We start from the raw sequence: 111,013 nt of genomic DNA on the forward strand, positions 1-111,013 counted from the left end.
CAACTGAGCTATGGCCCCACCGGAGGTCTGCGTGCCACCCGGTTGGGCAACTCGCGTGGGGGGTCGTATAGGCAGTTCCCAAGATGGGCGCAAGAGGAATTTCCACATTCCGCCGCAAAAAACGATGCGCCCGCCGAACTTGCTGTCAGGCCCTGTTCGTAAACGAAAAAACGCGGGGAAAGGCCCCCGCGTCTTTCGATTGGAAGATCCGGAAAGGATCAGCTTTCCTCGTCATTGGCGCTGACGTCCGCGATCTCGTCCAGCGAGACGTTGTCGTCCTCGTCGTCCTCCAGCAGATCATCGTCCAGATCGACGTCGCCGGTATCGGCGTCGAGATCTTCGTCATCGGCCAGATCGTCGACGTCAAGGCTGCGCTCACGCGTGGCCTTTTCGGCCACGACCGTGCGACCGCGGCCTACGGTCAGGCTTTCCACCGTGAAGCTGTTGGTGCAGACCGGGCAGGTCATCGGGTCGTTGTTCAGGTCGTAGAACCGGCTCGCGCAATGCGGGCAGAGGCGCTTGACGCCCCATTCCTCTTTCGGCATGGAAATCTCCTGGCATCGCTCTTATTCAGAGAGTCGCAGCCAACTGCCACAATGACCGCGGGGTGTCAAAGTCTTTTCGTCCCTGTGCCGCCCTGCCACACCCATCCGTTACAGGAGGCCCGCCCTGACCCGCGTCCTGATCCCCGGAACGCCCGAGGTTGCGCTGACCCTGCGCCGGTCGGCCCGGGCGCGGCGTTTTGCGCTGCGGGTGTCCCGGCTGGATGGCAAGGTGACGCTGACGCTGCCGGTCTGGGCGCGCGAATCCGAAGCACTGGCCTTTGCCCATGACAAGGCCGACTGGCTGCGCGCGACGGTGGCGCAGGCCGCCCCCGTGCGCCGGGCCGAGATCGGCGCCCTGCTGCCGTTTCTGGGCCAGGACCGGCAGGTGGTCGCTGCCGCGGTGTCCGCCCCGCGGCTGGAGGGGACGCGGATCCTGGTGCCGCCCGAGGCTGCGCGCGTGGCAACCCGGCTGGAGGCGTTCTTCAAGCTGGCCGCGCGCCAGCGTTTGCAGGCGGCTTCGGACCGCTATGCCGCCGCATTGGGGCGGCCTTACCGGCGGCTGACGCTGCGCGATACCCGGTCGCGCTGGGGGTCGTGCACGGCGGATGGCTGCCTGATGTACAATTGGCGTCTGGTAATGGCGCCCGAAGGCGTACTGAACTATGTCGTGGCGCATGAGGTGGCGCATCTGGCGCAGATGAACCATTCGCCCGCCTTCTGGGCCGTGGTCGAGGGGCTGCGCCCCGAATTCGCGCCCGAACGGGCCTGGCTGAAGCGGCACGGCAGCGCGCTGCATGCGGTCCGCTTTCGGGATTGAGGCTGCCTGCCGGGGTGATTGACGCCGGGTGGGATTTGTGATCACGGTTTGCCATGTCGACATCCGCCCGTCCCATTGATGCTGCCGCGCATGACCGGCTTTACCGCGGCCTGCGCCAGCAGATCATGCATGGCGAGCTGTTGCCGGGGCAGGCGCTGACGCTGCGGGGCCTGGGCAAGGCGCATGGTGTGTCGATGACCCCCGCGCGTGAGGCGCTGCGCCGGCTGGTGGCCGAGGGCGCGCTGACGCTGTCGTCATCAGGCCGGGTGGCGACGCCCGAGCTGTCGAACGACCGGATCGAGGAACTGGCCGCGCTGCGCGCGCTGATCGAGCCGGAGCTGGCGGCGCGCGCGTTGCCCCGCGCCCATCTGGCGCTGATCGACCGGCTGGCCGCGATCAACACCTCGAATGCCGAGGCGGTGGCGAAACAGGATGCAGTGGCCTATATCCGCACGAATCTGGAATTTCACCGCACGCTTTACCTGCGCGCGCAGGCACCCGCCATGCTGGCCGTGATCGAGACGATCTGGTTGCAGCTGGGCCCCACCATGCGCGCGCTGTATGGCCGGGTGCAGCGCAATGAGCCGCCGCGCCATCACAGAATGATCCTGGCGGCGCTGCGGGCGGGGGATGAGCCGGCGTTGCGGTTGGCGGTGCGCACCGATGTGACGCATGGCCTGCGGCATCTGGCGGGCTAGGGGGCGCTGCCCCCTGGGCCTGCGGCCCTTACCCCCGGGATATTTTTGCAAAGCCGAAGGGGATCGGCAGATGTGAAAAAGGCGGCGCATGGCGCCGCCTTTCGGGGGATGCCGGGCCGCCGGGTCAGGCGTGGATCGCGCCGTCGCCGCAGGCCAGCGCCGCTTCGCGCACCGCTTCCGAATAGGTCGGGTGGGCGTGGCAGGTCAGCGCCAGATCCTGGGCCGAGGCGCCGAATTCCATCGCAACGCAGACCTCATGGATCAGGTCACCCGCGGCGGGGCCGATGATGTGGCAGCCCAGGATGCGGTCGGTTTCCTTGTCGGCGATCAGCTTGACGAAGCCTTCGCCCTGGAACACGGCCTTGGCGCGGCCATTGCCCATGAACGAGAACTTGCCGACCTTGTAGGCGCGGCCTTCCTGTTTCAGAACCTCTTCGGTCTTGCCGACCGAGGCGACCTCGGGGGTGGTGTAGATCACGCCGGGGATCACGTCATAGTTCACATGGCCATGCTTGCCCGCGATCACCTCGGCCACGGCCATGCCTTCATCCTCGGCCTTGTGGGCGAGCATCGGGCCGGTGATCGCATCGCCGATCGCGTAGATGCCGGGGACAGAGGTCTGCCAGTGGGCGTCGGTTTTCACCTGGCCGCGGGGCAGGATTTCCACGCCAGCGGCTTCCAGGCCCAGACCGTCCGTGTAGGGCTTGCGGCCGGTGGCAACCAGTACGACCTCGGCCTCAAGGCTGGCTTCGCTGTCGTCCTTGCGCAGCTTGTAGCGCACCGTGTTCTTGCCCCTGGCCTTGTCCACGCCCTGAACGGCGGCGCCGAGAATGAATTTCAGCCCCTGTTTGGTCAGGATTTTCTGGAAGGACTTGGCGACCTCGCCGTCCATGCCGGGGGTGATCGCGTCGAGATATTCGACCACGGTCACCTGCGTGCCCAGGCGGGCATAGACCGAGCCCATTTCCAGGCCGATGACGCCGGCGCCGATCACCACCATCGATTTCGGAATTTTCGGCAGGGCGAGCGCGCCGGTCGAGGTGACGACGGTTTCTTCATCGATCTCGATGCCGGGCAGGGAAGCGGGTTCCGAGCCGGTGGCGATGACGATCGCCCGGGCGGTATGGACCTCATCACCGACCTTGACCTGGCCGGCGGCCGGGATCGAGCCCCAGCCCTTGAGCCAGGTCACCTTGTTCTTTTTGAACAGGAATTCGATGCCCTTGGTGTTGCCGGAAATGACATCGGCCTTGTAGGCCTGCATCTTTGCCCAGTCGACTTTGACCTTGGCGCCCATCAGCCCCATTTTTTCAAAGTTTTCATGGGTTTCGTGCAGGTGGTGCGTGGCGTTCAAAAGCGCCTTCGACGGGATGCAGCCGACGTTGAGGCAGGTGCCGCCAAGGCTGTCGCGCCCTTCGACGCAAGCGGTTTTCAGGCCCAGCTGGGCGCAGCGGATCGCGCAGACATAGCCGCCGGGGCCGCCGCCGATCACGATGACATCGAATTCTGCCATTGGTCCGTTCCTTTGAGATCTGGCGGGGGGCGCTGCCCCCCGTGCCCCCCGGAGTATTTCCGCCAAGAAGAAGGGGCGGGACAGGGAAGGGGCGGCACGGGGCCGCCCCGGTCGATCACAGATCCATCAGCAGGCGACGCGGATCTTCGAGGGCTTCCTTGACGCGGACGAGGAAGGTCACGGCGCCCTTGCCGTCGACGATGCGGTGGTCGTAGCTGAGCGCCAGATACATCATCGGGCGGATCACGATCTGGCCGTTCACCACGACGGGGCGGTCCTGGATCTTGTGCATGCCGAGGATGCCCGACTGCGGCGGGTTCAGGATCGGCGAGGACATCAGCGAGCCATAGACGCCGCCGTTCGAGATGGTGAAGCTGCCGCCCTGCATTTCGGCCATCGACAGCTTGCCGTCACGGGCGCGCAGGCCCAGTTCGGCGATTTTCTTTTCGATCGCGGCAAAGCCCATCTGGTCAGCGTCGCGCACCACCGGCACGACAAGGCCAGAGGGGGTGCCGACGGCCACGCCCATGTGGACGTACTTCTTGTAGACGATGTCGCCGCCGTCGATTTCGGCATTGACTTCGGGCACCTCTTTCAGGGCGTGGCAGCAGGCCTTCACGAAGAAGGACATGAAGCCCATCTTCACGCCGTGCTTCTTTTCGAACTGGTCCTTGAAGCTGTTGCGCAGGTCCATGATGCCGGACATGTCGACCTCATTATAGGTCGTCAGCATTGCGGCGGTGTTTTGCGCATCCTTCAGGCGGCGTGCGATGGTGGCGCGCAGGCGGGTCATCTTGACGCGTTCCTCGCGGGCGGCGTCATCGGCAGGGACGGGCGCGCGCGGGGCGCTGGCAGGCGCCGGCGCGATCGACACGGCGGCCGGGGCGGGGGCTGCGGCGGCACGGGCCACGTCTTCCTTCATGATGCGGCCGTCGCGGCCGGTGCCGGTGACCTGATCGGCGCCAAGACCGGCCTCGGCCATCGCCTTTTTCGCGGCGGGGGCATGTTCGACATCCTTGCGCGGGGTAGCCTGTTCGGGGCCGGCACCGGGCGAACCGACGGCGGCGGCGGCCTCGGCCTTCGGGGCGGCGGCGGCGCTTGCGCCTTCGGCGACCACGGCCAGGCGTGCCCTGGCATCGACGGTGGTGCCTTCGGGCGCCAGGATTTCGGTCAGCACGCCTGCGACGGGCGAGGGCACCTCGACCGACACCTTGTCGGTTTCGAGTTCGCAGAGCATTTCATCCTGCGCGACGGTATCGCCCACTTTCTTGAACCAGGTGGAAACGGTCGCTTCGGAGACGCTTTCGCCAAGCGCGGGCACCATTACGTCAGTCATCTTGACCTCTTGGGTTTGCGGCGCGCTTCCGGCTTGGGAACGCGGGCCAGTCGTGTCGGTTTTCGCGCCGGTGGCCCCGGCGGCGGTGATCTGAGCAAGCAGGGCGTTCACGCCGACGGTCGTGCCTTCGGCGGCAACGATCTCGGCCAGGACGCCGGCGGCGGGGGAGGGGACCTCGACCGTCACCTTGTCGGTTTCCAGTTCGCAAAGCATTTCATCCGCGGCGACCGTGTCACCCGGTTTCTTGAACCAGGTGGCCACGGTGGCCTCGGATACGCTTTCGCCCAGCGTTGGAACGCGGACCTCGATTGCCATCTCAGCCCTCCAGCGCGTCGTGAACCAGCGCGTCCTGTTCGGCCTTGTGGCGGCTGGCAAGACCCGTTGCGGGCGAGGCCGATGCGACGCGGCCGGCATAGCGGGCGCGGCTGTGGCGGGCCTCGATCTTGGCCAGCACCCATTCCAGGTTCGGCTCGACGAAGGTCCAGGCGCCCTGGTTCTTGGGTTCTTCCTGGCACCAGACGATCTCGGCATCCTTGAAGCGGGACAGTTCCTTGACCATGGAATGGGCCGGGAAGGGGTAGAACTGTTCCAGCCGCAGCAGATACACATCCGACAGGCCGCGCTTGTCGCGTTCGGCCAGGAGGTCGTAATAGACCTTGCCCGAACAGATCACGACCCGCTTGATCTGGTCATCCGCGGCCAGCCTGAAATCGGAATTTCCGGTGTGCTGGGTGTCGGCATCGTCCCACATCACCCGGCGGAAGAAGGAACCCGTGGTGAATTCATCGGTTTTCGACACGCACAGCGGATGGCGCAGCAGCGATTTAGGCGTCATCAGGATCAGCGGCTTGCGGAAGTTGCGGTGCAGCTGGCGGCGCAGGATGTGGAAATAGTTGGCCGGGGTCGAGCAGTTGGCCACGATCCAGTTATCTTCCGCCGACAGCTGCAGGAAGCGTTCCAGACGCGCCGAGGAATGTTCCGGCCCCTGGCCTTCAAACCCATGCGGCAGCAGGCAGACCAGGCCCGACATGCGCAGCCATTTCCGTTCGCCCGAATTGATGAACTGGTCGAACATGATCTGCGCACCGTTGGCGAAATCGCCGAACTGTGCCTCCCACATCACCAGGGCCTTGGGTTCGGACAGCGAATAGCCGTATTCGAAGCCCAGAACCGCATATTCCGACAGCATCGAGTCGATGACTTCATAGCGCGCCTGACCGGCCCGGACATGGTTCAGCGGGTAGTAGCGTTCTTCGGTCGTCTGGTCGATCAGGCCGGAATGGCGCTGGCTGAACGTGCCGCGTGTGCAGTCCTGACCCGACAGGCGGACCGGGAAGCCCTCGGTCAGAAGCGAACCGAAGGCCAGTGCCTCGGCGGTGGCCCAGTCAAATCCCTTGCCGGTTTCGAACATCCTGGCCTTGGCATCCAACTGGCGCGCCACGGTCTTGTGCAGGTCGAAATTCTGCGGTGCGGTGGTCAGGCCACGGCCGATCTCGGCCATCGTCTCGGGCGTGATCGCGGTGGCGCCGGCGTCATATTCCTCGCGCTCGCGGTCCAGGCCGGACCAGCGGCCATCCAGCCAGTCGGCCTTGTTCGGCTTGAAGTTCTTGCCGGCCTCGAATTCTTCGTTCAGATGGGCCTGGAAGGCGGCCTTCATATCCTCGATCTCGCCTTCGGGGATCAGCCCGTCGGCCACCAGACGTTCGGTGTAAAGCTGCAGCGTGGTCTTGTGGCTCTTGATGCGCTTGTACATCACCGGGTTGGTGAACATCGGCTCGTCGCCTTCGTTGTGACCGAAGCGGCGGTAGCAGAAGATGTCGATCACCACGTCCTTGTGGAACTTCTGGCGGAATTCGGTGGCGACCCTGGCGGCGTGGACCACGGCCTCGGGGTCGTCGCCATTGACGTGGAAGATCGGCGCCTCGACCATCAGGGCGATGTCGGTCGGATAGGGGGACGACCGGCTGAAATGCGGCGCGGTGGTAAAGCCGATCTGGTTGTTCACCACGATATGCATGGTGCCGCCGGTGCGATGCCCGCGCAGGCCCGACAGGCCAAAGCATTCCGCCACGACGCCCTGGCCGGCAAAGGCCGCGTCCCCATGCAGCAGGATCGGCAGGACCTGAAAGCGGTCGGTGTCGTGCAGCTGGTCCTGCTTGGCGCGGACCTTGCCCAGCACCACGGGGTTCACCGCCTCAAGGTGGCTGGGGTTGGCGGTCAGCGACAGGTGGACCTTGTTGCCGTCGAATTCACGGTCGGATGAGGCGCCGAGGTGATATTTCACGTCGCCCGAACCGTCCACATCCTCGGGCTTGTAGGACCCGCCCTGGAATTCGTGGAAGATCGCGCGGAAGGGCTTGGCCATCACATTGGCCAGCACGTTCAGGCGGCCGCGGTGCGGCATGCCGATGACGATTTCCTTCAGACCCAGCGCGCCGCCGCGCTTGATGATCTGTTCCATCGCCGGGATCAGCGCCTCGCCGCCGTCAAGGCCGAAACGCTTGGTGCCCATGTATTTGACATGCAGGAACTTTTCAAAGCCCTCGGCCTCGACCAGCTTGTTCAGGATGGCGCGGCGGCCTTCGCGGGTGAAGCTGATTTCCTTGCCATAACCCTCGATCCGTTCCTTCAGCCAGGCGGCTTCCTCGGGGTCGGAAATGTGCATGTACTGCAACGCGAAGGTGCCGCAATAGGTGCGCTTCACGATGTCCAGGATCTGGCGCATCGAGCCATGGGTCAGCCCCAGAACATTGTCGATGAAGATCGGGCGGTCCATGTCGGCCTCGGTGAAGCCGTAGGACTTGGGGTCCAGTTCCGGGTGCAGCGAGGCATCGCGCATCCCCAGCGGATCGACATCGGCGATCAGGTGGCCACGGATGCGGTAGGCGCGGATGATCATCAGCGCGCGGATCGAATCCAGCACGGCGCGCTTGATCTGTTCATCCGATACGGTCACGCCCGCCTCGGCGGCCTTGGCGCGGATCTTGTCGCCCGCGGCCTTGCCCTCTTTGGCGACCGGCCATTCGCCGGTCAGCGCGGCGGTCAGGTCATCGGCCGGAACCGGCGGCCAGTCCGGCCGTTCCCAGGACGCGCCCGAGGCCGATTTCGACACATCCAGCTCGGCATCGCCCAGCGAATGGAAAAAGGCCGCCCAGGCCGCATCGACCGAGGACGGGTCGGCGGCAAAGCGCGCGTAAAGCTGTTCGACATAGTCCGCATTGTGCCCCTGCAGGAAGGATGAGGCGTGGAACTGGTCGTTCGGGGATTGGTCGGTCATGGCTGCACCTGACGGAATGGGGAAACCGCGCCCCGTGGGGCGCGGCATTGACATGTTACTTGCCGAGCGCCTTCATCACGGCTTCGCCCAGATGGGCCGGGCTGTCGGCGACGACGATACCCGCGGATTTCATCGCCTCGATCTTGCTTTCGGCATCGCCCTTGCCACCCGAAACGATGGCGCCGGCATGGCCCATGCGGCGGCCGGGGGGGGCGGTGCGGCCCGCGATGAAGCCTGCGACCGGCTTCCAGCGGCCCTTCTTCTTCTGTTCCTTCAGGAATTCCGCCGCCTCTTCCTCGGCCGAGCCGCCGATTTCGCCGATCATGATGATCGACTGGGTTTCCGGATCGTCCAGGAACATGTCGAGCACGTCGATATGTTCGGTGCCCTTGATCGGGTCGCCACCGATGCCCACGGCCGAGGACTGGCCAAGGCCCAGGTCGGTGGTCTGCTTGACCGCCTCATAGGTCAGCGTGCCCGAACGCGACACCACGCCGACGCTGCCGCGCTGGTGGATGTGGCCCGGCATGATGCCGATCTTGCAGGCGCCGGGGGTGATGACGCCGGGGCAGTTCGGCCCGATCAGGCGCGACTTGCTGTCAACCAGCGCGCGCTTGACCTTCATCATGTCCAGCACCGGGATGCCTTCGGTGATGCACACGATCAGTTCCATTTCCGCATCGATCGCTTCCAGGATCGAATCGGCCGCGAAGGGCGGGGGAACGTAGATCACGGTGGCATTGGCCTCGGTCGCGGCCTTGGCTTCATGGACCGAATCGAACACCGGCAGGTTCAGGTGGCTGCTGCCGCCCTTGCCGGGGGTCACGCCGCCGACCATCCTGGTGCCGTAGGCGATCGCCTGTTCCGAATGGAACGTGCCCTGGCTGCCGGTAAAGCCCTGGCAGATGACTTTGGTGTTTTCGTTGACGAGAACGGCCATTGGATTACCCCTTCACCGCTTTGACGATTTTCTGCGCGGCGTCGGACAGGTTGTCCCCCGCAATGACGTTCAGGCCGGAATTCGCGATGATGTCCTTGCCCTTTTCGACGTTGGTGCCTTCCAGGCGCACGACGAGCGGAACCTGCAGGCCGACCTCTTTCACCGCGGCGATGATGCCCTCGGCGATGATGTCGCAGCGCATGATGCCGCCAAAGATGTTGACCAGGATGCCTTTGACATTCGGGTCAGAGGTGATGATCTTGAACGCCTCGGTGACCTTTTCCTTGGTCGCGCCGCCGCCCACATCCAGGAAGTTGGCCGGTTCCGCGCCATACAGCTTGATGATGTCCATCGTGGCCATCGCCAGGCCAGCGCCGTTCACCATGCAGCCGATTTCGCCATCCAGCGCGATGTAGTTCAGGTCGAACTTGGACGCGGCCAGTTCCTTGGGGTCTTCTTCTGTCTCATCGCGCAGCGCCAGGATGTCGGGCTGGCGGTACAGCGCGTTGTTGTCAAAGCCCAGCTTGGCGTCCAGCACCTTCAGGTTGCCGTCGGTCATGACGATCAGCGGGTTGATTTCCAGCATCTCCATGTCCTTCTCGACGAAGGCACGGTAGAGGTTCTTGACCAGCTGCACGCACTGCTTGACCTGCGCGCCTTCAAGGCCCAGCGCAAAGGCCACGCGGCGGCCGTGGAAATCCGACAGGCCGGTCGCCGGGTCGACGCTGAACGAGACGATCTTTTCGGGGGTCCTGGCCGCGACTTCCTCGATGTCCATCCCGCCTTCGGTCGAGACGACGAACGAAATGCGCGAGGTCTGGCGGTCCACCAGCAGCGCCAGATAGAGTTCGCGCGAAATGTCGCTGCCGTCTTCGATGTAGATGCGGTTGACCTGCTTGCCCGCGGGGCCGGTCTGATGCGTCACCAGCGTGCGGCCCAGCATCTGCTTGGCCAGGGTTTCCGCCTCTTCGACCGACTTGGCCAGGCGCACACCGCCCTTTTCGCCGGCTTCGGCTTCCTTGAACTTGCCCTTGCCGCGGCCGCCGGCATGGATCTGGGCCTTCACGACCCAAAGCGGGCCGTCCAGCTCGCTGGCGGCCGACTTGGCTTCGTCGGCCTTGAGAACGATACGGCCGTTCGAGACCGGGCAGCCGTAGCTCTTGAGGAGCTGCTTCGCCTGATATTCATGGATATTCATGGCACCTGTCCCATGCTGGTGAGATTTGGGGGTTCTTGACACATCTGGCCCCGGTCACAAACCGATAAATGCGTTGCAGGCAGCTTCCCGCGCATAAAATCGACGTTTGTGATCACAGGTCGGAAAAGTGTGATCACAAGAGCAAGTCCGCATGCCGCAATGCTGCGATGCCGCGATGCGGCGCCCCCCTCAGACCCGAGTCGCGATGCACAGCACCTGCCCGCGCGGCAGCCGGTCGGGACGGATATGAACGCGCAGGCCGGCTTGCGCGGCAAAGTGGGCCACGTCCTCGGCCACAAGGTGATAGGGCGGACGGATGTCATGGGTCACGACCCCGTCGGGCTGGCGCACCGGGCCAATGGAAGCCGCGGCATCAGGGGCCAGAAAAACGGTGAACAGGAATTTCTCAAACCGCGGGAAGCGCGCCGAAACGCGCAAAAGTGCGCGGCGCAGGTGGTTCATCGGCAGATGGGTGAAGACCGCGAAACACAGGATATAGTCAAAGTCGTCGGGCAGGCCCGGAAAGCCGAAATTCCCATCCTCGACCAGCTGCGACAGGGGCAGGCGGGTGCGGTCGGCCTCGGTCAGTTCCTCGGCATGACCCTTGCGCATCAGCGCCCCCGACAGATCGGTGCCCCAGTAATTCCCCGGGTCCAGATAGGGCACCAGCCGGCAGCCGGTGCGCAACGGGCCGCAGCCGATGTCCAGCAGCCGGTGCCGGGGGTGCAGCCCCTCGGCCAGCAGCATCTGCATCTGGATCGTGCCGGTTTCTTCCCACCGGCCGCCGATGATGTCACGGTGCCGGCCCGCAGCCAGGGCGCGGTCATAGAAGCCGGGCACCAGATAGGGCGAGACGGGCGCGCCGCCGCGCCCTCCGCTGCCTTGGCCCGAAGGCATCGTGATCTTGCCGGATGTCGGATGGCCCATCATCACCCTCAGTTCAGAAAGACCGCCATCAGCGCGGCATTGCCCCGCATCAGCTCTTCAAACCGCCGCAGGCTGTCGGCGCTGACGCGCGGCCCTGGTTCGATATAGGGCGCCGCCGCCCAGCCCTGGACCCAGCCCGTCACGCTGATCGGCCGGGGGGTGTCGAACAGGCGGCCAAGGTTCACGCCCTGACCTGCGGGCCCCCGCCAGTAGGGCAGCAGCACACGGCCGGTCAGCAGCGCCTCGCCATCGGCCAGAACGGCCTGCCAGACGTCGCCGGTGCCCGGCGGCAGATCGAAGCCAAGGGCCGAGGTCTGACCCTCGCCCGGCACCCATTCGCGGTCATTGTCGGTTTCCTGCGCGACAAGGGTCCAGAACCGGCGGTTCTGGGCGATGGTGGCCAGGAAATGCGCCTTGGCGGCCTGCGCGCGGGCCACGTCGGGTTCGGCATTCACCGCCCCTTCCAGCATGGCAAAGGCATCGGCGAATTGCCCGAACGAGGAATCGAAATCCCACGGATCGCCGGAATTGGGCGGGGCGACCCCAATCGCCTTGCGCGCGGACAGAACGCGGTCGATCGCCGCGGCCGGGTCATAGGCGAGGATCGTGTTCGACAGGCCCGACAGCAGATGCGTATAGGCCGTCAGCCAGGCCGCATCGGCGGTATCGAAGCGGATCACCGGCAGCGGCTGGGCGGGGTCGCGGTTCTGCCATTGCCAGCCCATCAGCTGCGGCCCCAGCAACGCGCCGGCAGCTTCCTCGGGGTCACGATTTCCGTTGGCGTTCACATCGAACCACAGGTCGTCAAAGGCGATCTCCAGCCCGAAGTCACTGCCTTCGGGCAGAGTGGCAAGATCCTGGCGCGCGCGATCCATCCCGGCGTCCAGATCGGCGAACAGCCGCGTCACCAGCGCACCCGAAAACGGTTCGGGCGCGGGGTTCGGGGGCAGCGGCAGGCGCAGCATCGGCAGGCCCAGAACATCGCCCGCATTGCCCGCAGCCTGATCCATGCCGGTGCGCCATTGCAGTTGCAGGGCGGATTCGATGCCGATCAGAAAGCGCAGGCCGGCCTTGGCAAAGTGCTCCTCGGGACCGGGCGTAGGGTCAAGCGCATCCAGCCGCGCCAGCGTTGCGGCGATGCCGTCCTGACCGATCGCCTGCGACAGCGAAAGATCGGCGGCGGCAGGCGTGGCGGCAGCCAGGGCCAGCAGGGCAACGGCAAAGGCGGGCTTCATGAATCATTCCTTGAATGAACTGGCCAACATAACCGACTCGTCAAAAAGAATGCGCGGCCGGGGGCCGCGCATTCAAGGCTGAAAAACAGCCAAAGGATCAGGCGAGCGAGGGGTCGATACCCTTGCAGGCAGCAACCAGACCCTTGACCGCGTCGACCGACTTGTCGAACATCACCTGCTCGTCCTTGTTCAGCTTGATGTCCACGACCTTCTCGATGCCGCCGGCACCGATGATGGTCGGCACGCCGACATACATCCCGTCCAGACCGAAGGCGCCCTTGACATAGGCCGCGCAGGGCAGAAGCCGCTTCTGGTCCTTCAGGTAGGCCTCGGCCATCTCGATGGCGCTGGTGGCAGGCGCGTAGAAGGCCGAGCCGGTCTTCAGCAGGCCGACGATCTCGGCACCGCCGTCGCGGGTGCGCTGGATGATCGCGTCCAGCTTCTCCTGCGTGGTCCAGCCCATCTGCACCAGGTCCGGCAGCGGGATGCCGGCAACGGTCGAATAGCGCGCCAGCGGCACCATCGTGTCGCCGTGACCGCCCAGCACAAAGGCGGTGACGTCGCGCATCGAGACGTTGAATTCCACCGACAGGAAGTGGCGGAAGCGCGCCGAATCCAGCACGCCGGCCATGCCGACGACTTTTTCATGCGGCAGGCCCGAAAATTCGCGCAGCGCCCAGACCATCGCGTCCAGCGGGTTGGTGATGCAGATCACAAAGGCGTTCGGGGCGTATTTGGCAATGCCTTCGCCGACCGATTTCATCACCTTCAGGTTGATGCCCAGCAGGTCATCGCGGCTCATGCCCGGCTTGCGCGGCACGCCGGCGGTGACGATGCAGACATCGGCGCCCGCGATGTCGGCGTAATCATTGGTGCCCTTCATCACGGCATCGAAGCCCTCGGAGGGACCGGATTCGGCGATATCAAGCGCCTTGCCCTGGGGCGTGCCTTCGGCGATGTCGAACAGGACGACGTCACCGAGTTCCTTGATGGCGGCGAGATGGGCGAGCGTGCCGCCGATCTGGCCGGCGCCGATGAGGGCGATCTTGGGTCGAGCCATGGAATCCTCCGAAAAACGGGGTGGTGGGTTGTTGACGCGGATGGGTTAGCCCTTTGCGCCCAGTCTGGCAAGGGTGCCGCGGCGCGGCGGCGCCCTGGCGCGCATTTTCGTATGCCATTGTACACCGCGTTTGCGCTAAAATTTCCCGATCCCCCCGTGCCTTTCCGCAGGGGCGGGGCTAGGACTTCGGGGGCAGGGCCGATTCTCGGCCCGGGGGGGACTGCGTGGAACTGGATCTTCTGGGCTGGGTGCTGGCGGTGATCGCCGCTGTCTCGGTCGGGCTGTCGAAGGGCGGGCTGCCGGTGATCGCGGGTATCGCGGTGCCGCTTCTTGCCCTGGTCATGAGCCCGGTGCAGGCGGCGGGCCTGCTGCTGCCGGTCTACATGGTGTCGGATGTCTTCGGGCTCTGGGCCTGGCGCAAGGAATTCGACCGCCGCGTCCTGATGATCGTGGCGCCGGCGGCGGTGGCGGGCATCGCCTTCGGCTGGGCCACGGCCAGCCTGGTCAGCGAACGCTGGGTCGGCGTCATGGTCGGGGTGATCGGCGCGGTCTTCGCCCTCAACGCGATATTGCGCCGCCCCGCCGTGGCCGAGCCGCGCCCCGCGCGCGTGATCCCCGGCCTGTTCTGGGGCGCGCTGGCCGGCTTCACCAGCTTCGTGAGCCATTCGGGCGGCCCGCCCTGGCAGGTCTATTCCCTGCCGCTGGGCATGTCGAAGACCGTGTTCGCAGGAACCTCGACGATCCTGTTTGCCTTCATCAACGCGATGAAGCTGCCGCCCTATTGGGCGCTGGGCCAGATCAATACCGCCAGCCTGGGGGTGGCGGTGATGCTGATGGCCCCGGCGGCGGCGGCGGTCTTTCTGGGGGTCTGGGCGGTGCGCGTGATCCCGCAGGTACTGTTCTTTCGCATCGTGATCTGGGCGCTCTTGCTGATCTCGCTTCGGCTGATCTGGCAGGCGTTCTGATCTTCTTCTTGGTCAAAATACTCAACTGTCCCGCGGGCGGGGCGGGCGCGGCATGAGTATTTGGACCAAGAAGAAGCCGCAAATGTTCCGGGCCCGTTATCGGGGGCATTCTGCATTGCGGCAAATCGGGCTTGCGTAAAGTGGCGCGGATGTGGTCCTTGGCGAAAGAATATTGCGAGGAGAGAATCATGTACGCCCCCGCCCGCGCCTATCGTTCGGTGCTCTACATTCCTGGCTCGAAAGAGCGTGCGCTGGAAAAGGCGCGGGACCTGGCCTGCGATGCGATCATCTTCGATCTGGAAGATGCGGTCGCGGTCGAGGAAAAGGCCAATGCCCGCGCGCTTCTGGCGCAGACCCTGACCACGGCCGATTATGGCGCGCGCGCGCGTATCGTGCGGGTGAACGGGCTGGATACCGAATGGGGGCGCGACGATCTGGTTGCCTTTGCCGCCGCGGTCAAGGCCGGGGCAAGGGTCGACGCGGTGCTGATCCCCAAGGTCTCAAAAGTCGCCGATCTGGATGCGGTGGCCGAGCTGATCCCCGCCGTGCCGCTTTGGGCGATGATGGAAACCGCGCTTGGCATGCTGAACGCGGCCGGGATCGCTGCCCATCCGCGGCTGCAGGGCATGGTGATGGGCACCAATGACCTGGCCAAGGAACTGGGCAGCCGCTTCCGCCCGGACCGTCTGGCGATGCAGGCGGGGCTGGGGCTGTGCCTGCTGGCCGCGCGCGCGCATGGGCGGATCATCATCGACGGGGTCTACAATGCCTTCAAGGATGACGACGGCTTGCGCGCCGAATGCGACCAGGGCCGCGACATGGGCTTTGATGGCAAGACCCTGATCCACCCGGCGCAGCTGGACATCGCCAACGCCGCCTTTGCCCCGTCCGAGGCCGAGATCGACCTGGCCCGCCGCCAGATCGCAGCCTTCGACGCGGCGCAGCGCCAGGGGCAGGGCGTTGCGGTCGTGGATGGCAAGATCGTGGAAAACCTGCATATCGTGACCGCGCGGCAGATGCTTGCGAAGGCAGAGGCCATCGCCGCGATGGGCATGTGAGAGGTTTGCGATGACTTTACTGATCCTTGGCGTCCTGTTGTGGTCGCTGCCGCATCTGTTCAAGCGGCTGGCACCGCAGGCGCGTACCGCGATGGGGCCGCAGGGGCGCGCGATGGTGGGCGGCCTTGTGGCGATATCGGTCGTGCTGATGGTGATCGGCTACCGTGCCGCCGATGGGGCGGTTTATTGGGACCGCAGCCCCGCGTTGGTGGGGATCAACAACCTGCTGATGCTGGGCTCGGTCTATCTGTTCGCCGCGGCGGGGATGAAGACGGCCCTGGCGCGCAGGATCCGCCATCCGATGCAGATCGGTTTCCTGCTGTGGTCGGTCGCGCATCTGCTGGTCAACGGTGATGTGCCTTCCTTCGTGCTGTTCGGCGGGCTGGCGGTCTGGGCACTGGCCGGGATCGCGCTGATCAACCGGGCCGAGCCGCGCTGGACCCCGCCGGTGGGCAAGGGCGGCAAGATGGAACTTTTCGCAGTTCTGGGCACCGTGATCGTCTTTGGTGCGATTGCCGGGCTGCATTACGCGCTGGGCTATCCTGCATTCGGGTGAGGGCATGAAACTGTATCGTCTGCTGACCGGGGATGACACTTCGGCCTTCTGCCACAAGGTTAGTCTGGCCCTGTCGAAAGGGTGGGAGCTGCATGGCAGCCCCGCCTATGCCTTTGACGCGGCCAAGGGGGTGATGCGCTGTGCGCAGGCCGTGGTGAAAGAGGTTCCGGGCGACTACCACCCCGATCTGAAACTGGGAGAGCAGTAAGATGAAGACCAATCCGGGCCGTTTCTTCGAGGATTACCGCGTGGGGCAGGTGATTTCCCATGCCGTGCCGCGCACCGTGGCCGAGGGGGAGCGGGCGCTTTATCACGCGCTTTATCCGGCGCGGGGGGCGATCTGTTCCTCGGACGAATTCGCGGCGCGCTGCGGGCTGGATGGCTCGCCGGTGGATGATCTGATCGCGTTCCATGTGGTCTTTGGCAAGACGGTGCCGGATGTGTCGCTGAACGCGGTCGCCAACCTGGGCTATGCCGAGGGGCGCTGGCTGGTGCCGGTCTATCCGGGCGACACGCTGCGGTCGGTCTCTGAAGTGATTGGCCTCAGGCAGAATTCCAACGGAAAATCGGGCGTGGTCTATGTCCGCACCCGGGGGCTGAACCAGAATGACGAGCCGGTGCTGGAATATGTCCGCTGGGTCATGGTGCGCAAGCGCGATGCGGACGCGCCCGCGCCCGAGGAAGTGATCCCCACGCTGAAGAAAGTGGTGGCACCCGCCGATCTGGTGATCCCCGAGGGGCTGGATTTCAGCGATTACGATTTCACCCTTGCCGGCGAGCCGCACCGCTGGGGCGATTACGAGATCGGCGAAAAGATCGACCATGTCGATGGCGTGACCATCGAAGAGGCCGAACACATGATTGCCACGCGCCTGTGGCAGAACACCGCCAAGGTGCATTTCGACGCGACCTTCCGCGAGGATGGCAAGCGGCTGATCTATGGCGGCCATGTGATCAGCATGGCCCGCGCGCTGTCGTTCAATGGCCTGGCAAATGCGCAGATGATCGTGGCGCTGAACGCCGGCGCGCATGCCAACCCCTGTTTCGCGGGCGATACCGTCAAGGCCTGGTCCGAGGTGCTGGACAAGGCGGAAACCGATGCCCCGGGCGTCGGGGCGATCCGGCTGCGGCTGGTGGCGGTCAAGCAGGGGGCGGCGCCCTTCGCGTTGAAGGGGGAAGATGGCAAATATGTCCCCGAGGTGCTGCTGGATCTGGATTACTGGGCGCTGATGCCGCGCTAGGGGTGCGGGGCCGATCAGGCGGGTTCTGGACGGGCCGGCACCTGGGTGCCGGCCCGTTTCATGCCTGAGTCGAGCCTGGCCGGGTCGCCCCCCCCTGTCAGCGTTAACATGTGATCACGCGCCGGAAATTTGTGATCACAAATCATTTTTTCTGGCCATTGCCCCCGGCAAATGCGGATTTTGCCCCTGATGCGCGCGTGACTTGGGCGAAATATGCGTTATTGAGTTAGTCGAAAATCCAGCCAGCCCCCGCCCAGTCAGCCCTGCGCTTCCGACGGCCGGGGCCAAGCGACAGAGGGACCCAAAATGGCTGACGTGAAACGGGTTGAACGGCCCCTTTCCCCCCATCTGCAGATCTACCGCCCGCAGTTGACCTCGATCACCTCGATCCTGACGCGGATCACCGGCAACGCGCTGATCGTGGGCGTGCTGCTGGCGGTGTGGTGGCTGCTTGCGGCCGCGACCAGCGCGGAATATTTCGCCACCGCCAACGCGGTTGCGACCTCGTGGTTCGGGGATCTGGTCTTCACCGGCTCGCTCTGGGCGGTGTGGTATCACTTCCTGGCCGGGCTGCGGCACCTGTATTTCGATGCCGGCAAGGGCCTTGAAATCGGGACCGCCGAAAAGCTGGGCTGGGCCTGCATCATCGGTTCGGTCGTTCTGACGATCATCACCATCATTCTGGTCTGAGGGGGCAACATGCGTTACCTGACCGATCGCAAACGGGCCGAGGGCAAGGGCGCCTCGGGGACCGGGACCGAACATCACTGGTTCATGACCGTGACCGCCGTGGCGCTGGCCTTTCTGGTGCCGGTCTTCCTGATCATCTTTGGCCGCGCGCTGGGGCAGGGGCAGGAACAGGTGGTCGCCACCTTCGCGCGCCCCTTCCCGGCCATCGTCACCGCGCTGACGCTGTTCGTGGCGATGCGTCATTTCGCCAAGGGCGCGCAGATCATGATCGAGGATTACGCCCGCGGCACCGCGCGCAAGATCGGTATCATCGCGGTGACTTCGCTTTCTTATGCGGTGATTGCCACCGGGCTTTTCGCGCTGGCCAAGATCGCGCTCTGAAGGAACTGAAAGATGGCAGCTTACACATACGAGACGCATGATTATGACGTCGTGGTGGTCGGTGCCGGCGGCGCGGGCCTGCGCGCCACGCTGGGCATGGCGGAACAGGGCCTGCGCACGGCCTGCGTGACCAAGGTTTTCCCGACCCGTTCGCACACCGTTGCGGCCCAGGGCGGCATCGCGGCGTCGCTTTCCAACATGGGGCCGGACCACTGGCAGTGGCACATGTTCGACACGGTCAAGGGCTCGGACTGGCTGGGCGATACCGACGCGATGGAATATCTTGCGCGTGAGGCGCCCAAGGCGGTTTACGAACTGGAACATTACGGCGTGCCGTTTTCGCGTACCGAAGAGGGCAAGATCTATCAGCGCCCCTTCGGCGGTCACACCACCGAATTCGGCGACGGGCCGCCGGTGCAGCGCACCTGTGCCGCCGCCGACCGCACCGGCCACGCGATCCTGCACACGCTTTACGGTCAAAGCCTGAAGCAGAAGGCCGAATTCTTCATCGAATATTTCGCCATCGACCTGATCATGTCGGAAGATGGCGTCTGCCAGGGTGTCGTCTGCTGGAAGCTGGATGACGGCACGATGCATGTGTTCAACGCCAAGATGGTGGTGCTGGCCACGGGCGGCTATGGCCGCGCCTATTTCAGCGCGACCTCGGCCCATACCTGCACCGGCGACGGCGGCGGCATGGTGGCGCGCGCGGGCCTTGCGCTGCAGGATATGGAATTCGTGCAGTTCCATCCGACCGGCATCTATGGCTCGGGCTGTCTGATCACCGAGGGCGCGCGCGGCGAGGGTGGTTACCTGACCAACTCGGAAGGTGAGCGGTTCATGGAACGCTATGCGCCGCATTACAAGGACCTGGCGCCGCGCGATTACGTCTCGCGTTGCATGACGATGGAAATCCGCGAAGGCCGCGGCGTGGGCGAGGGCAAGGACCACATCCACCTGAACCTGTCGCACCTGCCGGCCGAGGCGCTGGCCGAACGTCTGCCGGGCATTTCGGAATCGGCCAAGATCTTTGCCGGCGTCGATGTGACCAAGGAACCGATCCCGGTCCTGCCGACGGTGCACTACAACATGGGCGGCATTCCCACCAACTACTGGGGCGAGGTGCTGAACCCCACCGCCGAAAACCCCACCGCGATCGTGCCGGGCCTGATGGCCGTGGGCGAGGCGGGCTGTGCCAGCGTGCACGGGGCGAACCGCCTGGGGTCGAACTCGCTGATCGACCTGGTGGTGTTCGGCCGCGCCGCGGCGATCCGTGCGGGTCAGGTTGTGGATCGCGCCAAGGGCAATCCCACGCTGAACCAGGCCGGGATCGACAATGCCTTTGACCGTTTCGACGGGTTGCGCCATGCCAGGGGCACCATGCCCACCGCCGAACTGCGCCTTGAGATGCAAAAGACGATGCAGGCCGATGCCGCCGTATTCCGCACTGACAAGACGCTGAAGGAAGGCGCTGAAAAGATGACCGCGATCGCCGCCAAGATGGACGATCTGCACGTCACCGACCGCAGCCTGATCTGGAACAGCGACCTGATGGAAACGCTGGAACTGACCAACCTGATGCCCAATGCGCTGGCCACCATCGTCGGTGCCGAGGCGCGCAAGGAATCCCGTGGCGCCCATGCGTCCGAGGATCACACCACGCGCGACGATGAAAACTGGCGGGTCCACACCGTCAGCCGCGTCGATGGCAACAAGGTGGCGCTGTCCTACCGTCCGGTCATCACCGACCCGCTGACGACCGAGGCCGAGGGCGGTATCAGCCTGGCCAGGATCGCGCCGAAGGCGCGCACCTTCTGATCATGGGCGGCGCGCGGGCATATCTCGGCCTTGCGGCGGTTCTGCTGGGGGCGGGCTGCGCGCCCGTCCCGGTGGAACGCGCCGAAGAGATTTGCCTGCGCGAAGCCGAACTTGCGCAGCGCCCGCGCGGCACGCTGGCGCTTGGTGTCACCTCGGAAAGGGGCACCAGCGGTAGCCTGGGGCTGGAAATCTCATCCGACTATCTGATGGGCCGCGACCCTGCCGAGGTGTATAACCGCTGCGTTTTCAACAAATCCGGCCAGTTTCCGACGCGGCCGCTTTATTCCCGTACTGACTGGAAGGGATAACCCATGGTTCAGCTCACGCTTCCCAAGAACTCGAAAATCCGCGTCGGCAAGACCTGGCCGAAGCCGGACGCCAGAAACGTCCGCAAGTTCCAGATCTATCGCTGGGACCCGGAAACCGGCGAAAACCCCCGGGTCGACACCTATTTCATCGACATGGACAAGTGCGGCCCGATGGTTCTGGACGCGCTGATCAAGATCAAGAATGAAATCGACCCGACCCTGACCTTCCGCCGGTCCTGCCGCGAAGGGATCTGCGGGTCCTGCGCGATGAACATCGACGGCATCAACACGCTGGCCTGCATCTATGGCCTGGATGAGATCAAGGGCGATGTGAAGATCTATCCGCTGCCGCACATGCCGGTGGTCAAGGACCTGATCCCGGACCTGACGCATTTCTATGCCCAGCATGCCAGCATCATGCCCTGGCTGGAAACCAAGACCAACCGCCCCGCCAAGGAATGGCGTCAGTCGATCGAGGATCGCAAGAAGCTGGACGGCCTGTATGAATGCGTGATGTGCGCCAGCTGCTCGACCTCGTGCCCGAGCTATTGGTGGAACGGCGACAAATACCTTGGCCCGGCGGCGCTGCTGCATGCCTACCGCTGGATCATCGACAGCCGCGATGAGGCGACCGGCGAACGTCTGGATGCGCTGGAAGATCCCTTCAAGCTGTATCGTTGCCACACGATCATGAACTGCACCAAGACCTGTCCGAAGGGGCTGAACCCGGCCAAGGCCATCGCCCATATCAAGAAGATGATGGTGGAACGGGTGGTCTGATCCCCCGTTCCTGCCGCGATACTGCAAAGCCCCGGTTCTGCCGGGGCTTTTTGCTGCATTGCAGAAAGCGCATGGCCCCGTTGCGTTGAACATCGTCGCAATCCGAACCGTTTGGTTTATATTGGCGGCAGGGAGGAACTCTGAAACCCGGAGAGTTCCATGAGCAAGATCGTCAATCTGACCCGCGAATCCACGGCCGAAGCCGCCCCCGCGACCAAGGTGCCAGAGGAAACGCTGGCCTATTACCGGCCCGAGGCACGGCCCGCCCCCGCGCCCGAAAGCCTGACTGCGCTTGACCAGATGTATGGCTATTACACCGCCGCCTGATGGCGGGACCTGAATGTGGTGACCTGTTGGCCCGGCCCCGGCGGCCGGGTTTTTCATGCGCCCCGCAGTATCAACCGGCGTGCGGCTGGTTCAGTTCGCTTTCCAGGAACCGTTCGAAGGCGTCCAGGTCGATCGGGTCCACCTGACCGAAGCCGCGCATCCAGACCGCCGCGGCGCGCATCGCTTCGGGTTCCAGCTTGCACCATTTCACCCGACCGCGCTTTTCCTGCGCGATCAGCCCGGCCTCGGCCAGGATCGCCAGGTGCTTGGAAATCGCCGCCAGCGACATGGCGAAGGGCGCGGCCACATCGGTCACGGCCATGTCGTCCTCCAGCAGCATCGTCAGGATCGCGCGTCGCGTCGGGTCCGCAAGCGCGGCGAAGATCGCATCAAGGGGGGTGGGCGGGGCGCTGGTCATGGGCCAGTCATGGGGCAGGCGCCGGGGATCGTCAACCATCCGGTTGAATATGCCCCGCCCCGGATGTGAGCGCGAACAGCGCCACCCGGGCCACGGGCATACCACGACGATTTGTAGAAAGTGACTTGAAAACATAGGCTTGGATCGGATGCCCCGGCGCCGGGATCTGCTTGACTCACGCCGCCGTGACGCTTACCAAGCGCGGGACTGAATGCGGGGTCCCTTGATGTCCGGTGCGCCCACCGATGGTCCAGATCCGAACCGGCTGAAAACGCTGGAAGAGCGACTGGCAAAGGTGCGCAAGACGCAGGAACCGGGGGGCCGCGGGATGACCGGGTTTTCGCAGGCCGACATGGCGTGGCGGATGGTCATCGAAATGGTTTCGGGGCTGGGCATCGGCTTCGGCGTCGGTTACGGGCTTGATGTGCTGTTCGGCACGATGCCCCTGCTGATGGTCGTGTTCACGATGCTGGGTCTTGTCGCCGGGGTGCGCGTGATGCTGCGCACCGCGGCGGAGATGAACGAAAAACGCGCGGCGGCCGAGGCTGCCGAGGAAGAGGGAAGATAGTCGTGGCGGAAGAAGCTGGCAGCGGTCTTGTGTTCCATCCGATGGATCAGTTCATCGTGAAGCCCCTCTTTGGCGAGGGGCCGATCCACTGGTACACCCCCACGAACGTGACCCTGTGGATGGTGCTGACGGTTCTGGCCATCGTTCTGGTGCTGGTTGTCGGCACCCGCGGCCGCGCCGTCGTGCCGACCCGGATGCAGTCGATCGCCGAGCTGACCTTTGGCCTTGTGCACAAGATGGTCGAGGATATCTGCGGCAAAGAGGGGCTGAAGTATTTCCCCTATGTGATGACGCTGTTCAGCTTCATCGTCTTTGCCAACTTCCTTGGCCTGCTGCCGAAATCCTTCTCGACCACCTCGCATATCGCGGTGACCGCGGTTCTGGCGCTGTTCGTCTTCCTGGGCGTGACGCTGCTTGGTCTGGTCAAGCATGGCACGCATTTCCTGGGCCTGTTCTGGGTGTCTTCGGCGCCGCTGGCGCTGCGCCCCGTGCTGGCGGTGATCGAAGTGATTTCCTACTTCGTGCGCCCCGTTTCGCATTCCATCCGTCTTGCCGGCAACATCATGGCGGGCCACGCGGTGATCAAGGTGTTCGCGGGCTTTGCCGCGATTGCCGCCATCGCCCCGGTTTCGGTTGTCGCCATCACCGCGATGTACGGTCTTGAAGTGCTTGTGGCGCTGATCCAGGCCTATGTGTTTACCATCCTCACCTGCGTCTATCTCAAGGACGCGCTGCACCCGGGCCACTAAGGCGCGGATCTGCAACCCTTTTCAACCTTTCCAATCCTCAAGGAGCACCACAATGGAAGGCAGCATCTCGGAACTCGGTCAATACCTCGGCGCGGGCCTGGCCTGCATCGGCATGGCGGGCGCCGCCGTCGGGGTGGGCAATGTCGCGGGTAACTTCCTGAACGGCGCGCTGCGCAACCCTTCGGCCGCCGCTGGCCAAACCGCCACGCTGTTCATCGGCATGGCCTTTGCTGAAGCACTGGGCATCTTCTCGTTCCTGGTCGCGCTTCTGCTGCTGTTCGCGGTCTGATCCTGATTTGCATCCTTGCGGTCGGATGGGCCTGTAACGCAGGCCCATCCGGTTATCTTAAGGGTCCAGGGGGACGACATGGCAACTGAAACGCACGAAGCGGCTGCCGACGCGGCGCATGGCGCGGCCACTGCCGCTGGCCACGCGGCCGAATCTGCGGGCATGCCGCAACTGGATTTCGCGACTTTCCCGAACCAGATCTTCTGGCTTCTGGTCACCTTGGTCGTGATCTACTGGGTGCTGTCGCGCATTGCGCTGCCGCGCATTGGCGCGGTTCTGGCTGATCGCCAGGGCACCATCGCCGGCGATCTGAGCGCCGCCGAAGACTTCAAGCTGAAGGCGAAGGACGCCGAGGCCGCCTATGAAAAGGCATTGGCCGACGCCCGCGCCCAGGCGCAGAAAATCGTGGCCGAGGCGCGGGCCGAAATCCAGAAGGATCTGGATGCCGCCACCGCCCATGCCGATGCCGAAATCGCGGCCCGCGCCGCGGAATCGGAAGCCCGGATCGGGACGATCCGCGCCGGTGCACTGGAGGCGGTTGAAGCCGTCGCCCGCGATACCGCCGCCGAAATCGTCGCGGCACTGGGTGGCAAGGCCGATGAAAAGGCGCTTGCGGCTGCCGTCGATGCGCGGCTGAAAGGGTAAGGTCATGAAGAAACTTTCCGTTCTTTTCATCCTTGCCGCCCATCCCGCGCTGGCCGCTTCCGGCCCGTTCTTCAGCCTGCGCAACACCGATTTCATCGTGACGCTGGCCTTCCTGCTGTTCGTCGGCATCCTGGTCTACTTCAAGGTGCCGGGCATGATCGGTGGCCTGCTGGACAAGCGCGCCGCAGGTATCAAGGCCGATCTGGAAGAGGCGCGCGCGCTGCGCGAAGAGGCTCAGGCGATCCTGGCGTCTTATGAACGCAAGGCGCGCGAGGTTCAGGACCAGGCCGATCAGATCGTCGTTGCCGCCAAGCGCGATGCGCAGGCCGCGGCCGAGACGGCCAAGGACGAACTGAAGGCCTCGATCGCGCGTCGCCTGAAGGCGGCCGAGGACCAGATCGCTTCGGCTGAGGCTTCGGCCCTGCGTGAGGTCAAGGACCGTGCTGTCAGCGTGGCGATTGCCGCCGCGGGCGAGGTTTTGGCCAGGCAGATGTCGGCCAAGGATCAGGCTGGCCTGATCGACGCCTCGATCGCCGAGGTCGAACAGCGGCTTCACTAAGCCTGCGGAAATCACGAACAAAGAACCCGGCCCTTGGGCCGGGTTTTTCCGTTCAGCGCCCGGTTTCCTGTTGCAGGCGCAGTTGGGCCAGCGCCTCGTTCCGGTCGGCCTTGCGCTGTTCGGCCTGCACCATTTCCACGAAATCCATGTGCTTGGCCACGGCGGCGCGGGCCGCGACCGGATCGCGCGCCTGCAGCGCATCGTTGATGGCCTTGTGCTGCGCCAGAAGCGTGTCGCGGGTGGATCTGTTACGGAACATGACCGACCGATTGTAGAATACCCCTTCCTTCAGCAGGCCGAACATCGCGCGCATCATATGCAGCATGATGACATTGTGGCTGGCCTCGATGATGGCGATGTGGAACTGGGCGTCCAGCGCGGCCTCTTCGTTCGGGTTGCGCTTGTCATGCGCGGCCATCATGCGCTGAAAGATCGTATCGATTACTTTCAGATCGGTATCCGTGCCCAGTTGGGCGGCGCGTTCGGCGGCCAGCCCCTCCATGTCGCGGCGGAATGAGATATAGTCGAACACCGCCTGATCATGCTGTGCGAAAAGCCGGATCAGCGCGGGCGAGAAGGCGGCCCCCAGAACCTCGGCCACATAGATTCCGGCGCCTGCGCGCGTGGTCAGCAGGCCGACATCCTGAAGCGCGGCAACCGCTTCGCGCAGGCTGGGGCGCGAAACCCCCAGCCGTTCGGACAGTTCGCGTTCCGAGGGCAGACGTTCCCCCGGCCGCAGGATGCCCTGCAGAATCAGGGTTTCGATCTGGCGCTCGACAGCGCGTGAAAGCTTTTCGGATTCAATTTTCTGAAACGGCATGGCCCCCTCCCGATCGGTAAAGATGTATGACCACTTGGGCGGGGGCACAATGGAAAAGGCCGGGCAGGGGCCCGGCCTTTGACAGGATCCGCGGCGTGATCAGTTGGGGCGGATGACGAATTCCACGCGCCGGTTCTGGGCGCGCCCCTCGACCGTCAGGTTTGACGCGATGGGCTGGTCCTCACCCCGGCCAATCGCCACAATGCGCTGGCGCGGCACACCGGCGCTGATCAGGACATTGGCCACCGAATGGGCGCGATCTTGCGACAGACGCTGGTTATAGCTGGCCGCGCCGGTGTTGTCGGTATGGCCGATCACGTTCACCGTTGTGTTCGGATAGCGGTTCAGGCTGCCCGCCAGTGTGTAAAGATCGCGCTGCAGGTCGGGGCGCACGGAGGCGCTGTCGACCGCGAACAGAACGTCCTGCGGCATGGTCACGATCAGCTCGGACCCGGTATTGACGATCCGCACGCCATCGGTATCCAGGTCGCGGCGCAGTTCCTGGGCCTGGCGGTCCAGCTGCGCGCCGATCGCGCCCCCGATCAGACCGCCGACCACCGCCCCCGCGGCCGTCTTGGTCAGCTTTTCGTCGCCGCCGCGGTCGTGGGCCAGCGCGCCGCCGATCAGCGCGCCGGTGATCATGCCGGTCGTCTGGCGGCTGTTGTCGGTCGCGCCGGTGGCATAGGGGTCGGTGCAGGCCGACAGGGCAAACAGCCCGGCCACGCCCGCCATAAGGGGAAATCTTGCATTCATGCTGGTCAGCCTCTCATTCCAAGCCCGCTTCGCGGGCCTCTGGCACACATTACGCGCTTCGGGGCGAAATGTTCCATGGCTTCTGCGCGACCGGCAGGTTTTGGCCCATCACGTCCTGGCGAGCGGCGGTTGATCGGCCTCGAACCGGGCGGCTTCCCAGGCCAGCATCGCGCGTTTGACCGGCAGGCCCCAGTGATAGCCGCCCAGCGCGCCGGACCGGCGCAGCACCCGGTGGCAGGGGATCAGCCAGGCCAGCGGGTTGCGGCCCACGGCGGTGCCCACGGCGCGCACCGCGCGGGGGTGGCCGATCGCGGTGGCGATGTCGGAATAGGTCGTGACCTGCCCCGTCGGAATCTGCAGCAGGGCTTCCCAGACCTTGATCTGGAAGGGCGCGCCCAGCAGAACCATCCGCGCCTCGCCCCGCTGGCCAAGGGCCGCCTCGACCCAGGCGGCAAGCGCGCCGGGATCTTCGTGCAAATCGGCCCCCGGCCAGCGCGCCGCCAGATCGGCGAAGGTGGCTTCGCGACCGGTGTCTTCGGCAAAGCCCAACCCGCAGATGCCGCGCGCGGTGCCCATCGCCAGCACCTCGCCGAAGGCCGATGGGAACCAGCCCCAGCGGATCGACAGGCCATCGCCACCCCGGGCAAAGTCGCCTGGGCTCATCGCTTCCCAGCGCAGGAACAGATCGTGCAGCCGGCTGGTCCCGGACAGGCCCGCCCGGTCGGCCACCGCCTGCAGCGGCCAGCGCCGCGCCAGCAGGTCGCGCGCAAGGGTCAGCGACAGATATTGCTGATAGCGTTTGGGCGACACCCCGACCCAGCTGGAAAAGACCCGCTGAAAATGGGCCGGGCTAAGGCCAAGGTCAGCGGCCAGTGTGGCAAGGCTGATCGGGCCATCGGCAGCGTCGATCCGTGCCAGGGCACGGGCGATCAGGCGGTAATGATAGCGCGAGTCGAGCTGCGATTGCCGGGCTGTTTCGGTTGCGCCGGGGGGCGGGATTAGGGTGTTTGGCATTCTGGCCTCCGTCCCGGACAGATTAGGCGCTTGCGCGGGCGGACGCGACCCGGAACCTGCGCAAAGCGCGTCAAGCGGCCAATCGCGGCAATTGCCCGCCGTGGCCGGGCGCACCAATGCCAGTTCCCAGCCTTCCAGCACGGCGCGCGCGGCGGTGGCATGTGCGGTCAGCAACCCTGCGCCGCAGGCCGCGCGCAGCGTCGTTGCCGGATAGCAAAGATGTATGGCGAACCTTTCTGTCCGCAGGGCTTTGCGTGCCAACATGCACGCGGCTTGCAAAGGCGCGGTTAACGCTGCTGCGGCGCTTGCGTTTTTCCGCGCCAGCGGGCCGAAGGCCTTGCCGCGCGCCTGCGGGCCGGGCATAGGGGGCGGACACAGGGTGGGCCATGGCAAAGCAACTTGATTATCACGCGATGAAAGAGGTCTTCCGCCGGTTCGAGGCGGCGGAACCGCATCCCAGGGGCGAACTGGACCATGTGAACGCCTACACGCTTCTGGTCGCGGTGGCGCTGTCGGCGCAGGCGACCGATGCGGGCGTCAACAAGGCGACGCGCGCGCTGTTTGCCATTGCCGACACGCCTGAAAAGATGCTGGCACTGGGCGAGGCGGGCCTGACCGATCATATCAAGACGATCGGCCTGTTCCGCCAGAAGGCCAGGAACGTCATCCGCATGAGCCAGATCCTTGTGGATCGTTTCGACGGTCAGGTGCCATCCTCGCGCGCGGCGTTGCAGACGCTGCCGGGGGTGGGACGCAAGACCGCCAATGTGGTGCTGAACATGTGGTTCGCCCATCCGGCACAGGCGGTCGACACGCATATCTTCCGCATCGGCAACCGCACCGGTATCTGTCCGGGCCGCGATGTCGATGCCGTCGAACGCGCGATCGAGGATAACGTGCCCGTCGAATACCAACGCCATGCGCATCACTGGCTGATCCTGCATGGCCGCTATATCTGTGTCGCGCGCAAGCCCAGATGCGGGGCCTGCCTGATCCGCGACATCTGCCAGTATGAGGAGAAGACCCCGTGAAGCCCTATCAGGTGGTGGGCATCGGCAATGCCGTTGTCGATGTTCTGGCGCAGACCGACGACAGCTTTCTGGATCACATGGGGATCGAGAAGGGGATCATGCAGCTGATCGAACGTGACCGGGCCGAAACCCTTTATGCCGCGATGTCCGATCGCACCCAGGCGCCCGGCGGATCGGTGGCCAACACGCTGGCGGGGCTTGGCAATCTGGGCCTGTCGACGGCCTTCATCGGGCGCGTGCGCGATGATGCGCTGGGCCGGTTCTATGCCGCCTCGATGGCAGCCGAGGGGACCGATTTCATCAACCCGCCGGTCGCGGGCGGCGATCTGCCCACTTCACGATCCATGATCTTCGTCACACCCGATGGCGAGCGGTCGATGAACACCTATCTGGGCATCTCGGCCGATCTGGGAACCGGGGATGTGTCGCTGGATGTGGTGGAACATGCCGCGATCCTGTTCCTGGAAGGCTATCTGTTCGACAAGGATCACGGCAAGGCGGCCTTCCTCAAGGCGGCGCAGGCCTGCCGGCGCGGGGGCGGCAAGGCGGGGATCGCGCTGTCTGACCCGTTCTGCGTGAACCGCCACCGCGACAGTTTCCGCAGGCTGGTCAGCGAGGCGATGGATTATGTGATCGGCAATCAGCACGAATGGGAGGCACTTTACCAGACCGATCTGGACAGTGCCCTGGAACAGGCGTCGCGCGATTGCGGGCTGGTGGTCTGCACCCGGTCGGGGGCGGATGTCGTGCTGATCGCGGGCGAGGAACGGGTCAGCGTGCCGGTGCAGCGCGTGGTGCCGGTGGATGCGACCGGGGCGGGCGATCAGTTCGCGGCGGGCTTCCTGTATGGCGTGGCGACGGGGCAAAGCCTGGACGTCGCGGGCCGCATGGGCTGTATCGCCGCGACCGAGGTGATCAGCCATTTCGGCGCGCGCCCCGAGGCGGATGTCAAGGCGCTGTTTCGGGCGCAGCGCCTGATCTGAGCCTTCCCGGTTTCGGGCGCGCCCCCCAAGGCGCCCGCCCGCCGGGGCGTTCAGGCCTTTTGCAGCATCCGGCCCAGCGGGCGCCCGGCCAGAATATGCATGTGGTAATGCGGCACTTCCTGCACGCCGGCCTCGCCCGCGTTGGAAATCGTGCGATAGCCGCCGCCATTCGCGCCCGGCGTGATGCCCAGCATCCGGCAGATCTCGGCTGCGGCGCGGTGGAAATCGACGATCTCATCGGCGCTGGCCTCGGCCGCGAAATGGTCGAAACAGACGTAGCGGCCCTTGGGGATGACCAGCACATGATCGGGGGCCTGCGGCGCGATATCGCGAAACGCCAGGGTATGGTCGGTTTCCAGCACCGTGTTGGCGGGGATTTCACCGCGCAGGATGCGGGCAAAGACGTTCATTTCGTCATAGGCATAGGCCACGGGGTCACTCCTCAATCGACGAACAGATAATCGGTCGCGGCGATCTGATGCGCAAGATCGGGCGCAATGTCCAGAAACCGCGCCAGCGCCTGGGCATTGGCCCGGGTTTCGGCCCCCTGACGCATCCGCAGGAAGCTGGGGAACTGCGCATCGCGCATCCGGTCGCTTTCAAAGCGCAGGTCATAGCGGATCGTCGGCAACAGCCGGTCGATCACCTCTTGTGGGGACCGCTCGCCCGCAAGGCCCACGCGGCGGGCATGGCCCAGCAGATAATCATCGCTGAAGTCGCATTCGATTTCCAGGATCCGGGTGGTCGCCTTGTCCGAGGTGAAATCCTGCATCAGATCGAAGGACGACGGGTCCAGGCAGATCACCAGCCGGTCGGTGCCGTGAAAGTCGAACAGCATCCGCATCAGCGCGCGGCGGTGGCGGGTGCGCTTGTCCATCGTCGACTGGATGCCGCCCAGATCGGGCAGGGGGGTGTTTTCCTCATTGAACAGATATTCCACCACCGGAATCCCGCTCCGGTGCCGGATCTGATGCACCAGGCGCTTGGCGACATGCCATTTCTTGCACACCACCATCAGCAAGGTCCGTTCCCGGCCCAGGCTGGATTCGGTTTCCCAGAAGCGCGGCGCAAAGCGCCGCCCGATCCGGCCGCGTCCGGTCAGAAAGCTGTAGAGGCTGCGCCCCTCGTTCGAGATCGGGAATTGCACGCCGGTCTGGGTCCACAGGCTGCCCAGCCGGTCCTTCAGCGGGCCTGCCTCGGGGCTGATCTTGCGCGCGAACAGGAAATCCTGGCTCAGCAGCATGTCGTAATGGTCGTTGTAGAAGGTCACCGGCATGCCGTAATCGGTGAACATCAGGAAGGTCTGCGTGCGGGTGCGGATTTCGCGGTCGGGCACCAGATGGCGGACGATGGTCTGAAAGAAGGTTTCATCCGGGATCCAGGAGGTGCGGAAAAAGCGCATCACATCGGGCCGGTCGCGGCAGAAATCCAGCACCCATTCCACCGTGCGCCGGCGCAGGCACCACCATTGCGATCCGATCATCATCTGCAGATCCCCGGGGATCGCGCGGGTCAGGCCCAGTTTCTTCTGCCATTCGTAGCTTTTGTAGAACAGCCATTTGCGGGTGCGTTCGTTGAACCAGTGGCGATAGATCAGCCGGTCTTCCTTCAGCCCCGTCTTGATCCAGTCCGAGGCGAAGAAATCGAAGCTTTCGATATAATCCACATCCTCGGCATCCAGACAGGCATGGGCGAATTCGGCGGTCTTGATCGGCATGCAGTCGCCCGACAGCATGTAGAAATGCGTGGCCTGCGGAAAGGCCGCGATGGCGGCTTTCACCGCCTCCAGCGTGGCGCCGACCAGGCTCCATTCGCCCCAGCCGCATTTCAGCCGCCGCCGCGCGAAGGTGACCGCGGGATTGTGGCCCAACGCCGCGCGGATGCGGGCGAAATCGTCACCGCTGGCGCGCGCATCGAAATGGATCGAGACGAAATCGCCTGCGGCAGTCAGCCGCTCGGCCTGACGGATGATCCCGTCGGGGTCCTTGTGGGTCAGCAGGATGAAAGCGATTTTGGCCATCGTTAACCGGATCAACAGCAATAGGTATCAGATTTCGCCTAGATACCGCCAATGCCCGTTGAAAAGACAGGGGCAGTTTGCTTCAAAGGGCAGGAATTGTCGGTCCGGGCCCCGCCCGCGTGTTTACAGGAGTGATTTGATGGGTTTCCCCGGTACCTGGATGACGGAAAGCGAAAGCGTCGTGTACCGCGTGGTGCCCAAATGCGCCTGTTCGACCATCGGGCAGATCATGTTCTATTCCGATCACGGGCGTTTTTTTGATGGCGACATCCACGATTCGACCGCGGGGCTGCACAAATGGTCCCAGCCCGAAAGCCAGCCGCTGATCGAGGGGAACGTGCGCACGCACAAATCCTTTGCCTTCACCTGCGTGCGCAACCCCTATGCGCGTATCCTGTCGTCATTCTTCGACAAGATCGCCGGCATCCAGCGCAATGGAAAACGCTATCGCGGCAATCTGCTGCCGCAACTGGCGCAGCGCTACGGGGTGCAGGTCGGCAGCCCGGAAAACGGCTTCGATTTCGACCAGATCGCCAGCTTCCGGCGGTTTTTGCTGTTCGCGCGCGACACGATTCGCTGGCGCCGCCCGATGGAGCCGGACATCCACTGGTCGGCCATGTCGGGCCATATCTCGACCTTCATCGTCAATGGCGGGCGCTATGACCACATCTTTTTCACCGAAAAGTTCAATGACGGCATGCAGACCGTTCTGGACGCCATCCAGACGCCGCATCCGGTGGATCTGGGCGCGATCCCGCGGTTCAACGAAAGCGAAGGCCACGGGCCCAGGCGCGCGCATCCCGTTTCGGCCTATTTCGACGATCTGTCACGCCATCTGGTCTGGGAAATCTACAAGAAGGATTTCCAGCTGTTCCGCTATGATTTCGACGACCCGGACAACAAATACCCGGTGGGCGACATCGATCTGGATGAGGTGCACGCCAAGCTGGCCGCCTGACGCGGCGGCCTAGCCCTTGGTGGTCAGCGCCACGAACACCTCTTCCAGGCCGGGCTGTTCGGATGCCACGTCGCGGATGCGGATGCCGCCTTGCCGGATCGCGTCCAGCACCGCCTCGGCGCTGGTCTGTGACCGGCGATAGTGAAAGGCGATCTGCCCGTCCGCGCGGCGTTCCATGGTGATGCCATCAGGCAGGGCGATTGTTTCGGGGGCCTCGCCTTCGGGTTCGACCACCAGCGCCTTGCCATCCAGCCTGCGCAACAGCGCGGGCGTGGTGTCGCGCACGATCAGCTGGCCGCGGTCGATGATGGCGATTTCATCGCACATCTCTTCGGCCTCTTCCAGGTAATGCGTGGTCAGGATGATCGTCATGCCCTGCGCATTCAGCCTGCGCACATTGGTCCACAGCATGTTGCGCAGTTCGATGTCGACGCCGGCGGTGGGTTCGTCCAGCACCAGAACCTGTGGCCGGTGCACCAGCGCCTTGGCCAGCAACAGCCGCCGTTTCATCCCGCCCGACAGGTTGCGCGCATAGGCATCGGCCTGTTCTGTCAGGCCGACCAGATCCAGAATCTCATCCGTCCAGCGGTCGCGGGCGGGCACACCATACAGCCCCGCCTGCATTTCCAGCGCCGCGTGGGGGGAAAAGAACGGGTCCATGTTCAGTTCCTGCGGCATTACCCCGATTGCCGCGCGCGACTGGCGGGGGTTCACATCCTGGTCAAAGCCCCAGATCGTGACCTTGCCGGCGGTCTTGCGCACCAGCCCGGCCAGGATGTTGATCAGCGTGGACTTGCCCGCGCCATTCGGCCCCAGCAGGCCAAAGATCGATCCGGCCGGGATCGACAGGTCCACGCCTTTCAGCGCCTCTTTCGGGCCCTGCCGGCCGGTTGCCGCATAGGTCTTGCGCAGACCTTCGATTACAATCGCCTGCCGTTCCACCTTGCCCGCCCTTCATCAATCGCTATCATGCGCGCCAAGTTAGGGCGCCCGGCGCCCGACCTCAAGCAGTGCGCCCCGCAAGGGCCTTTCGAACGGAGCCCCGCCGATGACCATCGCCCCCCCCGAAACCCAGACCGTGACGCGCTGGAAAGTTGCCTGCGACGGGGGCGAAGGCGCGCTGGGCCATCCGCGCGTCTGGCTGACGATTCCGCATGACACGGGCTTTGTGGACTGCCCCTATTGCGACAAGCGTTTCGTGATCGACCGCGAACACGCCCACGACGATCACTGATCGCCGGTCGGGTCGCGCCGCCTGCGGCCCCAGGATTGCTGACATGAAGGAGGGCCGGGCATGGGCTTTGGCAAAGGCTGTCACCTGCATCTGATCGACGGCTCGGCCTTTATCTTCCGCGCCTATCATGCCCTGCCGCCGCTGACGCGCAAGTCCGACGGCCTGCCGGTGGGCGCGGTGGCGGGTTTCGCCAACATGATCTTCAAGTATATCGAGGATGCCAAGGGCGATGATGCCCCCACCCATGCGGCGGTGATCTTTGACCATTCCTCAAAAACCTTTCGCAATGACATCTACCCGGAATACAAGGCCAACCGCCCGGAATTGCCCGAGGATCTGCGTCCGCAGTTTCCGCTGACGCGCGATGCGACGCGGGCCTTCAACCTGGCCTGCATCGAGGTGCAGGATTATGAGGCCGATGACATCATCGCCACCCTGGCCCGCCAGGCGCGTGACGCGGGCGGGCGCGTGACGATCATCTCGTCCGACAAGGACCTGATGCAACTGGTCGGCGGCGGGGTCGAGATGCTGGATGCGATGAAGGGCCTGCGCATCGGCCCGGATGAGGTCGCGGCGAAATTCGGCGTCGGCCCCGAACGGGTCGTGGATGTGCAGGCGCTGGCGGGCGATTCGGTCGACAACGTGCCCGGCGCGCCGGGCATCGGCATCAAGACGGCGGCGCTTTTGATCAACGAATATGGCGATCTGGAAACGCTGCTGGACCGCGCCGGCGAAATCAAACAGCCCAGGCGGCGCGAGACCTTGCAGAATTTCGCCGACCAGATCCGGGTTTCAAAACGCCTGGTGACGCTGTTCGACGAAACCCCGCTGGATTTCGCGCTGGATGATCTTGAGGTGAAGGACCCCGATCCCGCGCAGCTGATGGAGTTTCTCAACCGCATGGAATTCCGCACGCTGACCAGGCGCGTGGCCGATAAATTCGGGGCCGAACCGCCGCCACCCGCCGCCGTGTCTGGTGCGCCCGCGGCCAGCGGCGGCGGAACCGGCGCCGAGGGGGGCTTGCCCCCCGCAAAGGCGGTTCCCTTTGACCATGCCGCCTATACCTGCATCCGTGATGCGGCCACGCTTTCGGGCTGGCTGGATCAGGCCCGCGCGCGGGGCTGGGTGGCGGTCGATACCGAAACCACCAGCCTGGACGAAATGCGCGCCGAACTGGTGGGCGTGTCGCTTTGCATCGAGCCGGGGCAGGCCGCCTATATCCCGCTGGGTCACAAGACGGGGGGCGATGATCTGTTCGGCGGCGCGGCGCCGGCGCCCGACCAGATGCCGCTGGATCAGGCCCTGGCGCTGTTGAAGCCGGTGCTGGAGGATGCCGCGATCCTGAAGATCGGGCAGAACATGAAGTATGACTTCAAGATATTCGCCCGCCACGGCATCCGCGTCGCGCCCTTCGATGACACGATGCTGATGAGTTATGCGATGTTTTCCGGTCTGCATGGCCATGGCATGGATGCGCTGGCGCAGGAATATCTGGGCCACAGCCCGATCCCGATCAAGGAACTGCTGGGGTCGGGCAAGGCGCAGATCACCTTTGACCGCGTGCCGGTCGACAAGGCCACCGCCTATGCCGCCGAGGATGCCGACATCACCCTGCGCCTGTGGCAGGCCTTCCGCCCGCGCCTGCACCGCGAACGGGTAACGACGGTCTATGAAACGATGGAACGCCCGCTGGTGCCGGTGCTGGCCGATATGGAAATGGCGGGCGTGCGGGTGGATGCGCAGGTGCTGTCGCGCATGTCGAATGCCTTTGCCCAGAAGATGGCGGGTCTTGAGTCCGAGATTCAGGACATCGCCGGCCAGCCCTTCAATGTCGGCAGCCCCAAGCAGCTGGGCGAGATCCTGTTTGACCAGCTGGGCGTGGCGGGCGGGTCCAAGGGCAAGGCGGGCGCCTATTCCACCGGCGCCGACGTGCTGGAAGATATCGCCGCATCCGAAGACAACCCGCGTGCCGCCGAACTGGCCGCGCGCGTGCTGGACTGGCGTCAGATCGCCAAGCTGAAATCCACCTATACCGACGCGCTGCAAACCCATGTGAACCCGGAAACGGGCCGGGTGCATACGTCCTATGTGATCTCGGGGGCGGCGACGGGACGGCTGGCCTCGACCGATCCGAACCTGCAGAACATTCCCGTCCGCTCGGAAGAGGGCCGCCGCATCCGCGAGGCTTTCGTGGCGGGCCCCGGCATGCGGATCGTAAGCCTGGATTACAGCCAGATCGAGCTGCGCATCCTCGCCCATGTCGCGGATCTGCCCGCGATGAAGCAGGCCTTTCGCGACGGCATCGACATTCACGCGATGACCGCGTCGGAAATGTTCGGCGTGCCGCTGGACCAGATGACGTCCGACATCCGCCGTCAGGCCAAGGCGATCAATTTTGGCGTAATCTACGGCATTTCGGGCTTTGGCCTGGCGCGCAACCTGCGCATTCCCCGGGCCGAGGCGCAGGGCTTTATCGACCGTTACTTCGAACGTTTCCCTGGTATCCGAAAATACATGGACGACACGGTGGCCTTCGCCAGGGAAAACGGTTTTGTCCAGACCATTTTCGGCCGCAGGATCCACACGCCTGAAATCAACGCCAAGGGCCCCGGCGCGGGCTTTGCCAGGCGCGCGGCGATCAATGCGCCGATTCAGGGCGCGGCCGCCGACATCATCCGCCGCGCCATGGTGCGGATGCCCGCGGCCATCGCAGGCCTGCCCGCGACGATGCTGTTGCAGGTGCATGACGAACTGATCTTTGAGGTCGAGGAAGGCGCCGCCGATCCGCTGATCGCCGCCGCCCGCGCCACGATGGAAGGGGCGGCGGAACCCGCGCAGCGCCTGTCGATCCCGCTTGTCGTCGACGCGGGCCAGGGCGCAAGCTGGGCCGAGGCACACTAGGCTTACGGAAAGGGTTCCACCCGTGCCCCATGACCACCATCACCCCCACACCCATTTGCCCCGCGCGGCGGGGGACCGGCGCATGGCGGCGGCGGTGGCGGTCAATCTGGTGCTGTCCGGCGCGCAGATCATCGGCGGGCTGATCGCGGGGTCCGTCGCGCTGATCGCCGATGGTGTGCACAACCTGTCGGATGCGGCTGCGCTGGTGCTGGCCTTTGGCGCCCGCCGCCTGACCCGCCGCGCCGCCGACCCGGGGATGAGCTTTGGCTGGGCCCGCGCCGAGGTGGTGGCGGCGCTGGTCAACTATGTCGCGCTGATCGTCATCGCGCTGTGGCTGCTGGTCGAGGCGGCGGGGCGGCTGGCCGATCCGCCGGGGGTTGCGGGCTGGGTCGTGGTCTGGCTGGCGGGGCTTGCGTTGCTGGTCGATCTGGTGACGGCGGGGCTGACCTGGCGGCTGGCGCGCGAAAGCCTGAACATCCGCGCGGCCTTTTTGCACAATCTGGCCGATGCGGGGGCCTCGGTCGCGGTGATCATCGGTGGCGGGCTGATCCTGCTGTATGACTGGCGACTGGTCGATCCGCTGCTGACCATCGGGATTTCGCTGTTCATCCTGTGGCATGTCGCGGGCGACATTCGTCCCGTGCTGCGCATCCTGATGCTGGGGGCGCCGGTCGCGCAGGATGTGGCGCAGGTGGTGGCGCGGCTGCGCGCCGAACCGGGCGTGGCAGATGTGCATCATGTCCACCTGTGGCAGATCGATGAACGGCGCACCGCCTTTCAGGCCCATCTGGTCGTCCGGGATGGTGCCGATTTCGCCGCCGTGATCGCCGGGGCCAAGGCGATGCTGGCGCGCGACTTCGGCCTGACCCACGCCACGCTGGAACCCGAAAGCCCCGCCCTGGGCTGTGCCGATCAGGGCGTCGCGGGCTGCTGAACCGCCTGCGCGCGCGCCAGCCAGCCAAGACCCGCCATCGTGTCCCCCGCGGGGATGTATTCGGCGCTGACAAAGCCGGTATAACCATCCCGCTCCAGCCGGGCGAAGAAGGCGTCAAAGTCGATCTGTCCGTCCGCCGGTTCATGCCGCCCGGGATAGCCCGCAATCTGCACATGGCTGGCGCGTGCCCCATGGCGCGCCCAGGCGCCCGGCACATCGCCGGTGATCCGGTGCGCGTGATAGGCATCGAATTGCAGGCGCAGATTGGGCGCGCCGGTCGCATCCAGCACCCGCGCCGCCAGGTCGAAATCACCCAGGAAATAGCCTGGCATGTCGACCGGGTTGATCGGCTCGATCGTCAGCGCGCGGTCAGGGGCCTGACGTGCCGCCCAGTCCAGATTGCGCAGGAAGGTGTCCTGCGCCCGGCCCCCCGTGGCGCAGCCCGCCATGATGTGAATCCGCCCCGGGTTCAGCATATCCGCCAGGTCCAGCGCCTGGGCGAATTCCGCGCGAAACCGTGCCTCGGCCCCGGGCAGGGCGGCACAGCCGCGCCCGCCCGCCGCCCAGTCGGGCACCGGCACGTTCATCAGCGCGAAATCCAGGCCATTGTCATCCAGCCCCGCGCGGATGTCGCGCGCCGGGGTGTCATAGGGAAACAGCAGTTCCACCGCGCCAAAGCCCGCCGCCCGGGCCGCCGCGAACCGCTGGATCAGGGGCTGTTCGGTGAACAGAAAGGTCAGGTTCGCGGCAAATCGCGGCATCAGGACAGCTCGGCCACCGGGATGATCGGAAAGAACGTGCCTTGCGACCACAGGCCCAGCCAGTCCTGCCCCTGATGCGCGGCGGGACGGGCGATGTCGACCAGCCGGTAAAAGGTCTTGCGGTCGATCAGCGCCTCAAGCCCGCGGCGGATGTGGACATAAGGCGCAGGCGTGCCATCGGCGCCGCGTTCCACCCGGATCGGGTTGTCGGGGCCTGCGGTGACGGTATCGCCCACATTGGTGGTAAAGCGCAGCGCCTGACCGGCGCCCGTGCCGGTCAGTTCCACATCGACCGCGACAAAGGGCGCATCGACCACGCGGATGCCCACCTTTTCCACCGGGGTGACCAGGAAATACTTGCCATCCTCCAGCTTCAGGATCGAGGCGAACAGCCTGACCAGCGCCGGCCTTCCGATCGGCGTGCCCAGATAGAACCAACTGCCATCGCGGCGGATTTCCATATCCAGGTCGCCGCAAAACGGCGGGTTCCACAGATGCACCGGGGGCGGCCCCTTTTTTGCCGCCCGGCCCGCCGCCGCCGCCAGCCCCTCGGCCGAGGGGGCCGCCGGTTGGGGCTTCACGTTCTGTTGTGACTTGTCTGTTTCTGTCATCCGGGCTTTGCCAATCCGTCGGTTATCGTTATCTCCTGAAGGGGATTATAGCGTGAAGGGGGGCGTTGTCATGGCCGGACCGGGGGATCTGATCACGGAAATCGAAACCCTGGGCGACAGGGTGGCACAGGCGCGCGCCTCGATCGAGCAGCGTTTCATTGGCCAGGACCGGGTGGTCGAACTGGTGCTGGCGACGCTTTTGTCGGGGGGGCACGGGCTTCTGGTGGGCTTGCCGGGGCTGGGCAAGACCATGCTGGTCGACACATTGGCCACCGTGATGGGGCTGAAATCCAGCCGCATCCAGTTCACCCCCGACCTGATGCCCGCCGATATCCTGGGGTCCGAGGTGCTGGAAACCGCCGCCGACGGCAGCCGCGCCTTTCGCTTCATCGAAGGCCCGGTATTCTGCCAGCTGCTGATGGCCGATGAGATCAACCGCGCCAGCCCGCGCACGCAATCGGCGCTGTTGCAGGCGATGCAGGAACACGAGGTGACGGTGGCGGGCGTGCATCGCGCGCTGGGCCGGCCGTTCCATGTGCTGGCCACGCAAAACCCGATCGAACAGGAAGGCACCTATCCGCTGCCCGAGGCGCAGCTGGATCGGTTCCTGGTGCAGATCGATGTGGATTACCCCGACCGCGATACCGAACGCGGTATCCTGCTGGCCACGACCGGCGCGACCGGGACTGCCGCGCATCAGGTGTTCAGTGCCGCGGATCTGATCGCCGCGCAGGCGCTGGTGCGGCGCATGCCGGTGGGCGAGGCGGTGGTCGAACTGATCCTGGATCTGGTCCGCGCCTGCCGCCCTGATGAACCCGAGGCCGTGCCCGCCGCGCGTGAGGCGCTGGCCTGGGGGCCGGGGCCGCGCGCCGCGCAGGCGCTGATGCTGACGGTGCGCGCGCGTGCGCTGTTGCAGGGGCGTCTGGCACCGTCCGCCGAGGATGTGCTGGCGCTGGCGCGCCCGGTGCTCAGCCATCGCATGGCGCTGTCGTTTGCGGCGCGTGCGCGTGGTGAAACGCTGGCGGGCGTCATTGATCGTGTTGCCGCGCAGGTCACGGGCCGCGAGGCCGCGGCGTGAGCCTTGCCCCCGATAGTGCCGCGGCGCTGGACCTTCGGCGCCAGGCCGAAGGTGCGGCCCGGGCGCTGCCGCCGCTGCTGGTTGCGGCCGAACATCTGGCCGCGGCGGTGCAGATGGGCGGCCATGGCCGCCGCCGGGCCGGCGCAGGCGAGGATTTCTGGCAATACCGCCCCGCCCATCCGGGGGATGAGGCGCGTTTTGTCGACTGGCGCCGATCGGCCCGGTCGGATCAGCAATATGTACGCGACCGTGAATGGCAGCTGGCGCAATCGGTGCATCTGTGGGTCGATGACGCCGCCTCGATGCGGTTTTCGGGCGGTCGGGATCGCCCCGAAAAGGGCGCGCGGGCGCGGCTTCTGGCGCTGGCGCTGGCGGTGCTGATGATCCGCGCGGGTGAACGGGTGGGGCTGACGGGTCCGCTGGCGCCGCCGCGTCCGGGCCGGGCGCAGCTGATGCATCTGGCGGGGCTTTTGTCGGCGCCCGCGGCGGCGGGCGATTACGGCGCCCCCGAGGTGTCGGCGGTCATGGCGCGTGCGCGCGTGGTCTTTCTGTCGGATTTCCTGGGCGATCCGGCCCCGGTTGCGGCGGCGCTGGGCGCGCTGGCCGATCGCGGCGTCAGCGGGGTGATGCTGCAGGTGCTGGACCCGGTCGAGGAAGATTTTCCCTTTGACGGGCGCACGATCTTTGAAAGCATGGGCGGCAGCCTGCGCCACGAAACCCGCCAGGCCGGCGATCTGCGCGCGCGCTATCTGGCGCGGCTGGCGGAACGGCGTGACCGGCTGACGCGGCTGGCCGGGCAGGCGGGCTGGCAGTTTTCCACCCATCACACCGGCGCACCCGCGCAGGGCGCGCTGTTGTGGCTGCATGCGGCGCTGGGGCGGGGGCGCTGATGTGGATGGTCGGCCCGCTTGGCTTTGGCGCGCCCTGGTTGTTGCTGGGGCTGCTGGCCTTGCCGGTGCTGTGGCTTTTGCTGCGCGCGGTGCCGCCCGCGCCGGTGCGGCGGCGCTTTCCCGGGGTGGCGCTGCTGCTGGGCCTGACGGATGAAGACCAGCAGGCCGACCGCACGCCCTGGTGGCTGCTGATGCTGCGCATGGCGGCGATCGCGGCGGCGATCATCGGCTTTGCCGGGCCGGTGTTGAACCCGGTGGTGCAGGCGCCGGCCGATCGCCCGCTGCTGATCGTCGAGGATGGTGGCTGGGCCTCGGCCCGGGACTGGCCGCGCCGGGTGGAACGCATCGCCGGCGCACTGGCCGAGGCCGGGCGCACGGGCAGGCCTGCGGCGCTGGTGCTGCTGTCCGATCCGCCCCCTGTTCCCCCCGTCTTTGCCCCGGCCGCGGATCTGGCCGCGGCGCTGCCCGGCCTCACGCCCCGGCCCTGGGCGCCGCCGGTGCCCGCCGATCCCGCGGCGATCCTGCCGGACGGGGGTTTTGATACGCTGTGGTTGTCCGATGGTCTGGCGCATGCCGCGCGGCCCGGTCTGCTGGCGGCGCTGTCGGCGCGTGGGACCCTGCGCGTCTGGGAATCGGGCCCCCCGGTTCTGGCGCTGCGCCCCCCCCGGATCGAGGATGGCGCGCTGCGGGTCACGGTGCTGGCTGCGACCGCGCCCGGCGCCCCGCCCGCCACGACCATCGAGGTCGCGGCGATCGGGCCCGACCCCAACGGGATCGAGCGCGCCCTGGCCCGCGCCCCGGCCACGATCGGTCCCGCGGGCCTGGGCGAGGCGGTGTTCGACCTGCCCCCGGAATTGCGCAACCGCATTTCGCGCTTTGAAATCACGGGGCTGCGCAGCGCGGGCGCGGTGGCGCTGACCGATGACGCGGTCAAGCGGCGCAAGGTGGCGCTGGTCGCGGGGGGCGCTGCGCGTGAGGGGCTGGAGCTGCTTGCGCCCACCCATTACCTGCGTCAGGCACTGGCCCCCAGCGCCGACCTGCTGGAAGGCGGGCTGGCCGATGTGCTTCTGGCCGCGCCCGATGTGATCATTCTGGCTGACATTGCCGATCTCGCCGACCTGCCCGAGGCTGACCGCCTGGCCGAATGGGTTGAAGAGGGCGGGCTTCTGGTGCGCTTTGCCGGGCCCCGGCTGGCGGCGGCGCAAAGTGCCGCTGATCCGCTGTTGCCGGTGCGGCTGCGCGCGGGCGGGCGGTCGATCGGCGGCACCATGAGCTGGGGCGAGCCGCGCCGGCTTGGGCCTTTCCCCGAGGGCTCGCCCTTTGCGGGGCTGGATCTGCCCGCCGATGTGACGGTGCGCGCGCAGGTGATGGCCGAACCCGCGCCCGAACTGGCCGAACGCACCATTGCCGCGCTGGAGGACGGCACGCCGCTGGTGACGCGCGCGGCGTTCGGCGATGGGTCGCTGGTGTTGTTCCATGTCACGGCCAATGCGGAATGGTCATCCCTGCCGCTGTCGGGCCTGTTCGTGCGCATGCTGGAACGGCTGGCGATTTCCGCCCGCGCCACGATCCCCGAGGCGGGCGATCTTGCGGGCGTGACCTGGGTTCCGGCGCGGCGGATCGATGCGTTCGGGCGGTTGCAGGATGCGGGCGAGGCGCCGGGTGTCGCCGGTGCCGCGCTGGCGGCGGCGCTGGCTGGTGCGGGGCCGGGGGCCGACCTGCCGCCGGGGCTCTATGCCGCCGATGGCCGCGCGGTCGCGCTGAATGTGATCGGCGCGGATCAGCTGCTGACCCGTGCCAGCTGGCCCGCCTCGGTCCCGCTGGAGGGGGCGGTGGCCCCGCAGCAGACACCGCTGAAGGGGGCGGTGTTGCTGGTGGCGTTGGTGCTGCTGCTGGCCGATATCCTGGCATCGCTGGCGCTGTCGGGGCGGCTGCGGGGGCCGCGCGCGGGGGCGGGGGCGGCGGTGCTGGCGCTGGCGCTGATCCTGCCCGCGACCGGGGCCGATGCCCAGATGAACGCCGCCCCATCGGACGCCCCCCGGATGGATGAGGCGCGCGCCATTGCCGCGGCGGGCAATGTGGTGCTGGCCCATGTCGTCACCGGCGATGCCGAAACCGACCGGGTCGCGGCCGCTGGCCTGGCGGGGCTGTCGCAGGTGCTGACCCGGCGTACGACGGTGGAGCCTTCGGCGCCAATGGCGGTCGACCCGGAAACCGACGATCTGGCGCTGTTCACGCTGCTGTATTGGCCCGTCACCGCCGATCAGCCCGCGCCCTCGCCGATGGCCTATGCGCGGCTCAACCGCTATCTGCGTGGCGGCGGCATGATCCTGTTTGATACGCGCGATGCCGATATCGCGGGCTTTGGCACCGCGACCGATGCGGGGCGCCGGCTGCAGGCGCTGGCCGCGCCGCTGGACATCCCGCCGCTGGAACCGATCCCGCCGGATCATGTCCTGACCCGCACCTTTTACCTGCTGCAGGATTTTCCCGGCCGTCACGCGGGCGCCACGATCTGGGTCGAGGCCGCCCCCCCCGATGCCGAACGGGCCGAGGGGATGCCGTTTCGCAACCTGAATGACGGGGTGACGCCGGTGGTGATCGGCGGCAATGACTGGGCCGCCGCCTGGGCCACCGACGCGCGGGGCATGGCGATGTTTCCGGTCGGGCGCGGCCAGGCGGGCGAGCGCCAGCGCGAGATTGCCTATCGCTTCGGCGTCAATCTGGTGATGCATGTGCTGACGGGCAATTACAAATCCGATCAGGTCCATGTACCCGATCTGCTGGAAAGGCTGGGGCAATGACCGGGCTAAGCGTGATCTTCGCGCCGCTTTTGCCCTGGCCTGCGATCTGGGCCGCGGCGGCGCTGGCGCTGGTTCTGCTGGCGCTGGCGCTGTGGCGGGGGCTGCGCGGCTGGGCGTTGCGCGCGGGGGCGGCGCTGGTGCTGCTGGCGGCGCTGGCGCAACCGGCGGTGCAGCGCGAAACGCGCGCGCCCCTGTCCGACATCGTCTTCCTGCTGGAAGACCGCAGCGCAAGCCAGGCCCTTCCCGGCCGCGCCGATCAGACCGATACCGCCCTGGCCGCCATGACGCGCGCCATCGCCGCCCTGCCCAATACCGAAATCCGCCGCCTGCGCGTGGATGACGGGGCCGGGAACGCGGGCAGCCTGATCGCCACCGCCCTGGCCCAGGCCCTGGCCGAGGAACCCCGTGCCCGCGTGGCCGGCGCCATTCTGGTGACCGACGGGCAGGCGCATGACGCCGATCTGATGCCGCGCATGCCCGCCCCGGTGCATGTCCTTCTGACGGGGCGCACGGCCGATTGGGACCGGCGGCTGGTGATCCAGACCGCCCCCGCCTTCGGCATCATCGGCGAGCCGGTCTCGATCCGGTTGCGGATCGAGGATCTGGGCGCGGTGCCCGCCGCCGTGGGCACCCGCGCCACCCTGTCCATCGCCATCGACGGCGATGATCCGCAAAGCTATCAGGTCGAGGTCGGGCAGGATCTGGAACTGCCGCTGATCCTGACCCATGGCGGGCAGAACGTGGTGCAGTTCACGCTGGCCCCCACGCAGGGCGAACTGACCGATCGCAACAATGCCGCCGTGGTGCAGATCAACGGGGTGCGCGACCGGTTGCGGGTGCTGCTGGTATCAGGCGAACCGCATGCGGGCGAACGCACCTGGCGCAATCTTCTGAAATCGGATGCGGCGGTGGATCTGGTGCATTTCACCATCCTGCGCCCGCCGGAAAAGCAGGACGGGGTGCCGGTCTCGGAACTCTCGCTGATCGCCTTCCCGACGCAGGAACTCTTCGTCGAAAAGATCGACGAATTCGACCTGATCATCTTTGACCGCTATGCCACGCGCGGTATTCTGCCCGCAGGTTATTTCGACAATATCCGCGCCTATGTCGAACGCGGCGGCGCGGTGCTGATTTCGGCGGGGCCGGAATTCGCCACCGTGCAAAGCCTGTGGCAGACCGCGCTTGGCGCGATCATGCCCGCGCGGCCCAGCGGCCGGGTCCTGGCCCAGGCCTTTCTGCCCCGTGTCACAGCGGACGGCGCGCGCCACCCCGTCACTGCCGGGCTGGATGGTGCGCCGGTGATCGGGCCGGATGGCGCGGTCGATGCCAGTCGCCCGCACTGGGGTCGCTGGCTGCGCCAGATCGAGCTGTCGGACGTGCGTGGCCAGGTGGTGATGGAAGGCGCTGGGGGCACGCCGCTGTTGATCCTCGACCGGCAGGGCGAGGGGCGGGTGGCGCTTCTGGGCTCGGATCACGCCTGGCTGTGGGATCGCGGCTATGAAGGCGGCGGGCCGCAGCTGGAACTGTTGCGCCGCATCGCGCATTGGTCGATGAAGGAACCCGAACTTGAGGAAGAGGCGCTTTACGCCGAGGTTGACCCCGGCAGCCTGACGCTGACCGTGGTGCGCCGCACGATGCAGCAGGACACGGGCGCGCTCACGATCACCGGCCCCGATGGCGCGCAAACCGGTGTGGCACTGGCCGAAACCGCCCCGGGGCGGTTTACCGCACGCTGGACCGCGCCGGGGCCGGGGCTGTACCGGCTGCGCCACGGCGATCTGGACCGCGTCGTGGCGCTTGGCCCTGCCGCCCCGCGCGAATTCGAACAGACCATCGCCAGCGGCGCGCCACTGGCCGCCGCCCTGGCCGCCAGCGCAGGCGCCGTGGCCCGGATCGAGGACGGCATCCCCGATCTGCGCCGGATCCGCGAAGGCCATACCGCCGCGGGCCGTGGCTGGATCGGCATCACCCCGCGCGGGACCACCGCGACAACCGACATCCGCGTGGCCCCGATCCTGCCGGACTGGGCGCTGCTTGCGCTGGGCGCCTTGCTGGCCCTGGCCGCCTGGATGATCGAGGGGCGCGGCCGCCGCCGTCCCCCCGCCTGATCCCGGCCGCTCCCTGCGCTTTCATCTTGCCCCAAATACCTCCGCCGGAGGCATCCGCAGCCCCCGTGCGCGCCAGGGGCGGGTCTGGTGCGGGCGATCTTCTGTTGCCATATGGCAAAATTGGTTATAAAAACTGACCAGTGGAGGACTCGTCATGCAAATGCCCGCCCCGAATCCCGCTGTTCTGGCCCGCAAGGCCGATATCGTCGCGCGGCTGCGCGCGCAACTGCCTGCCGATGCCGTGATCGACGACCCGGCCGAGACGCGGGCCTATGAATGCGATGCGCTGTCGGCCTATCGCTGCATGCCGCTGGCGGTGGTCCTGCCGCGCACCACCGCCGAGGTCGCCGCCGCCCTGCGCATCTGCCACGCCGAAGGGGTGCCGGTGGTGCCGCGCGGTGCGGGTACCAGCCTGGCGGGCGGATCGATGCCGTCGCAGGATGCGGTGATCCTGGGGCTGGCGCGGATGAATGCCGTGCTGGAGGTTGACTACGACAACCGCTTCATCCGGGTTGAGGCGGGACGCACCAACCTGTCGGTCACCGGCGCGGTCGAAGGCGATGGCTGGTTCTATGCCCCCGATCCGTCCAGCCAGCTGGCCTGCGCGATTTCGGGCAATATCGCGATGAATTCGGGCGGGGCGCATTGCCTGAAATACGGCGTCACCACGAACAACCTGCTGGGCGTCACGATGGTGACCATGGCCGGCGAGGTGCTGGAAGTCGGCGGCCCGTTCTGCGACGCGGCGGGGCTGGACCTGCTGGGCGTGATCTGCGGGTCCGAGGGCCAGCTGGGCGTTGTGACCGAGGCCACCCTGCGCATCCTGCCCAAACCCGAAGGCGCGCGCCCGGTTCTGATCGGCTATGCCTCGAACGAGGTGGCGGGCGAATGCGTGGCCGACATCATCCGTGCGGGCGTGCTGCCGGTGGCGATCGAATTCATGGACCGTCCCTGCATCCGCGCCACCGAGGATTTCGCCCATGCCGGCTATCCCGACTGCGAGGCGCTCCTGATTGTCGAGGTTGAGGGCAGCGAGGCCGAGATCGCCGAACAGCTGGGTCTGATCCGCCAGATCGCCGAACGCCACAACCCGGTCGAATTCCGCGAGGCCCGCACCGAGGATGAGGCCCGCCGCATCTGGCTGGGCCGCAAATCGGCCTTTGGCGCGATGGGCCAGATCAACGACTACATGTGCCTTGACGGCACCATCCCGGTGTCCAGCCTGCCCCTGGTGCTGCGCCGCATCGGCGAGATGTCGCGCGACTTCGGGCTGGATGTGGGCAATGTCTTCCATGCGGGCGATGGCAACATGCACCCGCTGATCCTGTACAATGCCAACAAGCCCGGCGACCTGGAAAAATGCGAGGCGTTCGGGGCTGAAATCCTCAAGCTTTGCGTCGAGGTGGGCGGCTGCCTGACCGGCGAACATGGCGTGGGAATCGAAAAGCGCGATCTGATGGTGGTGCAATTCACCCCCGCGGACCTTGAGGCGCAGATGCGCGTCAAGGATGTGTTCGATCCGGCCTGGCTTTTGAATCCCGCCAAGGTCTTCCCGCTGCCCGCCAGCGAAAGCCGCCGCGCGGCGTGATGCACCCGTTTCGCACCGGTGCCCGTTCAGCCAGAAAGAACCAACGTGATGAGACCTGAAACCGAAGCGCAGCTGGCCGAGGCGATCCGCGATGCGGATGGCCCCTTGCGGATCGTGGGCGGGGGCACCCGGCCCGTGGGCGCGGCACTGGGCGGCGCGGTGCTGGAAACCGGCGCGCTGCGGGGCATCACGCTTTATGAACCCGGGGCGCTGACGCTGGTGGTGCGCGCGGGCACGCCGCTGGCCGAGGTCGAGGCCGCGATCGCCGCCGAAGGTCAGCGCCTGCCGTTTGAACCCGTGCGCTGGGGCGCGCTGCTGGGCGCGCCGGGTGACAGCACGGTGGGCGGCGTGGTGGCGGCCAATGTGTCGGGACCCCGCCGGGTGCAGGCCGGGGCCTGCCGCGACAGTCTGATCGGGGTGCGCTACGTCGATGGAACGGGCACCGTGGTCAAGAACGGCGGGCGGGTGATGAAGAACGTCACCGGCTATGATCTGGTCAAGCTGCTGGCGGGCAGCTGGGGCACGCTGGGGGTTTTAAGCGAGGTCAGCTTCAAGCTGCTGCCTGCCGCGGGCGCGCAGGCCACGCTGATCCTGCCCGGGCTGGCCGCGGCCGAGGCGGTGGCGGCGCTGACGGTGGCGCTGGGTTCGCCCTATGATGTCAGCGGCGCGGGCTGGCTGCCGGGCGTGGGCGCGATGGTCCGCGTCGAGGGTCTGGCCGAATCGGTGGCTTACCGCGCGGGGCGGCTGGCGGTGTTGCTGGCGCCCTTTGGCCGGGTGGTCGATGAACGCGACGGATCGGCGGCGCTCTGGCGCGATCTGGGCGAGGTGGCGCCCTTCCACGGGGCCACGGGCGATCTGTGGCGGTTTTCGGTCAAGCCGTCCGAGGCACCGGCGGTCATTGCGCGGCTGGGTTATCCGGTGGTGCTGGACTGGGGCGGCGGGCTGATCTGGGCGGCGGTGCCCGAAGGGGTCGATGCCCGCGCCCGGGCCGGGGCATTCACCGGCCACGCAACCCGGATGCGGGGGCAGGGGGCCGGGGCGTTTCACCCCGAATCCGCGCCCATCGCGGCGCTGTCGGCGGGGCTGCGTGCCAAATTCGACCCGCGTGGGATTCTGAACCCCGGAAGGATGGGCTGATGCAGACGCATTTCACCGAAACGCAACTGGCCGATCCGGGCATCGCGCGGGCCAATGAAATCCTGCGCGCCTGTGTGCATTGCGGGTTCTGCACCGCCACTTGCCCGACCTATCAGGTGCTGGGCGATGAACTGGACAGCCCCCGCGGCCGGATCTACCTGATCAAGGACATGCTGGAAAACGACCGGCCCGCCGATGCACAGACGGTCAAGCATATCGACCGCTGCCTGTCGTGTCTGGCCTGCATGACCACCTGCCCCTCGGGCGTGCATTACATGCATCTGATCGACCATGCCCGCGCCCATGTCGAGAAAACCTATCGCCGCCCCTGGCATGACCGGGCCCTGCGCTGGATGCTGGCCAAGGTGGTGCCCTATCCGGGGCGGTTCCGGCTGGCGCTGCTGGGGGCCAGGATCGCGCGGCCCTTCGCGCGCCTGATCCCCGATGCCCGGCTGCGCGCGATGATCGCAATGGCGCCGCGCCGGATTCCGCCGGTCAGCCGCAATGACGATCCGCAAAGCTTTGTCCCGACGGGTGCGAAACGCTATCGCGTGGCGTTGTTGACGGGCTGCGCGCAAAAGGCGCTCAATACCGATATCAACGATGCCACGATCCGTCTGCTGCGCCGCCTGGGGTGCGAGGTGGTGATCCCGCGCGGCATGGGCTGCTGTGGCGCGCTGACCCATCACATGGGCCGCGAAGGCGAAAGCCATGCCCAGGCCCAGGCCAATATCCGCGCCTTTCTGGACGCGGGCGATCTGGACGCGATCATCATCAACACCAGCGGCTGCGGCACGACCGTGAAGGATTACGGCCATATGTTCCGCACGACCGATTTGGCCCAGGATGCGGCCAGGGTGGCGGGGCTGGCCTGCGACGTCACGGAATTCCTTGATCGCATCGGCCTGCCTGAAACTGCGTCAAAGGGGCTGCGCGTGGCCTATCACGCGGCCTGTTCGCTGCAACATGGCCAACAGGTGAAAACCGCGCCGAAAACCCTGCTGAAGGCTGCGGGCTTTGAGGTGGTGGAACCGGCCGACAGCCATCTGTGCTGCGGCTCGGCCGGCACCTACAACCTGCTGCAACCCGGGATTTCCGCGGAACTCAGGCGCCGCAAGGTCGCCACGCTTGAGGCGAAATCGCCCCAGATCATCGCGGCCGGCAACATCGGCTGCATGATGCAGATCGGGTCGGGGACGCAGGTGCCCATCGTGCATACGGTGGAACTGCTGGATTGGGCGACCGGCGGGCCGAAACCGCGCGCGCTGGCCGATCTGCCTTAATCTCGCCCAAGGCCTGCGCTATCGGGGGGCTCTGACCCGACGATGACGGATGCCCGGATGCGCCTGATCGCCCTTGTGCTTGCCCTGATCTGCGTCCAGCCCCTGCCGGCTGCGGCGCAGGGCCCGCGGATTCTGGCCACGGGCGATGACACCCGGGGCTGGGAAGCGGTGGGCCGGCTGGATCTGGGCCATGAAAGTTTCTGCACCGGAACGCTGATCGCCCCCGATCTGGTGCTGACGGCGGCGCATTGCCTGTTCGAACGCGAAACCGGCAAGATGATCGATGCCGCCCGGATCGAATTCCGCGCCGGCTGGCGCAACGGGCGGGCGGTGGCCTATCGCGGGGCGCGCCGGGCGCTGGCCCATCCTGACTACAGCTATCAGGGCCGCGACCGCATCGACCGCGTTGCATGGGATCTGGCCCTGGTGGAACTTGATCAGCCGATCCGCCTGCCGCAGGTCCACCCCTTCGCGCTGGATGACCCGCCGGGGCCCGGCGACCAGGTCGGTGTCGTGTCCTACGCCCATGACCGGGCCGAGGCGCCGGCGCTGGAAGAACTGTGCAGCGTGATGAACCGCGAAGGCAGCGTGCTGCTTTTGTCCTGCGTGGCCGATTTCGGATCGTCGGGCGCGCCGGTTTTTGTCCTGCGCGGGGGCGAACCGCGGATCGTGTCGGTCGTCTCGGCCAAGGCCGACCTGAACGATCGCAAGGTCTCGCTTGGTACGCTGGTGGGCGCGGTGGCCGATCTGCGCGCGGCCCTTGCCGCGCGTCCCGGCGCGGGCGAGGGGCAGTTTACCCGCACGAATGGCGCGAAATTCCTGCGCCCCTAGGCCGCCGCCGCCCGCGGGTTCGCGGTGCCGCGCCTGCCCCTTCGGCTTTGCCTAAATATCCCCGCCGGAGGCTTCCGAACCCGCCACGCGCGCAGGGGCTTGAAACCGCGCGCGCGCTTTCCCAGATCAGGTCTGACGGGGTGCCTGATGGGCCCCGGCGATCCGCCTGGCCCCGTGGTGGGGCAGGCAATGCAGCATCGCTCAACAGAGGATGAAACCATGCGCAGCTTTGATCTTTCGCCGCTTTATCGTGCTACCGTCGGCTTTGACCGTGTGGCCGATCTGATGGACCGGGTCCTGTCGGCCGATGTGGCCCAGCCGACCTATCCACCCTACAATATCGAAAAGACCGATGAAAACGCCTATCGCATTTCCATCGCGGTAGCAGGCTTTGCCAGTGACGATCTGGCCGTGGAACTGCGTGAGGGCGCGTTGATCGTGACGGGGCGCAAGGCCGCCGATGCGGCTGATGCCGGGCGCACCTTCCTGCATCGCGGCATCGCCACCCGTGCTTTTGAACGCCGCTTCGCGCTGGCCGATCATGTCCGTGTCGCGGGCGCCAGCCATGTGGACGGGATGTTGCACATCGATCTGCTGCGTGAGGTGCCCGAGGCGCTGAAGCCCCGCCGGATCGAGATTGCCGGCCCCGCCACGGTCGAAGGCCGCGCGGTCGAAACCGTTCAGGCCTGATCCCTTCGTATCGCTTGATCGCCGATCCGGGCGCGCGGTTCCTGCCGCGCGCCACTTTCAATACAATTCCATGAAAAGAAATAACTTTTTCTGTTGATCGCGGGGGGCATCCCATCCCCGCGCCGTGCGGCGGGGCGATCCCCGGCGCGTCCGCCCACCACCCGGCCCCCCGCGTCACGCATCCGGGCGCCGCCCGGGGCAAGAGTCCCCCTGCAATGCCAGCCCCTGCAATGCCCCCCTTGCGCCCCCCGACTACCCCCCCCCCCGACTATCCCCCCCCCGACAATCCCCCTTGCACCGGCCCGCCTCATCCGGCAGCTTGCCCCCGCCTCTGGAGGGATCACATGCGCGTCAGTATCGCCTTTCTCGTGGCCGGCTATGTGCTGAGCCAGTTCTACCGCGCCTGCCTGGCGGTTCTGACGCCGGTCCTGGGGTCCGAGATCGGCGCAAGCGGCAGCGATCTGGCGGTGTCGCTGGGGCTTTGGTACATCGCGTTTGCGCTGATGCAGATCCCGGTGGGCGAGGCGCTCGACCGGATCGGGCCGCGGCTGACGGTTTCGGTGCTGCTGGGCCTGGGCGGCGGTGGCGGTGCGGCGCTGTTCGCGCTGGCGCAGGGGCCGGTCGCGGTGCATCTGGCCATGGTGCTGATCGGCATCGGCTGCGCGCCGGTCCTGATGGGGGCCTATTACATTTTTGCCCGCAGCTTTCCGCCCGCGATCTTCGGTACACTGGCGGGCGCGACGATCGGCGTGGGCAGCCTGGGCAACCTGGCCGGGGCCGCGCCGCTGGCCTGGCTGATCGAGGCGGCGGGCTGGCGCCAGACGCTGTGGGGGTTGGCCGGGGTCACGCTGGTCGTGGCGCTGGCCATCGCCCGCTTTACCCGCGACCCGGAACGGGTCGCCCGCCCGGCCACGGGGGGCGGTTCGGTGCTGGATATCCTGCGCCTGCCTGCGATCTGGTTCATCCTGCCGCTGATCGGCGTGAACTATGCCGCCGCCGCGGGCCTGCGCGGGGTCTGGGCGGGGCCCTATTTCAGCACGCTTTATGGCGCCGATACCGCCGCGATCGGGCTGGCGACGCTGGTCATGGGGCTGGCGATGGTGGCGGGCAACTTTGCCTATGGCGCCGCCGACCGGGTGCTGGGCAGCCACAAGCGCGTGGTGCTGCTGGGCAATGGGCTGCAGGCGGTGATCCTGTGCCTGCTGTGGCTGATGCCGGGGCCGGGGTTCTGGGCGTCCACCGCGATGATCGCCGCGATCGGGCTGTTCGGTGCGTCCTTCCCGGCGATGATGGCGCATGGGCGCAGCTTCTTTCCGCCGCATCTGATGGGGCGGGGGGTGACGCTGCTGAACATGTTCTCGATCGGCGGGGTGGGGCTGTTCCAGTTTGCCTCGCGCCCGATCTTTGAAGGTGCCTCGGCCACGGCGGCGGGCCAGCCCGAGGCGGCCTTTGCCACCCTATTCCTGTTCTTCCTGCTGCCGCTTCTGGCGGGGCTGGCGCTTTACCTGTTCAGCCAAAGCCGCGGCGATCAGGGCTGACCCCCCCGCGCCTTTCCTGCATCACAAAAGTGCAAGTCCCCACGAAGCCCTTCCCAATTGCGCGCCTTTCCGTTAAGGGGCGTCGTTCTTTCGCGAAGGAGGTCCTGATGGGCTACAAAGTCGTCGTCGCGGGCGCCACGGGCAATGTGGGCCGCGAAATGCTGAACATCCTGGCCGAGCGCCAGTTCCCTGTTGATGAAATCGTGGTGCTGGCATCGCGCAAATCGCTGGGAACCGAGGTCAGCTTTGGCGACAAGACCCTCAAGACCAAGGACCTCGAGGGCTTTGATTTCACCGGCTATGACATCGCCTTCTTTGCCATCGGCTCGGATGCGACCAGGAAATACGCCCCCATCGCCGCCGGTCAGGGTTGCGTGGTGATCGACAACTCGTCGCTTTACCGCTACGACCCCGAGGTTCCGCTGGTCGTGCCCGAAGTGAACCCCGAGGCGGTCGAGGGCTACAAGGCCAAGAACATCATCGCCAACCCGAACTGTTCCACCGCGCAGATGGTGGTGGCGCTCAAGCCCCTGCACGACCGTGCCCGGATCAAGCGCGTCGTGGTGTCGACCTATCAGTCGGTGTCGGGCACCGGCAAAGAGGCGATCGATGAGCTGTGGAACCAGACCAAGGGCCTGTATGTGCCGGGTCAGGAAGTGGCCCCCAAGGTCTATCCCAAGCAGATCGCCTTCAACGTGATCCCGCATATCGACGTTTTCCTTGAGGATGGTCAGACCAAGGAAGAATGGAAGATGGTCGCGGAAACCAAGAAGATCCTCGACAAGTCGATCAAGGTCACCGCGACCTGTGTCCGCGTGCCGGTCTTTGTGGGCCATTCCGAGTCGATCAACATCGAGTTCGAGGATTTCCTGGATGAGGCCGAGGCCCGTGACATCCTGCGCGAGGCGCCGGGGATCCTGGTCGTCGACAAGCGCGAATCGGGTGGCTACATCACCCCGGTCGAATGCGTGGGCGATTACGCCACCTTCATCAGCCGCATCCGTCAGGACAGCACCATCGACAACGGCATCAACCTGTGGTGCGTGTCCGACAACCTGCGCAAGGGGGCTGCGCTGAACGCCGTGCAGATCGCCGAGACGCTGGGCAACCGCTGCCTGAAGAAAGGCTGATCTTCGCCTCTTGCCGCGAATGTGAGGGCCCTGCGATGCGGGGCCCTCTTGCTTTTGGGCGGGACTGGGGGAAGGCTTTGGCCATTGCTATGCGAGGTTCCCCGATGCGCCCTTTCACCCTGTCCCTTGTCGCCCTTTTGTCCACCACCGCCCCCGCCGCCCTTTGGGCCGATACGATCGAGGCCAGCAGCCGCGTCACCGCCGTCACGCTGTATCCCTGGGGGGCCAATGTCACCCGTCTGGTTGATCTGACCGCCCCCGCGGGCGTGCATGATCTGATCATCCCCGACCTGCCGCAGGGCACCGATCCGGCGCATCTGCGCGTGGTGGGCGAAGGGGTGGCGATCGGCGCGGTCACGCTGATCGAGGGGCGCCCGCCCGCCACCGGCGATCTGACCCCGCCCGCCATCGCCGCCGCCCGGGCCGAGGTTGAACGGCTGGAAATCGCGCTGGCCACGGCCGAGGCGGGCGTGGCCGCGATCCGGCTGAGGGCCAGGGCCGCCGAGGAACGCATCGCCTTCCTGCGCGGCCTTGCCCCCGATACGGCCACGCCCGAGGATCTGCGCGCGCTGGCGCGCATGGTCGGCGATGAGGCCCTGGTCGCCAGCCGCGAGGCGCTGGACGCCGAGCAAGAGGCCCTGGCCGCCGACCGCGCGCTTGTCCCCGAGCGTGAGGCGCTGGACAAGGCCCGCCAGGCGCTGGCCGCGCTGATCGACGAAACCGCGGGCCGCGCCACCCTGCGCGCCAGCGTCGAAGGCGCGGGCCGGATCAGCATCACCACCTTCACCCCCGATGCCAGCTGGCAGCCGACCTATGACCTGCGGCTGGACCGCGATGCCAACCGCCTGTCGCTGGACCGTGGCGTTTTCGTGACCCAGGCCTCGGGCGAGGATTGGCGCGGGGTCGATCTGACCCTGTCCACCGCGCGCCCGTCGGATCGGGCGGACCCCACGCCGCTTTGGCCCTGGCTGCGCCGGATCGGTCCGCCCGATGCCCCCAGCCCCCGCACCATGGCTGCCCCGCAGGCCAAATATGCCGAAGGGCTTGCCACCGACATGATGGTCGGCGCCGTCGCCCCGGTGCCCGAAACCGCGGGGCTTGCGATGATGGGCGCCACCGTTACCTATCGCTACCCCGCGCCGGTTGACATCCGCGACGGGGTCGAGGCGCTGCGCCTGCGGCTGGATGATCTGGATTTCACCCCCGAGGTCGTGGCCGAGGCCGTGCCGTCGCGCGATGCGACCGCCTATCTGGTGGCCGAAACCGTCAATGACAGCGGGCAGGTGTTGTTGCCCGGTCCGGCCACGCTGTTCGTCGATGGCGCGATGGTCGGCCAATCGCATCTGCCGCTGACGGCGGCGGGCGATGACCTGCGGCTGGGTTTTGGCGCGATCGACGGCATCGTGCTGGAACGCCGGGTTCCCGACCGGACCGAGGGCGACCGTGGTGTCATCACCCGGTCGAATGAGCTGACCGAACGCGCGGTGCTGACGATCCGCAACCTGACCGATCAGGACTGGCCGGTCCGGGTGATCGACCAGGTGCCCTATTCCGAACAGGAAGATCTGGTGATCCGTCACACCGCCCGCCCCGCCGCAAGCGAAACCGATCTGGATGGCGGGCGCGGCATCCTGGCCTGGGATGTTGCGCTGGCCGCCGGTGAAACGCAGGAAATCACGCTGGAAACCACGCTGACCTGGCCCGAAGGGCAGGTGCTGCACTGATCCTCCGGGCTGGCCGGGCGGGGCGGGCGGCCGGCGGCCCTAGGTTGCGCCGCCCCGGTCCTTCCAGCGCCGGTGAATCCACAGCCACTGATCCATGTGGCGCCGCACCTGCGCCTCCAGGCTGTCATTGATGGCCTGGGTCATCGACAGTTCATCCGAAGGCGGGATCGGCTGTTCCACCTCGATCCGGAAGCTGATCCCGTCGGGCTGGCGGATCGCATAGATCGGGATCAGCAGCGCATCATAGCGCAGTGCCATCTGTGCCGCCGACAGCGCGGTGCGTGCCGGATGGCCGAAAAACCGCAGCCGGGCGCCGCTGCCGATGTGCTGATCCAGCAGGATCGCCACCGTGTTGCCCGCGCGCAGGTGGCGCAACATCTGGCCAAAGCCGGCCTTGTCGCGGATGAACAGCGGCCCGCCCACGCAGGCAATGGCGTGGACATAGATCCGGTTGAACAGGCGGTTGTTCATCGGCCGATAGAGCCCCCCCACGTTCAGCCCTTCGTGGATCAGCCGCGCGCGGCCGATGTCGTAATTGCCGAAATGGCCTGACACCGCCACGATCGGCCGGCCTTCGGCCTGGGCGCGGCGCAGGTCTGGCAGGCCCGGCCCCGCCAGCGGGGTGGCGGCCACGACCGCCATGAAGTCCCCGGGCGAGAACATCTCGGCGAACATGCGGCCGAAATTGTCGGGCACACCGCGTTCAATCGCGCGGCGTTCGGCGGGGGACAGGTCGGGGCAGACCAGGCCCAGGTTGGCCCGGATGCGCCGCCGCATGCCCGTCAGCGGCGCCACCACCCGCGCAATGACCCAACCCGCCAGCGGCACACGCCACCGATAGGGAAACAGCCGCAGAAACCACAGGATCGCCGCGATGGCGGCATATTCCAGCCGTTCACGCGGGGTGGGACGGATCTTGCCGCTACGATGGTCTGGCATGGCGCGGGGCCCCCTTTGCTGTCCCGCAGCGGCGATCCGGTCACGCGGCGGCGCCCCTGCGGGACGGACCGTTCACAGCGGGATGAATTTCCCGATGGCCGGATCATACTGTTCCAGCCCGCCTTCGCCGATATCCGTCCACAACCCGTGCAGGGTCATGTCGCCGGCTTCCAGCGCGGATTTGACGAAGGGGAAGGTCATCAGGTTTTCCAGGCTGATCACCACCGATTCGCGTTCCAGTGCCTCGATGCGGCGCTCGGTGGGCAGGTCCTTCACCCGTTCGAACCCCGGGCGCAGCAGGTTCAGCCAGGTGCCCACGAACGAGGTCTTTTCTTCCAGCTCGGGGGCGTGGCCGGTGCACATGTCATGGCAGCCCGCAACGCCGCCGCATTGCGAATGGCCCAGCACGATCACATGCGCCACCTTCAGCGCGCGGACCGCATATTCCACCGCCGCCGAGGTGCCGTGGTGGTCGCCGTCCGGGTTGTAGGGCGGCACCAGGTTGGCGATGTTGCGGTGAATGAAGAACTCGCCCTGATCCGCGCCGAAGATCGAGGTGACGTGAACGCGTGAATCGCAGCAGGAAATGACCATCGCGCGCGGACGCTGGCCGTCTTCGGCCAGCCGCCGGTACCAGGTGCGGTTCTCGGAATAGGTGGTCGCCTTCCAGCCGTGATAACGGTGGATCAGATAGGATGGCAGCGGGCGCACATGGTCCTTCATCGTCACTCCTTTCCGGGGTTTGCCGCCTAGATAGGCAGGTCCGGCGCGAAATTCGAGAGGTTTTCCATCGCCGCAAACCATTTCTTGAGGAAATCGCACCATGGTCGCGCGGGGGCAGTGGGTCCCGGGGTGTAATGTGATGCGAAGGGGGGCGGGGTGTCGGCGATTGCGCGCATGCGCCATGACGAAAGGGTCCGTCTGGAACGGGACCGGATCGTGGCGCTGTTTTCGGAACTTGGGCCTGCGGGGGCCGAACGGGTGATTTCCGCCGCGATGGAGGATCTGGCGGTGCAGATGACGCGCATTGAGGCGGCGGCGTTTCAGGGCGATCTGTCGCTGATTGGCATGGCCGAGGATCTGGCGCAGCTGGCGCGCCAGATCGGCCTGTCGATGCTGGCCGGTGTCGGGCGCGATGTGGCGCGTTGTGCGGCGGCGGGGGATAGTGTGGCGCTGGCGGCAACGCTGGCGCGGCTGCAGCGCGTGGGGGCCAGATCGCTGATGGCGGTGTGGGACCTGCACGACCTGCGCCCCGATCCGGCAGGGTAGGGCGGGGGCGGCGGTCAGGGCAGCGGCCCTGCGATCGTCCCCCGTTCCCTACGGCCCCCCGTTCCCTACGGCCCCCGTGTCCCCTATGGCCCCTTGCGGGCGCTGTGCCAGCGGTTAGGCTGCGGCCACGATCCCTTGCGAAAGGCCCCGCCATGACGACCGCCGCCGACAGCTTGCGTTTTGCCCCCGCCGACGCCGACAGCCGCCCCCTGCATCTGGTGCCCGAGGCGGTGGCGGGCGCGGTGCTGGCCGCGCTGCCCCCGGTGCAGGCGCGTTGGGCCGCGGCGCAGGGGTTTTCCGGCGCTTTCGGGCAGCTGTGCCTGTTGCCCGGCACCGATGGCGCACCGCAGGCGGCGCTGTTCGGGCTGGGCGGCCCCGAGGCGCTGGCGCGCAACCGTTTCCCCCTTGCCCGCGCCGCCGAAGCGTTGCCCGAAGGCGATTGGCACCTTGACGGCGACCTGACCCCGCAGCAGGCGCAAGAGGCGGCCCTGGCCTGGTTGTTGGCGGGCTATCGCTTTGCCCGCTACAAATCTGCCAAGCCACTGAAAGCGCGACTGAAATGCCCTGCCGGGGTGGACGGCGCCCGTCTTGAGGCGATCGCGCAGGGGGAATGGCTGACCCGCGATCTGATCAACACGCCCGCCTCGGACATGGGCCCCGATGAACTGGAGGCGGCCTTTCTGGCGTTGGCCGATGCCTTCGGCGCCGAGACGCGGGTGATCCGCGGCGACCGTCTGCTGACGGAAAACCTGCCGATGATCCACGCGGTGGGCCGCGCCAGCCCGCGCGCGCCGCGGCTGCTGGATCTGCGCTGGGGCGGGACGGGGCCGCGGCTGACGCTTGTGGGCAAGGGCGTGTGTTTTGACACCGGGGGGCTTGATCTGAAGCCCGCGGCCTCGATGGGGCTGATGAAGAAGGACATGGGCGGGGCCGCCACGGTGATGGGGCTGGCGCGGATGATCATGGCGCTGGGCCTGCCGGTGCGGCTTCGGGTGCTGGTTCCGGCGGTGGAAAACGCGGTGGCGGGCAATGCGTTTCGCCCGCAGGACGTGCTGTCCAGCCGCAAGGGCCTGACCGTCGAGGTCAACAATACCGATGCCGAGGGGCGGCTGGTGCTGGCCGATGCGCTGGCGCTGGCGGATGAAGAGGGGCCGGATCTGCTGATCTGCATGGCCACGCTGACGGGGGCGGCGCGGGTGGCGCTGGGCCCGGATCTGCCGCCCTTCTACACCGATGATGACGCGCTGGCCGCCGCGCTGGCGGGGGCGGCGGCGCGGGTGGCCGATCCGCTGTGGCGCATGCCCTTCTGGGCGCCGTATGAGCCGCTGATCGAACCGGCCATCGCCGATCTGGACAATGCGCCTTCGGGCGGGATGGCGGGGTCGATCACGGCGGCGCTGTTCCTGCGCCGTTTCGTCACCGCGACCGCGCGGTTTGCGCATTTCGACATCTACGGCTGGCAGCCCACCGCCGCCCCCGCCCGGCCCAAGGGCGGTGTGGGCCAGGGCGCGCGCGCCCTGCTGGAGGCCCTGCCCGAGGTTCTGGGCCTGTGACCGACCGCCGCCTGACCCCCGCCAATGGCCGCGTCGCGCATGTAAGCCTGCGCGGCCAGCTGGCGGCCGAGCGTTTCGTGGAAGGCGATCCCGCCTGCCTGGCCGTGGCGCTGGCCGATCTTTGCGCCACGCCCGGCGGGGCGCGTGATCGCCAGGTGCTGATGGGCGCATCGCTTCTGGTGCTGGACCGCGCGGGCGCGCATGCCTTTGTGCGCGCCGAGGCCGATGGCTATTGCGGCTGGCTGGACGCCGCGGCGCTGGGCCCGGCCTGCGCGCCGACCCATTGGGTTGCGGCGCCGGCCACCCACATCTATCCGGGCCCTTCGATCAAGCAGCGTGAAACGGCCCTGCTGTCGCTGGGCGCGCGGCTGTGCGTGACCGGCTGGGATGGCATGTTCGCCATCACCCCGCAGGGCTTTGTCCCGCGCCGGCATCTGCGCGCGCTGGGCGACTGGGCCGAGGATCCGGTCAGCGTCGCCCAAAGCCTGATCGGCACGCCCTATCTGTGGGGCGGCAATTCGCGGTCTGGCGTCGATTGTTCGGGACTGGTGCAGATTGCCTTTTCCGCCTGTGGCCTGGATTGCCCCGGCGACAGCGACCTGCAGCACCGCGCGCTGGGCGCGCCGCTGCCGCCCGGCGCGCAGGCGCGGCGGGGGGATCTGTTCTTCTGGAAGGGGCATGTGGCGCTGGCCTGTGATGCGGATGTGCTGATCCATGCCAATGGCCATTCGATGAACGTGGCGCATGAACCGATCGACAGCTGCCTGCGCCGGATCGAGGCCGCGGGCGAGGGGCCGTTTCTGGGCCTGCACCGCCGGAACTGACCGACCGCCGGAACCGACCGCCGGAACCGACGGGGATTGGGGGAGACGGGGATTGGGGGAATGGCCTGCCGGTTACGGGAAACGATCACCCAACGGGGCGGATCAGCTTGCGTTCCAGCACACGCAGCACCGCGGGCAGGTCATGCCCGCGCTTCAGGATCTGCCCGTCCATGCCGACCACGGCATATTGCCCCTGCCGGGTGCGCAGGGCGGGGCGTTTCTCGATGCGGTAGATCGGGTGTTCGGCGGCGCGGCGAAAGACCGAGAACACCGCCATGTCGCGCAGAAAGCTCATGCCATAGTCGCGCCATTCGCCGGCGGCAACCATCCGCCCGTAAAGCGACAGGATCACCGACAGTTCCGCCCGGTCGAATGCGACCTGCGCCGGGGCGGTGGCCGGGCCGGGGCCAGGGGGGAAGGCAGGCGGGATCTGCATTGTCATGTCCCCAAGGTGGCAGCGGGGCTGCCCCAAATCAAGCGCGTGGCCGCATGGCGCGGGAAATATCCCCGGGCGGCGCGCCCGCCCGGGCAATGACATTCGGGTGATCATGCGCGTGATCCGGCCTGCGCGCCTGTGCGAAGGGGCTTTGCCGCGCTATGCTGACGCCACGGTGTTAACAAGGGAGTTTCAGATGACATTTTCCAGCAAGATGCTGACCTTTGGCCTGATCCTGGCGGCGGGCGTCGCGGTCGCCAAGGAAGGCGTGCAAAATCCGGTGGTGAAGGCCCGGATGGACCTGATGGGCGTGGTGCGTGGCAATACCGGCGTTCTGGGCGACATGGCACAGGGCAAGACCGCCTTTGACGCCGACAAGGCCGCCGAGGCCGCCGCCGCGCTGGCCGCTGCTGCCGCGGAAATTCCGCAGGCTTTCGAAGCCAATGAAACCGACCCCGTCACCGAGGCCAAGCCCGAAATCTGGACCGATACCGAAACCTTCACCGCGCGGTCGGATGCGCTGTTCAAGGCCGCGCAGGGGATCGATACCAGTTCGCTTGATACGCTGAAGGCCGGCATGGGCGCCATCGCCGGTGCCTGCAAGGATTGTCACACCGACTTCCGCATCCAGACCAACTGACCGCTTGAAGGTCCGTTGCAGGATAGCTGGCCGATGCCGCGCGGGTCACGAACAGTGCGCCCGCGCGATTCGGTTCCGGGCATCGATCTCGATGTTCAGCCGGTCGGGGCGGTAATCCATCGTCACCGCCATGCCGGGGCGGATGATGCGGACGGGCGCGTCGAAACGCATCCCCTGCAGCACCGATTCGGGTTGGCCGACCAGATGCTGCAGGCGCACGGCACCACAGGCATCTGCACCCGGATCGGCCGGATTGGCCGGATCGGGGGGCAGCGCGGGTGCCGCCCGGCAACCCGCCAGCGCCAGCCCCGCGATCAGGACCAGGGGGATCGCGCGCGCCACCCGATCAGCCGCAGTCGATGTTGTAGATGTTGCCCGCCGCATCCAGCCGGAACACGACGCGCTGGGGGTTGTATTCCTGCGCCTCGATCCCGCGCCATTCCACCACGCGATGGGGCCGGGTGAAGGGGATGGTGGCGATCACGCCGCCGGGCTGGCCCAGATAGGCCACATAATCGACCGCCTTGCAGGTGTCGGGCATGCGTTCTTCCAGACCGCCGGCGGGATCGGTGCCCAGCAGCATCGGCGCCGGGGTCTGGGGCATCGGTTCCTCGATCGGCATCGGGGGCTGGCAGGCGGCCAGCAGGATCACGGCGGCCAAGGCGGAAAATCTGGTCATTTTGTCGTTTCCTGAGGTTGCTCTTGCGCGGGCTTTGCCGCAGGCTTCGCGCATCTATACAGCGAGGATTTACCCATGAGAACCCGTGCCGCCGTTGCCCTTGCCCCCGGCAAACCGCTTGAAATCATGGAGGTGAACCTGGAAGGCCCGAAACAGGGCGAGGTTCTGGTGGAAATCAAGGCCACCGGCATCTGCCATACCGATGAATTCACATTGTCGGGAGCAGACCCCGAAGGCATCTTCCCCGCGATTCTGGGCCATGAGGGCGCGGGCGTGGTGGTCGAGGTCGGCCCCGGCGTCACCACGCTGAAGCCCGGTGACCATGTGATCCCGCTTTACACCCCCGAATGCCGCCAGTGCCCGTCCTGCCTGAGCCAGAAGACCAACCTGTGCACCGCGATCCGGTCGACCCAGGGGCAGGGGCTTTTGCCCGATGGCACGACGCGGTTTTCGATGCTGGATGGCACGCCGATCCATCACTACATGGGCTGTTCGACCTTTGCCAACCACACGGTGGTGCCCGAAATCGCGCTGGCCAGGATCCGCCCCGACGCGCCCTTTGACAAGGTCTGCTACATTGGCTGCGGCGTCACCACCGGCATCGGCGCGGTGATCAACACCGCCAGGGTGGAAATCGGCGCCAAGGCGGTGGTCTTTGGTCTGGGCGGGATCGGGCTGAACGTGATCCAGGGGCTGCGTCTGGCGGGCGCGGACATGATCATCGGGGTCGATCTGAACAATGCCAGGAAGGAATGGGGCGAGCGTTTCGGCATGACCCATTTCGTCAACCCGAAGGAAATTGACGGCGATATCGTCAGCCACATCGTCAACATGACGAAAACGCCCTTCGACCAGATCGGCGGGGCGGATTATTCCTTCGACTGCACCGGCAACGTCAAGGTGATGCGCGATGCGCTGGAATGCACCCATCGCGGCTGGGGCCAGTCGATCATCATCGGCGTGGCGCCCGCGGGTGCCGAGATCCAGACCCGGCCGTTCCAGCTGGTCACCGGGCGGGTGTGGAAGGGCACGGCCTTTGGCGGGGCGCGCGGGCGCACCGATGTGCCGCAGATCGTGGACTGGTATATGGATGGCAAGATCGAGATCGATCCGATGATCACCCATACGATGCCGCTGGAAGACATCAACAAGGCCTTCGACCTGATGCATGCGGGCGAATCGATCCGCTCGGTCGTGCTGTTCTAGGGGCAGAAAGCGGGGGTTTCACACCCCCGCACCCCCGTGAGGTATTTGTGGCAAGATGAAGGATCACCCGCCCAGATAGGCCCGCAGCGCCGGGGGCGGGTTATCCAGAAGCGGTCCGGTGGGCAGGGGCGGATGCGCGCGGCCCTCGGCCACCAGCAGGGTCAGGTCAGCGAAGGCGCGGGCATCTTCGGGGTCGTGGGTGACCATCAGCACGGTGGCGCCCTGTTCGGTGGCGATCGCATCGACCAGGTCCAGCATGTCGCGTTTCAGTGCGGGTCCCAGCGCGGCAAAGGGTTCATCCAGCAACAGCAGCGGACGGGCGCGCAGCAGCGCGCGGGCCAGCGCCACGCGGCTTTGCTGGCCGCCCGACAGCGCGCCGGGCTTGCGCCGGCCCAGGCCGTGCAGCCCGGTGCGGGCCAGGGCCTGATCGATGCGCGCCTGTTGATCCGCATCCAGCCGCAGGCGCGGTGACAGGCCGATGGCCAGATTCTGCGCGACGCTGAGATGGGGAAACAGGTTCTGGTCCTGAAACAGGATCGACAGGGGCCGGGCGCCGGGGGGCAGGGCGGTAAGGTCCCGCCCGTCCCACAGGATGCGGCCCGAGACCGGGGGCAGGAAGCCCGCGATGGTGGCCAGAAGCGTGGACTTGCCCCCGCCCGAGGGGCCCATGATCGCGCAGCGCGCGCCGTGGGGCACGGTCAGGTCGGCGCGCAGGTGGAAATCACCCTGGCAGATATGCAGTTTATCCAGGGTCAGCATGCTGTCCGATCCGGTCAAAGGCCCAGAACAGGGCGAAGGTCAGCGCCATCAGCACCGCCGCCGCCGCCGCGGCCTGATCCATCCGATAGGCGCCCATCAGCTGGAACAGGGCAAGGGGCAGGGTTTTCTGTTCGCCCCCGGCGAACAGCGTGATGACGCCCAGATCGCCCATCGAGAAGGCCGCCGACAGCCCGGCCGAAAAGCCAAGGGGGCGGGCCAGGCGTGGCAGGGTCAGATAGCGCAGGCGGGCGATGCCGCTTAGCCCCAGCGAGGCGGCCAGGCGGTCATAATCGGCGGCCAGAACGCGCGCCTCGGGCAGGATCATGCGCAGCGCGAAGGGCAGCGACATGGCGGCATTGACGATCAGGGTGACGGGCAGGGCAAGGGCGGTGGGGGTCACGACAGGCCGCAGGATCACGAACAGCCCCGTGCCGATCACCAGGGACGAGGCGGTCAGCGGCAGCATCCCCGCCGCTTCGGCCCAGGTGGCGCGGGTTGCCGCCAGCGCCAGCGGCAGCGCAAGCGCCAGTGTCAGGGCGGTTGACCCCAGCGCCAGCGCGACCGAGGTGCCGGTGGCGGCCCAAAGGCTTGCGGGCAGCGCGCCGACCCCGGGCAGGCCGCGGGCCAGGACCGTGCCGATGGGCACCAGCAAAAAGGCCGCGGCCACGGCGATGGCGATGATGTCCTGCACCGCCGCCGCGCGGCCCGGCGCCTGCAGGGCCAAGGGCCGGTCCAGCCCCGCGCCAAAGCTGGAGGGCAGGGTGACGCGGGCGGTGATCGCCAGCGCGCCAAGGCACAGCGCCACCTGCACCAGGCCAAGGCTTGCGGCGCGGGCAAGGTCGAAATCAAAGCGGAAGGCCTGATAGATCGCCAGTTCGACGGTCGTGGCGCGCGGACCGCCGCCCAGCGTCAGGGCCACGGCAAAGGATGTCAGGCACACAAGGAAGATCGCCAGGAAAGCCCCCGGCAGAATGGCGCGCAGCATCGGGATTTCCAGATGGCGGCGGATGTCGCCCGGGCCAAAGCCCAGTGCGGCGGCCAGCCGGAACCGTTCCGCCGGGATGCCCTGCCAGCCATGCAGGATCATCCGGGTGGCCAGCGGCAGGTTGAAAAAGACATGGGCCAGAATCACCCCATGCGCGCCATAAATGGTCAGGCCGGGCAGGCCCAGTCCTTCCAGCCCGGCGTTGACCATGCCGCGCCGGCCAAAGACCGTCAGAAGCCCCATCACCGCCACGATGGCCGGCAGGATGAAAGGCGCCCCCAGCAGCGAGATCAGCAGCCCCCGGCCCCGGAACCGCCGCCGCGCCAGCGCGCGGGCCACCGGCACCGCCAGCAGGCACGACACCGCCGCCGAAACCGCCGCCTGCCAGATCGTGAACCACAGCGCCGCCAGATCGGCGGGCCGCAGCACGCCAAGGCCGCCGGCGCGGATCGCCACCGCGCCGAGCGTTCCCAGCACCAGCGCCGCCACCAGCAGGGCTGCCAGCGGCGCGGGCCAGCTTATTTTGTGAACGCGGCGAGCCATTCGTCCAGCGCGGGCTGGCGCAGCGCCTCGGCCTCGGCCTCGGTGAAGAACAGGGTCCTGGCGGGGCGGGGCAGGGCGGCGAACCCCTCGGGCAGGAAGCCGTCCTTGATGATCGCGGGATAGGACCAGTTTCCGGTGGCGATCATGCCCTGGAAATCATCGGACACGACATAGTCCATGAAGGCCGCCGCCAGATCGGGTTGATCGGTGCCGGCCAGGCGCGCGGCAACCTCGGTCAGGAAGTAATGCCCCTCGGGGAAGATCGCGGCGGCCTTGGTCGTGTCTTGTTCCGCGATGATGTGATAGGCGGGCGAGGTGGTGTAGCTGAGCACCATATCCACCTCGCCATCGGTGAACAGGCCATAGCTTTCAGACCAGCCGGCGGTCACGGTCAGCACCCTGGGGGCCAGTTTCGCCCAGGCCTCGGGCGCGCGGTCGCCATAGACGGCCTTGACCCAAAGCAACATTGCCAGCCCCGAAATCGACGAACGCGGGTCTTGAATTGCAATTTTCAGACTATCTGGCGCGTTCAGCAGATCCTCGAACGAGGTGGGCGGATTGGCCAGGCGGGTCGTGTCATAGACAAAGGCCGTCTCGCTCCAGTTGAAGGGCAGGAAGGTGTCGTCGGTCCATGCGACCGGCAGGGTCAGGGTGGCATTGTCCTGCCCGTGGGGCGAGAAAAGCCCCGTGGCGCGGGCGCGGGCCAGCACGTCGATGGTCAGGCCGATGACCACATCGGCCTCGGTCCGGTCGCCTTCCAGCAGCAGGCGGGGCAGCACGTCACCGGCCACGAATTTCAGATCGCAGGCGCAGGCCGCCTCAAAGCCCTTTTCGATCGCGGGGCCGGGGCCCCATTCCGAGGTGAAGTAATCGGGCGCATAGACAGTCAGGACGGGCTTTTCATCCGCCACGGCGCTGGTGGCTGCAAAAAGTCCCGCAAGCATCAGAGTGGTTCGCATCTGGGTCTCCAATGGCTGACGGGCGGGGTCAGGCCGGGCGAACCCGTGCTACCTTCCCTCCGCCGGTCTTAACCGGTTCAGGTTCAACGGGTTCGCGTTGCCGCATCTCAGCCCGACCGGGCACCCCGAGGTGGGCCGTAACATAGGCGCGCCGTGGCCTTTCGCAAGGGAAATCGCTTGAGCCAGCCCCCCCGCGCCGCTATGCCGTGGGGCGAGAGGAGAGCTGTGATGAGTTTCAATACCTTCGGCCATCTGTTCCGTGTCACCACCTGGGGCGAAAGCCACGGCCCCGCGATCGGCGCGACGGTGGATGGCTGCCCCCCGGGGATCGAGATTTCGGAAGAGTTCATCCAGGTCTTCCTGGACCGCCGCCGGCCGGGCCAGTCAAAGATGACCACCCAGCGCCAGGAACCCGATCAGGTCCGCATCCTGTCGGGCGTCTTTGAAGGGCGGTCCACCGGCACGCCGATCCAGCTGATGATTGAAAATACCGATCAGCGCAGCAAGGATTATGGCGAAATCGCGCGCCAGTTCCGCCCCGGTCACGCCGACATCACCTATCACCAGAAATACGGCCTGCGCGATTATCGCGGGGGCGGGCGGTCCAGCGCGCGCGAAACCGCGGCGCGGGTGGCGGCGGGGGGCGTGGCGCAGGCGGTGCTGAAGGCGCTGGTGCCCGATCTGCGGATCACCGGCTACATGGTGCAGATGGGCGCCAAGCAGATCAGCCGCGAGCGGTTCGACCGCGATGAGATCCTGCGCAATCCCTTCTTTATTCCCGATGCCGCCGTGGTCGCCGAATGGGCCGATTACCTGGAGGCGATCCGCAAGGGCCACAGTTCCGTTGGCGCGATGATCGAACTGGTGGCCGAGGGTGTGCCCCCGGGCCTTGGCGCGCCGATCTATGCCAAGATGGATACCGACCTGGCCGCCGCGATGATGTCGATCAACGCCGTCAAGGGCGTCGAGATCGGCGAGGGGATGGCGGCTGCGGGCCTGACCGGGATCGACAATGCCGACGAAATTCGCATGGGGCCGGACGGACCCGAATTCCTGACCAACCATGCCGGTGGCATCCTGGGCGGCATCACCACCGGCCAACCGATTGTCCTGCGCTTTTCGGTCAAGCCGACCTCGTCGATCCTGACGCCGCGCCGCTCGATCAACGTGGCGGGCGAAGAGGTCGAGGTGGTGACCAAGGGCCGCCACGATCCCTGCGTCGGCATCCGCGCCGTACCCGTGGCCGAGGCGATGATGGCCTGCGTGATCCTGGACCATCTGCTGATGGATCGCGGCCAGACCGGCGGTGCGCGCGGTCGGATCGGCTGACCTTGGCCGAGGTCAGCGTCATCATCCCCTGTCACAACGCGGCCGGGGTCATCGGTCGTGCGCTGGGCTCGGTCCAGGCGCAGACCCTGACCGACTGGGAGGCGATCGTGGTGGATGACGGGTCCACCGATGCCAGCCTGGCCGCGGTGACGCCCTGTCTTGCCGACCCGCGCATCCGGTTGATCCGGCTGCCCGGTAATCGCGGCGCGGGGCCCGCGCGCAATGCCGGGATCGACGCCGCGCGGGGGCGCTGGCTGGCCTTTCTGGATGCCGATGATGAATGGCTGCCCGAAAAGCTGGCCCGCCAGACCGCTTTTTTGCAGGCGACCGGCGCGCGGATCGCCGCCACCGCCTATCTGCGCCACAACGATCTGACCGGGGACCAGCAGGCCATCGGCCTGCCGCAACGGATTGCCATGCCGGGATACCTGAAAACCAATGTCATGGGCTTTTCCACCGTGATGATCGACCGCGCCTGGCTGGGCGCGCGGCGGATGCCCGCGTTGCGGCGGCGCCAGGATTTCGCCTTCCTGATCGCGCTGTTGCGCGGCGGCACCGAGGCGGCGGGCCTGAATGAGGTGTTGTGCATCTATCATCACGGTCATGGCACGCTGTCCTCGGGCAAGGGGCGGGCCGCGCGGGGTACCTGGGCGATGTATCGCGTTCACCTGGGCCTGTCGCTGACGCGGGCGGCGTGGTATTTCGGCCATTACGCGCTGCGCGGGTTCCTGCGCCACAAGGCGCCGCGCCTGGCCCGCGCGCTGGGGGTGTTGCAACCGCCCGCGGCGTGACGATCGGTCATTGCCCCAACTGAACCGATCAGTCTATGCTGGGGGCGTATCCGTGCATCACCACCGGAAGGAACCGCCATGACCGACCCCGCCATCCGCAAGGGCCGCAAGTTCGACCAGGTGCTGGACGGCGCGCGGACGATCTTTTTGCGCGACGGGTTCGAAGGCGCCAGCGTCGATGACATCGCGCGCGAGGCGGGGGTCAGCAAGGCCACGCTTTACAGCTATTTCCCCGACAAGCGCCTGTTGTTCATGGAGGTCGCCAAGACCGAATGCCGCCGTCAGGCCGATGCGGCGGTGGAACTGATCGATCCCGCGCTGCCGCCCGAACAGGTGCTGCGCGCGGCGGCTGAATGCATCATCGCCTTTATCACCTCGGAATTCGGGACCGGCGTCTATCGTATCTGCGTGGCCGAAAGCGACCGCTTTCCGGCGCTGGGGCATGAATTCTATCATTCCGGCCCGCTTCTGCTGCGCGAACGGCTGGTGGATTACCTGCGCCAGGCGGCGGGGCGGGGTGAACTGGCGATCGAGGATTTCGACCTGGCTGCCGATCAGTTCGCCGAATTGTGCAAGGCCGATATCCACGCCCGCCTGCTGTTCGGCGTCAGTTCCTGCTGCCGCCCCCGCGACAGCGCCCGCGTGATCGAGGGCGCGGTGCAGATGTTCATGGCCCGCTACGGCACGCGACGCTAGGTCAGGCCAGATCGCGCACCGTCAGCTGGCCGCCCGGACCGTGCTGCACCTCAAACCGGCCGGTTTTCTTGATCAGGTCTGACAGCTTCGCCGCGCCGTAGCTGCGGGTGTCGAAATCGGGATTGGCCTGGGTGATGAACTGGCCGATCTGACCCATGGAATACCATTCCTCATCCCCGCCGATGGCGCGCATCGCCGCCACGATCAGCGGGATCGCGTTCTTGGCGGGTTCCTTGCCGCGCGGGGCCTCGGCGCCGGGGCGCGGTTCATCGCGGGTGGCGGGTTCATCGGCGCCAAGGTTCTCGACATAGATGAACCGCTTGCAGGCCATGCGGAAGGCCTCGGGCGTTTTCTTTTCGCCGATGCCATAAACATCCAGCCCCTGTTCGCGGATGCGCGCGGCCAGGCGGGTGAAATCGCTGTCCGACGACACCAGCACAAAGCCGTCGAACAGGCCGGAATGCAGGAAATCCATCGCCGCGATCACCAGCCCGATGTCCGAGGCGTTCTTGCCCTTGGTATTGGCGAATTGCTGATCGGCGACAAGGCCCAGGGCCGCGACCCGTTCGGCCCATTTGCCCAGACGCTGCGCCGACCAGTCGCCATAGATGCGCCGCACGCTGGCCTCGCCCAGGCTGGCGATTTCTTCAAAGATCGCCTCGGCATAGCTGGCGGGGACGTTGTCGGCGTCGATCAGGACGCACAGGCGCGGGGCGCGGGGATCGGCCATCGGTTTTCCTTTCCGGGTTCGCCGTCAGCCTATCGCGGCGGCGCGGCCAGCGCCATCGCCAAAAGAAAACGCGCCCCGGTGGGGCGCGTTCGGGGGCCATGCCGGCCGAATCAGACGTGGCGGCCCTTGTGGGGCGCCCAAAGCCGCTTGTTGGTCAGATACAGCAGCGCGGTCAGGACCGTCAGCATGATGACCGCGACAAAGCCCATCTGCTTGCGGGCCATCATCTTGGGTTCCGCCGTCCACATCAGGAAGGCCGCCACATCGGTCGCCATGTTGTCAACCGTTGCGGGGGTGCCGTCCTCATACTCGATCAGGTCGTCCATCAGCGGCGCGGCCATCGCGATCCAGCCGCCGGGGAAGGTGTGGTTTTCATAGAAATAGGAACCTGCTTCCTCTTTCTCCTCACCAGTATAGCCGGTCAGCAGCGAGGCGATGTATTCGGGCCCGCCGATGCCGCGGAAGAACTGGTTGATGCCGGTGCCATAGGGCCCGTGGAAGCCCACGCGCGCCTTGGCCATCAGCGACAGGTCCGGCCCCATGCCCTCGCCCGAACGGCTGGGGAACATGTCGGTTTCCTTGCGCGGACGCGGCTCGCCGGTTTCGGCATCGGTCACCTCATCCAGTTCCGCCGCATAGGCGCGGACCCAGGCCGGGTCCATGCCCAGCCCGTCGGTGTCGGCCAGCGTGCGCAGCGGCACATATTGCAGGCCGTGGCAGGACGAGCAGACCTCGCGATAGACCTGGAAGCCGCGGCGCAGCTGCTGTTCGTCATATTTGCCGAAGGGGCCTTCAAAGCTGAAGGCAAAATCATCGACATGACCTTCGGCACCTGCCGCCAGCGCGGCGCCGGACCCGAGCATCAGCGCGGAAACGGCAGAGATCAGAAGTTTTTTCATGATATCGGTCCTTTTCCTTACTCGGCCGGGGTCGCGTCGGCGCGGTAATGCGCGTTGAAGTCTTCCTCGATCGTGGCCGGCTGCGGCAGCGGCTTTTCGATCACGCCCAGAAGCGGCAGGATCACGAGGAAATAGGCGAACCAGTAGGCCGCACCGATCAGCGAGATCGAGGCATAGGGTTCCTCGGCCGGCATGGCGCCGCACCACATCAGAACGACGAAGTCGATCACCAGCAGGTAGAACCACCACTTGAACATCGGGCGATAGCGGCCCGAACGCACGGACGAGGTATCCAGCCAGGGTGCCAGCGCCATCACGGCGATCGCGCCGAACATCGCCAGAACGCCAAAGAACTTGGCGTCAACGATGCCGAAGGTCACCCATTCCACCGCGATCACGACCCAGACATCGGCGGTGAACGCGCGCAGGATCGCGTAGAACGGCAGGAAGTACCATTCCGGCACGATATGGGCCGGGGTCACCAGCGGGTTCGCCTCGATATAGTTGTCGGGGTGGCCCAGATAGTTCGGCATGAAGCCCACGACCGCGAAGAAGACCAGCAGAACCAGCGCCAGGGCGAACAGGTCCTTGATCACGAAATAGGGCCAGAAGGGCAGGGTGTCCTTGTCCGCCTCGGCCTTCGAGGTGCGGCGCACATCAACCCCGGTGGGGTTGTTGTTGCCGGTGGTGTGGAAGGCCCAGATGTGCACCGCAACCAGCGCCGCGATCACGAAGGGCAGCAGATAGTGCAGCGAGAAGAAGCGGTTCAGCGTGGCATTGTCCACCGCCGGGCCACCCAGCAGCCAGGTCTGGATCGGTTCGCCGATGCCCGGGATCGCGCCGAACAGGCCGGTGATCACGGTCGCGCCCCAGAAGGACATCTGGCCCCAGGGCAGCACATAGCCCATGAAGGCGGTGCCCATCATGCACAGATAGATGATCATGCCCACGATCCAGGTGATTTCACGCGGGGCCTTGTAGGACCCGTAGAACAGACCGCGGAAGATGTGGATATAGACCGCCAGGAAGAACAGCGAGGCGCCGTTGGCGTGGATGTAGCGCAGCGCCCAGCCACCGTTCACATCGCGCATGATATGTTCGACGCTGGCAAAGGCCATGTCGACATGCGGGGTGTAATGCATCACCAGAACGATGCCGGTTGCGATCTGCAGCACAAGGCAGAACGCCAGGACGATACCCCAGATCCACCACCAGTTCAGGTTCTTGGGCGTGGGGATCATGATGGTGTCATAGGCCAGCGCCACGATCGGCAGGCGCTTGTGCAGCCACTGTTCGATGCCCGTCTTGGGCTCGTAATGGTCGTGCGGAATTCCGGACATGGTGCTCTCCCTCAGCCCAGCAGAATCGTGGAGTCATCGGTGAACTGCGCCACCGGAATGTCGAGGTTGCGCGGCGCGGGGCCTTTGCGGATGCGCCCCGAGGTGTCGTAGTGCGACCCGTGGCAGGGGCAGAACCAGCCGCCGAATTCGCCCGCGCCGTTGCCGATCGGTACACAGCCCAGGTGCGTGCACACGCCGATCATCACCAGCCATTCGCCCGCGTCGTCCAGCGAACGGTTTTCATCCGCGGCGCTGGCGCCGGGCTTGTTGGCGTTCTGCGCCAGCGGGTCGATGATGTCGGGGGCGTTGTCTTCGGCCCGCGCCTTGTCGATTTCTTCCTGGGTGCGGCGGCGGATGAAGACCGGCTTGCCGCGCCATTTCACCGTCAGCTGCGTGCCAGGCTCGACGCCCGAGATGTCGACGAAGATCGAGGCAAGCGCCTGAACATCCGCCGAGGGGTTCATCTGGTTGACCAGCGGCCAGACGGCCGCGCCGGTGACGACGGCGCCCGTTCCTGCGGTCGCGTAGTAGAGGAAATCCCTCCGGGTGCCTGCGTGTTCTTCAGCGTGGGACACGAAATCTCTCCTTCCCGGGCCTTGGGTGGGCCGATACGACTTGCCGGGCCGCACGTTGTGCCGCCAAACATGGCGACCTATTAGCAATCACATCCCTGTCAGTCCAGAAGACAATAGCGCGCAGCGGGGTTGAAATGCTGCACTGCGATAGCCAATTTGCCGCAGTTTCGCCCGGGCGGGGGCACAGCACGGCCGGAGGGCCTATTCGGGGGCCAGCATGTAGCCCAGGCCGCGTACCGTCTGAAGGAATCGCGGCTCGCGCGGGTCGGGTTCGATCTTGCGGCGCAGGCGGGTGATCTGCACGTCCACCGTGCGGTCGCCGCCGCCCTCATCGGGCATGCTGCCCCGGTCGCGGCCCAGTTCGTCGATCAGTTCGGCGCGGCTGACGACCTCGCCTGCGCGGGCGGAAAAGATGCGCATCAGGGCCGCCTCGGTCGCGGTCAGGCGCACCGGCACATCGCCCTGCCACAATTCGCCCCGGTCCGGGTCATAGCGCAGCGGGCCCAGGTGCAGCGCCTTGGGGCCCGTCTGCACCTCTGTCGGGGCGCGGCGCAGGATCGCGTTGATGCGCAGCAACAGCTCTTTGGGTTCGAAGGGCTTGGGCAGATAATCATCGGCCCCCGCTTCCAGCCCCTCGATCCGGTCGCGGGTTTCGCCGCGCGCGGTCAACAGCAGGATCGGCGTGTCCAGACGCCGGCGCAGATCGCGCGTCAGGCCAAGCCCGTCTTCCCCCGGCATCATCACATCCAGCACGATCAGGTTGAATTCCAAGCCTTCCAGCAGGCGCCGCGCCTGTGCCGCATCGCGCGCCGCCGTCACCAGAAAGCCGTTGCGGATCAGGAATTTCTGCAAAAGGCCGCGGATGCGTTCGTCATCATCCACGATCAGCAGATGCGGCCCCGGCTGATTGCCCGCCCCGCCCGGCATCACGCGCCGTCCCGCATCATCGTGAAGTGGCGGCGCATCTCGGGATCCATCATCGCCTCCAGCACCTGGCGGAAGCCTGCCACCGCCTGCGGGCCGGCGGAACGATAGGCCGCGCGCATGCGTCCGCGCTGTGCCTCGGACAGTTCGCGTTCCAGATCGGCACCCTTCGCGGTCAGGAACAGGTGGCGTTCGCGCTTGTCCTTGCGGCCCACGCGGTTTTCGACCAGCCCGTCCTCGATCAGGGTGCGCAGCACGCGGTTCAGGCTTTGCTTGGTCACCCCCAGAACCGACAGCAGCGTGGTCACGGTCAGCCCCGGCTGGCGGTTGATGAAATGCATCGCGCGGTGATGCGCCCGCCCGTAAGACATCTGTTCCAGGATCTTGTCGGGATCGGCGGTGAAGCCGCGATAGGCAAAGAACATCGCCTCGATGCCGCGGCGCAACTGTTCATCGGTCAGAAACAGAAGGGCTTCCCCGCCCTGAACCCCGGTGTCAGCCATGGTGCCCCCTTGCTTTCCCGCGATTTTACGTCAGCGTTGTTGACTTTCCAAGAATCAATTGTTACCGATCCGCTGAATTTGCGCAACTTTATGTCCGAAACGGACCAATCGGGCGCAATATTCGCAAATCGAGCTCCGAAGGAGGACAAGATGGCCGGTGCTTATGACGATCGCGATGGCTGGATCTGGATGGATGGCAAGCTGGTGGAATGGCGCGACGCCAAGGTCCATATCCTGACCCATGCCCTGCATTACGCCTCTTCGGTGTTCGAGGGTGAACGCTGCTATAACGGCAAGATCTTCAAATCCGTGGAACATTCCGAACGTCTGCGCACGTCGGCGAACCTGCTGGACATGGAAATCCCCTATTCGGTCGAACAGATCGAAGAGGCGAAATATGCCATGCTGAAGGCCAACAACTGGACCGACGCCTATGTGCGCGCGGTGGCCTGGCGCGGGGCGGGCGATGACATGGGCGTTTCGGCCAAGCGCAACCCGGTGCGGCTGGCGGTCGCGGGCTGGGAATGGGGCGCCTATTACGGCGACGCCAAAACCAGGGGCGCCAGGATCGACATCGCCAAATGGAAACGCCCCAGCCCCGAAACCATCCCGGTCGCGGCCAAGGCGGCGGGCCTTTACATGATCTGCACCATGTCCAAGCACGCGGCCGAGGCCAAGGGCTGTTCGGATGCGCTGTTCATGGACTGGCGCGGCTATGTCGCCGAATGCACCGGCGCCAACATCTTCTTCGTCAAGGACGGCGAGGTGCATACCCCGCTGGCCGATTGCTTCCTGAACGGCATCACCCGTCAGACCGTGATCCAGATGCTGAAGGAAAAGGGCATCACCGTGCACGAACGCCGGATCGAGCCGTCGGAACTTGAAGGCTTCCAGCAGGCCTGGCTGACCGGTACCGCCGCCGAGGTCACGCCGATCGGCCAGATCGGGGATTACACCTTCGAGGTTGGTGCGCTGACGCTGGACATCGCGGCCTCTTACGAAAAGCTGGTGCGCAGCTAAGCGCAAGCCGGGTGGGCGTTCGGCGCCCACCCGGCCCCGGTTCAGGCCCGCTGGCCGCGTTCGATCCGGGCGAATTCGCGCAGTTTGCGCCCCGCGTCCCCGCGGGTGGCGGGGCGTTGCGACAGGATGCGGATCGCCGGGTGAAGCCCGCTTTTGCGGTCCATATCCAGATAGGTTTTCACGCGGGTGCCTTCGGCCCGGGGCGTGGCGCGGTCGATGATATGTCGGCCCATCTGATCCTCCTTCAGCTGTGCATGCCTATATCATAGGACCATGCGCGCGGAATTTCACCCCCAAGTTGCGGCACGGGCGCGAACGGGCGGTTTTCAGCCCTGCGGTGTCATCGCCTTGCGCTGCCGCGCGCGTTCAATCCCCAGCTGGCGTTCGCGCCAGATGATCAGTACCCCCGCCAGGATCACCAGCGCCGCGCCGCCCAGCATCACCAGGGTGGGGACCTCATCGAAGAAGACAAAGCCGATCGCCAGCGCGAAGATCATTGAAACATATTCGAACGGCGCCACGATCGAGGCATCGGCGTGCCGGTAAGAGGATGTCAGCAGGATCTGCCCCAGCCCGCCCAGCAGCCCCGCCGAAACCAGCAGCATCGCTTCGTGCGGCGCTGGCAGGACCCAGCCGAAGGGCAGCGTGACCAGCGACAGCACCGAGGCGGTGACCGAAAACCAGAAGACGATGGCCGAGGTGCGTTCGCTCGCCACCAGCTTGCGCACGAAAACCTGCGCCAGCGCGGCACAGGCCGCCCCGGCCAGCACCACCACCGCGCCCAGCATCTCACGCTCGGTGGCGGCGCCAAAGGTGCCAAGGCGCGGCGACAGGACGATCAGAACCCCCGCCATCCCCAGCGCCACCGCCGACAGCCGGAACAGCCGCACCTCCTCGCCCAGGAACATCGCGGCAAAGACCACCGTCAGCAGCGGCGCGGCATAGCCGATCGCGGTGACCTCGGGCAGCGGCAACAGGCCAAGCCCGGCAAAGCCGAACCCCATCGCCGCCGTCCCCACGACCCCGCGCCAGACATGGCCCATCGGCTGTGCGACCCGCAGCCCCGACCCAAGTTCGCGCCGCCAGGCCAGCCAGACCAGAATCACCGGGATTGCAAAGAAGGACCGGAAGAACACCGCCTCGCCCGGCGGCACATGCGCCGCCGTGGCCTTGATCAGCGCCGACATGGCGATGAACACAAGGACCGACGCGATTTTAAGAAGAATACCCCGAAGCGGTGACATGGCCGCAGGTTACCCGCTCCGGCGCGAAAGGGAAGCCCCCGGATCCGTCCAAAGGCTCACCCCCGCAGCCGCGCCAGCGCCCAGATGGCAGCATCGGCCACCGCCGGGTCCGGGTCCGCGGTCAGCCCCGCGGCCACCTCGGCCAGCGCGGGCAGGCCGGAATTTCCAATTGCATACAGAACGTTGCGCACCATCCGGTCGCGCCCGATCCGCTTGATCGGGCTGCCGGCAAAGCGCGCGCGAAAGGCGGCGTCGTCCAGCGCGGCCAGGTCCGCCAGCAGCGGCGCATCGACCTCGCGCGGGGCATAGCCGATCTCATGCGCGGCGGCGGCAAATTTGTTCCAGGGACAGGCCGCCAGGCAATCGTCGCAACCATAGATCCGGTTGCCCAGCCGCGCGCGCAGTTCCGGGTCCACCGGCCCCCTGTGCTCGATCGTCAGATAGGAAATGCAGCGCCGCGCATCCAGCCGGTAGGGCGCGGGAAAGGCCCCCGTCGGACAGGCGTCCAGACAGGCCCGGCAGGACCCGCAATGGCTGATCTCGGGCGGATCGGGCGGCAGATCCAGCGTGGTGAAGATCGCCCCCAGAAAGAACCAGTTGCCCAGATCGCGCGCCAGCAGATTGGTGTGCTTGCCCTGCCAGCCCAGCCCCGCCGCCTGTGCCAGCGGCTTTTCCATCACCGGCGCGGTATCGACAAAGACCTTGATCCCGGCCTCCTGACTCATGCGCCCGGCTTCCTCCAGCAGCCAGCGGCCCACCCGCTTCAGCCGCCGCTTGACCAGATCGTGATAATCCTTGCCCTGCGCATAAACCGACACGGCCCCCCGCTCGGGGCGGCCCAGAACCGCGGTCGGGTTGGCATCGGGCGTATAGGCCTCGGCCAGCATCACCACCGATCGCGCCTCGGGCCACAGCGCGGCCGGATCGCCGCGCCAGCCCATCCGCTCGGCCATCCAGCCCATCTGCCCATGCATCCCCGCCGCCACAAAGTCCGCCAGCCGCGCCGCCGCCTCGGGGATGGCATCGGGCCGGCAGATGCGCGCCTTGGAAAACCCCTCTTCCAGGGCCTTGCCGATCAGCCGCGCCTTCAGATCCGTCACGATGCGCCTTTCATCTTGCCGCAAATACCTCGGGGGTGCGGGGGCAGCGCCCCCGCCGCGCCCTGTCCGTCCGCGCGATCAGAAATCAAGCTCGGCATATTGCGGCGCGGGCGGCAGGCCCGGCAGCTGATCGGCCAGAAGCGACCGGAAGGCCGGGCGCGACTTGATCTTGGCATACCAGTCCCTGACATTGGCCGACCGGTCCCAATCCACGTCCGAGATATAGTCCAGACAGCTCAGATGCGCGGCGGCGGCGAAATCGGCCAGCGTCATCACATCGCCCGCCAGCCAGCGGCGCTGGTCCAGCAGCCAGCCCATGTAATCCAGATGATACTTGATCGCCCCCAGCCCCGATTTCACGGTCTTGCTGTCGGGATAACCCAGCTTCATCACCTTCTTCCAGACCCGTTCCCCCATCACCTTGCGGGTGACCTCGTCGTTGAACTTGTCGTCGAACCAGGCGCACAGCCGGCGCACCTCATAGCGCGCCTCGGGGTCGCGCGGCATCAGGGGCGGGGTAGGACAGGTTTCCTCGATGAATTCGCAGATCGCCTGGCTTTCGGCCATGACGCGGCCATCCAGCCGCAGGACCGGCACCTTTCCGGCCGGGTTGCGGCGCAGGAATTCGGTGCCGCGTTCCCAATAGCGTTCCTCGATCAGCTCCACCTCGATCTTCTTCTCGGCCAGTGTCAGGCGGACCTTGCGACAAAAGGGCGACAGCGTGACGTGATAGAGACGGTTCATGCGTGGCTCTCGTGCGGTTGCAAAAGCGGCGGGCTGGGTGGGGTGTGCCCGCGGGGCCTGGCCCCGTGATAGCCCCGCACCGGCGGGGGATCAATGGCGCAAAGGGTCAGAACCGCCGCCTTGCGCGCAAGGCCGCCTGAATGGTGCCGTCATCCAGGTAATCCAGCTCGCCTCCGATCGGCACGCCCTGCGCCAGGCTGGTGATGGCGATGTCGCGCCCCGCCAGCGCCTCGGCGATGTAATGGGCGGTGGTCTGGCCCTCGACCGTGGCGTTCAGCGCCAGGATCACCTCGCGCACGCCCTCCGCCCCGATCCGGTCCAGCAGCCGGGGGATGCCCAGATCCTCGGGGCCCACCGCATCCAGCGCCGACAACGTACCGCCCAGAACGTGATAGCGCCCCTTGAAGGCGCGCCCGCGTTCCATCGCCCACAGGTCGGCCACATCCTCGACCACGCAGATTTCACCGGTGGCGCGCGCGGGATCGGCGCAGATTTCACAGATCTCGCCCGAAGAAATGTTGCCGCAGATCGCGCAATCGCGCGCGGTTTCGGCGACATGGGCCATCGCGGCGGCCAGCGGCGCCATCAGGGCCGCGCGCTTGCGCAGCAGGTGCAGCACCGCGCGCCGGGCCGAGCGTGGCCCAAGCCCCGGCAGCCGCGCCATCAGCGCGATCAGCGCCTCGATATCATCCGCCGCGCGGGCCAAGGCCGCCTCAGACCGGCAGGTTCATGCCTGGCGGCAGGCCCAGGTCCTGCGCCAGCTTGGCCATTTCCGCCTGCGCGCGTTCGGCGGCGCGTTTCTGCGCATCCTTGATCGCGGCCAGGATCAGATCCTCGACCACCTCTTTTTCCGATGCCACCAGGATCGACGGGTCGATCGACAGGCCCGTCAGCTCGCCCTTGGCGGTGGCGGTGGCGCGCACCAGCCCCGCGCCGGATTCGCCCTGAACGGTCAGCTGCGCCAGGTCTTCCTGCAGGCTGGCCATGCGGTCCTGCATGTCCTTGGCCGCCTTCATCATCTTGGCCATGTCGCCAAGCTGCCCCAGTCCCTTGAACATCACGCTCTCCTCAATTGTCCTCGAAAGGGTCCCATTCGTCCTCGACCTCGGGCAGGGCTTCGGCCCGGGCCTCGGCGGTCAGGGCTTCGGCGGTGCGGATATCCTCGAATTTCGCCTGGGGAAAGGCGGCGAAGATCGCCTGCACCAGGGGGTTGTCCTGCGCCTCGGCCTCGGCGGCGCGCCGGCCTGCATCGCGCGCCTCGGCAATGGTTTCGGCGCCGCCCTCGGCCACGACGGAAACGCCCCAGCGCGCGCCGGTCCAGCCCTGCAGCCGCGCGCCCAGAACCTGCGCCAGATCGCGCGGCGCGTTGCCCGTGGGCTGAAACTCGATCCGGCCGGGGGCGTAATGCACCAGCCGCAGGTGGTTCTCGATGTCCAGCAGCAGCTTGACGTCGCGCATCTTGCGCACCAGGTCCAGCACATCGTCAAACCGGGCAAAGCGCGCCAGCGCGGTTTCGGGGGCCACCGCCCGCGCCGTCGCCGCGCCCGAGGATGCGACCGGGCCGCGTGCCACAGGCCCGTCCATGGTCATCGGGCCGCCCATCGCCACGGGCGCACCATGCACCGGCCCGCCGCCCGGTGCCGGGCCATGGCCCGTGGCCCCCGCGCCCGGCCCCTGCCGGAGACGTTTCAGCAAGGTTTCCGGGTCGGGAAGGTCGGCCACATGGGTCAGCCGGATCACCGCCATTTCGGCGGCCATCATCGCGTTCGGCGCCGCCGCGACCTCTTCCAGCGCCTTCAGCAGCATCTGCCACATCCGCGTCAGCACCCGCATCGGGATCGCCTCGGCCATCGCCTGGCCGCGCGTACGTTCATCGGGCGGGACGGTGGGATCCTCGGCGGCTTCGGGCGTGATCTTGATCACCGAAATCCAGTGCGTGATTTCCGCCAGATCGCGCAGCACCGCCATCGGATCGGCGCCATCGGCATATTGCCCGGCCAGTTCCGCCAGTGCCGCGGCCGCCTGACCCTTCAGGATCATGTCGAACAGGTCCAGCACCCGGCCGCGATCGGCCAGCCCCAGCATCGCGCGCACCTGATCGGCGGTGGTTTCACCCGCGCCATGGGCGATCGCCTGATCCATCAGGCTCATGGCGTCGCGGACCGACCCTTCGGCCGCCCGCGTGATCAGCGCCAGCGCATCGGGGGCAAGGCTTGCGCCCTCCAGCCCGGCGATGCGGGACAGATGGGCCATCATCACCTCGGGTTCGATGCGCTTCAGGTCGAACCGCTGGCAGCGCGACAGCACGGTGACGGGCACCTTGCGGATTTCCGTGGTGGCGAAGATGAATTTCACATGCGCGGGCGGTTCTTCCAGTGTTTTCAGCAGCGCGTTGAAGGCGCTGGTGGACAGCATGTGGACTTCGTCGATGATATAGACCTTGAAGCGCGCGCTGGCCGCCCGGTAATGCACGCTTTCGATGATTTCGCGGATGTCGCCCACCCCGGTGCGGCTGGCCGCGTCCATTTCCATCACGTCGACATGGCGGCCCTCGGCGATGGCGCGGCAATGTTCGCAGGTGCCGCAAGGTTCGGTCGTGGGGCCGCCGGTGCCGTCGGGGCCCACGCAGTTCAGCCCCTTGGCGATGATCCGTGCGGTGGTGGTCTTGCCCACGCCGCGCACCCCGGTCATCACGAAGGCATGGGCGATCCGGTCGGCCGCAAAGGCGTTTTTCAGCGTGCGCACCATTGCCTCTTGCCCGATCAGGTCGGCAAAGGTGGCGGGGCGGTATTTGCGGGCGAGAACCTGATAGCCGGTCTCTGACGTCTCGGACATGCGGCGCGCTCCTGAAATTCGCCGGCAGTCTAGACGGCGGGGCGGTCAAGTCAAACCGATCGCAGAGGCTGGCCGATCGCAGAGGCTGGGGGGTGAGAGGCTGGACAGCGACCCAAGCGGGGCTCGTTGCGGCTGCTTCCTTCCGGACCTGACCGGGTTGGCGAGGCGCTCGCCCGCGCCAACCTCTCACGCGGTGATATAGGGGGGGCGGTGCGGATTCGCAAGGAAGCAATCGGGAAAAGGCTGCGCGCGGGGGGGGCGGTCAAAGGTGCAGGCGAAAGCGGGCAAAACCCGCCGGCGCCGGGGCGTCGCGCAGCAGTTCGAACCGGCCCGACGGCAAGGGCACCGTGGCGGCGTTTCGGCTGGTGTCAAAGACCGCCGTTGCCCCGGAAACCGGCGCAAAGCGCCAGACCGGGGCAGCGTCGGGGGTGATGGTGCCGCGCCGCGCGACTTCGGTCAGCAGTGCCGTGGCCACGGGCAGGGGTCTGCCCAGGTCCAGCGCCGGACCTGTGGCGCCGGGAAAATGCCCCGCGCCCGCGCTGCGGAAATTGTTCGTTGCCACGACAAAGCGCGCCCCGGGGGCGACGGGACGGCCCTGATGGCAAAGCGCGCGGATGCGCCGCGCGCCGGGGTTCGCCAGCCGGCCATCGGGGGCATAGCGGGGCGGGGCCGACAGGTCGATCTGATAGGTCAGCCCGTGAATCACGTCAAAATTGTAGCTGGGAAAGTCCGGGTCGATCAGCGGCTGGTCGGTTTGCCCCGGTGCGATCCGGCGAAACAGGCCCGCGGCGCGTTCCAGCCATTCGGCCAGATCGGCGCCCGAAACCGCGACCGCGCTGATCGTGTTGGGATAGATGTAAAGATCGCTGACATGGCTGCGCAACAGCGGGCCTGCGGGAATGTCGATGAAGAAATCCGGCCCGCCGCGCCCGCCGCATTTGAAGGGCGCCACCGCCGACAGCAGCGGCAGTGCCGCCTCGGGTCGTTCTGCCAGACGCTGCGCGACATGGGCGCGTTGCGCCTGCGCCACCAGCGTCAGCGCGGCATCGGGCGCGACCAGCGCGAAAAAGCTGTGGATCGGCGCCGCGGTCCGGCCCACGGGGCGGCGCAGGCCGGCCAGGGTTTCGTCATGCGCCGCCTGCGCCAGCGTCACGATGTGCGGGCAGGCCGGCGTGGTGGCGCGCGCCACCCCATCGGCCCCGCGTTCGCTGATCGGCCGCAACTGGCCCCGGAAATCGGCCACGCGCCAGCCCCCGGCGTCCTGCACCAGATCCAGATCCAGCACCCCCAGATGCGACCCCCAGAACCCGGGCATCAGCGCGGGCTTGCCGCCGATGGCGCCGCGGTCGGGGTCGATTCCCGGGGCCACCGGCAGCTGGGGGGACGGGAAAGGCAGGTGGCTGTGACCGCACAGCAGCACATCGATGCCCGCGATCTCCGCCAGATCCAGCGCGTCCTGTTCGCCCCGGTTCGCGGCGCCGGGCGCGCCGATGCCGGTATGGGCCAGCGCGATCACCAGGTCGGCCCCCGCGGCGCGCAGCGCGGGCACATGGGCGCGCGCGGCCTGAACGATGTCACGCGTGACGATGCGGCCGTGCAGGTGATCGCGGTCCCAGTCGCTGATCTGCGGCGGCACAAAGCCGATCACGCCGATCCGGAACGGGTGGTCGCGCCCCTGCGCATCGCGCAAGCGCCGGTCCAGCAACACCCAGGGCGGCACAAAGGTGTCATCGCCCAGCGGATCGGCGCCGATGGCGCGGGCCACATTGGCCGAGACCAGCGGAAAGGCGGCATCGCGCATCGCGCGTTCCAGCACCGGCAGGCCATAGTTGAATTCGTGGTTACCCAGCGTCCCGGCATCATAGCCCAGGTGGTTCATCGCCGCGATCATCGGGTTGGGTGTGTCGCGCCCCAGGCATGTGTCCGCGACGTGATCGGCCAGCGGGTTGCCCTGCAGGAAATCGCCGTTGTCCAGCAGCAGGCAATTGGCCACCTCGGCGCGGGCGGCGGCGATCAGGGTGGCGGTGCGCGCAAGACCCCGCGCATCGCAGGGGCGATCGGCGAAATAGTCATAGGGCAGGATGTTCATGTGCAGGTCGCTGGTTTCCAGCACCCGCAGCTGCAACCGCGTGCCGGTCGGGGCCACGGGCCGGGCATCTGGCAGGCCCCGCCCGTCGGGGGTTGGGTCAGGTTCGCCCTGCCGTGCCAACAAACTCGTCCTCAACTCCCAGCGCATGCGCGGGTTCACCATTACTCTTGCAACACCTGACAGACACAACCTTAGGGCGAAAAGGTCCGCTGCGCCAGAGCGAAATTGCCATTTTGATCCACCGTGCGGCCCCACTGGTCAGGGCGCGGCCGATGTGCAAGATCAGGCTGGGCAGCAGGGGGATGCGATGGGATACGGAATGGTGCTTCAGGACATGGCCTTCGCCGATTCGGGGCTGGAGCGCGCGGCGGAATTGCGCGGCGATCCGGCAGCGGTGGCGCGGCTTTTGTCGGACCCGCGCGCGCGCGTTCTGCCGCTGTGGCGCGGCAAGCCGCTGTTTGCGCCCGATGCGGCGGGGCTGGGCTGGGCTGACCCCGGCCATCGCGCGTTGCGCGACGCGGGCCTGCCGCCCATTCTGCTGGGCATTTCCGATGACTGCCCGCGCTTTGCGCTGGACCTGTCGGGCTGGACGCCCGAAGGCCCCTTGCCCGAGGCCGGTTTCCTCGATCCGTCCGAACAGGTCCATCCCGATCTGCCCGAAGGCTACGTCTTTGCCGAATTGCGCGCGCGTATGGGCCTGTTGTCCGCGCGTGAGGCGGAACTTGCCGCGACCGCCCGGGCGGTGACCGGCTGGCATGCCACGCATCGTTTCTGCGCGGCCTGTGGCGCGGCATCCGACCTGGTGCAGGCGGGCTGGCAGCGGCGCTGTCCGTCCTGCGGCGTGTCGCATTTTCCGCGCACCGATCCGGTGGTGATCATGCTGGTCACGCGCGCGAACAAGACCCTGCTGGGCCGGTCGCCGGGGTGGCCTGCGGGGATGTATTCCTGCCTTGCGGGTTTCATGGAACCGGGCGAAACCCTGGAGGCCGCCGTGCGCCGCGAGGTGCGCGAGGAAACCGGCGTGGCGGTGGGGGCGGTACGCTATGTCGCCTCGCAGCCCTGGCCGTTTCCGGCCTCGTTGATGCTGGGCTGTCAGGGCCTGGCCGAGACCGAGGCGATCAGGCTGGACCCGGTGGAACTTGAAGATGCGCTGTGGGTCAGCCGCGAACGTCTGGCGACGATCTTTGCCGGCGCCGATCCGCAGATCCGCCCGCCCCGGCGTGGCGCGATCGCGGGGGCGCTGTTGCGCCACTGGCTTGCGGATGCGCTGGGTTGACGTCACAAGGGTGCCGGTCCGGTCCGGTGCAGTACGAGGGTTCGCATGAAGTTTTCCAGCCGCGAGGATGTGGCCGCCACGCCCGAGGCGGTCTTTGATGCGCTTGCCGATATCGCGCGGTTCGAACGCATGGCCGTGCGCGAAGGCGTCAGCCTGCGGCGTCTGGATGAACGGGCCGAACCCGGGGCGGGGATGACCTGGGAAATCGAATTCCGCTTTCGGGGCAAGCAGCGCATGCTTGTCGGTGACATCCGCCGCTTTGACCGGCCCGAACGGGTGGAATACGGCGGGGTTTCCCCGAATTTCGACCTGTTTCTGGCGGTGTCGCTGCTGCCGCTGTCGCGCGCGCATACGCGGATGCATGTCGAACTGACCCTGCGCCCGCGCAGCCTGCGCGCGCGCGTTCTGGTGCAGGCGGCGCGTCTGGGGCGGGCCAATCTGCGGCGCAGATATGCCGATCAGATCCGCGCCTTCGCCCGCAGCATCGAGGCGCGGCCCGCCGGCTGATCCGCGCGCGCCCCCGCGACGACCCGCGGCGATCAGCCGTGGCGGCGCGGATCGGCGGGATAGACACCCAGCAGCGTCAGCGACGAGGTGAAATAGCCCAGTTCCTCCAGCGCCAGACGCACGTTGGTGTCATCGGGGTGGCCTTCGATGTCGGCATAAAACTGGGTCGCGGTGAAATTGCCGTCCACCATATAGCTTTCCAGCTTGGTCATGTTCACGCCATTGGTCGCAAACCCGCCCATCGCCTTGTACAGCGCGGCCGGAATGTTGCGCACGCGGAAAACGAAGGTGGTCATCATCCGGTCGGCGCGGCGCTTCAGGTCGGGTTCGCGTGCCATCACCAGAAAGCGGGTGGTGTTGTTCTGCCGGTCCTCGATATGGCGCGCGATGCAGTCCAGCCCGTAGATTTCCCCCGCCAGTTCCGATGCCAGCGCCGCCACCTTGGGGTCGCGCCGTTCGGCCACGATCTTGGCCGATCCGGCGGTATCGGCGCCGGTGATCATGCGCAGGTTGTGCTGGCGCAGGAAGCTGCGGCACTGGCCCAGCAGGACGGTATGGCTCATGGCGGCCTCGATCTGGTCGATCTTCGTGCCGGGCAGCGCCAGAAGGTTGATGTGAACGCGCACAAAGGCCTCATCCACGATGTGAAGGCCGCTTTCGGGCAGCAGGTGGTGGATGTCGGCCACGCGCCCGTAGGTGGAATTTTCCACCGGCAACATGCCCAGATCGGCCTCGCCCTTGCGGACCTGTTCGATCACCTCTTCGAAGGTGGCGCAGGGCATGGCCTCCATCGTGGGGCGCGACTGGCGGCAGGCCTGATGGGAATAGGCGCCCGGTTCGCCCTGAAATGCGATCCGCCCTTTCACATGCATGCTCATCCTGCCTCCTTTCGCTGTGATCATCCATGGCGCCGGGGCGCCGTCGGTTCCCGGTTATACTGCGGCGCGTGGCAGGGAAAGACGTGAAACCCCTGCGGCGCGCCAATGGGCCGGGGCGCGGCTTTGGCGCAACGCCCGGGTGCCAGCCCGGTGCCAGCCCGGTGTCCGCCGGGTGCCTGATCGCGTCAAAGCGGCGGAAAAACCGCGCGCGCGGGGCCAAATTGCACCCCGCGCGCAGAAACATGCCTTGAAATGCAGGGGCCGAAACGGGTAGATGCGCACAACTGAACAGCCACATCAGGGAAGAGCCATGTTCGACACGATGACTATCACGAAGGCAGGGGGTGCCGTGATCGGCGCGCTTCTGGTCTTCCTTCTCGGCAACTGGGCGGCCAGCGCGCTTTATTCCGTTGGCCATGGCGCCCATGGCGGGGGAGAGGTCGCGGGCATGACGGCGGCGCCGGGCGGGCTTCTGGACGTGGCCGAAGAAGGCGCCGGGGAAGCCGCGGAAGAAGTCGTGGAACTGGCCCTTGATTCGGGCGATGCCGCCGCCGGCGAAAAGGTCTTTGGCAAGTGCCGGGCCTGCCACAAGGTCGATGGGGCCAACGGCACCGGCCCGCATCTGGACGGCGTCGTGAACCGCGCCATCGGCACGGTTGACGGCTTTGCCTATTCGGCCGGCATGGCCAGCCACGGCGGCACCTGGACGCTGGAAGAACTGAACACCTTCCTGATCAAGCCCAAGGATTACCTGCCCGATACCAAGATGGCCTTCGCCGGTCTGCCCAAGCCGGAAGATCGCGTGAACCTGCTGGCCTATCTGCAGAGCGTTTCGAACTGATCCTGCACGATTTTCCCTGCCGGGGACAATCAGGCCGCGCCGCGCTGGCGCGGCCTTTGCTTTTCGTCCCCCTCTCACGCAATCGCAACTTGAAGCCCCGCACCCCGGCCCGTTACCAATGGTGCCGGAAGGGCGCGGACCCGCGCAGCGCAGGGGAGTGAGCAGATGGCGAAGGCAAGGGCGGTTGCACGGGGCAGGGTGTCACGGGGCGGGGTGGCACAGGCTGACACGTCATGGGGTGTGACCCTGCGCGCCATGGGGGCGCTTGTGATCGCACTGGCGCTGTGGGCCGGCCTTGCGCTGGGCGCGCGGGCGCAGGACACCATCACCGCGCATGGCATTTCAACCTATGGCGATCTGAAATACGGCCCCGATTTCGCGCATCTGGACTATGTGAACGCCGATGCGCCCAAGGGCGGCGAGATTTCCGAATGGACATCCGGGGCGTTTGACAGCTTTAACCCCTTCACGCTGAAGGGGCGCGCGGCGGCACTGTCCTCGGTGATGCTGGAAAGCCTGCTGACCACCACCGCCGATGAAATCGGCGCGGCCTATGGGCTGCTGGCCGAAAGCCTGGAATATCCCGAAAACCGCGACTGGGTGATCTTTACCCTGCGTGAGGGCATCACCTTTTCCGATGGCACGCCGATGACGGCCGAAGACGTGCTGTTTTCCTATGAAACCTTCCGCGACAAGGGCCTGTCATCCTTTCGCACGGTGCTGAGCCAGAAGGTCCAGTCCGCGGAACTGCTGGACGACCGGCGGATCCGGTTCACCTTTGTTCCCGGTTATCCGCGCCGCGACATCATCCAGACGGTCGGCGGCCTGCCGGTCTTTTCCAGGGCGGATTTCGAACGTCACAACCGCGATCTGGAAGAAAGCAGCAACATCCCCTTCCTGGGGTCGGGCCCTTATATGTTCGACCGCGCCGAGGGCGGCACCCGCGTGATCTGGAAGCGCAACCCCGACTATTGGGGCCGCGATCTGCCGATCAACCGCGGGCGCAACAATTTCGACACCATCCGCATCGAATATTTCGGCGATTATCAGGCCGCGTTCGAGGGGTTCAAGGCCGGCGCCTATACCTTCCGCAATGAGGCATCTTCAATCATCTGGGCGACGGGCTATGATTTCCCGGCGCTGAACGCGGGCCATGTGGTGAAACGCGAATTGCCATCCGGCGCGATCGGCACGGGGCAGGCCTTTACCATCAACCTGCGCCGCGACCGGTTCCAGGACATCCGCGTGCGCGAGGCACTGGGCCTGATGTTCAATTTCGAATGGGCGAATGAAACGCTGTTCTACGGGCTTTACGCCCGCACCCGGTCGTTCTGGGACAATTCCGACCTGGCCGCCGAAGGCGTGCCCACCCCCGAGGAGGTGGCGATCCTTGAACCGCTGGCCGCCGACCTGCCGCCCGGCATCCTGACCGATCCGGCGGCGGAGCCCGCCGTTTCGGGCGCGCGCCAGCTGGACCGGGGCAACCTGCGCAAGGCCGCGGCGCTGCTGGATGCGGCGGGCTGGCCCGTCGGCGATGGCGGCATGCGCCGCAATGCGCGCGGCGAAACCCTGCGCGTCGAGATCCTGAACGACAGCCAGACCTTCGACCGCGTGATCAACCCTTACGTCGAAAACCTGCGCGCGCTGGGGGTGGATGCGGTGCATTCGCGTGTGGATGACGCGCAGTTCACCAACCGCGAACGCAGCCACGACTTCGACATGATCACCGATCAGCTGGGACAGGATTACATCCCCGGATCGGGGCTGCAGCAGTATTTCGGGTCGGCCTCGGTGGGGGATGTGTTCAACTCGATGGGGCTGGCCAACCCGGCCATCGACGCGCTGATCCGGCTGGTCGAAGAGGCGCAAAGCCGTGATGAGATGACCACCCGCGTCCGCGCGCTGGACCGGGCACTGCGCGCGCTGCGCTTCTGGGTGCCGCAGTGGCACAAGGCCACCCATACGGTCGCCTATTACGACATGTATGAACACCCCCGGAACCTGCCCCCCTATGCGCTGGGCGAACTGGACTTCTGGTGGTACAACGCCGAAAAGGCCGAAAAACTGAAAGCCGCCGGCGCGTTCTGACCGGCTGGAAGGCAAGGGCAGGGCAGACATGGGCGCCTATATCCTGCGGCGGTTGCTGCTGATCATCCCGACGCTGATCGGGATCATGGTGGTGAACTTCACGCTGACGCAATTCGTGCCGGGCGGGCCGATCGAACAGATCATCGCCCGCGTCGAGGGCGAGGCCGACAGCCTGCGCAACATTGCCGGTGGCGGTGATGCGGGGGCGGCAGGCGCACAGGGCGGGGTTGGCGAAAGCGGCTATCAGGGCGCGCGCGGCATTTCCCCCGATCAGCTGGCGCGCCTTGAGGTGCAGATGGGCTTTGCCCGCATCACCTGCGCCGAAGGCTATGCCGGCATGCCCGACATCCGCGCGCCCGAATGCGAAAAAACGCCGATCCCCGCGGTGGAACGCTTTGTCATCATGATGGGCAACTACCTGACCTTCGATTTCGGCCAAAGCTTCTTCCATTCGAAATCGGTGGTGGAACTGGTGCTGGAAAAGATGCCCGTGTCGATCACGCTGGGCCTGTGGTCCACGCTGCTGGCCTATCTGATTTCCATCCCGCTGGGCATCCGCAAGGCGGTGCGCGACGGCAGCCCGTTTGACACCTGGACCAGCGGCGCGATCATCGTGGGCTATGCCATTCCGGGGTTTCTGTTCGCGGTCCTGCTGATGGTGCTGTTCGCGGGCGGGTCCTACTGGAAGATCTTCCCGCTGCGGGGGCTGACCTCGGACAACTGGGCGGATCTGAGCGCGCTGGGCAAGGCGCTGGATTATCTGTGGCACATCGCCCTGCCGGTGACCGCCACCACGATCGCCAGTTTCGCCACGATGACGTTGCTGACCAAGAATTCCTTCCTGGATGAGATCAACAAGCAATATGTCATGACCGCGCGGGCCAAGGGCCTGTCGGAACGCGGGGTGCTTTACGGCCATGTGTTCCGCAACGCGATGCTGATCGTGATCGCGGGCTTTCCGGCGCAGTTTCTGGGCGTCTTCTTTGGCGCCTCGATCATCGTGGAAACGATCTTTTCGCTCGACGGGCTTGGTCTTCTGGGCTTTCAGGCGGCGGTCGAACGCAACTATCCGGTGATCTTCGGCACGCTTTATGTCTTTGGCCTGATCTCGCTGCTGGTCGGCATCCTGTCGGATCTGATGTATGTCTTCGTCGATCCGCGCATTGATTTCGAACGGAGGGCCGGCTGATGGCCTTGTCCCCGCTGAACGCGCGCCGCTGGCGCAACTTCAAGGCCAACCGGCGGGCCTTCTGGTCGCTGTGGCTGTTTCTGGTGCTGTTCGTCGCCTCGATGTTCGCCGAGGTTCTGGCCAATGACAAGCCGATCGTCGTCAGCTATCGGGGCGATCTGTATTTCCCGGCCTATCGCTTCTATCCCGAAACCGCCTTTGGCGGCGATTTTCGTACCGAGGCGATTTACCGCGATGAGGCGGTGCAATGCCTGATCGTGACCGGCGGGCGCGAGGAATGCTGGGATGACCCCGAAGGGGTGACCGCCGAGGCGCGCGACACCGGCATGGTCGCGGGCGAAGCGGTGGAAACCGGCTGGATGATCTGGCCGCCGATCCCCTACCATTATCGCACGATCAACAACGTCGGCACCGCCCCCAGCGCGCCCGATGCGCGCCATTGGCTGGGCACCGACGATACCGCGCGCGATGTGGCGGCGCGGGTGATCTATGGTTTCCGCACCTCGATCCTGTTCACGCTGATCGTGACCACCGTCGCCTCGGTGATCGGGATCGCGGCAGGCGCGGTGCAGGGCTATTTCGGCGGGCGCACCGACCTGATCTTTCAGCGCGCGCTTGAAATCTGGTCCTCGACCCCCTCGCTTTACGTCATCATCATCCTGTTCGCGATCCTGGGGCGGGGCTTCTGGCTGCTGGTCTTCGTGGCGATCCTGTTCGGCTGGCCCGCGCTGACCGGCGTGGTGCGGGCGGAATTCCTGCGCGCGCGGAATTTCGAATATGTCCGCGCGGCGCGGGCCCTGGGCGTTTCGGACCGGGTGATCATGTTCCGCCACATTCTGCCCAATGCGATGGTGGCGACGCTGACGATGATGCCCTTTGTCATCACCGGAACAATATCCATGCTGGCCTCGCTGGATTACCTGGGCTACGGGTTGCCGTCCTCGGCGCCCTCGCTGGGGGAACTGGCGTTGCAGGCGAAACAAAACCTGCAGGCGCCGTGGCTGGCTTTTGCGGCCTTTTTCACATTCGCGATCATGCTGTCGCTTCTGGTGTTCATCTTCGAGGGCGTCCGCGATGCCTTTGATCCGCGCAAGGTGTTCAAATGACGGCGGTGCTGGAGGTTCGGGACCTGCGCGTATCCTTCCGGCAGGACGGGCAGGTGATCCCGGCGGTGAAGGGCGTCAGCTTTACCGTGGCCAAGGGCGAAACCGTGGCGTTGGTGGGGGAATCGGGGTCGGGCAAGTCGGTCACGGCGCTGTCGACCGTGGCGTTGCTGGGCGGCAATGCCACGGTCGCGGGATCGGTCCGCTATGGCGGGCAGGAAATGATCGGCGCGCCCGAGCCGCGGCTGCGGCAGGTGCGGGGGAACGATATTTCGTTCATATTCCAGGAACCGATGACCTCGCTCAACCCGCTGCACACGCTGGAAAAGCAGATCGCGGAAAGCCTGGCGCTGCATCAGGGGCTGACGGGGGCGGCGGCGCGGGCGCGGATTATCGAATTGCTGGACAAGGTCGGCATCCAGAACCCCGAAACCCGCTTGCAGGATTATCCGCACCAGTTGTCGGGCGGGCAGCGCCAGCGGGTGATGATCGCGATGGCGCTGGCCAACGGGCCGGACCTGCTGATCGCGGATGAACCGACCACGGCGCTGGACGTGACCATTCAGGCGCAGATCCTGGACCTGCTGGCCGATCTGAAGCGGGCCGGGGGGATGAGCCTTCTGTTCATCAGCCACGATCTGGGTATCGTGCGCCGCATCGCCGACCGGGTCTGCGTAATGCAGAAGGGGGAGATCGTCGAACAGGGGCCGGTGGCGGACATCTTTGCCAATCCGCAGCACCCCTATACCCGGAAACTTCTGGCGGCCGAACCCAAGGGCATTGCCGGCCCGGTGTCGGATGCTGCGCCCGAACTGGTGCGGACCGATCACCTGAAGGTCTGGTTCCCGATCCAGCGCGGCCTGATGCGCCGCACGGTGGGCCATGTGAAGGCGGTGAACGACGCCTCGATTTCGGTCCGGGCGGGGGAAACGCTGGGGATCGTCGGTGAAAGCGGATCGGGCAAGACCACGCTGGCGCTGGCGATCATGCGGCTGATCGGGTCCGAAGGCCCGATCGTCTATGACGGGCAGGATATTTCCGGCTGGTCGGCGGGGCAGCTGCGGCGGTTGCGGCGCGACATGCAGATCGTGTTCCAGGACCCCTTCGGCAGCTTGTCGCCGCGGATGACGGTGGAACAGATCATCGCCGAGGGGCTGACCGTGCATGGCGTCGAACCGGGGCGCAACCGTCGCGGGATGGTGGCCGAAATCATGGCCGAGGTGGGGTTGGACCCCGCCGCGATGACGCGCTATCCGCATGAATTTTCCGGCGGCCAGCGCCAGCGCGTGGCGATCGCCCGCGCGATGATCCTGCGCCCGCGGGTGGTGGTGCTGGATGAGCCGACCTCGGCCCTGGACATGACGGTGCAGGTGCAGATCGTGGACCTGCTGCGCGACCTTCAGGCCCGCTACGGGCTGGCCTATCTGTTCATCAGCCATGACCTGCGGGTGGTGCGCGCCATGTCGCACAAGGTGATTGTGATGAAACAGGGCGACATCGTCGAAGCCGGCCCCGCAGCCCAGGTTTTTGGCGCGCCGCAGACCGACTACACCCGCGCCCTGATGCGCGCCGCCCTGGGCGAGGGGGTGGCTTGAAGGTTCTGTTCGTCCACCAGAATTTTCCCGGCCAGTTTCCCCATCTGGCCCCCGCGCTGGCCGCACGCGGGCATCAGGTTCTGGCCCTGACGGCGGAACAGAACACCCGCCCGTCGCCGGTGCGGGTGGTGAAATACCGCGCGCCGGACCCTGTCACCCTGTCCTCGGGCCTGACGCGAACCTATGCCGACAGCGCCGAACGGGGCCTGCGCGTGGCCCGCGCCGCGCGGGCGCTGCGCGACCGGCACGGCTATGTGCCCGATGTGATCCTGGGTCATCCCGGCTGGGGCGAGACGTTGTTTCTGCGCGATGTCTGGCCGGGGGCGCGGCTTCTGGTCTATGCGGAACTGATGTATCGCGCGGCGGGCCTTGATACCGATTTCGACCCGGAATTCGCCCGCCCCGATCTGGACCGGCGGGTGCTGACCACCGCGCGCGCGGCGCATCTGGTGCAGGCGATGGTGCAGGCCGATGCGGCGCTGGCGCCCACCGAATTCCAGGCCGCGACCTTTCCACCCGAATTGCGCGCCAAGATCACGGTCTGCCATGACGGCATCGACACCGATACCGTCCGCCCCGATCCGGCGGCGCGCTTTGTCCTGCCGAACGGCACCGTGCTGCGCCCCGGCGATGAGGTGGTCAGCTTTGTCAGCCGTTCGCTGGAACCCTATCGCGGTTATCACAGCTTCATCCGCGCGCTGCCGGCGGTGCTGGCCGCCCGGCCCGACGCGCAGGTGGTGATCGTGGGGGCCGAGGGGCAAAGCTATGGCCCCGCGCCAAAGGACGGGATCAGCTGGAAGGAACGCTTCCTGGCCGAGGTGCGCGATGGGCTGGATCTGTCGCGGGTGCATTTCACGGGCCGCCTGCCTTACGCCGATTATCTGGCGCTGCTGCAGGTCACGCGGGTGCATGCCTATCTGACCTATCCCTTCGTGCTGTCCTGGTCGGCGCTGGAGGCGATGGCCGCGGGCGCGCTGGTGATCGGATCGGACACCACCCCCGTGCGCGAGGTGATCCGTGGTGGCGAAAACGGGCGGCTGGTGGATTTCTTCGACATTCCCGGCTGGTCGGCGGCGCTGGTCGCCGCGCTGGCCGATCCCGACCGTTTCGCGCCGCTGCGCCGGGCGGCGCGGGCCACGGTCACCGCGCGCTATGACCTGAAGCGCCACTGCCTGCCGCGGCTGATCGACTTTGTGGAAACCGCCGGCGCGCCGCAGGCCTAACCCAGCGCCTTGCGGCAGCAATGGTGCAGCGCGCGCACATAGGTGTTGTTGCCCAGAAAGGCGGTATGGGCGAACCATAACTTCATCGGTTCCATTCCGCCCAGCACGCGGCGCATCACCTTGGGGCAATCCTCGGCGGCGGCCCATTCGGGCACCACGCCATAGCCAAGGCCCGCCTCGATCAGCCGTGTGACGCTGGTGCTGCCCGAGGCGGTGGTGGCGATCCGGGGCGGGGCCTGCATCTGGCGCGTCAGGTAATCCAGCGCGCGGCTGCGCACTGTCTGGCCGCTTTCATAGGTGATGAAGGGCCGGTCGCGAAAGGCCGCCAGATCGGTTTCCGTTTCCGGGATGCCCCAGTCGGCGGGCCAGACCAGCGCCAGCCGATAGCTGCCCAGCAAGTGCTGGGTGATCGCGGGGTGGCCAAAACTGCGTTCGCTGACGGCGGCATCCAGCGCGCCTTCCATCATCATCTTTTCCAGCGTCGTGTCGCGTTCGAAAAAGGCCAGCTCGATATCGGGGGCCTGGGCGCGGAAATCCTGCAGGATGGTGGGGAAGAAATGGTGAAACAGCGCCTGCGGCACGCCCACCCGCAGCACCGAGCGCACATCATGCAGCAGCACCGAAATGCGCGACAGGATCGTTTCCAGTTCCTCGCCCAGGGATGCATGCAGCGCGCGTCCCTGCGGCGTCAGCGTGACATGGCGCGACCCCTTTTCCGCCTCGATCAGCCGCGCACCGTAAAGCTGTTCCAGCCGGCGCACATGGTTGGCGGCGGATTGATAGGAAATGTTCAATTCCCGCGAGGCGGCGGAAAACGATCCGGTCCGGGCAACCAGATGGAAGGTCTGCAACAGGGAAATGTCGATCTTGGGGCGCCGGTCGTCGGGGCGCGCCGGGGTGTCTGCGCTGCGTGTCTGTCCGGTTCCGCTCTGTCGTGCCATCATGCCCCCCGCCGCATTCAGGCGGCCCGAATGGCCGCATCGACGGAATCAAGATGGCAAAGGAAGGGCGACATCCGCAAGACCCCCGGCGCCAGCATCCCCGGGGCGATCAGCCCCGCCCTGGCGTGGCCCTGCGCGATCAGGTCCAGCGTGGCGCAGACATGGGCCGCTGTCGCGGTGGATACCGCGCTGACCTGTCGCCCCGCGCCATCGGGCCCCGCGCACAGGCTGCGCGCCGACCAGCTTTCGCTGGCCCCGCTGCGCCGGCGAATGGCGATCAGCACGCGGTCTTCCTCGGTCCGGGGCAGGGCGGTCGTCAGCAGGGTGCGGAACTGATAAAGCCGTTTGGACAGGCCCAGATCCTCCAGCAGGAAACGGATGTAATCCAGATGGCCCGGATAGCGCAGTGTCTTGAAGACCAGCCCGCCCACGCGCCCCTGATGCGCGCGCGCCAGCGCATCCAGGCTGCCGGCGGTGGTGAAGGCTTCGAATTCGGTGCCGTTCAGGCAGACGGTCTCGGCCTCGGACAGGGGCGGTAATTCCGCAAGCCCGCCCTCGCGCAGCGCCAGGCAGGGGGCGGAATATTCACCTACCAGCCCCTCGATGCCCCAGATATTGGCATATCCCAGCCGGTTTTCGGCCCGCGCGGGCAGCACGCCCACGAAAACGGTGATCTCGTCGCGCGGGCCTGCGGCCTCCAGCGCCTCGGCGGCCAGGGCGGTGACATAGCCTGGTGCCAGCCCGCAGCCCGGCGCCAGGCTGACCCCGGCCGCGCGCGCATCCCCCGCCAGCGCCGCCACCGCCGCCCCCGAGGCCGCGCTTTCGGTGATGTCCAGATAGTGGCACCCCGCCGCGATCGCCGCACGGGCGACATCGGGGGCGGGCAGGGCGGGATCGGCCAGGATCACCGCGCGCCGTCCGCGCAGCGCGCCCGCCAGCGCCTCTTGCAAGGTGCCGGTCAGCGGCGGCAGGCGCGTCAGCCCATCGGCCCCCGCCAGCGCATCGCCATCGCGCGCGGCCAGCACCGCATCAAAGCGCGCATCCTGTGCCAGCATCCGCGCGATGCGCTGGGCCATGCGGCCCGCGCCCAGGATCAGCACCGGAACCGGCGTTTCCCCCCCCCGTTTCATGCGTGAAAACGCGACAGGAAGCCGCGCAGGCGTTCGGATTTCGGGTTGCGCAGGATGTCTTCGGGGCTGCCTTCTTCCGCGATGCGGCCCTGTTCCATAAAGATCACGCGGCTGGCGACATCGGCGGCAAAGCCCATTTCATGCGTCACCAGAACCATGGTCATGCCTTCGTCCGCCAGCCGCCGGATCACCGCCAGCACCTCGCCCACCAGTTCGGGGTCAAGCGCGGATGTCACCTCATCCAGCAGCAGCACCCCGGGTTTCATCGCCAGCGACCGGGCAATCGCCACCCGCTGTTTCTGCCCGCCCGACAGATGCGCAGGGTAGGCGCGCGCCTTGTCGGCCAGCCCCACCTGCGCCAGCAGGTCCATCGCCACCGCCTCGGCCTCGGCACGCGGCTGGCGCAGTACCACGCGCGGGCCTTCGGTGATGTTGTCCAGCACGCTCAGATGCGGAAACAGGTTGAAATGCTGGAACACCATGCCGACGTTGCGGCGCAATTCGCCCATGCCGATGGTGTCGCCGGTGCCGCGAAAGCGGGTGCTGACGGCGCGGCCACGGAACAGGATCTGCCCACTGGTGGGGGTCTCCATCATGTTCAGGCAGCGGATCAGCGTGGATTTTCCCGACCCCGACGGCCCGATCAGGCCCAGCACCTCGCCGGGCATCAGATCCAGGTCAATGCCCTTCAGCACATCCAGCTTGCCGAAGCTTTTGGTCAGGCCGCGCACGGCGATGGCGGGTTCTTTGTTGGTCATCTGTCCTCTCCCGGCTCAGTCGCTGCGGCGCATGCGGCGTTCAAAGTGATCGGCAACCTGCGTCAGCGGGAAGAGCATCACGAAATACATCACCGCGGCCAGCGAATAGGCCTCAAGCGGGCGGTAGGTTTCGGAATTCACAACCGAGGTCATGTAGGTCAGTTCCGCCACCGAGATCGCATAGAGAAGCGAGGTGTTCTTGACCTGGATCACCGACTGGTTGATGAAGGCCGGCAGCATCTTTTTCACCGCCTGCGGCAGGATGATGCGCCGCATCGCCTGCGCGCCCGACATCCCGATCGCCGCGGCCGCTTCGCGCTGGCCCTTGTCGATGGCGTTGATCCCGCCGCGGAAGATTTCCGCGTAGAACGACCCCACATACAGCGACAGCGTCAGCAGACCCGCCGTGGTGTTGGAAATCGACACCCCCAGCAGCATCGGCAGGGCATAATAGGCCCACAGGATCTGCACCAGCAAGGGCGTGCAGCGGAACAGTTCCTGATAGCTGCGCGCCACGATCCGCAGGGCGGCAAAGCGTGACAGGCGCGCGAAACAGGCGGCCAGCCCGATGATCACGCCCAGCACAACCGAGCCCAGGGTGTAAAGGAAGGTCGTCCAGATCCCGTGCAGGAAAAGGTCGAAGGATTGCAGGACCGTATAGAAATCCCAATTGTACATGCGGCCTGTCTCCTGCCGTCTTCTGGTGGGCGCGGGCCGGCGCGGGCCCGCGCATGGGGGATTAGCCGTTGATGTCGAAGCCTTCGGGCAGGTCATCAATGGTAAGGCCGAAAGGTTCAAGCCCCTTCAGGATCCAGGTCTGGTTGTTACCGACCCGGCGGTTGTAATCGGCCCAGGCCGACACGAACCCACGCCAGATTTCATCGGAATCATGCGCCATGCCGACGACGGAGGGCGAAGACAGGATCGGGGTCGGCACATAGACCTCGCCGATGGCGGCGTTCTTCGTGGTCATGACCATGCCGTTGAACACGGTGTTGATGATCGCATCGGCCTTGCCGGTGGCGACGGCCAGAACCGCCTCGTCGCGGGTCTTGAAGCGCAGGATGTTGGCTTTCGGCAGATAGGCCTTGGTGATCTGGTCCTGGGCCGAGCCAAGGTCCACCGCGATCGTATAGGCCGGATCGTTCAGGTCCGCCCAGGTCTTGCCCTTCAGATCTGCCTTGGGCGAGATGATGACGAAGCTGTTGTAATAGGTCGGCGCCGAGAAATGCACCGACAGCGCGCGCTTGGGCAGGGCGGTCAGCGCGAAGGCCAGATCGACCTTGCCCGACTGTACGTCAAGAATGGAATTGGCCCAGCTGGATTCGACCACCTCAAGTTCCACGCCCAGTTCGGTGGCCATGTCGCGGCCCATTTCCACCACGAAGCCGCGCCATTCGCCGCTGCGCGGGTCCTTTGAGAAATAGGGATCTTCGTTCAGGATGCCCGCGATGCGCAGCACGCCGCGGTCGCGGATTTCATCCACTTTCGATTTTTCCTGCGCCTGTACGGCGCCGAGGCTGGTGCCAAGTGCGATTGCCGCGGCGGCAACCCCTGTGGCAAGTCGTTTCAGAAACGTCATCATGTCCTCCGTGTTGGCGCGGTGCCCCGCGCAGGTCTGAATGGTAACGGCCAGAGTTGGTGCGACCCTCTGCCGGGGCCGTCGCTGACACAGCACCGTGTTTCGGGTCTTCGATCAATACAAGAAAGCCCCCTTATCCTATAAAATATATTGTAGAATGCTGGATGTGTTATCATGTATTTCTGCAATGCGGCAGAATCCTCCAAGAATTGTTGTAACTTGGCGGTGCAAATTTGCATCGCGCGGCCTTGGGGCGCGGGCTAGCCTTTCCCCGTGACGGGCGTTCCGGCCCGCCGTACCGACGCCGCCTTTCCCCGCAACACCCCAAAGCGGAGCCCGCCTTGACCCAAGCCCTGCATCATGACGTGGCCATTGCCGGCGCCGGGATCGTCGGCGCCTCGGTCGCCTGGCATCTGGCGCAGGCCGGTTTGCGGGTGGCGCTGATCGATGCGGTGGGCCCGGCGGCGGCGGCGTCTGGCGCGTCGGACGGGGCGGTGTCGGTGGCCTCGAAAAAGCCGGGGCCGCTGGCGCGGCTGGCTTCGGCCTCATTGCTTTACACGCGCGATCTGGCGGTGCGGGGGCTTTTGGCCGGGGCATTTCATGCCCGTCCCTCGTATGTTTTCGGTCAGGGCGATGCGGAAATCGCAGCACTTGATGCGCTGATCGACAAGCTGGCGCAGATCGCGGGCCCGGTGCGGGTAACCGGCGATGGCGGCGCCGGCGCGCTGCCGGGCCTGGGCGCGGCGGTCGAGCGGCTGGTGACGCTGGACGGCGAAGGCCATATGCCCGGGCACAAGGCGGTGCGCGCCTATCTGGCCGCGCCGGGAATCACCCCGGTCTGGCCCGCCCGCATCTGCGGGCTGGAAACCGATGACGCGGGTGTCACGATCGATCTGGGCGACCGGCGGCTGCGCGCGGGCCATCTGGTCGCGGCGCTGGGCGTGTCTACGCCGGCGCTGTTCCCGGCCCTGCCGGTGCAGCCGCGCGCGGGGCAGTTGTTCGTGACCGACCGTGGCCCGGCGGGTGCCTTGCCCGGGTCGCTGACCGCCGCGGCCTATCTTGTGGCCAAGACCGATGCCCCCGGCGTGCTGCCCTTGCCGCCCGTGGTGATCGATCCGCTGACCACCGGCCAGTTCCTGATCGGGTCCAGCCGTGAGGATCACGCCGATCCTGCCCTTGTCGATTTCGCCACCCTGCGCCAGCTGATGCGCCGGGCGGTCGATGCCTTCCCCGCGCTGGCCGAGCGCCGCGTGATCCGGGCCTTTGCCGGTATCCGCGCGGCCGTGGCCGACAGCCTGCCCATTGTCGGGCCGCTGCCGGGCGCCCCGCGCATCACCATTGCCACCGGCTTTGAAGGTGACGGCATCTGCCTGTCCGCCCTGATCGGGCGCGAGGTTGCGCGGATGGTCCGCGGCCTTGCGCCCACCGATGCGCTGGCCGCCGATCTGGCGGCGCTGACCCCTGCGCGCTTTGGCGCCCCCCTGCAGGAGGCACGGGCATGACGACCGGAACGATCTTCTGGGCGGGCCAGCCCGTGCCCTTCCGCGCGGGTGAAACCGTCGCCAGCGCCCTGATGCGGGCGGGCATCGCCGCCTTTGGCACCGCGCCCACCGGGCAGGCGCGCGCGGTATTCTGCGGGATCGGTCTGTGTCAGGGGTGCCTGATCCGCGCCGGGGGCCGGATCACCGAGGCCTGCCTTTTGCCTGCGCGCGACGGCCTGCGGCTTTCCCCCGAAACCGGAGGCGATGATGCGTGCTGAGACCGTTCTTGTCGTCGGCGCGGGGCTTGCGGGCCTGTCGGCGGCCACCGAACTGGCCCGCGCGGGCCTGTCCGTTCTGGTTGTCGATCAGGCGCAGGCCGTCGGCGGCGCGATCCATCGCCAGCCGCTGGCGGGCGGGCGCAGCATCGCCTCGGGTGCGCAGAAACGCCGTTGGGCGGGGGTGATGGCGGGGGTTGCGGCGCAGGGCGGGCGGATCACGCTGTCGCCGGGCACGCGCTTTGGCGGGGTGGATCATACCGGCGCCGTGCTGTTGAGCGGCGCCATGAACCGGCTGTTCCGGCCCTCTGCGCTGGTGCTGGCGCTGGGCGCGCGCGAAAGCGTGCAGCCGCGGCAGGGCTGGACCTTGCCGGGGGTGGAAACCGCCGGAAGCCTGCAAACGCGGCTGAAAACCCTGGCCGAGGCGCCTGCGGGTCGCGTGCTGCTGGCGGGGTCCGGTCCGCTGTTGCTGGCGCTGGGGGCGGAACTGGTGAAACTGGGCCGCCCGCCGGTCGCGATTCTTGAGGCCGGGCGGCCCTTTGCCAGGCCGCTGGCCGCCCTGGGCCTGCCGCGCAGCTATTGGGCCGAGGCGGCCCTTTACCTCGCCCGCCTGCGGCTGGCGCGGGTGCCGATCCTGACCGGCACCCATCTGACCGCGATCCGGGCCGAAGGCGGCGCGCTGTGCGCCGAGGTGGATGGCCCGCGCGGCGCGCGCCGGTTCGTCGCGGATCACATCGCGCTGCATGACGGCATCCGTCCCAATGACATCGGCCTGCCCGATTGCGCGACCCTTCCCGTGGTTCGCCTTGGCGATTGCCGCGAGGCGCTGGGCGCGCGCGCCGCGCTGGCCGATGGCCGGGCCGGTGGCGCGGCGCTGGCCGCGCGCCTGCTGGGCCGCCCCGTGCCCGCGCCCGACCCCGAACTTGCCTGCCAGCGCGCGGCGCAGGCCCTGCTGTCGCGGCTTTACGCCCATGACGGCGTGGCGCGGCTGGCCGATCTGCCGGGCGACACCGTGATCTGCCGCTGCGAGGCGCGCACGGTGAACGATCTGCGCGCCCTGGGGCCAAACCCCCGCGCGCGGCAACTGCGGCTGGATGGCCGCTTTGCCATGGGGCCCTGCCAGGGCCGGTTCTGCGGCGATTGGGTCGCGCGGCTGGCATCACCTGACAGACGGGGCCCCGACATACCCAACCCCGACATACCCAACCCCGGGATCGGCGCGCCCCGTTGGCCCGCCCGCCCCATTGCCGTGGCCGATTTGCTGGCCGCCACCGACGAGACCGAAGGAGAGACCTGATGACCCTTGCCGCGCCGCTGCGCCCCGCCAATGCCGAATGCTTCACCATCCGCAACCCGTTTTCCGGCGCGGTGGTGGGGGAATTGCCCGAAGCCCCGGAACCCGAAATCCGCGCCACCGTCACCCGCGCCAGGGTTGCGGCGGCCGCGTTCCGCGTCTCGACCCCGCATCAGCGGCGCGATCTGTTGAACCGGCTGGCCGATCTGGTCGCCCGCGATGCCGAAACGCTGGCCCGGACCGTCTGCGCCGAGATGGGCAAGACCATCACCGAGGCGCGCAACGAAATCCGCCGCGCGCAGAACACGCTGCGCCTGTCGGGCGATGCCGCGACCTTCCTGGACGGCGAGGTGATGCATTGCGCCATCGTCGCGGGCGGGGTGGACCGGCAGGCGGTGGTCAGCCTTGCGCCGACCGGCGTGGTGGCCGCGATCACGCCCTTCAACTATCCGGTCAACCTGCTGTGCCACAAGCTTGGCCCCGCGATCGGGGCGGGCAATGCGGTGGTGGTCAAGCCTTCGCCCAAGGCGCCGCTGGCCGCCGATCATCTGGTGCGGCTGACGGTTGAGGCGGGGTTTCCCACCGATCTGGTGCAGATCGTCCATGGCGGGGCCGCGGCGGCGCTGGCGCTGGCGCGGGCGCCGATCGACCTTCTGTCCTTTACCGGCGGGCCGAATGCGGGGCTGGCGCTGAAGCGCGAAAGCGGGCTGGTGCGCTGCCTGATGGAACTGGGCGGGAATGATCCGCTGTTCGTGCTGCCCGATGCCGATCTGGCGGCTGCGGCCGCCACCGCCATCGGCCATCGCTATGAAATCGCGGGCCAAAGCTGCGCCGCGGTGAAAAAGCTTTACGTTCATCAGGATGTTGCCGACGCTTTTACCCAGGTGTTGCTGGAAGGCGTGGCCGCGCATCGCTTTGGCGATCCGGCGGATGACGCGACCCGGATGGGCCCGGTGATCGACGCGGCGGCGACCGATGAGATCATGGCGCGGCTGGTGGCGGCGCAGGCGATGGGCGCGCGGCTTTTGACGGGCGGCACGCGTGAGGGCAACCTGATCGCCCCCACCGTGGTGGCCGATGTGCGACCCGAAATGAAGCTGGTGGCCGAGGAAACCTTTGGCCCCGTGCTGGCGCTGCGCCCCTTTGCCGATCTGGACGCGGCCATGGCCGAGGTGAACGGGTCCGATTACGGGCTGCAGGCCGGGATCTTCAGCAACGACCACGCCGCGATCCGCAAGCTGACGCGGGGGCTTCAGGTCGGCGGGATCATGGTCAACGAGGGCCCCGATTTCCGCGCCGAACATGTGCCCTTCGGCGGCATCAAGCGGTCCGGCCTGGGGCGCGAGGGCGTGCGCATCGCGATGCGCGAAATGTCCGAACCGCGCGTGGTGATCGACTGATGCGGGTCGCGGTTCTGGGGGCGGGTGGCAAGGTCGGGCGCGAGGTCGTGGCCCAGGTCGGCGCTGGCACCGATCTGACCCTGGCCGAGGCGATTTCGGGGCGCGACGGCGCGGCGCTGGCCGCGGCGGGGTTTGCGGCTGATGTGCTGGTCGATTTTTCCACGCCCGTCGCGGTGATGGACCTGCTGGACCGGCTGGCGGGCAACCCCCTGCCGCTGGTGATTGGCACCACCGGCTTTGCCCCCGATCAGGCCGCGCGCCTGCGGGCCGAGGGCGCGCGCCGCCCGATCCTGATCGGCGCGAATTTCACGCTGGGGTTCGAGGCGTTCCGCCGTGCCGGGATGATGCTGGCCGCGACCCTGCCCGGGGCGGGCCTGACCGTGGCCGAAACCTATAACGCGCAGAAAAAGCCCGCCGCCTCGGGGACAACGCAGGGCCTTGTGGCCGATCTGTCCGCCGATGGTCGCGCGGTTGGCACCGAAATTCACCGCATCGGCGATACGCCCGGCATCAACACGCTGCGCTTCGATCTGGGCGTGGCCGAAATTTCCCTGACCCTCACCGTTGCCAGCCGCGCCGCCTATGCCGCGGGCGCGCTGGCGGCCGCACGCTGGCTGGTGGGCCAGCCCAACGGGGCCTATGCGCCCGCCGACATTTCCTGAAAGGACCTGGCATGACCGATCTGACCCGTTTCAACGGTGTTTTCACCGCCCTTGTCACCCCCTTCACCGATGCGGGCAGCATCGACTGGGACGCCTATGACCGCCTGATCAACCGCCAGCTGGAAGCCGGGATCGCGGGGCTTGTGCCCGTGGGCACCACCGGCGAGGCCGCCACCCTGGATGAGGAAGAGGCGCTGGCCGTCATCGCCCATACGGTCAAGCGCGCGGGCAATGCCGCCTATGTGCTGGCCGGCACCGGCAGCAACGTCACGAAAAAGACCGTGGCCGCCAGCCGCCGCGCGGCGGATGCGGGGGCGCATGGGGTGCTGTTGATCACGCCCTATTACAACAAGCCGACGCAGGAAGGGCTGATCGCGCATTTCAGCGCCGTGGCCGGGGCCGCGCCGGTCGATGTGATGCTTTATTCCGTTCCCGGCCGCACCGGGGTTGCGATCGCGCCGGAAACCGCCGGTGCATTGGCGCGCGCGCATCGCAATATCGTCGCGATCAAGGAAGCCGGTGGCGATGCCGCGCGCGTTACCGCGCTGCGCGCCGCCTGCGGCCCCGATTTCGTGGTGCATTGCGGCGATGACGGTCTGGCGCTGCCGTTCTTTGCGCTGGGGGCGCGGGGGCTGACCTCGGTCCTGTCGAACTACCTTCCGGCTGAGGTCGTGGCGCTTTACACCGCCTGGGCCGAAGGCCGGCGCGACGATGCGCTGGCGCTGCACGAACGCCTGTCGCCGCTGGCCGCCGCGATGTTCGTGGAAAGCAGCCCCAGCCCTGTGAAACGCGCGCTGGCGCTGTCGGGCGTCATGTCCGACACGGTGCGCCTGCCGCTGGTGCCCTTGTCGCCGCAGGGCGATGCGCATTTGCGCGCGGCCATGGCCAACGCGGGCTTTCTGTAACGGTCAGGGGCGCCGCCGGCGCCCCTTTCCCCTTTGCGGTTCCGGTCAGATCGCCGAGGAATGGCCCGCCTTCGACAGGTCATAGGTGTCAAAGCTGCGCGCGATCATCCGCGTCAGCGGGCGGCCCTTTTCGGGGATGAACAGGCCGGTGGGCGTGACCTCGACCATATCCTCGAACCGGGCGGCGCAATCGGCGAACATCGTTTCCAGCCGGGCGCGCGGTACGCCATGGTCGCGCATCAGTTCGGCCGCGTCGATGCGGAAATCGCACATCAGCGCCTCGATCATGCGCGACCGCAGCTTGTCTTCATCGCTGAAGGCGTGGCCGCGGGCGGTGGAAAAGCGCCCTTCGCGGATCGCCTTGATATGGACCGAGGTGGCCGAGGCGTTCTGCGCATAGCCTTGCGGGAAGCGCGAGATGGACGAGGCCCCCATCCCCACCAGAACCGGCGCCAGATCGTCGGTATAGCCCTGGAAGTTGCGCCGCAACAGGCCGGCCTTCTGCGCGCGGGCCAGCCCGTCCGTGGGCAGGGCGAAATGGTCGATGCCGATTTCGTCATAGCCATCGGTCACGAACAGCTGGCGCGCGGTTTCAAACAGCGCCAGCCGTTCCTGCGGCGTGGGCAGGTGGTCGGACGGGATCATCGTCTGCCGCCGCGCCATCCACGGCACATGGGCATAACCGTAAAGTGCCACCCGGTCGGGCGACAGCGACAGAAGCTTCTGGACGCTTTGCGCGATCTTGGTGTTGGTCTGGTGCGGCAGGCCATACAGAATGTCGGCATTCAGGCTTTGCACGCCCCTTTCGCGGATCATCTCAACCGCGCGGCGGGTGACCTCATAGCTTTGGTCGCGGCCGATCACCTGCTGGATCTGGGGGTCGAAATCCTGCACCCCGATCGAGGCGCGGTTCATCCCCGCCGCGGCCAGCGCATCCATGCGCGCATCGTCGATTTCATTGGGGTCGATCTCGACGGAAAATTCGGCGCCTTCGCCCATCGGCACCGCCTCGAACACCGCATCGGCGACGCGGGCCATCATGTCGGCGGGCATCAAGGTGGGCGTGCCCCCGCCCCAGTGCAGGCGCGACAGCGTGACCCCGGGGGCCAGGCGGTCCTTCAGCATCTTCAGTTCCGCCAGCAGCACCTCGGCATAGGCGCGGACGGGGTCGTCGCTTTGCGTACCCTGGGTGCGGCAGGCGCAGAACCAGCACAGCCGCCGGCAAAAGGGCACATGCATGTAAAGCGAAATCGAGGACCCGGCGGGGATCGCCGCGATCCAGTCTTCAAATTGCGCTGACCCCACATCGGCCGAAAAATGCGGCGCGGTGGGGTAGCTGGTGTAGCGGGGCACCCGTGCGTCGAAAAGACCGAGCCGGGTGAGTTGCGATTCCTGTTCCATGCGGGTATTCTTAACCGGACGACGCGCAACAGAAATTGACACAAATCAAGAAAGCCATGATGGCCCCCGATGATGTTCACCCGGTCTCGCTTCGTTGCGGGGACTGCCCGATACGCCATCGCGCCGTCTGTGCGCGTTGCGAAAGCGATGAACTCGAACTGCTCGAAGAAATCAAGTATTACCGCAGCTTCGAGGCGGGCCAGACCGTTGTCTGGTCGGGCGACAAGATGGATTTCGTGGCCTCGGTCGTGTCGGGCATCGCCACGCTGACCCAGACGATGGAAGACGGGCGCACGCAGATGGTGGGCCTGCTGCTGCCGTCCGATTTCGTGGGCCGGCCGGGGCGCGAATGCGCGGCCTATAACGTGACGGCGACCACCGGTCTGATGATGTGCTGCTTCCGCAAGAAGCCGTTTGAAGACATGATGGCGCGCACCCCGCATATCGCCCAGCGGCTGCTTGAAATGACGCTGGACGAACTGGATGCGGCGCGCGAATGGATGCTGCTGCTGGGCCGCAAGACGGCGCGGGAAAAAATCGCCTCGTTGCTGGCGATCATCGCGCGGCGGGATGCGGCGGTGCAGATGCGCGCGGCGCATGGGCGGATGACCTTTGACCTGCCGCTGACGCGCGAGGCGATGGCCGACTACCTTGGCCTGACGCTGGAAACCGTCAGCCGGCAGATGTCGGCGCTGAAGCGTGACGGGGTGATCGAGCTGGAAGGCAAGCGCCATGTCACCGTGCCCGACATGGACCGCCTGATGGAAGAGGCGGGCGATGACAGCGACGGTGGCTTCCTGATCTGACTGTGCGATTGCGCGCAGCGGCTGTGCAGGGTGGGTGCGCCCCATGCCTGTGGGCGCGCTTTTCCCCGATCCCGTGCAGGCCTAGGGTCCGCCCAGGGCGGCGGAATGGTCTGGCCGCCGCAGAAGGAAGTGTTGCGATGAAGCTTTACTATTCGCCCGGTGCCTGTTCGCTTGCCTGCCACATCACCCTGCACGAGGTCGGCCGCCCCTTTGCGACCGAGCGTGCCGATATTCGCGCCAAGACGACCGAGACGGGGGCCGATTTCCGCGCGATCAATCCCAAGGGCGCGGTTCCGGCGCTGGTGCTGGATGATGGCGCGGTGCTGACCGAAGGTGTCGCGATCATGCAGTTCGTGGTCGATCAGGCGGGCGCCGCCGACCTGCTGCCGGCGCCGGGCACGCTGGCGCGCGCGCGGGTGCAGGAACTGCTGAACTACATCTCGTCCGAGCTGCACAAATCCTATTCGCCATTTTTTGCCCCCGGGATCACGGATGAGGGCCGCACGGCGCAAAAGGTCGTTCTGGATGCCAGGCTGGCCTGGATCGAGGGGCTTTTGTCGGACGGGCGCGCCTGGTTGGCGGGCGACAGCTTTACCCCCGCCGATGCCTATCTGTTCACGGTGACGAACTGGTCGGCCTTTGTCGGCCATGACCTGTCGGTTTTCCCGCACCTTAACGCGCTGCGCGCGCGCATCGCGGCCCGCCCGGCGGTGCAGGCGGCGATGAAGGCCGAAGGCCTGCTGAACTGATCCGGCCTGCCGGAACGCGAAGGGGCGGCCCGCCGGGCCGCCCCCTTTCGCTGTTGCCGGGCGATCAATGCGCCATCAGCACCGGGGTTTCGGCGTTTTCCAGCATGTTGCGTGTGGCCCCGCCCAGGATCGCCTCGCGGAAGCGCGAATGGCCATAGGCGCCCATCACAACCAGGTCGGCATTGCTGTCGCGCACATGGCGGTTGATCACGTCGGACACACGCGGCATCGTCTTGGCCAGGACCGAAACCTCGGCCTTGACGCCGTGGCGCGCCAGAAGCTGGCTCAGCTGGCCGCCGGGGTCGGACCGTTCGGGGCCGTGCGTGGGCGGGTCGATGATGGTGATGTCCACCAGATCGGCCGCCTTCAGCAGCGGCAAGGCCTTGCGGATCGCGCTCATCGCTTCATTCGACTGGTTCCAGGCCACGACGACACGCCGCGGTGCGATCTGGCCGGCATATCCGTCGGGCACGACCAGCGCGGGGGCCTGGCCTTCGAACATCGCGGCCTCGACCACGGCCTCAATTTCCTGGCCGCGGCCCTTGGCATAGGGGCGGCCCATCACCACCAGATCGGCAAAGCGCGCGCGCATGCCCACCACGGCCGAGATCGCGCCCAGCTGCGCAACGATCGCCTCGGCGCCCCAGCGGATGTCCTCGGCTGCCAGCCGTTCGCGCATCGCGGCTTCCAGGCCGCGCGCGTCATCCTGGGCGCGCTCGATGGTTTCCTGCTGAATGAAGGCGGTGGCGCCTGCGTAGTAATAGCCCGTCTGGGTCCGGTCGACGCCCATGCAAAGCACGTCCAGATGGGCATCCTCGCGCCGGGCCATGGCTACCGCCGTGTCGATCTGCGCGCGCGCGGCCTCGGCATCGGTGACGATGGTCAGGATTGACTTATAGCTCATGGGGATCCTCCGCCGGAAAAAGAATGTCACGGGAATGCTTAGCCGTGTTACAAATTAGTGCCTTGATGCGGATCAAGGTGCAAGGAAACGTTTTCGGGGAAGAATCTTTCAAGAGGTATCGGCAATGCGGCGGCGTGACAAATTGTCCCGGTGCGGCGGATTGGATTTGATACAGATCAAAGCATGGTTGATGCCCCCGGCTCACAAGGGCATCAGTCGGAAAGACCCCGCCAGGATTTCGAGTCGGGGGCCGGGACAGACGAAGGGACGTTATAATGTGGGATTATCTTAAGCTGATCGCGCTGGGCGTGATTGCGCTGTTGGCCGCGATCGCGGCCAATTATGCGCGCGATCTTGCCTATATGGTGAACGCGCTGACCGTCATGCTGGCGGCGGCGATCGCGTTCATCTGGGTGCTGCGCACGATGGGGGACCGCCAGCCGGCGCCCCGGAACGAATATAACGACGGCGTCATCCGCGCCGGGGTCATCGCCACCGCGCTTTGGGGCGTGGTGGGTTTTCTGGTCGGCACGATCATCGCGTTCCAGCTGGCCTTTCCCGCGCTGAACCTGTCGGATCTGACGCATGGCTATCTGAACTTTGGCAAGCTGCGCCCGCTGCATACCTCGGCGGTGATCTTTGCCTTCGGGGGCAACGCGCTGATCGCGACCTCGTTTTATGTCGTGCAGCGGACCTCGGCGGCGCGCCTGTTCGGCGGCAACGCGGCCTGGTTCGTGTTCTGGGGCTATCAGCTGATGATCGTCCTGGCTGCGGCGGGCTATATCCTGGGCGCGACGCAGTCCAAGGAATATGCGGAACCGGAATGGTATGTCGACTGGTGGCTGACCATCGTCTGGGTCGTCTATCTGATGGTGTTCCTGGGCACGATCCTGAAGCGGCGCGAGCCCCACATCTATGTGGCCAACTGGTTCTACCTGTCCTTCATCGTGACCATTGCGATGCTGCATATCGTCAACAACCTGTCGGTTCCGGTCAGCGTCTTCGGTTCGAAGTCGGTGCAGGTCTTTGCCGGCGTTCAGGATGCGATGACGCAGTGGTGGTACGGGCATAACGCGGTGGGCTTCTTCCTGACCGCGGGCTTCCTGGGGATGATGTATTACTTTGTGCCCAAGCAGGCCGAACGCCCGGTCTATTCCTACAAGCTGTCGATCGTGCACTTCTGGGCGCTGATCTTCCTGTATATCTGGGCCGGTCCCCACCACCTGCACTATACCGCGCTGCCGGACTGGGCCTCGACGCTGGGCATGGTGATGTCGGTGATCCTGTGGATGCCGTCCTGGGGTGGCATGATCAACGGCCTGATGACGCTGTCGGGCGCCTGGGACAAGCTGCGCACCGACCCGATCATCCGCATGATGGTGGTGTCGATCGGCTTTTACGGCATGTCCACCTTTGAAGGCCCGATGATGTCGATCAAGGCCGTGAACAGCCTGTCGCATTACACCGACTGGACCATCGGCCATGTGCATTCCGGTGCGCTGGGCTGGAACGGCATGATCACCTTTGGCGCGCTCTACTTCCTGGTGCCGCGGCTTTGGGCGCGTGAGCGGCTGTATTCGCTCTCGCTGGTCAGCTGGCATTTCTGGCTCGCCACCATCGGGATCGTGCTGTACGCGTCCTCGATGTGGGTCACGGGCATCATGGAAGGCCTGATGTGGCGTGAAGTCGACAGCCAGGGCTTCCTTGTGAACGCCTTTGCGGACACGGTGTCCGCCAAGTTCCCGATGTATGTGGTGCGCGGTCTGGGCGGGGTGCTTTACCTGACCGGGGCGATCATCATGGTCTACAACCTCTGGGCCACGGTCGCCAAACAGCCCCGCCACGCGGCTGCCGGCGTCTCTGCGGTTCCGGCTGAATAAGGGGAGGACCGGATATGGGAATTCTTGACAAACACGGCGTCATCGAAAAGAACGCGACGCTTCTGCTGATCGGATCCTTCCTTGTCGTCACCGTGGGCGGCATCGTGGAAATCGTTCCGCTGTTCTATCTTGAGAACACGATCGAAAAGGTGGAAGGGGTTCGCCCCTACACCCCGCTGGAGCTGACCGGGCGCGACATCTATGTGCGCGAAGGCTGTTATGTCTGCCACAGCCAGATGATCCGTCCGATGCGCGATGAGGTCGAACGCTATGGCCATTACAGCCTGGCGGCGGAATCGATGTATGACCATCCGTTCCAGTGGGGTTCCAAGCGCACGGGGCCCGACCTTGCCCGGGTGGGCGGACGCTATTCCGATGGCTGGCACGTCGATCACCTGACGGACCCGCAATCGGTGGTGCCGGAATCGATCATGCCGAAATATGGTTTCCTGTCGAACCGGATGATCGACGCGTCCTATATCGAGGATCGGCTTACGGCCGATGCGATGGTGGGCGTGCCCTATACCTCGGACATGATCGAGGCGGCCAGGGCCGATTTTGCCGCGCAGGCCGATCCCAACAGCGACTATGACGGTCTGCTGGAACGCTATGGCGAAAAGGTCAACGTGCGCAACTTTGACGGCAAGACGGGCATTTCGGAAATGGATGCGCTGGTCGCCTATCTGCAGGTGCTTGGCACGATGGTCGATTTCTCGACCTTCGAACCCGTGGCGAACCGGTAAGGGGGCGGGGGATGGATTATCACATCCTCCGGGAATTCGCGGACAGCTGGGCGATGCTCGGCCTGTTCGGCA

General features: G+C 66.6%; 112 protein-coding genes, 1 tRNA gene, 1 other RNA gene and 1 riboswitch (2 of these 115 only partly in view). Of the genes, 64 read left to right on the top strand and 50 right to left on the bottom strand.

Going from position 1 to position 111,013, the window contains the following annotated elements; genetic code table 11:
* Both ACK8OU_RS00260 and ACK8OU_RS00265 read right to left on the bottom strand, forming a co-directional pair.
* Nucleotides 1-18 (bottom strand) — tRNA-Ala (locus ACK8OU_RS00260) (it extends 58 nt beyond the left edge of the window).
* Between the two features lie 200 nt (nt 19-218).
* Nucleotides 219-545, bottom strand: coding sequence for a TIGR02300 family protein (locus tag ACK8OU_RS00265; protein WP_410301335.1), 327 nt, complete (start codon nt 543-545; stop codon nt 219-221).
* Nucleotides 546-669: 124 nt separating this feature from the next.
* Here ACK8OU_RS00265 and ACK8OU_RS00270 point away from each other — a divergent pair, with 124 nt between their 5' ends.
* Both ACK8OU_RS00270 and ACK8OU_RS00275 read left to right on the top strand, forming a co-directional pair.
* Nucleotides 670-1,362 carry a M48 family metallopeptidase gene (locus ACK8OU_RS00270; RefSeq protein ID WP_410301979.1) on the top strand — a complete coding sequence of 231 codons (693 nt, stop codon included), beginning with the start codon at nt 670-672 and terminating at the stop codon, nt 1,360-1,362.
* Nucleotides 1,363-1,415: 53 nt separating this feature from the next.
* Nucleotides 1,416-2,060 (top strand): GntR family transcriptional regulator, encoded by a 645-nt coding sequence (locus ACK8OU_RS00275; RefSeq protein WP_410301336.1) that lies wholly within the window; start codon nt 1,416-1,418, stop codon nt 2,058-2,060.
* Nucleotides 2,061-2,184: 124 nt separating this feature from the next.
* On the opposite strand, the gene lpdA is transcribed toward ACK8OU_RS00275, so the two are convergent.
* From lpdA to mdh, 8 genes are all read right to left on the bottom strand, one after another.
* A complete protein-coding gene (gene lpdA, locus ACK8OU_RS00280; RefSeq protein ID WP_410301337.1) occupies nt 2,185-3,573 on the bottom strand; it encodes a dihydrolipoyl dehydrogenase in 1,389 nt (462 codons plus the stop codon).
* 115 nt (nt 3,574-3,688) lie between these two features.
* Entirely contained in the window at nt 3,689-5,224 is a 1,536-nt protein-coding gene (gene odhB, locus ACK8OU_RS00285; protein WP_410301338.1) for a 2-oxoglutarate dehydrogenase complex dihydrolipoyllysine-residue succinyltransferase, read from the bottom strand.
* 1 nt (nt 5,225) lies between these two features.
* Entirely contained in the window at nt 5,226-8,186 is a 2,961-nt protein-coding gene (locus tag ACK8OU_RS00290) for a 2-oxoglutarate dehydrogenase E1 component (protein WP_410301339.1), read from the bottom strand.
* A 55-nt stretch (nt 8,187-8,241) separates the two neighbouring features.
* Entirely contained in the window at nt 8,242-9,126 is an 885-nt protein-coding gene (gene sucD / locus ACK8OU_RS00295) for a succinate--CoA ligase subunit alpha (protein ID WP_410301340.1), read from the bottom strand.
* A 4-nt stretch (nt 9,127-9,130) separates the two neighbouring features.
* Nucleotides 9,131-10,324 carry an ADP-forming succinate--CoA ligase subunit beta gene (sucC, locus tag ACK8OU_RS00300; RefSeq protein ID WP_410301341.1) on the bottom strand — a complete coding sequence of 398 codons (1,194 nt, stop codon included), beginning with the start codon at nt 10,322-10,324 and terminating at the stop codon, nt 9,131-9,133.
* Between the two features lie 189 nt (nt 10,325-10,513).
* Nucleotides 10,514-11,251: a class I SAM-dependent methyltransferase gene (locus tag ACK8OU_RS00305; RefSeq protein WP_410301342.1), complete on the bottom strand. Its 738-nt coding sequence runs from the start codon at nt 11,249-11,251 to the stop codon at nt 10,514-10,516.
* Between the two features lie 8 nt (nt 11,252-11,259).
* Nucleotides 11,260-12,486, bottom strand: a complete 1,227-nt coding sequence (locus ACK8OU_RS00310; RefSeq protein ID WP_410301343.1) for a hypothetical protein — start codon at nt 12,484-12,486, stop codon at nt 11,260-11,262.
* A 97-nt stretch (nt 12,487-12,583) separates the two neighbouring features.
* Entirely contained in the window at nt 12,584-13,546 is a 963-nt protein-coding gene (gene mdh / locus ACK8OU_RS00315; protein WP_410301344.1) for a malate dehydrogenase, read from the bottom strand.
* A gap of 230 nt (nt 13,547-13,776) precedes the next feature.
* On the opposite strand from mdh, the gene ACK8OU_RS00320 reads away from it, so the two are divergent.
* From ACK8OU_RS00320 to ACK8OU_RS00370, 11 genes are all read left to right on the top strand, one after another.
* Nucleotides 13,777-14,511: a sulfite exporter TauE/SafE family protein gene (locus ACK8OU_RS00320; protein WP_410301980.1), complete on the top strand. Its 735-nt coding sequence runs from the start codon at nt 13,777-13,779 to the stop codon at nt 14,509-14,511.
* A gap of 188 nt (nt 14,512-14,699) precedes the next feature.
* A complete protein-coding gene (locus tag ACK8OU_RS00325) occupies nt 14,700-15,569 on the top strand; it encodes a (3S)-malyl-CoA thioesterase (protein WP_410301345.1) in 870 nt (289 codons plus the stop codon).
* Nucleotides 15,570-15,579: 10 nt separating this feature from the next.
* The gene (locus ACK8OU_RS00330) at nt 15,580-16,125 is read left to right on the top strand and encodes an NnrU family protein (protein ID WP_410301346.1); all 546 of its coding nucleotides are present in this window, start codon (nt 15,580-15,582) and stop codon (nt 16,123-16,125) included.
* Nucleotides 16,126-16,129: 4 nt separating this feature from the next.
* Nucleotides 16,130-16,333 carry a DUF1737 domain-containing protein gene (locus tag ACK8OU_RS00335; protein WP_410301347.1) on the top strand — a complete coding sequence of 68 codons (204 nt, stop codon included), beginning with the start codon at nt 16,130-16,132 and terminating at the stop codon, nt 16,331-16,333.
* A gap of 1 nt (nt 16,334) precedes the next feature.
* On the top strand, nt 16,335-17,366 hold the full coding sequence (locus ACK8OU_RS00340; RefSeq protein WP_410301348.1) for a MaoC family dehydratase: 1,032 nt from the start codon (nt 16,335-16,337) through the stop codon (nt 17,364-17,366).
* Nucleotides 17,367-17,672: 306 nt separating this feature from the next.
* On the top strand, nt 17,673-18,056 hold the full coding sequence (sdhC, locus tag ACK8OU_RS00345; protein ID WP_410301349.1) for a succinate dehydrogenase, cytochrome b556 subunit: 384 nt from the start codon (nt 17,673-17,675) through the stop codon (nt 18,054-18,056).
* 9 nt (nt 18,057-18,065) lie between these two features.
* The gene (sdhD, locus tag ACK8OU_RS00350; protein ID WP_250039921.1) at nt 18,066-18,437 is read left to right on the top strand and encodes a succinate dehydrogenase, hydrophobic membrane anchor protein; all 372 of its coding nucleotides are present in this window, start codon (nt 18,066-18,068) and stop codon (nt 18,435-18,437) included.
* A gap of 12 nt (nt 18,438-18,449) precedes the next feature.
* Nucleotides 18,450-20,255, top strand: coding sequence for a succinate dehydrogenase flavoprotein subunit (gene sdhA, locus ACK8OU_RS00355; protein ID WP_410301350.1), 1,806 nt, complete (start codon nt 18,450-18,452; stop codon nt 20,253-20,255).
* Between the two features lie 2 nt (nt 20,256-20,257).
* Complete coding sequence (locus ACK8OU_RS00360) at nt 20,258-20,563, top strand: hypothetical protein (protein WP_410301351.1); 306 nt, start codon at nt 20,258-20,260, stop codon at nt 20,561-20,563.
* Nucleotides 20,564-20,566: 3 nt separating this feature from the next.
* Nucleotides 20,567-21,343: a succinate dehydrogenase iron-sulfur subunit gene (locus ACK8OU_RS00365; protein ID WP_410301352.1), complete on the top strand. Its 777-nt coding sequence runs from the start codon at nt 20,567-20,569 to the stop codon at nt 21,341-21,343.
* A gap of 159 nt (nt 21,344-21,502) precedes the next feature.
* Nucleotides 21,503-21,670 carry a hypothetical protein gene (locus ACK8OU_RS00370; RefSeq protein WP_410301353.1) on the top strand — a complete coding sequence of 56 codons (168 nt, stop codon included), beginning with the start codon at nt 21,503-21,505 and terminating at the stop codon, nt 21,668-21,670.
* Nucleotides 21,671-21,740: 70 nt separating this feature from the next.
* On the opposite strand, the gene ACK8OU_RS00375 is transcribed toward ACK8OU_RS00370, so the two are convergent.
* Complete coding sequence (locus ACK8OU_RS00375) at nt 21,741-22,088, bottom strand: ArsR/SmtB family transcription factor (RefSeq protein WP_410301981.1); 348 nt, start codon at nt 22,086-22,088, stop codon at nt 21,741-21,743.
* 226 nt (nt 22,089-22,314) lie between these two features.
* Between ACK8OU_RS00375 and ACK8OU_RS00380 the strand changes: the two genes are divergently transcribed.
* The 5 genes from ACK8OU_RS00380 (at nt 22,315) to ACK8OU_RS00400 (ending at nt 24,898) form a co-directional block, all read left to right on the top strand.
* Nucleotides 22,315-22,656, top strand: a complete 342-nt coding sequence (locus ACK8OU_RS00380) for an AtpZ/AtpI family protein (RefSeq protein WP_410301354.1) — start codon at nt 22,315-22,317, stop codon at nt 22,654-22,656.
* 2 nt (nt 22,657-22,658) lie between these two features.
* Complete coding sequence (locus tag ACK8OU_RS00385) at nt 22,659-23,405, top strand: F0F1 ATP synthase subunit A (protein WP_410301355.1); 747 nt, start codon at nt 22,659-22,661, stop codon at nt 23,403-23,405.
* Between the two features lie 52 nt (nt 23,406-23,457).
* Nucleotides 23,458-23,694 (top strand): F0F1 ATP synthase subunit C, encoded by a 237-nt coding sequence (locus tag ACK8OU_RS00390; RefSeq protein WP_250039901.1) that lies wholly within the window; start codon nt 23,458-23,460, stop codon nt 23,692-23,694.
* 78 nt (nt 23,695-23,772) lie between these two features.
* A complete protein-coding gene (locus ACK8OU_RS00395; protein ID WP_410301356.1) occupies nt 23,773-24,339 on the top strand; it encodes a F0F1 ATP synthase subunit B' in 567 nt (188 codons plus the stop codon).
* Between the two features lie 4 nt (nt 24,340-24,343).
* Nucleotides 24,344-24,898, top strand: coding sequence for a F0F1 ATP synthase subunit B (locus tag ACK8OU_RS00400; protein ID WP_410301357.1), 555 nt, complete (start codon nt 24,344-24,346; stop codon nt 24,896-24,898).
* A gap of 52 nt (nt 24,899-24,950) precedes the next feature.
* Here ACK8OU_RS00400 and ACK8OU_RS00405 read toward each other — a convergent pair whose 3' ends face one another.
* From ACK8OU_RS00405 to ACK8OU_RS00415, 3 genes are all read right to left on the bottom strand, one after another.
* Nucleotides 24,951-25,718, bottom strand: coding sequence for a FadR/GntR family transcriptional regulator (locus tag ACK8OU_RS00405; protein WP_410301358.1), 768 nt, complete (start codon nt 25,716-25,718; stop codon nt 24,951-24,953).
* Nucleotides 25,719-25,817: 99 nt separating this feature from the next.
* Nucleotides 25,818-26,471: an OmpA family protein gene (locus tag ACK8OU_RS00410; protein WP_410301359.1), complete on the bottom strand. Its 654-nt coding sequence runs from the start codon at nt 26,469-26,471 to the stop codon at nt 25,818-25,820.
* 108 nt (nt 26,472-26,579) lie between these two features.
* Complete coding sequence (locus tag ACK8OU_RS00415; RefSeq protein WP_410301360.1) at nt 26,580-27,485, bottom strand: methylated-DNA--[protein]-cysteine S-methyltransferase; 906 nt, start codon at nt 27,483-27,485, stop codon at nt 26,580-26,582.
* A gap of 386 nt (nt 27,486-27,871) precedes the next feature.
* Here ACK8OU_RS00415 and nth point away from each other — a divergent pair, with 386 nt between their 5' ends.
* The gene (nth, locus tag ACK8OU_RS00420) at nt 27,872-28,516 is read left to right on the top strand and encodes an endonuclease III (protein ID WP_410301361.1); all 645 of its coding nucleotides are present in this window, start codon (nt 27,872-27,874) and stop codon (nt 28,514-28,516) included.
* Entirely contained in the window at nt 28,513-29,499 is a 987-nt protein-coding gene (locus ACK8OU_RS00425; protein WP_410301362.1) for an adenosine kinase, read from the top strand. The genes nth and ACK8OU_RS00425 overlap by 4 nt, the downstream gene beginning before the upstream one ends.
* Before the next feature lie 50 nt (nt 29,500-29,549).
* On the opposite strand, the gene ACK8OU_RS00430 is transcribed toward ACK8OU_RS00425, so the two are convergent.
* Together ACK8OU_RS00430 and ACK8OU_RS00435 are read right to left on the bottom strand one after the other, a co-directional pair.
* Complete coding sequence (locus ACK8OU_RS00430) at nt 29,550-29,930, bottom strand: histidine triad nucleotide-binding protein (protein WP_410301363.1); 381 nt, start codon at nt 29,928-29,930, stop codon at nt 29,550-29,552.
* 11 nt (nt 29,931-29,941) lie between these two features.
* A complete protein-coding gene (locus ACK8OU_RS00435; protein WP_410301364.1) occupies nt 29,942-31,519 on the bottom strand; it encodes a DUF5928 domain-containing protein in 1,578 nt (525 codons plus the stop codon).
* Nucleotides 31,520-31,658: 139 nt separating this feature from the next.
* Between ACK8OU_RS00435 and ACK8OU_RS00440 the strand changes: the two genes are divergently transcribed.
* Entirely contained in the window at nt 31,659-32,477 is an 819-nt protein-coding gene (locus ACK8OU_RS00440) for a sulfotransferase family protein (RefSeq protein ID WP_410301366.1), read from the top strand.
* Between the two features lie 9 nt (nt 32,478-32,486).
* Here ACK8OU_RS00440 and ACK8OU_RS00445 read toward each other — a convergent pair whose 3' ends face one another.
* A complete protein-coding gene (locus ACK8OU_RS00445; RefSeq protein WP_410301367.1) occupies nt 32,487-33,419 on the bottom strand; it encodes an ABC transporter ATP-binding protein in 933 nt (310 codons plus the stop codon).
* Nucleotides 33,420-33,525: 106 nt separating this feature from the next.
* Between ACK8OU_RS00445 and ACK8OU_RS00450 the strand changes: the two genes are divergently transcribed.
* From ACK8OU_RS00450 to ACK8OU_RS00460, 3 genes are read left to right on the top strand one after another with little or no spacing between them, the layout of a single operon-like run.
* Nucleotides 33,526-33,711 carry a zinc-finger domain-containing protein gene (locus ACK8OU_RS00450; RefSeq protein ID WP_410301368.1) on the top strand — a complete coding sequence of 62 codons (186 nt, stop codon included), beginning with the start codon at nt 33,526-33,528 and terminating at the stop codon, nt 33,709-33,711.
* Nucleotides 33,712-33,771: 60 nt separating this feature from the next.
* Entirely contained in the window at nt 33,772-36,612 is a 2,841-nt protein-coding gene (gene polA / locus ACK8OU_RS00455; protein ID WP_410301369.1) for a DNA polymerase I, read from the top strand.
* A 22-nt stretch (nt 36,613-36,634) separates the two neighbouring features.
* A complete protein-coding gene (locus ACK8OU_RS00460; protein WP_410301370.1) occupies nt 36,635-37,546 on the top strand; it encodes a cation diffusion facilitator family transporter in 912 nt (303 codons plus the stop codon).
* Here the strand turns inward: ACK8OU_RS00460 and ACK8OU_RS00465 are convergent.
* Together ACK8OU_RS00465 and ACK8OU_RS00470 are read right to left on the bottom strand one after the other, a co-directional pair.
* A complete protein-coding gene (locus tag ACK8OU_RS00465; protein WP_410301371.1) occupies nt 37,525-38,307 on the bottom strand; it encodes a hydroxypyruvate isomerase family protein in 783 nt (260 codons plus the stop codon). The genes ACK8OU_RS00460 and ACK8OU_RS00465 overlap by 22 nt on opposite strands.
* On the bottom strand, nt 38,307-38,918 hold the full coding sequence (locus tag ACK8OU_RS00470) for a DUF1285 domain-containing protein (RefSeq protein ID WP_410301372.1): 612 nt from the start codon (nt 38,916-38,918) through the stop codon (nt 38,307-38,309). The genes ACK8OU_RS00465 and ACK8OU_RS00470 overlap by 1 nt, the downstream gene beginning before the upstream one ends.
* A 70-nt stretch (nt 38,919-38,988) precedes the next feature.
* On the opposite strand from ACK8OU_RS00470, the gene ACK8OU_RS00475 reads away from it, so the two are divergent.
* The 12 genes from ACK8OU_RS00475 (at nt 38,989) to ACK8OU_RS00530 (ending at nt 55,719) form a co-directional block, all read left to right on the top strand.
* Complete coding sequence (locus ACK8OU_RS00475) at nt 38,989-39,996, top strand: AAA family ATPase (protein ID WP_410301374.1); 1,008 nt, start codon at nt 38,989-38,991, stop codon at nt 39,994-39,996.
* Nucleotides 39,993-40,886, top strand: coding sequence for a DUF58 domain-containing protein (locus ACK8OU_RS00480; RefSeq protein ID WP_410301375.1), 894 nt, complete (start codon nt 39,993-39,995; stop codon nt 40,884-40,886). The genes ACK8OU_RS00475 and ACK8OU_RS00480 overlap by 4 nt, the downstream gene beginning before the upstream one ends.
* Nucleotides 40,886-43,690, top strand: a complete 2,805-nt coding sequence (locus ACK8OU_RS00485; protein WP_410301376.1) for a DUF4159 domain-containing protein — start codon at nt 40,886-40,888, stop codon at nt 43,688-43,690. Before ACK8OU_RS00480 ends, ACK8OU_RS00485 begins: the two co-directional genes overlap by 1 nt.
* Nucleotides 43,687-45,798 carry a hypothetical protein gene (locus ACK8OU_RS00490; protein ID WP_410301377.1) on the top strand — a complete coding sequence of 704 codons (2,112 nt, stop codon included), beginning with the start codon at nt 43,687-43,689 and terminating at the stop codon, nt 45,796-45,798. Before ACK8OU_RS00485 ends, ACK8OU_RS00490 begins: the two co-directional genes overlap by 4 nt.
* Before the next feature lie 154 nt (nt 45,799-45,952).
* Nucleotides 45,953-47,386, top strand: a complete 1,434-nt coding sequence (locus ACK8OU_RS00495) for an FAD-linked oxidase C-terminal domain-containing protein (protein ID WP_410301378.1) — start codon at nt 45,953-45,955, stop codon at nt 47,384-47,386.
* 48 nt (nt 47,387-47,434) lie between these two features.
* On the top strand, nt 47,435-48,523 hold the full coding sequence (locus tag ACK8OU_RS00500; RefSeq protein ID WP_410301379.1) for an FAD-binding protein: 1,089 nt from the start codon (nt 47,435-47,437) through the stop codon (nt 48,521-48,523).
* The gene (glcF, locus tag ACK8OU_RS00505) at nt 48,523-49,806 is read left to right on the top strand and encodes a glycolate oxidase subunit GlcF (RefSeq protein ID WP_410301380.1); all 1,284 of its coding nucleotides are present in this window, start codon (nt 48,523-48,525) and stop codon (nt 49,804-49,806) included. The genes ACK8OU_RS00500 and glcF overlap by 1 nt, the downstream gene beginning before the upstream one ends.
* A gap of 57 nt (nt 49,807-49,863) precedes the next feature.
* Complete coding sequence (locus ACK8OU_RS00510) at nt 49,864-50,637, top strand: trypsin-like serine peptidase (protein WP_410301982.1); 774 nt, start codon at nt 49,864-49,866, stop codon at nt 50,635-50,637.
* 219 nt (nt 50,638-50,856) lie between these two features.
* Nucleotides 50,857-51,327 carry an Hsp20 family protein gene (locus ACK8OU_RS00515; RefSeq protein ID WP_410301381.1) on the top strand — a complete coding sequence of 157 codons (471 nt, stop codon included), beginning with the start codon at nt 50,857-50,859 and terminating at the stop codon, nt 51,325-51,327.
* Between the two features lie 344 nt (nt 51,328-51,671).
* On the top strand, nt 51,672-52,865 hold the full coding sequence (locus ACK8OU_RS00520; RefSeq protein ID WP_410301383.1) for an MFS transporter: 1,194 nt from the start codon (nt 51,672-51,674) through the stop codon (nt 52,863-52,865).
* A gap of 107 nt (nt 52,866-52,972) precedes the next feature.
* Entirely contained in the window at nt 52,973-53,995 is a 1,023-nt protein-coding gene (locus ACK8OU_RS00525; protein WP_410301384.1) for an aspartate-semialdehyde dehydrogenase, read from the top strand.
* A gap of 104 nt (nt 53,996-54,099) precedes the next feature.
* Nucleotides 54,100-55,719 (top strand): DUF4139 domain-containing protein, encoded by a 1,620-nt coding sequence (locus tag ACK8OU_RS00530; RefSeq protein ID WP_410301385.1) that lies wholly within the window; start codon nt 54,100-54,102, stop codon nt 55,717-55,719.
* 39 nt (nt 55,720-55,758) lie between these two features.
* Here ACK8OU_RS00530 and ACK8OU_RS00535 read toward each other — a convergent pair whose 3' ends face one another.
* A complete protein-coding gene (locus tag ACK8OU_RS00535; protein ID WP_410301386.1) occupies nt 55,759-56,658 on the bottom strand; it encodes a lysophospholipid acyltransferase family protein in 900 nt (299 codons plus the stop codon).
* Nucleotides 56,659-56,730: 72 nt separating this feature from the next.
* Nucleotides 56,731-57,381, bottom strand: a complete 651-nt coding sequence (locus tag ACK8OU_RS00540) for a carbonic anhydrase (protein WP_410301387.1) — start codon at nt 57,379-57,381, stop codon at nt 56,731-56,733.
* Between the two features lie 156 nt (nt 57,382-57,537).
* Here ACK8OU_RS00540 and ACK8OU_RS00545 point away from each other — a divergent pair, with 156 nt between their 5' ends.
* From ACK8OU_RS00545 to ACK8OU_RS00555, 3 genes are all read left to right on the top strand, one after another.
* A complete protein-coding gene (locus ACK8OU_RS00545) occupies nt 57,538-57,927 on the top strand; it encodes a hypothetical protein (protein ID WP_410301388.1) in 390 nt (129 codons plus the stop codon).
* A gap of 152 nt (nt 57,928-58,079) precedes the next feature.
* The gene (locus ACK8OU_RS00550; RefSeq protein ID WP_410301390.1) at nt 58,080-59,480 is read left to right on the top strand and encodes a leucyl aminopeptidase family protein; all 1,401 of its coding nucleotides are present in this window, start codon (nt 58,080-58,082) and stop codon (nt 59,478-59,480) included.
* On the top strand, nt 59,477-60,304 hold the full coding sequence (locus ACK8OU_RS00555) for a C40 family peptidase (protein ID WP_410301391.1): 828 nt from the start codon (nt 59,477-59,479) through the stop codon (nt 60,302-60,304). Before ACK8OU_RS00550 ends, ACK8OU_RS00555 begins: the two co-directional genes overlap by 4 nt.
* An 85-nt stretch (nt 60,305-60,389) precedes the next feature.
* On the opposite strand, the gene ACK8OU_RS00560 is transcribed toward ACK8OU_RS00555, so the two are convergent.
* A complete protein-coding gene (locus ACK8OU_RS00560; protein WP_410301392.1) occupies nt 60,390-60,746 on the bottom strand; it encodes a DUF2794 domain-containing protein in 357 nt (118 codons plus the stop codon).
* Nucleotides 60,747-60,936: 190 nt separating this feature from the next.
* On the opposite strand from ACK8OU_RS00560, the gene ACK8OU_RS00565 reads away from it, so the two are divergent.
* Nucleotides 60,937-61,380, top strand: a complete 444-nt coding sequence (locus tag ACK8OU_RS00565; protein ID WP_410301393.1) for a c-type cytochrome — start codon at nt 60,937-60,939, stop codon at nt 61,378-61,380.
* 45 nt (nt 61,381-61,425) lie between these two features.
* Here ACK8OU_RS00565 and ACK8OU_RS00570 read toward each other — a convergent pair whose 3' ends face one another.
* Both ACK8OU_RS00570 and ACK8OU_RS00575 read right to left on the bottom strand, forming a co-directional pair.
* Entirely contained in the window at nt 61,426-61,722 is a 297-nt protein-coding gene (locus ACK8OU_RS00570; RefSeq protein WP_410301394.1) for an I78 family peptidase inhibitor, read from the bottom strand.
* Nucleotides 61,723-61,726: 4 nt separating this feature from the next.
* Nucleotides 61,727-62,059: an I78 family peptidase inhibitor gene (locus ACK8OU_RS00575; RefSeq protein WP_410301395.1), complete on the bottom strand. Its 333-nt coding sequence runs from the start codon at nt 62,057-62,059 to the stop codon at nt 61,727-61,729.
* A 75-nt stretch (nt 62,060-62,134) separates the two neighbouring features.
* Between ACK8OU_RS00575 and ACK8OU_RS00580 the strand changes: the two genes are divergently transcribed.
* Nucleotides 62,135-63,265: an S-(hydroxymethyl)glutathione dehydrogenase/class III alcohol dehydrogenase gene (locus ACK8OU_RS00580; RefSeq protein ID WP_410301396.1), complete on the top strand. Its 1,131-nt coding sequence runs from the start codon at nt 62,135-62,137 to the stop codon at nt 63,263-63,265.
* 63 nt (nt 63,266-63,328) lie between these two features.
* Here ACK8OU_RS00580 and ACK8OU_RS00585 read toward each other — a convergent pair whose 3' ends face one another.
* From ACK8OU_RS00585 to thiB, 3 genes are read right to left on the bottom strand one after another with little or no spacing between them, the layout of a single operon-like run.
* Nucleotides 63,329-64,024, bottom strand: a complete 696-nt coding sequence (locus tag ACK8OU_RS00585) for a thiamine ABC transporter ATP-binding protein (protein ID WP_410301398.1) — start codon at nt 64,022-64,024, stop codon at nt 63,329-63,331.
* Entirely contained in the window at nt 64,008-65,552 is a 1,545-nt protein-coding gene (locus ACK8OU_RS00590) for an ABC transporter permease family protein (protein ID WP_410301399.1), read from the bottom strand. Before ACK8OU_RS00590 ends, ACK8OU_RS00585 begins: the two co-directional genes overlap by 17 nt.
* Nucleotides 65,528-66,511, bottom strand: a complete 984-nt coding sequence (thiB, locus tag ACK8OU_RS00595; RefSeq protein WP_410301400.1) for a thiamine ABC transporter substrate binding subunit — start codon at nt 66,509-66,511, stop codon at nt 65,528-65,530. Before thiB ends, ACK8OU_RS00590 begins: the two co-directional genes overlap by 25 nt.
* A gap of 37 nt (nt 66,512-66,548) precedes the next feature.
* Nucleotides 66,549-66,649: riboswitch (TPP riboswitch) on the bottom strand.
* A gap of 90 nt (nt 66,650-66,739) precedes the next feature.
* On the opposite strand from thiB, the gene aroC reads away from it, so the two are divergent.
* From aroC to ACK8OU_RS00610, 3 genes are all read left to right on the top strand, one after another.
* On the top strand, nt 66,740-67,840 hold the full coding sequence (gene aroC, locus ACK8OU_RS00600) for a chorismate synthase (protein WP_410301402.1): 1,101 nt from the start codon (nt 66,740-66,742) through the stop codon (nt 67,838-67,840).
* Between the two features lie 2 nt (nt 67,841-67,842).
* Nucleotides 67,843-68,631: a glycosyltransferase family 2 protein gene (locus tag ACK8OU_RS00605; RefSeq protein ID WP_410301403.1), complete on the top strand. Its 789-nt coding sequence runs from the start codon at nt 67,843-67,845 to the stop codon at nt 68,629-68,631.
* A gap of 78 nt (nt 68,632-68,709) precedes the next feature.
* Complete coding sequence (locus ACK8OU_RS00610; protein ID WP_410301404.1) at nt 68,710-69,327, top strand: TetR/AcrR family transcriptional regulator; 618 nt, start codon at nt 68,710-68,712, stop codon at nt 69,325-69,327.
* A 1-nt stretch (nt 69,328) separates the two neighbouring features.
* Here ACK8OU_RS00610 and ACK8OU_RS00615 read toward each other — a convergent pair whose 3' ends face one another.
* The 6 genes from ACK8OU_RS00615 to ACK8OU_RS00640 form a co-directional block, all read right to left on the bottom strand.
* Entirely contained in the window at nt 69,329-70,057 is a 729-nt protein-coding gene (locus tag ACK8OU_RS00615) for an NYN domain-containing protein (protein WP_410301405.1), read from the bottom strand.
* A gap of 110 nt (nt 70,058-70,167) precedes the next feature.
* On the bottom strand, nt 70,168-70,959 hold the full coding sequence (locus tag ACK8OU_RS00620) for a cytochrome c1 (RefSeq protein WP_410301983.1): 792 nt from the start codon (nt 70,957-70,959) through the stop codon (nt 70,168-70,170).
* Between the two features lie 14 nt (nt 70,960-70,973).
* A complete protein-coding gene (petB, locus tag ACK8OU_RS00625) occupies nt 70,974-72,296 on the bottom strand; it encodes a cytochrome b (RefSeq protein ID WP_410301406.1) in 1,323 nt (440 codons plus the stop codon).
* A gap of 11 nt (nt 72,297-72,307) precedes the next feature.
* On the bottom strand, nt 72,308-72,871 hold the full coding sequence (petA, locus tag ACK8OU_RS00630) for a ubiquinol-cytochrome c reductase iron-sulfur subunit (RefSeq protein WP_410301407.1): 564 nt from the start codon (nt 72,869-72,871) through the stop codon (nt 72,308-72,310).
* Between the two features lie 201 nt (nt 72,872-73,072).
* Entirely contained in the window at nt 73,073-73,798 is a 726-nt protein-coding gene (locus tag ACK8OU_RS00635; protein ID WP_410301408.1) for a response regulator, read from the bottom strand.
* Nucleotides 73,798-74,298 carry a MarR family winged helix-turn-helix transcriptional regulator gene (locus ACK8OU_RS00640; protein WP_410301409.1) on the bottom strand — a complete coding sequence of 167 codons (501 nt, stop codon included), beginning with the start codon at nt 74,296-74,298 and terminating at the stop codon, nt 73,798-73,800. Before ACK8OU_RS00640 ends, ACK8OU_RS00635 begins: the two co-directional genes overlap by 1 nt.
* Before the next feature lie 150 nt (nt 74,299-74,448).
* Here ACK8OU_RS00640 and ACK8OU_RS00645 point away from each other — a divergent pair, with 150 nt between their 5' ends.
* On the top strand, nt 74,449-75,318 hold the full coding sequence (locus ACK8OU_RS00645; protein WP_410301410.1) for a branched-chain amino acid aminotransferase: 870 nt from the start codon (nt 74,449-74,451) through the stop codon (nt 75,316-75,318).
* Nucleotides 75,319-75,359: 41 nt separating this feature from the next.
* Here ACK8OU_RS00645 and ACK8OU_RS00650 read toward each other — a convergent pair whose 3' ends face one another.
* From ACK8OU_RS00650 to ACK8OU_RS00690, 9 genes are all read right to left on the bottom strand, one after another.
* Nucleotides 75,360-75,551 (bottom strand): hypothetical protein, encoded by a 192-nt coding sequence (locus ACK8OU_RS00650; RefSeq protein ID WP_410301411.1) that lies wholly within the window; start codon nt 75,549-75,551, stop codon nt 75,360-75,362.
* Between the two features lie 93 nt (nt 75,552-75,644).
* Complete coding sequence (locus ACK8OU_RS00655) at nt 75,645-76,562, bottom strand: DMT family transporter (RefSeq protein ID WP_410301412.1); 918 nt, start codon at nt 76,560-76,562, stop codon at nt 75,645-75,647.
* Between the two features lie 56 nt (nt 76,563-76,618).
* Nucleotides 76,619-77,662: a tRNA epoxyqueuosine(34) reductase QueG gene (gene queG, locus ACK8OU_RS00660; RefSeq protein ID WP_410301413.1), complete on the bottom strand. Its 1,044-nt coding sequence runs from the start codon at nt 77,660-77,662 to the stop codon at nt 76,619-76,621.
* A 78-nt stretch (nt 77,663-77,740) separates the two neighbouring features.
* Nucleotides 77,741-78,406, bottom strand: a complete 666-nt coding sequence (gene fzlA, locus ACK8OU_RS00665) for an FtsZ-binding protein FzlA (protein WP_410301414.1) — start codon at nt 78,404-78,406, stop codon at nt 77,741-77,743.
* 106 nt (nt 78,407-78,512) lie between these two features.
* Nucleotides 78,513-79,112 (bottom strand): recombination mediator RecR, encoded by a 600-nt coding sequence (gene recR / locus ACK8OU_RS00670; RefSeq protein ID WP_410301415.1) that lies wholly within the window; start codon nt 79,110-79,112, stop codon nt 78,513-78,515.
* A 7-nt stretch (nt 79,113-79,119) separates the two neighbouring features.
* A complete protein-coding gene (locus tag ACK8OU_RS00675; protein ID WP_410301416.1) occupies nt 79,120-79,464 on the bottom strand; it encodes a YbaB/EbfC family nucleoid-associated protein in 345 nt (114 codons plus the stop codon).
* Between the two features lie 10 nt (nt 79,465-79,474).
* On the bottom strand, nt 79,475-81,241 hold the full coding sequence (locus ACK8OU_RS00680; RefSeq protein WP_410301417.1) for a DNA polymerase III subunit gamma/tau: 1,767 nt from the start codon (nt 81,239-81,241) through the stop codon (nt 79,475-79,477).
* A gap of 91 nt (nt 81,242-81,332) precedes the next feature.
* An RNA gene (gene ffs, locus ACK8OU_RS00685) (signal recognition particle sRNA small type) lies at nt 81,333-81,429 on the bottom strand.
* Nucleotides 81,430-81,503: 74 nt separating this feature from the next.
* Entirely contained in the window at nt 81,504-83,450 is a 1,947-nt protein-coding gene (locus tag ACK8OU_RS00690) for a bifunctional 2',3'-cyclic-nucleotide 2'-phosphodiesterase/3'-nucleotidase (protein ID WP_410301418.1), read from the bottom strand.
* Between the two features lie 187 nt (nt 83,451-83,637).
* Between ACK8OU_RS00690 and nudC the strand changes: the two genes are divergently transcribed.
* Together nudC and ACK8OU_RS00700 are read left to right on the top strand one after the other, a co-directional pair.
* Nucleotides 83,638-84,606 carry an NAD(+) diphosphatase gene (gene nudC / locus ACK8OU_RS00695; protein WP_410301420.1) on the top strand — a complete coding sequence of 323 codons (969 nt, stop codon included), beginning with the start codon at nt 83,638-83,640 and terminating at the stop codon, nt 84,604-84,606.
* Nucleotides 84,607-84,651: 45 nt separating this feature from the next.
* On the top strand, nt 84,652-85,113 hold the full coding sequence (locus ACK8OU_RS00700) for an SRPBCC family protein (protein ID WP_410301421.1): 462 nt from the start codon (nt 84,652-84,654) through the stop codon (nt 85,111-85,113).
* Between the two features lie 32 nt (nt 85,114-85,145).
* Here ACK8OU_RS00700 and ACK8OU_RS00705 read toward each other — a convergent pair whose 3' ends face one another.
* Nucleotides 85,146-85,979 (bottom strand): prephenate dehydratase, encoded by an 834-nt coding sequence (locus tag ACK8OU_RS00705; protein ID WP_410301984.1) that lies wholly within the window; start codon nt 85,977-85,979, stop codon nt 85,146-85,148.
* A 322-nt stretch (nt 85,980-86,301) separates the two neighbouring features.
* Here ACK8OU_RS00705 and ACK8OU_RS00710 point away from each other — a divergent pair, with 322 nt between their 5' ends.
* From ACK8OU_RS00710 to ACK8OU_RS00735, 6 genes are all read left to right on the top strand, one after another.
* Nucleotides 86,302-86,832: a c-type cytochrome gene (locus tag ACK8OU_RS00710; RefSeq protein ID WP_410301422.1), complete on the top strand. Its 531-nt coding sequence runs from the start codon at nt 86,302-86,304 to the stop codon at nt 86,830-86,832.
* Between the two features lie 165 nt (nt 86,833-86,997).
* Entirely contained in the window at nt 86,998-88,920 is a 1,923-nt protein-coding gene (locus tag ACK8OU_RS00715) for an extracellular solute-binding protein (protein WP_410301423.1), read from the top strand.
* Between the two features lie 28 nt (nt 88,921-88,948).
* Nucleotides 88,949-90,109 carry a microcin C ABC transporter permease YejB gene (locus ACK8OU_RS00720; protein WP_410301424.1) on the top strand — a complete coding sequence of 387 codons (1,161 nt, stop codon included), beginning with the start codon at nt 88,949-88,951 and terminating at the stop codon, nt 90,107-90,109.
* Nucleotides 90,109-91,215, top strand: a complete 1,107-nt coding sequence (locus ACK8OU_RS00725) for an ABC transporter permease (protein WP_410301425.1) — start codon at nt 90,109-90,111, stop codon at nt 91,213-91,215. Before ACK8OU_RS00720 ends, ACK8OU_RS00725 begins: the two co-directional genes overlap by 1 nt.
* On the top strand, nt 91,212-92,807 hold the full coding sequence (locus ACK8OU_RS00730) for an ABC transporter ATP-binding protein (protein ID WP_410301426.1): 1,596 nt from the start codon (nt 91,212-91,214) through the stop codon (nt 92,805-92,807). The genes ACK8OU_RS00725 and ACK8OU_RS00730 overlap by 4 nt, the downstream gene beginning before the upstream one ends.
* Nucleotides 92,804-94,030, top strand: a complete 1,227-nt coding sequence (locus ACK8OU_RS00735) for a glycosyltransferase (protein ID WP_410301427.1) — start codon at nt 92,804-92,806, stop codon at nt 94,028-94,030. The genes ACK8OU_RS00730 and ACK8OU_RS00735 overlap by 4 nt, the downstream gene beginning before the upstream one ends.
* Here the strand turns inward: ACK8OU_RS00735 and ACK8OU_RS00740 are convergent.
* The 5 genes from ACK8OU_RS00740 to ACK8OU_RS00760 all read right to left on the bottom strand — a co-directional run bounded on the left by ACK8OU_RS00740 (nt 94,027) and on the right by ACK8OU_RS00760 (nt 98,441).
* Entirely contained in the window at nt 94,027-94,971 is a 945-nt protein-coding gene (locus tag ACK8OU_RS00740) for a LysR family transcriptional regulator (RefSeq protein WP_410301428.1), read from the bottom strand. The two genes, ACK8OU_RS00735 and ACK8OU_RS00740, sit on opposite strands and share 4 nt — an antisense overlap.
* 17 nt (nt 94,972-94,988) lie before the next feature.
* On the bottom strand, nt 94,989-96,101 hold the full coding sequence (locus ACK8OU_RS00745) for a saccharopine dehydrogenase family protein (protein WP_410301429.1): 1,113 nt from the start codon (nt 96,099-96,101) through the stop codon (nt 94,989-94,991).
* The gene (locus ACK8OU_RS00750) at nt 96,098-96,859 is read right to left on the bottom strand and encodes an amino acid ABC transporter ATP-binding protein (protein ID WP_410301430.1); all 762 of its coding nucleotides are present in this window, start codon (nt 96,857-96,859) and stop codon (nt 96,098-96,100) included. Before ACK8OU_RS00750 ends, ACK8OU_RS00745 begins: the two co-directional genes overlap by 4 nt.
* Before the next feature lie 15 nt (nt 96,860-96,874).
* On the bottom strand, nt 96,875-97,537 hold the full coding sequence (locus ACK8OU_RS00755; protein WP_410301431.1) for an amino acid ABC transporter permease: 663 nt from the start codon (nt 97,535-97,537) through the stop codon (nt 96,875-96,877).
* 61 nt (nt 97,538-97,598) lie between these two features.
* The gene (locus tag ACK8OU_RS00760; protein WP_410301432.1) at nt 97,599-98,441 is read right to left on the bottom strand and encodes a transporter substrate-binding domain-containing protein; all 843 of its coding nucleotides are present in this window, start codon (nt 98,439-98,441) and stop codon (nt 97,599-97,601) included.
* Nucleotides 98,442-98,782: 341 nt separating this feature from the next.
* Here ACK8OU_RS00760 and ACK8OU_RS00765 point away from each other — a divergent pair, with 341 nt between their 5' ends.
* From ACK8OU_RS00765 to dapA, 6 genes are read left to right on the top strand one after another with little or no spacing between them, the layout of a single operon-like run.
* Nucleotides 98,783-99,943 carry an NAD(P)/FAD-dependent oxidoreductase gene (locus ACK8OU_RS00765; protein WP_410301433.1) on the top strand — a complete coding sequence of 387 codons (1,161 nt, stop codon included), beginning with the start codon at nt 98,783-98,785 and terminating at the stop codon, nt 99,941-99,943.
* Nucleotides 99,940-100,200 (top strand): 2Fe-2S iron-sulfur cluster-binding protein, encoded by a 261-nt coding sequence (locus ACK8OU_RS00770; RefSeq protein WP_410301434.1) that lies wholly within the window; start codon nt 99,940-99,942, stop codon nt 100,198-100,200. Before ACK8OU_RS00765 ends, ACK8OU_RS00770 begins: the two co-directional genes overlap by 4 nt.
* On the top strand, nt 100,190-101,494 hold the full coding sequence (locus tag ACK8OU_RS00775; RefSeq protein WP_410301435.1) for an FAD-dependent oxidoreductase: 1,305 nt from the start codon (nt 100,190-100,192) through the stop codon (nt 101,492-101,494). The genes ACK8OU_RS00770 and ACK8OU_RS00775 overlap by 11 nt, the downstream gene beginning before the upstream one ends.
* Nucleotides 101,494-102,891: an aldehyde dehydrogenase family protein gene (locus ACK8OU_RS00780; RefSeq protein ID WP_410301436.1), complete on the top strand. Its 1,398-nt coding sequence runs from the start codon at nt 101,494-101,496 to the stop codon at nt 102,889-102,891. The genes ACK8OU_RS00775 and ACK8OU_RS00780 overlap by 1 nt, the downstream gene beginning before the upstream one ends.
* Nucleotides 102,891-103,553 carry a dihydrodipicolinate reductase C-terminal domain-containing protein gene (locus ACK8OU_RS00785; RefSeq protein WP_410301437.1) on the top strand — a complete coding sequence of 221 codons (663 nt, stop codon included), beginning with the start codon at nt 102,891-102,893 and terminating at the stop codon, nt 103,551-103,553. The genes ACK8OU_RS00780 and ACK8OU_RS00785 overlap by 1 nt, the downstream gene beginning before the upstream one ends.
* A gap of 11 nt (nt 103,554-103,564) precedes the next feature.
* Nucleotides 103,565-104,458, top strand: coding sequence for a 4-hydroxy-tetrahydrodipicolinate synthase (gene dapA, locus ACK8OU_RS00790; protein WP_410301438.1), 894 nt, complete (start codon nt 103,565-103,567; stop codon nt 104,456-104,458).
* Nucleotides 104,459-104,503: 45 nt separating this feature from the next.
* Here dapA and hemN read toward each other — a convergent pair whose 3' ends face one another.
* On the bottom strand, nt 104,504-105,859 hold the full coding sequence (gene hemN / locus ACK8OU_RS00795; protein WP_410301439.1) for an oxygen-independent coproporphyrinogen III oxidase: 1,356 nt from the start codon (nt 105,857-105,859) through the stop codon (nt 104,504-104,506).
* A 59-nt stretch (nt 105,860-105,918) separates the two neighbouring features.
* Here hemN and fnrL point away from each other — a divergent pair, with 59 nt between their 5' ends.
* Nucleotides 105,919-106,665, top strand: coding sequence for a transcriptional regulator FnrL (gene fnrL, locus ACK8OU_RS00800; protein WP_410301440.1), 747 nt, complete (start codon nt 105,919-105,921; stop codon nt 106,663-106,665).
* A gap of 137 nt (nt 106,666-106,802) precedes the next feature.
* Nucleotides 106,803-107,414 (top strand): glutathione transferase GstA, encoded by a 612-nt coding sequence (gene gstA, locus ACK8OU_RS00805; RefSeq protein WP_410301441.1) that lies wholly within the window; start codon nt 106,803-106,805, stop codon nt 107,412-107,414.
* Nucleotides 107,415-107,478: 64 nt separating this feature from the next.
* On the opposite strand, the gene ACK8OU_RS00810 is transcribed toward gstA, so the two are convergent.
* The gene (locus tag ACK8OU_RS00810; protein WP_410301442.1) at nt 107,479-108,318 is read right to left on the bottom strand and encodes a universal stress protein; all 840 of its coding nucleotides are present in this window, start codon (nt 108,316-108,318) and stop codon (nt 107,479-107,481) included.
* 275 nt (nt 108,319-108,593) lie between these two features.
* On the opposite strand from ACK8OU_RS00810, the gene ccoN reads away from it, so the two are divergent.
* The 3 genes in view from ccoN to ACK8OU_RS00825 are tightly spaced (at most 14 nt apart) and all read left to right on the top strand, a layout consistent with a single transcriptional unit that may run on beyond the window.
* On the top strand, nt 108,594-110,198 hold the full coding sequence (gene ccoN, locus ACK8OU_RS00815) for a cytochrome-c oxidase, cbb3-type subunit I (protein ID WP_410301443.1): 1,605 nt from the start codon (nt 108,594-108,596) through the stop codon (nt 110,196-110,198).
* Between the two features lie 14 nt (nt 110,199-110,212).
* Nucleotides 110,213-110,941 carry a cytochrome-c oxidase, cbb3-type subunit II gene (gene ccoO / locus ACK8OU_RS00820; protein ID WP_410301444.1) on the top strand — a complete coding sequence of 243 codons (729 nt, stop codon included), beginning with the start codon at nt 110,213-110,215 and terminating at the stop codon, nt 110,939-110,941.
* 11 nt (nt 110,942-110,952) lie between these two features.
* On the top strand, nt 110,953-111,013 hold the 5' portion of the coding sequence (locus tag ACK8OU_RS00825) for a cbb3-type cytochrome oxidase subunit 3 (protein ID WP_410301445.1). 149 nt of this gene lie beyond the right edge of the window; only the first 61 of its 210 coding nucleotides appear in the window; its start codon is at nt 110,953-110,955; its stop codon lies beyond the right edge, outside the window.

The sequence above is a fragment of the Pontitalea aquivivens genome, assembly GCF_046507575.1.
GTDB classification, from domain to species: domain Bacteria; phylum Pseudomonadota; class Alphaproteobacteria; order Rhodobacterales; family Rhodobacteraceae; genus Pontitalea; species Pontitalea aquivivens.

Excerpts from the sequence above, each read along its gene's own strand:
- ACK8OU_RS00405 (WP_410301358.1), bottom strand. The coding sequence starts at position 25,718 with ATGCCGTTTCAGAAAATTGAATCCGAAAAGCTTTCACGCGCTGTCGAG.
- ACK8OU_RS00470 (WP_410301372.1), bottom strand. The coding sequence starts at position 38,918 with ATGACAGAAACAGACAAGTCACAACAGAACGTGAAGCCCCAACCGGCG.
- ACK8OU_RS00265 (WP_410301335.1), bottom strand. The coding sequence starts at position 545 with ATGCCGAAAGAGGAATGGGGCGTCAAGCGCCTCTGCCCGCATTGCGCG.
- ACK8OU_RS00645 (WP_410301410.1), top strand. The coding sequence starts at position 74,449 with ATGGCCGGTGCTTATGACGATCGCGATGGCTGGATCTGGATGGATGGC.
- ACK8OU_RS00330 (WP_410301346.1), top strand. The coding sequence starts at position 15,580 with ATGACTTTACTGATCCTTGGCGTCCTGTTGTGGTCGCTGCCGCATCTG.
- ACK8OU_RS00310 (WP_410301343.1), bottom strand. The coding sequence starts at position 12,486 with ATGAAGCCCGCCTTTGCCGTTGCCCTGCTGGCCCTGGCTGCCGCCACG.
- mdh (WP_410301344.1), bottom strand. The coding sequence starts at position 13,546 with ATGGCTCGACCCAAGATCGCCCTCATCGGCGCCGGCCAGATCGGCGGC.
- ACK8OU_RS00365 (WP_410301352.1), top strand. The coding sequence starts at position 20,567 with ATGGTTCAGCTCACGCTTCCCAAGAACTCGAAAATCCGCGTCGGCAAG.
- dapA (WP_410301438.1), top strand. The coding sequence starts at position 103,565 with ATGACCGATCTGACCCGTTTCAACGGTGTTTTCACCGCCCTTGTCACC.
- ACK8OU_RS00410 (WP_410301359.1), bottom strand. The coding sequence starts at position 26,471 with ATGAATGCAAGATTTCCCCTTATGGCGGGCGTGGCCGGGCTGTTTGCC.
- ACK8OU_RS00775 (WP_410301435.1), top strand. The coding sequence starts at position 100,190 with ATGCGTGCTGAGACCGTTCTTGTCGTCGGCGCGGGGCTTGCGGGCCTG.
- ACK8OU_RS00675 (WP_410301416.1), bottom strand. The coding sequence starts at position 79,464 with ATGTTCAAGGGACTGGGGCAGCTTGGCGACATGGCCAAGATGATGAAG.
- ACK8OU_RS00335 (WP_410301347.1), top strand. The coding sequence starts at position 16,130 with ATGAAACTGTATCGTCTGCTGACCGGGGATGACACTTCGGCCTTCTGC.
- ACK8OU_RS00520 (WP_410301383.1), top strand. The coding sequence starts at position 51,672 with ATGCGCGTCAGTATCGCCTTTCTCGTGGCCGGCTATGTGCTGAGCCAG.
- ACK8OU_RS00785 (WP_410301437.1), top strand. The coding sequence starts at position 102,891 with ATGCGGGTCGCGGTTCTGGGGGCGGGTGGCAAGGTCGGGCGCGAGGTC.
- thiB (WP_410301400.1), bottom strand. The coding sequence starts at position 66,511 with ATGCGAACCACTCTGATGCTTGCGGGACTTTTTGCAGCCACCAGCGCC.
- ACK8OU_RS00635 (WP_410301408.1), bottom strand. The coding sequence starts at position 73,798 with ATGCCGGGCGGGGCGGGCAATCAGCCGGGGCCGCATCTGCTGATCGTG.
- ACK8OU_RS00325 (WP_410301345.1), top strand. The coding sequence starts at position 14,700 with ATGTACGCCCCCGCCCGCGCCTATCGTTCGGTGCTCTACATTCCTGGC.
- ACK8OU_RS00515 (WP_410301381.1), top strand. The coding sequence starts at position 50,857 with ATGCGCAGCTTTGATCTTTCGCCGCTTTATCGTGCTACCGTCGGCTTT.
- odhB (WP_410301338.1), bottom strand. The coding sequence starts at position 5,224 with ATGGCAATCGAGGTCCGCGTTCCAACGCTGGGCGAAAGCGTATCCGAG.
- ACK8OU_RS00475 (WP_410301374.1), top strand. The coding sequence starts at position 38,989 with ATGGCCGGACCGGGGGATCTGATCACGGAAATCGAAACCCTGGGCGAC.
- ACK8OU_RS00495 (WP_410301378.1), top strand. The coding sequence starts at position 45,953 with ATGCAAATGCCCGCCCCGAATCCCGCTGTTCTGGCCCGCAAGGCCGAT.
- ACK8OU_RS00305 (WP_410301342.1), bottom strand. The coding sequence starts at position 11,251 with ATGGGCCATCCGACATCCGGCAAGATCACGATGCCTTCGGGCCAAGGC.
- fzlA (WP_410301414.1), bottom strand. The coding sequence starts at position 78,406 with ATGAACCGTCTCTATCACGTCACGCTGTCGCCCTTTTGTCGCAAGGTC.
- ccoN (WP_410301443.1), top strand. The coding sequence starts at position 108,594 with ATGTGGGATTATCTTAAGCTGATCGCGCTGGGCGTGATTGCGCTGTTG.
- ACK8OU_RS00590 (WP_410301399.1), bottom strand. The coding sequence starts at position 65,552 with ATGGCTCGCCGCGTTCACAAAATAAGCTGGCCCGCGCCGCTGGCAGCC.
- nudC (WP_410301420.1), top strand. The coding sequence starts at position 83,638 with ATGGGATACGGAATGGTGCTTCAGGACATGGCCTTCGCCGATTCGGGG.
- ACK8OU_RS00415 (WP_410301360.1), bottom strand. The coding sequence starts at position 27,485 with ATGCCAAACACCCTAATCCCGCCCCCCGGCGCAACCGAAACAGCCCGG.
- sdhC (WP_410301349.1), top strand. The coding sequence starts at position 17,673 with ATGGCTGACGTGAAACGGGTTGAACGGCCCCTTTCCCCCCATCTGCAG.
- ACK8OU_RS00725 (WP_410301425.1), top strand. The coding sequence starts at position 90,109 with ATGGCCTTGTCCCCGCTGAACGCGCGCCGCTGGCGCAACTTCAAGGCC.
- ACK8OU_RS00450 (WP_410301368.1), top strand. The coding sequence starts at position 33,526 with ATGACCATCGCCCCCCCCGAAACCCAGACCGTGACGCGCTGGAAAGTT.
- ACK8OU_RS00575 (WP_410301395.1), bottom strand. The coding sequence starts at position 62,059 with ATGACCAGATTTTCCGCCTTGGCCGCCGTGATCCTGCTGGCCGCCTGC.
- ACK8OU_RS00290 (WP_410301339.1), bottom strand. The coding sequence starts at position 8,186 with ATGACCGACCAATCCCCGAACGACCAGTTCCACGCCTCATCCTTCCTG.
- ACK8OU_RS00740 (WP_410301428.1), bottom strand. The coding sequence starts at position 94,971 with ATGGCACGACAGAGCGGAACCGGACAGACACGCAGCGCAGACACCCCG.
- ACK8OU_RS00745 (WP_410301429.1), bottom strand. The coding sequence starts at position 96,101 with ATGAAACGGGGGGGGGAAACGCCGGTTCCGGTGCTGATCCTGGGCGCG.
- ACK8OU_RS00560 (WP_410301392.1), bottom strand. The coding sequence starts at position 60,746 with ATGACAATGCAGATCCCGCCTGCCTTCCCCCCTGGCCCCGGCCCGGCC.
- sdhD (WP_250039921.1), top strand. The coding sequence starts at position 18,066 with ATGCGTTACCTGACCGATCGCAAACGGGCCGAGGGCAAGGGCGCCTCG.
- ACK8OU_RS00615 (WP_410301405.1), bottom strand. The coding sequence starts at position 70,057 with ATGGCCGATCCCCGCGCCCCGCGCCTGTGCGTCCTGATCGACGCCGAC.
- ACK8OU_RS00340 (WP_410301348.1), top strand. The coding sequence starts at position 16,335 with ATGAAGACCAATCCGGGCCGTTTCTTCGAGGATTACCGCGTGGGGCAG.
- ACK8OU_RS00610 (WP_410301404.1), top strand. The coding sequence starts at position 68,710 with ATGACCGACCCCGCCATCCGCAAGGGCCGCAAGTTCGACCAGGTGCTG.
- ACK8OU_RS00640 (WP_410301409.1), bottom strand. The coding sequence starts at position 74,298 with ATGGCTGACACCGGGGTTCAGGGCGGGGAAGCCCTTCTGTTTCTGACC.
- ACK8OU_RS00485 (WP_410301376.1), top strand. The coding sequence starts at position 40,886 with ATGTGGATGGTCGGCCCGCTTGGCTTTGGCGCGCCCTGGTTGTTGCTG.
- ACK8OU_RS00580 (WP_410301396.1), top strand. The coding sequence starts at position 62,135 with ATGAGAACCCGTGCCGCCGTTGCCCTTGCCCCCGGCAAACCGCTTGAA.
- gstA (WP_410301441.1), top strand. The coding sequence starts at position 106,803 with ATGAAGCTTTACTATTCGCCCGGTGCCTGTTCGCTTGCCTGCCACATC.
- sdhA (WP_410301350.1), top strand. The coding sequence starts at position 18,450 with ATGGCAGCTTACACATACGAGACGCATGATTATGACGTCGTGGTGGTC.
- ACK8OU_RS00490 (WP_410301377.1), top strand. The coding sequence starts at position 43,687 with ATGACCGGGCTAAGCGTGATCTTCGCGCCGCTTTTGCCCTGGCCTGCG.
- sucC (WP_410301341.1), bottom strand. The coding sequence starts at position 10,324 with ATGAATATCCATGAATATCAGGCGAAGCAGCTCCTCAAGAGCTACGGC.
- ACK8OU_RS00780 (WP_410301436.1), top strand. The coding sequence starts at position 101,494 with ATGACCCTTGCCGCGCCGCTGCGCCCCGCCAATGCCGAATGCTTCACC.
- ACK8OU_RS00755 (WP_410301431.1), bottom strand. The coding sequence starts at position 97,537 with ATGTACAATTGGGATTTCTATACGGTCCTGCAATCCTTCGACCTTTTC.
- ACK8OU_RS00510 (WP_410301982.1), top strand. The coding sequence starts at position 49,864 with ATGCGCCTGATCGCCCTTGTGCTTGCCCTGATCTGCGTCCAGCCCCTG.
- ccoO (WP_410301444.1), top strand. The coding sequence starts at position 110,213 with ATGGGAATTCTTGACAAACACGGCGTCATCGAAAAGAACGCGACGCTT.
- ACK8OU_RS00380 (WP_410301354.1), top strand. The coding sequence starts at position 22,315 with ATGTCCGGTGCGCCCACCGATGGTCCAGATCCGAACCGGCTGAAAACG.
- hemN (WP_410301439.1), bottom strand. The coding sequence starts at position 105,859 with ATGGAACAGGAATCGCAACTCACCCGGCTCGGTCTTTTCGACGCACGG.
- ACK8OU_RS00810 (WP_410301442.1), bottom strand. The coding sequence starts at position 108,318 with ATGAGCTATAAGTCAATCCTGACCATCGTCACCGATGCCGAGGCCGCG.
- ACK8OU_RS00395 (WP_410301356.1), top strand. The coding sequence starts at position 23,773 with ATGGCAACTGAAACGCACGAAGCGGCTGCCGACGCGGCGCATGGCGCG.
- ACK8OU_RS00760 (WP_410301432.1), bottom strand. The coding sequence starts at position 98,441 with ATGACGTTTCTGAAACGACTTGCCACAGGGGTTGCCGCCGCGGCAATC.
- ACK8OU_RS00390 (WP_250039901.1), top strand. The coding sequence starts at position 23,458 with ATGGAAGGCAGCATCTCGGAACTCGGTCAATACCTCGGCGCGGGCCTG.
- ACK8OU_RS00370 (WP_410301353.1), top strand. The coding sequence starts at position 21,503 with ATGAGCAAGATCGTCAATCTGACCCGCGAATCCACGGCCGAAGCCGCC.
- ACK8OU_RS00375 (WP_410301981.1), bottom strand. The coding sequence starts at position 22,088 with ATGACCAGCGCCCCGCCCACCCCCCTTGATGCGATCTTCGCCGCGCTT.
- aroC (WP_410301402.1), top strand. The coding sequence starts at position 66,740 with ATGAGTTTCAATACCTTCGGCCATCTGTTCCGTGTCACCACCTGGGGC.
- ACK8OU_RS00540 (WP_410301387.1), bottom strand. The coding sequence starts at position 57,381 with ATGAAGGACCATGTGCGCCCGCTGCCATCCTATCTGATCCACCGTTAT.
- ACK8OU_RS00770 (WP_410301434.1), top strand. The coding sequence starts at position 99,940 with ATGACGACCGGAACGATCTTCTGGGCGGGCCAGCCCGTGCCCTTCCGC.
- ACK8OU_RS00360 (WP_410301351.1), top strand. The coding sequence starts at position 20,258 with ATGGGCGGCGCGCGGGCATATCTCGGCCTTGCGGCGGTTCTGCTGGGG.
- nth (WP_410301361.1), top strand. The coding sequence starts at position 27,872 with ATGGCAAAGCAACTTGATTATCACGCGATGAAAGAGGTCTTCCGCCGG.
- ACK8OU_RS00680 (WP_410301417.1), bottom strand. The coding sequence starts at position 81,241 with ATGTCCGAGACGTCAGAGACCGGCTATCAGGTTCTCGCCCGCAAATAC.
- ACK8OU_RS00730 (WP_410301426.1), top strand. The coding sequence starts at position 91,212 with ATGACGGCGGTGCTGGAGGTTCGGGACCTGCGCGTATCCTTCCGGCAG.
- fnrL (WP_410301440.1), top strand. The coding sequence starts at position 105,919 with ATGGCCCCCGATGATGTTCACCCGGTCTCGCTTCGTTGCGGGGACTGC.
- ACK8OU_RS00650 (WP_410301411.1), bottom strand. The coding sequence starts at position 75,551 with ATGGGCCGACATATCATCGACCGCGCCACGCCCCGGGCCGAAGGCACC.
- ACK8OU_RS00585 (WP_410301398.1), bottom strand. The coding sequence starts at position 64,024 with ATGCTGACCCTGGATAAACTGCATATCTGCCAGGGTGATTTCCACCTG.
- ACK8OU_RS00275 (WP_410301336.1), top strand. The coding sequence starts at position 1,416 with ATGTCGACATCCGCCCGTCCCATTGATGCTGCCGCGCATGACCGGCTT.
- lpdA (WP_410301337.1), bottom strand. The coding sequence starts at position 3,573 with ATGGCAGAATTCGATGTCATCGTGATCGGCGGCGGCCCCGGCGGCTAT.
- ACK8OU_RS00710 (WP_410301422.1), top strand. The coding sequence starts at position 86,302 with ATGTTCGACACGATGACTATCACGAAGGCAGGGGGTGCCGTGATCGGC.
- ACK8OU_RS00565 (WP_410301393.1), top strand. The coding sequence starts at position 60,937 with ATGACATTTTCCAGCAAGATGCTGACCTTTGGCCTGATCCTGGCGGCG.
- glcF (WP_410301380.1), top strand. The coding sequence starts at position 48,523 with ATGCAGACGCATTTCACCGAAACGCAACTGGCCGATCCGGGCATCGCG.
- ACK8OU_RS00435 (WP_410301364.1), bottom strand. The coding sequence starts at position 31,519 with ATGGCCAAAATCGCTTTCATCCTGCTGACCCACAAGGACCCCGACGGG.
- ACK8OU_RS00530 (WP_410301385.1), top strand. The coding sequence starts at position 54,100 with ATGCGCCCTTTCACCCTGTCCCTTGTCGCCCTTTTGTCCACCACCGCC.
- ACK8OU_RS00400 (WP_410301357.1), top strand. The coding sequence starts at position 24,344 with ATGAAGAAACTTTCCGTTCTTTTCATCCTTGCCGCCCATCCCGCGCTG.
- ACK8OU_RS00720 (WP_410301424.1), top strand. The coding sequence starts at position 88,949 with ATGGGCGCCTATATCCTGCGGCGGTTGCTGCTGATCATCCCGACGCTG.
- ACK8OU_RS00440 (WP_410301366.1), top strand. The coding sequence starts at position 31,659 with ATGGGTTTCCCCGGTACCTGGATGACGGAAAGCGAAAGCGTCGTGTAC.
- ACK8OU_RS00550 (WP_410301390.1), top strand. The coding sequence starts at position 58,080 with ATGACGACCGCCGCCGACAGCTTGCGTTTTGCCCCCGCCGACGCCGAC.
- ACK8OU_RS00500 (WP_410301379.1), top strand. The coding sequence starts at position 47,435 with ATGAGACCTGAAACCGAAGCGCAGCTGGCCGAGGCGATCCGCGATGCG.
- ACK8OU_RS00655 (WP_410301412.1), bottom strand. The coding sequence starts at position 76,562 with ATGTCACCGCTTCGGGGTATTCTTCTTAAAATCGCGTCGGTCCTTGTG.
- ACK8OU_RS00525 (WP_410301384.1), top strand. The coding sequence starts at position 52,973 with ATGGGCTACAAAGTCGTCGTCGCGGGCGCCACGGGCAATGTGGGCCGC.
- polA (WP_410301369.1), top strand. The coding sequence starts at position 33,772 with ATGGGCTTTGGCAAAGGCTGTCACCTGCATCTGATCGACGGCTCGGCC.
- ACK8OU_RS00715 (WP_410301423.1), top strand. The coding sequence starts at position 86,998 with ATGGCGAAGGCAAGGGCGGTTGCACGGGGCAGGGTGTCACGGGGCGGG.
- sucD (WP_410301340.1), bottom strand. The coding sequence starts at position 9,126 with ATGGCCGTTCTCGTCAACGAAAACACCAAAGTCATCTGCCAGGGCTTT.
- ACK8OU_RS00750 (WP_410301430.1), bottom strand. The coding sequence starts at position 96,859 with ATGACCAACAAAGAACCCGCCATCGCCGTGCGCGGCCTGACCAAAAGC.
- ACK8OU_RS00465 (WP_410301371.1), bottom strand. The coding sequence starts at position 38,307 with ATGCCGCGATTTGCCGCGAACCTGACCTTTCTGTTCACCGAACAGCCC.
- ACK8OU_RS00700 (WP_410301421.1), top strand. The coding sequence starts at position 84,652 with ATGAAGTTTTCCAGCCGCGAGGATGTGGCCGCCACGCCCGAGGCGGTC.
- petB (WP_410301406.1), bottom strand. The coding sequence starts at position 72,296 with ATGTCCGGAATTCCGCACGACCATTACGAGCCCAAGACGGGCATCGAA.
- ACK8OU_RS00535 (WP_410301386.1), bottom strand. The coding sequence starts at position 56,658 with ATGCCAGACCATCGTAGCGGCAAGATCCGTCCCACCCCGCGTGAACGG.